Genomic DNA, 115,343 nt, shown 5'->3' on the forward strand with positions numbered 1-115,343 from the left:
GGTGATGATACCTGTGCAGTAATGATGGAGCCATTACAAGGTGAAGGCGGCATTGTGCCACCAACTAATGAATTTGCACAAAAAGTACGTGAACTGTGCACTAAACACAACGCACTACTTATTTTTGATGAAGTGCAAACCGGCGTTGGCCGTACAGGTCACTTATACGCATACGAAGGGTTAGATGTTGTTCCTGATATCTTAACGACGGCTAAAGCCTTAGGTGGCGGTTTTCCAATTGGCGCCATGATCACCACCACTGAAATTGCAGCACACCTAAAAGTAGGCACGCATGGTTCTACATATGGTGGTAACCCGTTAGCTTGTGCTGTTGCAGAAGCGGCATTTGATACTGTTAATACGCCTGCTGTATTAGATGGCGTAAAAGAGCGTGAACAAATGTTCCGTGATGGTTTAAATGCAATTAATGAAAAATACCATGTATTTAGCGAAGTCCGTGGTAAAGGCTTACTAATCGGTGCGGTATTAAATGAGAAGTTTGAAGGCCGTGCTCGTGACTTTTTAGTAGCAAGTGCAAATAACGGCTTAATGAACTTAGTAGCCGGTATGAACGTTATTCGTTTTACACCTTCATTAGTGATCCCATTTGAGGACATTAAAGAAGGCTTAGCTCGCTTTGAAAAAGCAGTAAGCGATGTAGTAAACGGTTAATAACTAAGTAAAACATAACTAAGTCCTGAGGCAAACACACGTTTACCTCAGGATTTTATATGTTGTTGGAGCAAGTAGTTAATGCAAGTATTACGTCCTATTACTGTCAATGATTTTGCAGCACTTAAAGAGATTGCCATTGAGTCTGGCCATGGCTTTACCTCTTTACCTGTCGATGATGGGCAACTACAAGAAAAAATTGATCGTGCGCAAAACAGTTTTACTAAAAACGTAGATAAGCCCATCGACGAAAGCTATCTATTTGTTTTAGAAGACAGTGAAACCGGCAAGGTAATTGGTACTACCGCCATAGAAGCGGCCGTCGGGTTATCTGTACCTTTGTATCATTATCATCTAGGTAAAACCGTTCACCATTCACCCACTTTAAACGTTTACAATACCGTAGATATTTTGAGTATGTGTAATGACTACACTGGCTGCTCAGAAATATGTACTTTATTTTTACGTGAAGACAGTAGAAAAGGCTTAACGGGACGTTTTTTATCACGTTCACGTTTTTTATTTATGGCGCAACACAGTGAGCGCTTTGCCGACACAGTAATTGCTGAAATGCGTGGTGTTAGCGATGAAGACGGTCACTCGCCATTTTGGCAATGGTTGCAGGAACACTTTTTTAGTATTGAATTCCCACAAGCCGACCATTTAGTGGGGTTAGGCGATAAAGTGTTTATTAGCGAACTCATGCCTAAATACCCTATCTATGTGAATTTACTGAGCAAAAAAGCACAAGCGGTGATTGGCCATGTGCATGATAAAACCAAACCAGCACTTAAACTGCTTGAAAAAGAAGGTTTTGAACACCGCGGATACGTTGATTTATTTGACGCAGGCCCCACAGTAGAAGCAAAGCTCGGTAATATTCGCAGTATTCGTGATTCACAGGTGTGCCCTATTACTATTGGCGAGCTTGAACATATCAATGAGCAAAGCTCAGACACCCTTGCTATTTGTAATCAAGGGGTTAGTGATTTCAGAGCCACATTTACCAAACATGCTCATTACAATCAGGCAAAGCACACCTTAATCATCAGCCAAGAAGTAGCTGATGCACTTCATTTAAAACAAGGAGATGCAGCGCGATTTTTCCGCCTGTAACATTATTTATGAACACACAACTAATTAATAATCAATGGTTTGTAGGCAAAGGCCCTGCGTTTGATTCTATTAACCCAAGTAATGGTGAAATTGTATGGCAAGGTAATGGCGCCAACGCAGAGCAAGTTGACAGTGCCATTAAAGCGGCAAGAGCCGCGCAAGTTCAATGGGCAGACATGCCAATTGAGCAACGTATTACCATTTTAGAAAACTTCGTAGCCCAACTAAAAGAACACAGCGAAGAGTTTGCCACTATTATTGCTCGTGAAACAGGTAAACCGCTATGGGAAACACGCACAGAAGTGGGCGCGATGACAGGCAAAGTGGCTATTGCGATCCGTGCTTACAATGAACGTACTGGTACAACCGAAAACCCAATGCCTGGTGCAAAAGCCTTTATTCGCCACAAACCTCACGGTGTGGTCGCTATTTTTGGTCCGTATAATTTCCCTGGGCATTTACCAAACGGCCATATTGTACCAGCCATACTAGCCGGTAATACCGTGGTATTTAAACCATCAGAATTAACTCCTCATGTAGCGCAGTTTACCTTAGAACTATGGTTAAAAGCAGGCTTACCTGCTGGGGTTATAAACCTTGTTCAAGGTGAGTTAGAAACAGGTAAAGCGCTGGCCTCACATCAAGATATAGATGGCCTATTTTTTACTGGTAGCTCAAACACAGGTCATTTATTACATAAACAATTTGCCGGCCACCCAGGTAAAATTTTAGCGCTTGAAATGGGCGGTAATAACCCGCTAGTGGTTAAAGATGTTGCTGATGTTAGCGCCGCCGTGCACGATATTATTCAATCGGGTTTTATCACCTCTGGCCAACGCTGTACTTGTGCACGCCGTTTATTTATTGAAAAGTCGCCCAATGGCGATGCTATTTTAGAAAAGCTGATCAGCGCCACCAAAAATATCCTAGTAGACGATAGCTTTGCGGACGATCAACCTTTTATGGGTGCTATGATCAGTGAAAAAGCCGCATTAGGCATGGTGGCAGCGCAAGCTGAGCTAGTTAAACAAGGTGCTGAGATTCTTGTTGAGCTTAAACAATTAAAACCAGGCACTGGGTTTGTAAGCCCAGGCATTATTGATGTCACTAATATAAGCGAAATTGCCGATGAAGAACACTTTGGCCCGCTTATAAAAGTATATCGTTACACTGATTTCAATAGCGCTATAACAGAAGCAAACAACACCAGCTTTGGTTTATCTGCTGGTTTACTTGCTGATAGCGAAGATGATTACAGTCACTTTTTAAAACGTATTCGTGCCGGCATTGTTAACTGGAACCGCCCTATTACAGGCGCATCAAGCGCAGCGCCATTTGGTGGTATAGGTGCCAGTGGCAACCACAGAGCCAGTGCATACTACGCTGCAGATTATTGCGCATACCCAGTGGCCTCTGTAGAGTCAGAAAAAGTTAACTTACCGCAAACCCTCGCGCCGGGCTTAATAATTGAATAACAATTTTAACCAGATTTAAGGATTTACCATGCATACTGATGTAAACACATTATTTGATAACCTGTGGCAAAACTACCTAAGCGTAACGCCATCGGCTGACAAAATTCATGACCTATTAGGCTCAACGCAAAAAGACGATATAATCAACGATCATATTGCGCTGCGTACTTTTAATATTGAAAAAGTAGGCCTTGAAAAACTAGCTGCGCACTTTTTAGCCATTGGCTACAAAGAATGTGGTGAGTACCATTTTGAAGCAAAAAAACTCTACGCTAAACATTACGAGCACAGCGATCCAACGCAACCTAAAGTATTTATTTCTGAGTTATTAGTTGAAAAATGCTCACCTGAGCTTCAAGCAATTGTTACTGATATGGTTGCACAAATTGACGAAAGTGCGGTGACTGCCGATAACTTTTTATATTCAGGTACACATTGGCAAGTAAGCACTGATACTTACAAAAAGCTATTAGCAGAGAGCGAATATGCAGCGTGGATGTCTGCGTGGGGTTATCGTGCCAATCACTTCACCGTGAACATTAATACTTTGGCTAAGTTTGATAACATCCATGATGTAAACCAAGCTCTTAAAGATGCTGGTTTTGCACTCAATACCTCAGGAGGCGAAGTAAAAGGCTCACCAGAGGTGCTATTAGAGCAATCATCAACATTAGCTGATGAGTACGCCGTAACCTTTAGCGATGGCGATATGCGCATTCCTAGCTGTTTTTACGAGTTTGCTATTCGTTATCCAAAACCTGACGGTGAAATTTACACCGGTTTTGTCGCTGCCTCTGCAGACAAAATATTTGAAAGCACCAACGCACGATAACCAAAGTGTGTTGAATTTAAAAAGCCCACTTTTGGGCTTTTTTTGTGCCTAATGAATGGTTTAAAACAATTTTATGTATCGATAAAACGATAAATAAAAATGACAACAATCAATTGCCCTCTTATGGGCATGCAGGCTTATGTGTGTAAACTTAAACGCAGTTGCTTATTCCCACTGCGTTTTTTTGCTAAAAAAGGAACCTGCGCTTCTTTTTTAAAATTATAAAAACAACGGCTTATAGTCGTTTTCTAGTTGTTCGAAAGACAAATCGCCAATAAATCGACCAAAGCTGAGCCACGTAGCAAGGCCTCTTAAATCTTTAAAATGAGGCGGCACAAATTGCGGATTTTCAATGACACCTAAGTCATGCAATTGCGATATTAATCTAAAGTCATCAATTGATATTTTACCCACCAGCAATAATGGCAACTGATCAATTCGACCAAGCTGTATCGCCACCCTAATTAAGTTGTAAACTAAAACAAAGCCTTTTATGTAAGCAATATCTTTGGTAAAGGGTAAGCCGGTTGCGGTACTGCCTCTAAAAACGCGCTGTGCAAGAGTATAGCTGTCGTCTTTTGATAAACCTTGAGCAACGTAATCTCGGTAAATATCGATAAACTCAGCGCCATCAATTACTTTCGTCACCGCTTGAATACGGTTTACTAATTTTGATAAACGACGTGGTGTTGATTTAAGAGTAATAATTTCCGTCAGTACTGCAAGCCCCTCTTGGGTCACCGTAGAGCTTGGTGTGCCTTTACTCAAGCAAGTTAAATAAGGTTGCGCTAAGCCATTTTGAGTGGTGCCTACATGGATCCAGCCCTCGTGCACTTCTAAAATATCTAATTCGCGCTGAGAAAACTTAACATCTTGATTGAGCTTAATATTATTAGCACCTGCTGCCGCATCGCTGACAATACCATCACTTAGCATCACTTCTACGTTTATTCCCGGCATGCTGGCATTGACCTGTTCAGATAAAATCCGCACCGCGTCGCTGGCATCAATATTTTTAGGATCTTCAGGCAAAATATCCGCTGCAAGTAAATTTTTTAAAGGCTGTTCGAGCATATTAGCCAGTTCTGATAGCGATGGCTCACCGGCATGAAACAAATCTTTAGGATGACCAAATAGCTCCACTGATAAGTCATGAAACTCTGGCGTACCGCGGTATTCAAGCATGCTCAGAACCGTTTTATATTCGGTACACATTTTACCCATATATTGTGCAATTGGGTTTAATTGCCCCAACTGGTTAATAATATTGCGGTGCAGTGTTGAAAATGCTTGGCGCAACTCGCTAGGAACAAATCCTAAATCGCGCTGTTGATAATAAGCACGCTCAATAAGTGGATTTTTTTGACATTTTTGTCTAAAAAATTCCTCTTTAATTTGTTTATCCCAATTTATTGCATCGAGTATTCTAATGGGTGTTTGCAATGCAATGAGCTGGTCGGATAATTCACGAGTTTTCAAAAGTAACGCTTTGTCTATCATGGTAAAAGCTCAACAAAAAGTGAACTTTGAGCATAATTTATAAATGAAAAATAACAAAGCAATATCATACTTTTTAGACTATTGTTTTTATGATGATCGACCCTCACTTCTATAGCGTATGAGTGATTAAATAAAAGGGACAAACAATGAAAAATGAAATCGACAATAAACAAATTCTAGCGGTTTACGAACGCATTCAACAACGCGGAGAAGTCACAGAAGAAGGTAAATTTTATCAAGGGATCACTGCATATTCTGATATAGACGGCTATACCGTTTACTTACAAGGCAGTGGGGTATTATTACGTTTTGGATTTCATAATACCTATCACTTAGATTATGAACATGACAAACACAAAGACGACTTTTTGAAAAAACTTTACAACATAGCTAATGAAGAGTAATGCGATCAACATACCGACGAAACAGACCAACCAGTTCGCGCAACTTGCAGTTTATTAATCAAGTTATTGCGCAATTAAAAGCAGAGCCTAAAAAGCTGCAACTCATCAAAAACAACCTTGCTTATTACCGTGCGCAAACGCATTTAAAGCGTGGGTTTTTACTTGCAATAGAACGTTTTGATTGGGTATTTGAAGCGACCGATAATATTGATGAAATTTGCGACCAAATTATGGCTGACGATTATATTGGCAACCGTTTAAGACGTTATCCTTTGCTCTTTAAAGGCGTTGTTGAAACCTAAACAGCGTCTTTATTTATCTCTTCACTAAGTTAACATTTCTGTAAATTAATCTCATATTTCACTTCCTAAATCTTTTTTCTTGGATCTTCCCACAAACTCGCCTTACCGCTTTTTAAAGTGACCTGCCCACAAAAAATACAATTAGTACTCTAATAGTTATCACACTAATAAATAAATCACTAAAAGTTTCACCAATTATGTAAATAAATAATTACACCGCAAAAAGCAATTAAAAAAACACACGTAACAAACTGTTATTAAATGATATTTTATAAAAATCCAGCTTGTTAATATAACTTCATTTTAGACTTATTTTATTAATTATTTATCCACATTTCAGACACTCACCATTTGCACGAACCTTGAATTGTTAGAGCTATTACCTTAAGCTTATCTTTATTGAACGATCAATTAATAAAAATTATGCCTAAAGTTGGAATGGAACCTGTAAGGCGTCAGCAGCTAATTGACGCAACAATAGAGTCAGTTGCTCAAAAAGGGTTACAAGCAACCACAATTAATAGTATTAGCAAAAATGCGGGGATGTCCTCTGGCATAATTAGCCATTACTTTGGTGGGAAACAGGGGCTAATTGAAGCAACTGTGCGTTACTTACTGTCTAACTTGAAATATGACTTGATCAGCAAAGTAGATGAAAAGACCACGCCAACTCAAAGGTTAATGTTTATTGTTGAATCAAACTTTGCGCTAGTACAACAACGAAAAGACACCACTCGGACGTGGTTAAGTTTTTGGGCGCAATCAATGCACGACAAGGAACTTCATCGTTTACAAAATGTAAACAGCAAACGCTTGCAAAGCAATTTAACCGTTTCATTTAAGCAATTAATGCCTTTAGCGCAAGCAAATCTCGCGGCAGAGTTAACCGCAGCAATGATCGATGGTTTATGGCTACGAGCCGTATTAAGCCAATCAGACGAAAATCAGTTTAAACACAGTGAATCACTGGCTAAAAACTACGTGCATTCACTTATCAAGCAATATGGAGCCTAACGTGACTACACCTATCTATCAAAACTTTATCAACGGTCAATTCCTTGCAAACAAAAGCGGCGAAACATTTGATGTAGTAAATCCTGCAACCGGCCAAGTAATTTATGCCGTTGAAGTTGCCGATGAATACGTTCAAAACGCAGCAATTGAAAGTGCAAAACAAGGCTTTAAAGTTTGGTCAGCCATGACCCCTATTGAGCGCAGCCGTATTTTATTAAACGCCGTTGCTATTTTACGCAAGCGTAATGATGAGCTTGCACTAGTTGAAGTGCTCGATACCGGTAAACCAATGCAAGAAGCTAACTGCGTAGATGTTGAAACAGGCGCAGATGTAATTGAATATTTTGCAGGCCTTGCCCCTGCGCAAGTTGGTCAACAACAAATGGTTGGCGATGACTTTTACTACACACGCAAAGAGCCTTTAGGTATTTGTGCTGGTATTGGTGCATGGAACTACCCATTACAAATTGCATGTTGGAAGTCTGGCCCTGCCCTTGCTGCGGGTAATGCATTTATTTTTAAACCTTCAGAAGAAACCCCGCTTGGCGCAATTAAATTAGCCGAGGTATTTATTGAAGCAGGTGTACCCGCTGGCGTATTCAATGTAGTTCAAGGCGCGGGTGAAGTAGGCCAATGGCTTACTGCACATCAAGATATTGAAAAAGTATCGTTTACTGGTGAAGTAGGTACCGGTAAGAAAGTCTTCGCCAGTGCAGCAGGTACATTAAAAGATGTGACTATGGAACTAGGTGGTAAATCGCCGTTACTTGTCTTTGACGATGCCAATATAGAGCAAGCAGTAAGCGCGGCAATGTTAGGGAACTTTTATACCCAAGGTGAAATTTGTACTAATTGCACTCGTATCTATGTTCACAAAAATGTGTACCAGCAGTTTATTGATGAGCTTAAAACTCGCACCGAAAACAATATTATTGCCGGTGATCCACAAGATTTAAACACTAACTTTGGCGCGCTTATTTCTAAAAAGCATCAAGATTTAGTGCTGAGCTACATCAACAAAGGCCTTGAAGAAGGGGCAACGCTATTAACCGGTGGCTCAACGCTTTCACCAGCATCTGCGCCAAATGGTTATTTTGTAGCGCCAACCGTATTTGTTGATTGCAACGATGAGATGACGATTGTTAAAGAAGAAATTTTTGGCCCAGTAATGAGCGTTTTAGTATTTGATGACGAAGATGATGTAATTACACGTGCTAACGGCACTCACTTAGGTTTAGCTGCAGGCGTTTTCACCAGCGATATTAAACGTGCTCATCGCGTTATTCATCAGCTACAAGCCGGTATTTGTTGGATCAATGCTTACGGTAACTCGCCGGCAGAAATGCCTGTAGGTGGCTATAAGCAATCAGGTATCGGCCGCGAAAACGGCATACAAACGCTTGATCATTACACGCAAACTAAGTCTGTTTATGTTGGTATGGCTGACATAGAAAGCCCATTTTAAGGAATCATTATGAACCACTCTTTTGATTATATTATTGTAGGCGCAGGCTCGGCAGGCTGTGTATTAGCAAATCGCTTGTCTGAAGATTCAAGTAACAAGGTATTGTTACTTGAAACCGGCGGCAGCGATAAAAGCATCTTTATTAAAATGCCCACTGCTCTGTCGATTCCAATGAATACCGATAAGTATGCGTGGCAATTTCATACGCAGCCAGAAAAGTACTTAGATAACCGTGAAATGCACTGCCCACGCGGTAAAGTGCTTGGCGGCTCATCATCTATTAATGGCATGGTGTATGTACGTGGTCATGCGAAAGATTTTGATGAATGGCAGCAACATGGCGCTAATGGCTGGGATTATCAAGCCTGTTTACCGTATTTTAAAAAAGCAGAAAGCTTTTATCTAGGTGAAAACAGCCATCGTGGTGGAAAAGGCCCCCTTGGCGTTAATAACGGTAATAATATGGAAAACCCTTTGTATAGCGCCTTTATTGATGCTGGTGCTCAAGCGGGTTATGCCACTACAGCTGATTATAATAGTGCTCAACAAGAAGGCTTTGGCCCTATGCACATGACCGTTAAAAACGGTGTGCGCAGCTCAGCCTCTCGTGAATATTTAGATCCAATTAAGCATCGCAGTAATCTAACAATTGTAACCGGTGCACTTGCTCAGCGCGTTATTTTAGACGGCAAAAAAGCAACCGGTGTTGAATACAAGCTCAATGGCACAGTTAAAACAGCCAAAGCAAGTAAAGAGGTTATTTTAAGTGCGGGCTCTATCGGTTCTCCTCACCTATTACAACTGTCCGGTATTGGTGATACACAAATACTTGAAAAAGCAGGTGTCGAAGTAAAACATCACCTACCAGGTGTTGGTCAAAACTTGCAAGACCATTTAGAGTTTTACTTTCAATATAAGTGTAAACAACCCATTACCTTAAACGGTAAATTAGGCTTGTTTTCTAAAGGTTTAATTGGTGCAAAATGGCTGCTTACCCGTAAAGGTTTAGGCTCAACTAATCACTTTGAATCGTGTGCCTTTATTCGCTCAAAACCCGGTGTTGAATGGCCTGATATTCAGTATCACTTTTTACCAGCAGCAATGCGTTATGATGGACGCAGTGCTTTTGCAGGGCATGGTTTTCAAGTGCATGTAGGTCATAACAAACCTAAAAGTCGTGGCAGTGTCACTATTGCCTCAGCAGATCCGACGCAGCCGCCAAAGATTGTGTTTAATTATCTTGAGCATCAAGACGACATTGAAGGCTTTAGGGCGTGCGTACGTTTAACGCGTGAAATTATTGAACAACCTGCCTTTGACGACTTCCGTGGTGAAGAAATTCAACCAGGGCAACAAGTTCAAACGGATGAGCAAATTGATGCCTTTGTGCGCCAAGCAGTGGAAAGTGCTTACCACCCTTCTTGCTCTTGTAAAATGGGTGAAGACGACATGGCTGTAGTTAACTCAAATACCCAAGTGCATGGCATGCAAAGCTTGCGTGTAGTTGACTCGTCGATTTTTCCAACCATACCTAATGGTAATTTAAATGCGCCTACCATCATGGTGGCCGAAAAAGCCGCTGATATTATTTTAGGTAATAAGCCTTTAGCTCATACAGGAGTTGATGTTGTGAATGCCACTGATTGGCAAACTTCACAACGAAATAAAACCCTTTAATTTAGCCTGCCATAAAGGCCACTCTTTTAGCAAAATGCTTTAAGGAGTGCCTTTATGCGCCTTGCAGTGGCTCACAAGCATAAATAGGTTATGCCTGTGTTAATGCAAGCACAATAAAAAAACGGAGTATATATGTGTTATTTTTATTCATTCTGGGAGGGCGATAATGACTATTTGGCTTAATGCAGGCATTATTTTCACCTTACTTGCCATTGTTACTATTTTAATAAAATGGGGCAATGTACGCGTAGTGGGCGTCACACCAGTGAGAACATTCACTTTTATAGCAATCCTGTTTACCTCAGGCCTAGACGTTGGCCTTATTATGTTCCCTTTAACCGAATTTGCCGGTTATGCAGACATAAAAGCAAGCCCAGAATATGCATTTGCCAATCCTCTCTCAATTGAGTTTGGTTATTGGGGATTTTTAATTTGGGGATTTTATTTTCTTACGTGCTTTTATTTCTGTGTAATAGAACCCAAAGTGAAGTTTTTTGAAATTCCATGGGTTAAGTTTTTAAACAACGTGGTCATTATTGGTACTTGTGCGTTTACCGCTTACTTATTACTGAGTAACTTGCCGTGGTATTTACCTGAACTCGGTGATGGCTCAAATGTTATTCCTGCGTTTTACTTAATCGTGCTTGCCGCTATTTGCTTTGCGGTGTATTCAAGTACCGATATTAAATATGTGCGCTTTTTAAGTATTGCAACTACTTGGTTGTTTATCGCCCTAATTGGCTTTATGTGGGCTGATGCCTTCTTATTTGGCGACAGTGAACTCTCTGCATTTACTAAAAACATCGGATTAATTGGTAATTACTTTGCCAACATCAATGAGTTTGTATTACCACTGAATGATTACCATGAGTTTTACTTATTTTGGTGGTTTGCGTGGAGCATTATGATTGGTCAATTTACATCGCGTTTTGTGGGCGGTTTAAAAACCTATCAAGTCCTTGGTGCTATGCTGATTTTCCCATCGATTCCAATCGCTATCTGGTTTAGTGTGTTATATCACTACCATGAAGCCGGTATTCCAACCGAGGGAATTAAAAACTTTGCTATGGTGTTTGTAGGTATCGTATTTGTTATTAATTCGCTCGATTCCCTGATCCGTTTATACACAGATAATTTAAACCTAACCGTAAAACGCTTTGGTAAATTTAAATATATTGCCATGAACGTTGTCGCTTTGTCGCTACTAACACTGCTATTTAAGCTTGAGTTTTTGCAAATTCAATGGGTTGGTGCTTTAGTTATAGGGTTATTCTTTATTTGCCTTGGTTTTATTGCCTACAGCAAACTTAAAACGGTCAGCAATATCGAAGGATCGCCTAAAGCGAATAAAATTGATTACACAAAAATAGAAACTATCAGCTAAGAAAACACATGAACAATAAATTAAAACAACTTTTTATCGCTTTACCGTTCACCGTTTTATCAACAACGGCAGCGGCTAACTGGTCAACAACGATTACGGCTGCATCTGATTACACCTTTAATGGTGTATCACAAACAGATAACGATCCGGCACTACAAGCAAGCCTTGACTACGCTTATGATAACGGTGTTTATGCCGGTGTATGGGCATCAAACGTAGATTTTGGTGATGACACCGACTTTGAACTAGATGCTTACGTAGGCCGATACATTCAGTTAAACGAACAAGTAAGCCTGGATTACGGTATTGCTTATTACACTTACCAAGGTAATAACAGCGATGGTAACTACGCAGAAGCGTATACTAAATTTGGTTACGCCAGTGACTACGGCCAAACAGAGCTTAACTTTTGGTACAGCTGGGATTACTTTGGCTACGATACTGGCCATGTGATTTCTATGATTGCGCACACTTACGAGCTTGCGCCAAATCATGCGATTCGTGCCAGCTTTGATATTTCAAACTCACTCGATGGCAATAAGTTCCAATGGGATGAAGCTAAGGGCGACAAATCGTATTATCACTACCGCTTAGCATACCAAACGAGCTATGAAGGGTTTGGCATTGAAGTGGCTGCTGAGAATACCAGCCTAGATTACGATTACGCAGATGAGCGAATTGTACTGGCTATCTCACGTACATTTGATTTGTAATAGTTAGCAGGGTCTGTTGTACTTTTAAGATTGAATTTGCAGCAGCCTGTTTGGTATTTAGGCAAAGCAGAGCCTATGTAGTGTTATTCCCCATAAATAGGCGATAACGTAGCATTAATGCCAAACAGGCGCTGCCCAAAGGGTTCTTCCTAGGGGCTATTTACTCTTTGTTGCTCGGTTTTTACTTAGCCCACTAGGTTACAAACCTCGCGCCGCGATTAAACACCCCCTAGTTTGAACAAATTTCAATCCACAAAGGTCAACAGACCCTAGTAAATATAAAAAAACACGCTACTGGTTAGCGTGTTTTTTTATTGCCTAGCAAAATCTTACTTTTATATTATTTATAGCGTTATAACTGCCACGCATAACTGACTTTAGTAAAGAAAGTACGTTGGTCTCGCTCAATGCTTTTTAACGAGTCATCCTGATAACCTTTATCTGAATACCCTAAGTAAAATAAGGTTTGTGCGTTAATTTTGTATGAGTACACCAGCTGACTACCGTAATCTTTGTTGATTTCGCTAACCTGATAAAAGTAAGCATCCTCATTTCTGTCTATATCTTCAAACTGTAAAATCAGCTTAAGCATAGCGCGCATACTAAACTTATAATAAAGCCTAAAATCAATAAGGTTTGCGGTAAAAACACGTCGCCCTTGGTAATCATCTAAATGGCTATAATTATGCCTAACATCGACCTGCCAATGGTTATTAATATCCCAAACAGCCTGCGATTGTGTGGTTAAAACATCGCCTAGCTGCTCATTAGTGTAATCTATACGGCTTGCATATTCGGCATATAACGATAATCTCAGATCTTTTGACGGTCTAAAAGCCGTATAAAAATAACCAATATTTTGGTTATAAAACTTGCCGTTATAATTTTCATAGCGATTTAACAAACCCAGCTCAAATACAGACTGCTTTTGACCTTGAAAGGTCATGTAACCTTCGTATTCTTCTTCAAGTAACTCGCCATTTTGCGCCCAGGTTTTATCCCAATCGGCGGTGTATGACCAGGTTGTTAGCATGTCATGTTCATCACCATACCAAGTTTGTCCGCCACCAAAGCCTACCTTTTCATAGTCTACCTTTTCTTGATAACCTAAATCGGTCCGGTAATCCTCACCAATATTGTCATAGGTCGCGTAGAGCTTATAATCACGCTTATCGCGTGTCAGCTTTAATGCATACGCCATATCCGACTGAGAGTCTGCTAAATTGTAGTTATCAACTAAAAACGGCGAGTTATTGGTATCAGCATTCGCGATTTGATAATTAAGCGTATCTGACTGATTAAACCAATAGCTTCCATCAACCGATAGCACCGTATTATGGTAGTCACTACTTTCTCTATGTGTAGAAGTGACACCAATAGTACCTTGTTGGCCAATATCATATTGATAACGTGCCACCACTGCTTTGGTTTTATCATTTAAGTTGGCAAAGCCCGAGCCTTGGTTAGTTGGCAATAAAATATTACTGTTATCGTCATCTGCAAACATCAGCGCATAACTGTGGCTGTCGGTTTTACCGGTGAGCTTGGCGCCAATATTTGGCTCAGCTATGGTACGGGTGTAAAGGAGTTCAAATAAGTTACTTTTAAAGTAAGATGCGCCATCTAAGAAAAACGGGCGTTTTTCTGCGTAATAAATAGAATATGTGGTGTTTACATCCAGTTCTAACGAATCGGTTTCTACCTGAGAGAAATCAGGGTTTATGGTGGCATTAATAACTGCATCTTTAGTGACGCCCCAACGCAGATCAAGCCCTACTTCTGTATTTACATCGCCGTTATCCCACGCACCAGGTACCTGTGTTTTTTGATCGTTTCTTAATGCGGTTAAGGTTGGCGTTAATTGCAGATTTTTACTCGGTGCTAAATTATTAAATCCAGTTATTTTGTCAAACTGACACAAACTACATTTAATATCACGGTCAAAGCCTGTACTTGATAATTGATACAACACATCACGCTGATAGTTGCGCATTACAGCAAAACCCCAGGTAGATTGATCTTTATTTTGTGCAAAGCGCAGAGCTTTAAACGGAATACGCATTTCAATTACGTAACCTTGCTCGTTTATGGTACCGGCACTGTCCCAAATGGCATCCCATGATAAGTCTGACACCCATTCATCGGTATCCGTCATGCGAAGATCACCTTGAGCGCCCAGTGGGTTTACATAAAACTCATAGCCTGTACGTTCATCGTTAAAGGTATCAATCACCAAACCGACAGTATCATCTTGCCAGAGGGTATCTCTGTCACGAAGCGCCGCGCGAATTTTACTCGGATCCGGGTCATAAGCTACAAACGCCACATATAAATTATGACCATCGTCATAAAGGTATGCATCTGTTTTTACTGGCGGTGTGCCTTTTTCATTCGGCTCATCTTGGTAATTTACCGCAACATGTGTTGCTTGTTGCCAATGTGGCTCGTTAAGCACGCCATCTACATCAATATTTTTATTAATGTGCGCGAGTTGATAATTAAGCTTATCGGCAAGTGCATTAGGGCTGAGAGTTAAACCGAGGCTGAAGCTGATCAACAACAGCCATTTTATTATTTTTGTAGGTATAAAGTACTGCATAAACATCCATTTAGATTTATTTACTTGTTAAAAGTAAACTTTGGTCTGGAGTGTAAATTATACAGGTACGTTTGTTAATACTTGCGCGTTAATATTTGCAATAAAATTAACAAAAAACTAATACACAACAAAATGGAATGATTATGTGTCGAGAAGTTTTAATTTATTAGCCACACCATTCCAACTATCGGCATCTTCCGGGGCGGGTTTAACTTGGGTGATGCGTGGCCATATTTCTGCTAGCTCCGCATTTAATTGGGTAAACTCTTTTTGCGATTCAGGTAATTCATCTTCTTGAAAAATAGCATCAGCGGCACACTCAGGTACGCATAAACCACAGTCAATACAGTCAATAGGACTAATAGCCAAAAAATTAGGACCTTCAAAAAATGCATCTGCAGGGCATACTGATACGCAATCAGTGTACTTACATTTTATACAATTTTCGGTGACTACAAACGCCATAATGGTTTAATACCTAATGTTTCACAATAACAGCTGCGGATCATACCCAACCCTTACCAAAACACAATAAATAAGTGCCAAAAGTGGGCAATTTAACGTAACATATGGCGCTTATAAATCAGCGCTTTGTGCACACCCCTTATTGTGAGCGGAATTTAATCCCCGCTATGACACCTAAAGAGATATTAATGATACGTTTAACCGAAATAAAGCTGCCGCTTGACCATGACGAAAATGCCATTGGCCAAGCCATCATCAATAAATTAAATATAAGCCCAGAGCAGCTACACAGCTACAATGTGTTTAAACGCGGTTACGATGCACGTAAAAAAAGCGCCATTTTACTGATTTACACGCTTGATGTTGAAGTGGATAACGAAGCACAACTGTTAACCTCGTTTGAAAAAGACCAACACGTTAAAGTCTCCCCTGACACCAACTACAAATTTGTAGCGCACGCCAATAGCAGTATTAAAGAACGCCCTGTGGTAATTGGCTTTGGCCCTTGTGGCTTATTTGCCGGTTTAGTGTTGGCACAAATGGGCTTTAACCCAATTATTTTAGAGCGCGGTAAAGAAGTGCGTGAGCGCACCAAAGACACCTTTGGCTTTTGGCGTAAAAAGGCCCTTAATACAGAATCAAACGTACAGTTTGGTGAAGGTGGCGCAGGCACGTTCTCAGACGGTAAGCTCTACAGCCAAGTAAAAGATCCTAAACATTATGGTCGTAAAGTCATTACTGAGTTCGTAGAGGCCGGCGCTCCTGAAGAAATTTTATACGTGAGTAAGCCGCATATTGGTACCTTTAAACTGGTAACCATGATTGAAAAAATGCGTGCACGTATTATTGAACTTGGTGGAGAAATTCGTTTTAGCACCCGCGTTGACGATATCCATTTAGACAACGGCCAAGTGACTGGGCTTACGCTTTCTAATGGTGAACAGCTTGAAACTCGCCATGTGATATTAGCGGTTGGCCACAGTGCCCGCGATACGTTTAAAATGATCCACGATAAAGGCATTTATGTTGAAGCTAAACCCTTTTCAGTGGGCTTTAGAATAGAACATAAGCAATCAATGATTGATGAATGCCGCTTTGGCGATAATGCGGGTAACCCTATTTTAGGCTCTGCAGATTACAAATTAGTACACCATTGTAATAACGGCCGTACTGTATATAGCTTTTGTATGTGCCCTGGCGGCACTGTAGTTGCCGCAACCTCTGAAGAAGGCCGAGTCGTCACCAACGGTATGAGCCAATATTCACGTAGTGAACGTAATGCTAACAGCGCTATTGTAGTGGGTATTTCGCCAGAAAAAGACTTCCCTGGGCATCCCCTAGCCGGCATTGATTTACAGCGTAAACTAGAAGAGCAAGCCTATGAACTTGGTGGTAAAAACTACGATGCCCCTGCACAGCTTATTGGCGACTTTTTAAAAGGTAAATCATCGGCTAATTTAGGCGATGTACAGCCTTCGTATACGCCGGGCATAAAACTGACTGATTTGAGCAACGTATTACCTCCTTTTGCGATTGAAGCCTTGCGTGAAGCAATTCCAGCCTTTAACAAGCAAATTCGTGGTTTTTCAACTAATGATGGCTTACTCACTGGGGTAGAAACGCGTACTTCATCACCAATAAGTATCAAGCGCGATAAAACCTTCCAAAGTATTAATACTAAAGGGCTTTACCCTGCAGGTGAAGGCGCGGGTTATGCGGGTGGTATTTTATCAGCGGGTATTGATGGTATTAAAGCCGCAGAGGCGGTTGCGTTATCGATGCTAGAAAACGCCTAACTCGATTTAATCGACCTTTATCGAAAAACCTCACAATGTGAGGTTTTTTTGTGCTAAAAATAACCTGTGTTTCCATAAAATAGATAATAACAATGATTATAAAACGGCTACTTTTAACCTTATGTGTTTGTACAATAACTAACTTACACGCAGCGGCTAACAATACAGAGCTTAAAACCATTAGTGACATTCACAGCGCCTATAAAAATAATAGCACTACAGCTGAACAGCTTACCCGCACTTATATCGACAGAATAAACGCGCTCAATCCTAAATATAATGCAGTAATTAGTATTGAGCCCACTGCAATTGAACAAGCCAAACAACTCGATGCACTGTTTAAAGCCGGAAAATGGGCAGGCCCTTTACATGGTATTGCGGTATTACTAAAAGATAACATTGAAACAACAGGTACATTACCCACTACAGCGGGCTCATTAGCACTTAAAAATAACATTACCAATAAAGATGCCTTTGTGGTTAAACAATTACGCCAAGCAGGCGCTATTATTTTAGGCAAAGCTAACTTAAGTGAATGGGCTAATTTTCGCTCATCGTATTCGTCATCTGGTTGGAGTGCAATAGGTGGGCAAACCCATAACGCCCATGATGTAACGCGTAATCCGTGTGGTTCAAGCTCGGGCTCTGCTGTCGCGGTTGCTTTAAATTTTGCACCTATTGCGCTGGGCACTGAAACCGACGGCTCAATTACCTGCCCTGCATCTGTTAATGGGGTGTACGCCATAAAACCCAGTATGGGACAAGTTTCGCGCGCAGGCGTGGTGCCACTTTCTAGTAGCCAAGATTCGGTAGGCCCAATGGCACATTCTTTAAAAGATGCACTCGCAGTATTGTCCGTCATTCAAGGGGAAGACCCTAATGATGTATCAACACTCAACGTAAATAGAAAGCTTGATAGTATAGCGCCTAAGCCGTCACTGAGAATAGGCGCTTTACCTGCCAGTAAGTTTACTGTGGAAACACAAAAACTTTACGCTAAACAGCTACAAGCATTAAAAGACGGAGGTCATACCGTTGTCAATGTTGAAGTAAAAGATGATTTAAGCACACTTTACGTTGATGAATACGCCATCTTGCTTTACGACTTTAAAGCCGAAATTAATCACTATTTAAGCCAAACACCAACGCAAGTAACGGTAAAAAGTTTAGACGATTTAATCGCATTCAATACCGCAAATAAAAAGCAAGAAATGCTCTACTTTGAGCAAGATATTTTACAGCAAGCCAACGCGGTTGATTTGAGTGAGAAACAACAATATCAAAAAACCAAGGCGCGTTATCGCGCACTAGCAAACCGCGCTATTAGCAATTTATACCGCAATAATAAGCTCGATATTGTGATTGCGCCCACCGTTTCGCCCGCCTGGAAAACCGATTTAATTAACGGTGATAACTTTAAAGGCAGTAGTAGTTCATTGCCTGCTATTGCAGGAACAACCCATATCACTCTGCCAGTAGGTAAAGTAAGCCACTTACCGGTTGGATTGTCGGTTATTGCTAATCAAAATGCTGAAGCGGCTGCTTATGCGTACGCTGCTATTATCGATAATGTATTAGGCATAAAAAAACCTGAGTAAACTCAGGTTTTTTTAATGGCTTAGCTATCTTACTTTTTAAGTGATAGCTTTTCGCCTTTTAAGCTTTTACGTACATTAGAAATACGCGAACGGTTCTTCGCTCTCGCTTCACCGGTAGCTTGGCCTGATGGCTTATTAGCACGGGTGCGGCGTAAATGCGCTGGCTTTTTACCAATTTTATCAATCAGTACTTCACGATTACTTACTTCGTAACCTTCTAAGTAAACACGTTTAATTTTTTGACCAATTAAGGTTTCAATTTCAAACAACATGTTTTCTTCTTCGCGGCTAACAAACGAAATTGCTTGACCTTGGTTACCAGCACGGCCTGTACGGCCAATGCGGTGTACGTAATCTTCAGCAAGCCAAGGTAAATCAATATTAATAACGCGCGGTAAACCGTCAATATCAATACCACGTGCTGCAACTTCTGTTGCAACTAGAACGCGTACTTTGCCTTCTTTGAATTCACGTAACGCACGACGACGGTTACCCTGCGATTTATCACCATGACACACTGCCGCTGGGATACCGTCTAGGTTAAGCTCAGTGACTAGCTCATCTGCGGTTTCTTTCATGTTTACAAACACCAGCACTTGCTGCCAGTTTTTCTTACCAATTAGCTCAGAAAGTAACTCTTGCTTACGGCGCTCTTCTACCGGGTAAACCACGTGTTGTACTGTGCTTGCGGTGCTGTTAGTTTGATCAACACGCACAATTTCAGGTTGCTTTAGCACTTTAGAGGCAAATTGTTTAATTGCTGCTGGGAAAGTTGCTGAAAACAATAAGATTTGACGCTCATCAGCACAGCTTTTTATCACGCTTTGCATGTCATTAATAAAGCCCATATCGAGCATACGGTCAGCTTCATCAAGTACTAAGTGTTTTACTTGGGCAAGGCTTAAGTTACCTAAACGAATATGATCAAGTAAACGCCCTGGTGTTGCTACTACAATATCCACACCTTCTTTGAGTGCAATTTCTTGTCCTGCGGTATTAACACCACCAAATAAACTCACTACTTTTAGCGAAGTGTACTTAGCAAAGTCTTTAAAGTTATTCGCTATTTGCTCTGCAAGCTCACGCGTAGGCGCAAGGACTAAGGCGCTTGGCGCATTCGTAGTACTGCAATCTGACTCAAATAACTTTTGGATAATAGGGAGTGCAAAGGCAGCGGTTTTACCTGTGCCGGTTTGTGCACTCGCTAAAACGTCTTTACCTTTACGAACAGCCGGAATAGCTGCGCGCTGAATGGGCGTAAGGGTGTGGTAATTAAGTTCGTCTAACGCCTGAATAAGTTCAGGGGCAAAACTAAAAGATTTAAAATTCATTGCTGTATAACCTGCGGCCACATTATCAAGGGTCGCAAATTATACAGTAAAATCGCTTAAACAGTTAGTTTTAAACACCAGAAACCACTAATTTATAAAATGCAGGGTAATTAGCTATTATTAGCCGCTGTTTGAATTAGCTAAATGATTTTAACTCGCAATATTAATCCTCGCTTATTCACTTCTTTATTGCGATTTTATAAACTTTACACCGTTCTTTTACATTGTGTTACATAACCATTTGCATTTAAATAAAAAAAGCAGGTACACTTTCCCGCCCATTTTGTTGGGTGAATATAAATTAAAGGAAATTAATAATGATAAAAAGATGTTTAACTGCTGCGGTATTAGTAAGCGCGTTTGTTTCAATGCCGTCACAAGCAAAAAGTGGCATCAACCCATGGCAACAATGTGGTATTGGCGCGATGGTTTTCCCAGATAATGGCGTTGCTGCAGCAATTTCTAATATTATTTGGGATTTAGGCACAACTGCAGTGTCTTCTAACATCTCTTCAGTAGAAAGTTGTGAAGGCGCTAACGTAAAAACAGCGCAGTTTATTCAACAAACTTTTCCTGTATTAGAACAAGAAATAGCACAGGGTGAAGGCGAGTATATCGCTGCAATGCTTAACGTACGTGGTTGTGATGTAACTGCACATCAACAAATTATCACTTCGGTACGTAACGATTACGCAAACGCGCCAATAGACAATGCACAAGCATTTTATGAATTAGTTGAAGGTAAAATTACAACTAACTTTTCATCTCAATGCGCTGCAATCTAATAATTAAAGGGCTTAACAGCCCTTTTTTTTGGTTAAACAATGAAACCTCTATTTTATTTAATTAGTGCTTTTTTATTCATCTCTTTCTCAAGCTCTGCCACGAAATCTATCTCTGTTTTAGCCAAACACCCAATATGGTTGAAATTAGGGCATTACAAAAACCAACCAGCTACCATCAGTTATATTACTAACGCATCATTTTTTATTGCAGATAACGGACGTACTGATCCGGCTGCCGAATTAAAAGCAACAATCCATGCTTTTAATAACCTGCCCTCAATGCCATGTCGCTACCCTGCTCGTTACCAATGGCTCAAAGAGCAAGGTTTAACCTTTTCAATGCCAGCTGCAGAGTGCCCAAAATTAAAGCAATGGCGAGAGCAACAAGCAATTCACTCTGTTAGTTTAGTATTTGCATCTGGTTATATGAGTAATCCCGCATCATTATATGGTCATTTATTACTTAAACTTAATCGCTCGACCGAATCAAAAAACAAATTATTAGATTACAGTATTAACTATGGCGCACACGTTCCAGATAATGAAAACGGCTTGGTGTATATTCTCAAGGGCTTGTTTGGTGGTTATAAAGCCGGTTTTTCAGATCAACTATTTTACCGCCACCAGCATAATTACGGTGAGATAGAATTAAGAGATTTATGGGAATATACGCTTAATCTAAACGAGCGCGACGTGGCTTTTATTGCTAATCACTTATGGGAAATTTTAGGCACTGAATTTGATTATTACTTTGCCGATGAAAACTGTGCATTTCATCTTGCGCAAATTATTGAACTTGTTATTGGCGATCAACTAACCAGCGAAGGCGCTCCTTGGGTAATACCAGCCACTATTTTTTCAAGATTAAACACGGCCACTTACCAAGGCCAATCGGCGGTTAAAAATATCACATTTACCCCCTCGCGCGACACTGTATTTGCCAAGCACGTTCAATCTTTAAGTGAAAAAGAGCTCAGCTTTGCAAAACAAATCTTTGCCGAATCACCTGTACTTAAAAACGAATCGTTTTTAGCTTTGCCAGTACACTCTCAAAAAGCCATTATTGGCGCTTTATTTGAACTCGTACAAGTAAAACAAATTCAAAAGCAAACCCCAGTAAAAATAAGTGAGTTAAAGAATGCACTTATTAAAGCGCGCTTAAAGCTGCCAATGGGCGAAAACAAAGTAAAATTTCAATTTACCCAACAGCCACCACATCAAGGGCAAAAGCCCTCTAATAGCTCAGTTTCTGCAGTGCACACGGCTGAGCAAACACAGTACACTTTGGGTTTTAGGTTGAGTTATTTTGATACCCTTGCCTCTGATATTGCCCGCATTCCATTTTCTAATTTAGAAATGTTAGATACCGAGCTGATGTTTACTGATGGCGAAACTTACATAAACAAAGTTCATTTATTAGATTTGGAGTCATTCAATCCAAACCAATTATCTTGGGCTAATGAATCTAAGTGGTCGTGGAAAATTAATGTTGGATTCGACAGACAACCAGCACTGTGCAGAACCTGTAAACGTAGGTTTGTTATGGGGGGAGCCGGACAAGCTTGGCAATTTAGCAACAACACCTTAGCCTATAGCTTAATTAATGGTTATTTAGGTGATTTAGCTAAAAACAGCCACTTTTATGATTCGTCGGTAGAAGTGGGGGTTATTACTGGTACTGACTCAGGTATTAAACTTAAAGCATCCTACGAAAAGTCATTCTTAAATGCCAAAAACCCTGCGCAAACCAAACTAGAAATGGCAGTGCCTTTAAGCCAAGATATTGATATTAGATTAGCGGTCACTCACGCTAATTCAGCTATGTGGCAGCTTAAACTCAACTACTATTGGCAGTGATATAAAAAAGCAGCCTCTGTGTATACAGTAGGCTGCTTTGAAAATTTAGTATTTAATAAATAGTCTAACAGTTTAAGATAAAATCAAAACCTTACTAATATCCACACACTGCGCTCGACTACCGACAAAATCTTGCTCATTAAGCTGATTAATTAGGGTTTCACCTTGTTGCTGTTGCTCATCGCTAAGCGGCACATAAGGCATTCTAAACACTGGGTTAACCGCGCCTGTCATGATCATCGCGGTGTTAATGGCAATTGGGTTTGGCTCGCAAAACAGCCAGTTCATTAATGGTTGTAATGAATTATTTAGCGCATCATTTTTGCTATCCATTAATTGACGGAACAAACCCGGGATCAGGTTAGACGTAACTGAAATAACGCCATGTGCTTTATGAGTATGGCGTGCATCGTGTGCTTCGTCATCATTACCAGACCAACACGCAATACCCTGTCGTTCATAGTGCGCTATACGCTCATTGCCACCACATTCTTTAACACCAATAAAGTGCTCATGCTGGGCCAGTGGTTCAATAATATCAGGGGTGAGGTCTTGACCTGTGCGCCCTGCTACGTTGTAAATAAACGCCGGACCAATATCAAGCACACGTTTAAAGTGCTCTTTAACACCGGCAATTGATGTGCGCCCGTAGTAAGGGTTAATTTGTAATGAGGCATGCATGCCGCTGGCAAAACCATATTTTGTTGCTTTAATTGCTTCGCGCGTATTATTACTGCCGGTGTTACCTACAATCAGTAATTGCTCACCAAATTTATTGGCACTGTGCGCAATTAGCATTAAGTGCTCTTCCCAGTTCATTAATTGGCCTTCACCGGTAGTGCCACCAACAACTATGCCGTCAACACCCGCTGCAATTTGTATTTCAACGAGTTCATCATACTTTGCAATATCTATCTCACCATTGGCTAAGTAAGGTGTTTTAATTGCAGTAATAAGGCTTGCTTGTTTAATTTGTTCTAGGGTGCGCATAAAAAAATCATTGTTATTAATACTTGCCCTATTTGTACCATATTTACCGCGCTATTTGCAGTGATAGCCAGTATTTAATTATAAAATGGCTTGTGTTATTGAGTTTGATGATACAAAATAAACAACTGTATAAATAAACAGTATTTTGTTTTTTACTATTAAGCGAGCCACTATGCGTTTATCTGACTATTTAAGCACTCACTTTTATCACACTGATGAGTTATGCCAAGCACTCAACATAGACACTGAAACTCTTGAAAATTGGCAAGCACAGAGCATTTTCCCTAAACCCAGTTATTGCATTAAAAATCAAATGAGCTGCAGCTCTTATTCAGGGTTATATGAATGTGAAGAATACGACGATTATTATCCCCGAGGTTGTGTAAATTGGGGGCAAGGATTAGTTAAACAAAAAATTGAATCATCTAACCAAGCTTTTAATCTGTTTACCCAGCACTATACCCAATGTTTGGCAAAGCTTGCACAGCAAGGCTTTATATTTAACGAAGAATTGTTTGGCTGTGAAATAGAAGAACATTTACAGCAAGTATGGCAACAATTTTTATGCAGCAAATATGGCGTGCTCACCCAAAACGGCTTAATTGATGAAATTGTGGCTGTGGATATTGGCAGATTATTAGTAGACGATATAACCGAACTGCGCAGCAAAGCCAGTTTAGATAAGGATGAGCGCACCCGCATTCATCCTGCTATGAAGCTTTTAAATAAAGCCCTCAGCCATGGCGCCGATCACGAAAAGCAACTCACATTACGTAGCCGCTATATTGATGCTCTTATTTTAAAATACGATTTATCGATTAAGTAAAGGGTCGTGTTTGGCTGAGGAGTTTAGCTATTTAAGGTTGTTATTTGAATGCTGCTAAAGCCCTGAACACATTTTTTGCGCTTTTATTGTTTGCTCAAGCTTGATTGTTTTTAATCCCTATAGCAGTAACGAATTATGTGAGAATATTAACCGTGTTTTAGAGCCCTAAGTTATGGCTATCTTTCTTCTATTCGACATAAATCGATAAGAACTTAGCTGTAGTGGAGCTTTAGGACCTATATTAAGACTTACTGTCCAAGTTATTTTCTTTTGAGACTCTACGAGCTGCCATTAGATCTAGATTCAATTGTTTTGCTATTGATATGAGCAAGGCCAACTCTTGTTCAATAAGTGGTAACGCATTAATTTCAAATGCTGACTGGTCGATCCAAGTTGGCTCTAAGAGGTTTTCTGTATGCCGAATAAAAAATACGGCTTTATTGCCAACAAATTCACATTCAAGTTGAGTAGCATTAACTTTCATAACAAAGGCGTATAATAACGACAGCAGTTGTTCCATCATAACCGGTGTTAGAATATAACGCGCTAAAACCTGATCATTTGAATAAACTTCAAATTTATTTTCAAAGTCGACGTTTTCTAGGGCGACTTTCTCAGTTGCTTTGTTATCTTTAGTGAGCCAGTTTAATACCTTGCCATGATCATGTTTCACAAGCGTATGTGAATTAAAATTAAAAGGCATTGTAAGTAAGACTAAACACCCTTTAAATACTCTATTACTACCATTTTTACTTCTTTTATGAAGAGTTAACTCAGTAAATTCAAATCCAATGTCGTCTATCTTTCCTGTTACGCAGTCTTCAGTTTTTAGATAATCAAAATTAGAAGCAATAGCTAAATTTTTGATGTCGTTTGCTTGTAAATTCGATTTAAGTGAATAAGTAAAGTCGCCATACATTTTCACAAGGATTGGCATTACTTTAAGTTTATAATGACGAACATAATCAAGCGCTGGCTTGTATGCCCATCCGGTTCCGATACAAAAAGATACTGGAATTATATACAAGAAACTACCGTCTTCACCTGCAAATAAAGCAAAAATAGTAATCAAAGCCGCGATAGGCAAAATTACAAAGTTTAGCTGACGCTTACGTTTAATAAATTTTGCATGCAATGACTCACGATTTAGCTCAATTGACTTTAATTGAGGCTTAATGTCATTTTCAAATGTATTTTTTAACTCATCTGATGCATAAGCGTTATTAAGCTCTTTATTTTTTCGCCCAAAGCGTAGTTTAAAAGCATCAAAATAATCAGTGAATTCTGATATTTTATTCAACATATCAAATCCTTATTAAGAATCTAATATGTCTGTGGCAATGACTGGTTGACGTTCAGACTCTGAGACCTCAAAGAAAGCAACAGTTCGAACACCTATTATGCTTGCAATAATATTCCCAGGAAACACCTGAATACTATTTCTAAGTACTCGATTTGCACTATTAAAGTTGCGTCTTGCCGCTGAAATATGTTCTTCGATGTCAGCATAGGTACGTTGTGCATCAAGCATAGTTTTATCTGACTTAAGTTCTGGATAGTTTTCCACAGCAACCATTAAACCCGATAGTGAGTTTTGCAACTGTCCCTCTAATTTAAAACGCTCATCAGTATCATTATTACTACTTGATTGTAATATGTTGCTGCGTAAACGTGTTATCTCTTCAAGCAGCTCTTTTTCATGACTCATAAACTTTTTAGCGATAGCTAAAATATTAGGAATTAATTCTGTTCGCTTTTTCAATTGTACATCTATACCAGAAAAAGCCTCTTGCATCGCATTTCGTTTAGTAATAATTGATACATACCATGCATAAAAAATAACAACAAAAACAACGACGATTGCGATCACAACCCAGTTATTACTGAAAAACTCTGACATATCAATCCCTTGTTAAAAAATAGTCCATCACAAACTTTATAACATAATTAATTTTAAAAAAAAACGTTAAATAAATAACCTGAGATAAATTAACTTTATTAAATGATCCCAACCTAAAAAAGATCCTGAAATTGTTCTACAAAACTTACTATTATTAAACTCTACATTTAATTTCTTGCAACTTGAGAAGGTTAGTTTCAATTTTAAATAAATGTCGTTGCAAAACTTAAATCACAGACATGAAAGTGCAAGCTCTTTGTAGTTAAAGTAAGTACCAGATTGTTAGGTATCTCCAGTAATCGAAACAATATCTTCAAAAAAACACTTCAAGCGCTCTTTCGACTCTTCCGGCGACAGTTCTTCACGCAGAGGATTTGAGTGAGTTGCACCATTATACTTATAGAATGGCTTATATTTGTAGGGAGTATTTGGAAATCATATTAAAAAAGGGAGCTGTAAGTTACAGCCCCTACTTGGGCATTAGCTTTGTGCTGCTAACCAATGGTTTTATACACATCAATATTAGTAGAGGTAATAAATGTACCGACTGCATCACCAAACGCTTTAAAGTGGGGCGCGTTTTTATGGGCTTCAAAGTGCTCATTAGACGCCCATTGCTCACTCACTAAATAGGTGGGTTGCTCAGCCTCGTTTTTAACTGATAGTTCGTAACGCAGGCAGCCTACTTCTTGGCGCGAGGACTGTTGTAAGTTTTCGAGCTCGGTTAATAGACGCTCTGCATCGCTATTTTCACTCGATAGTGTAGCAATTACCGTTAACATGGGTGTTCCTTGTTTCAAAAATAAAGGTGCAGCTCAACTGCACCTGTTTTGGTTCTGGCTTTTTGGTTATTGATCCCACTGTGGTGCAAAGTCAGGCGTTGCTTGGCGGTCGTTGCAATCAAGGCCATCAATTCGCGCTATATCTTCATCATCAAGTTTTACCTTGTCGTTAAAGTTATCTTCTAAGTTTTTACGCTTGGTCGATGATGGAATTGTGGTCATGCCGTTGGCATTTTCCCATGCAATAACCACTTGCGCTGGCGTTGCATCGTGTTTATTAGCAATATCTATAATGGTTTGATCGTTTAACACTTTACCAACCACAAACGGCATATAGGCTGTTACATGTATGTCATGTTGAGCACAAAAGGCGCGCAGTTTGGTATTGGTTAAATAGGGATGCACTTCTACTTGGTTAGTAAATATTTCACGCGAGTCTAACGTTTGCATCGCTTCTTTTAAGTTCGCAATAGTGAAGTTTGATACACCTATATGTTTGGTTAACCCTAACTTTTTAGCTTTTAGTAGCTCAGTCAGGTATTCGCTCATAGGCTCATTGTTTGATGGTGCAGGCCAGTGAACTAGCAATAAATCAACCGAGTCAACTTGTAACTTTTCTAATGATTTTTCTACACTTGCGATAAAGTCGTTTTTATTGAGTTTATTGTTCCATACTTTGGTAGTAATAAATAACTCATCTCTGGGAATATTACTGTCTTTAATGGCTTGGCCAACTTGCTCTTCGTTGCCATAAATTTGCGCGGTATCAATATGACGAAATCCTACTTCTAACGCCATTTTTACAGATTCATAAGCAGTTTTACCTTCTAAACGAAAAGTACCCATACCTAAGTCTGGCATTTCAATTACACGTTGTGTCATAGCTTTATCCTTATTAAATAATTGGTTTAAAATTCAAACGTCGTGTTTACTAAATACACCGATTACTTTTTGATTTAAAATTTCGACCTCATGAAAATACTGAGGTCATTCATTTTTATTTCAAGACTAACCTACATAAGTTTCGCTTTATTTAGCCTGAACATTTTGTTTATCTAGCCTGCCACTGTACCGGGTGACTATTAAAGCCAGCAATGAAACAACGGCGCCAATCCATGCGGTATCTTTTAGTTCCATGTGCTCTACTACAAGGCCCCCCGTAATAGAACCCAATGCTATGCCAATGTTAAATGCTGCTATATTTAATCCAGATGCAACATCGACTGCGTTAGGAGTATGTTGCTGAGCTTGCTTAACAACATAAAGCTGCAAACCAGGTACATTACCAAATGCAAATGCCCCCCAAACTAATATGGTTAATACGGCAGCAACCTTTGACTCCATGGTAAAAGTAAATATCAGTAGAATTACAGTAAGTGCACTAAAAATAATGCTCAGCGCACTGATCGGGCCTCGCTTGTCAGCTAATTTTCCACCCCATATATTACCAACAGCCACTGAGACACCATATACCAGCATAATTATGCCAATTGTTGAAGATGCAAATCCTGTCTGCTGCTCTAAAATGGGGGCCAAGTAAGTAAACGCAGTAAACGTGCCGCCATAGCCTAAAATTGTCATTAAATACACAAGCAGTAATCTAGGTTTAGTAACAACTTGAAGTTGCTCTTTAAAGGTTGCCGGTACTGATTGCTTTAAATTTTTAGGTACTAATACAGCACTTCCAATTAAAGCGATAATACCAAGTGATGACACCACTAAAAATGTAGCGCGCCAACCAAAGTGCTGCCCTATCCAAGTACCTAATGGCACACCCGTTACTAGCGCTACCGTAAGGCCGGTAAACATAATTGCAATGGCGCTAGCCTCTTTATCTTTACTTACTAAGCTTGTCGCTATCATTGAGCCAATAGAGAAAAATACACCGTGAGCAAGTCCAGTTAAAATGCGTGCTATTATTAACGTTTCGTAGCTAGGGGCTTGCCAAGCTAATAAGTTACCCATAACAAATAAGCCCATAAGACTTATAAGTACCACTTTTCGGTTCCAGCGACCCGTTAATGCAGTGAGAACCGGTGCGCCAATAGCTACACCAACCGCATATAAGCTCACTAGTAAGCCTGCTGATGGTAAGCTCACGCCTAAATCGTTTGCAATAGTTGGCACTAAACCCACTATAACAAACTCTGTTGTTCCAATTGCAAATGCGCTTAAGGTAAGCGCCCATAAAGCCAATGGCATAGTTACATCCTCATTTTTAAAATAGATGTACAGTGTGAGTAAAAATGCCTTTGCAATAAATGGCATAAATGGCAAAATACTTTTGTTTATTTTGCAAATATAAATGAGTGAATTTATGCCTGTTCAAGCTAAAACTGAAGATCTAGAAATGTTTATTACCATTGTTGATTGTGGCAGTTTTTCCGGTGCGGCTAGTTTACTTGATTTAAATGTAGCTAAAGTTTCAAGAGCACTATCTCGTCTTGAAAGCAGGCTAAACTGCACATTACTAAATAGAACAACACGCCGCTTAGAACTTACCGAGGAAGGGCATATATACATAGAATATGCGCGAAAGGCTTTAAACACGCTGCTTTGCGCCGAAGAAACAATTAACCTACTTAAGCAAGCACCTAGCGGGCACTTGCGTATAGATGCAGCAAGCCCTTTTGTTTTGCATCAACTAGCGCCACTAGTTAATGAGTTTAAAAAGCAATACCCGCAAATCACGCTCGATATTACCTCACACGACAATATTATTGATTTACTTGAGCGCAAAACAGATTTAGCTATTCGCATTGGAGACTTAAAAGATTCAAACCTGCATGCGCGTAAATTAGGCCAAAGTAAATTAAAATTGGTCGCAAGCACTGATTATTTAAAAAATGCGCCACCGTTACAGCAAGTTTCAGATCTTAAAAACCATAACCTAATTGGTTTCAGTGAACCCAATACTCTTAATCAATGGCCCTTGAAGCATGAGCAATCGCTGCACTTTGATTTAAGGGCTAGCAGCGGCGAAACCATTAGGCATTTATGTATTGCTGATCAAGGCATAGCACTTCTCTCACAATTTATGATTGCAGAAGATTTAGCCAAAAAACGATTAATAGAAGTTTTACCTCACAGCGTAAGTAGCCCAAATAATCGAGAATCTATTTATGGCGTTTATTACAAAAATGAGGCGGTTTCTTCCCGTATCGTTGCATTTTTAGATTTTATACAACCGCGACTAAGTTTATAAATCACTTTTAAATTGAGTTTAAAGAGCAACTTAATGAAATAATTTACATTATTGACGGTTTTAAGATTAAGCTGAGTATAAACATTGCAGTTGCATTATTTAGATGAGGTAGTATGGATTCTTTAACACAAGTTGCGTTAGGTAGCGCCGTAGGGTACGCAGTATTAGGTAACAAAGTGGGCCGCAAAGCGGTGTTATGGGGCGCTATTTTGGGCACTTTACCCGATTTAGATGTGTTTTTACCCTATGGCGGCAGTGTTGAAGCATTTACTTATCACCGTGGCTTTAGCCATTCATTTTTTGTGCACTTGTTAATTAGCCCTTTGATTGTTTGGCTAATTTTAAAAATACACACTGGCATGCAAGCGTATAAAACACGTTGGTTTTGGTTAGTGTTTTTGTGTTTATCAACCCATGCACTATTGGATGCACTTACTGTGTACGGTACGCAATTAATGTGGCCACTTACAGAGCATCCGTTTGCAATTTCAAATATGTTTATTATTGATCCCCTCTACACGTTACCGCTATTAGTAGGGGTTATAGGCACTTTAATACCAAAAATAACCGCCCCAACCGCCTACAAAATTAACGCAATTACGCTCACAGTAAGTACTCTCTATTTATGTTGTTCGCTTATTCTTAAAGTTGTTATTGACGATAAAGTCAACACTGCGCTACAAAACAGAGACATCACAGTCAATGAATACATTAGCACTCCAGCACCGTTTACTACTTTACTTTGGCGGGTGGTTGTGATGTCGGATGGGAAATATTATGAAGGCTATGCATCGGTGTTTGATACACCCAACGAGGTTACCTTAAATGCATACCAAACAACCCCTTCTTTACTAAACGAGATTAAAAATGAATGGGGTGTTAAACGCTTGCAGTGGTTTACAAAAGGGTTTTATTCCGTTCGCGAGCAGCAAGACAAAGTTATTCTCTCTGATTTACGCATGGGCATGGAGTGTGCTTATGTGTTTAATTTTGTTGTCGGTCAGAAAGATGGCTCAGCAATCAGTGTCGGTAATTTTGAAAAAATAAGTCAAAGACCCAACTTAAACAACCTACCTAAAATATGGGATAGAATTTGGCACCCCGATACCGTATTGGCATCGCCATTAGCAAAAAATAATTGTGTAGAGCAATAATACCAACTATAACTGCCATCTTTTGAGTAAACTCAACTCAATACCTTGTTGAGTTTACCTCTATTTAGTTAGGGGTTATCGTATAATTGGGTTCTGTTTTTTCCGCGCTCTTTGGCTTCATATACCGCATTATCGGCTTGGGCAAATAAATCAGTAAACGTCGTTTTCGCAGTACTCAAACTTGCCCCAATACTGGCGGTTACTGGGCGATTACCTACTTTAATTTCAGCAATTAATAAATGCAGCCTTTGGCAAAATGACAAAGTATCTGCTTTATTTGTATCTGGCACCATAATTAAAAACTCTTCACCGCCGTAACGAGAAATAAGGTCGGTTTGTCGACCAAAATGTTTAAGACGTTGCCCCAACTCTTTTAAAACTCGATCCCCTTCTAAATGCCCAAAGGTATCATTAACGACTTTAAAATTATCAATATCGATAATTAACAATGCAACCGACTGCTTTGATCGCATAGCCTGTTCGAGTAACAGCACGCTGCGGCAATTCATCTCTCTTCTATTTAATAAATTGGTTAACTCATCGGTAGACGCTAAAGATTGTAAGCGTTCAGTTTGCGCTTCTAACTTTCCCGTGTTTTAATCAGCTCGTCGTAAAGCTTATCTCGCTGAGTCGCGTTAAAAAAGCTCCAGTATATATAGCCCTTTTCATCAAGCTGAGCATTAACGGTAACGGCCATACGCTCGCCTTGGGCGCTGAGCATAATTAACTGCATTTCTTGACACGCTTTTTCATGCAGTAAGGTAGGAAGCACATAACTTTGTAAAAATATTTTTGATGATTTAGTTATAATTTTATCAACCGACTTGCCAATAAGCTCATTACAATTCCACTGTAATTCCTTTTGAAAATAAGTATTTGCATAAACAATAATGTTATCTGCATTTGTCACTAATGCACCATTTAAAAAGTGATCTGCGGAATAATCAGCAAGCTTTTCATCTACTTTATCAAGTGACATGTGGCTAACTCACAAAATCAAAAATTAAACGGCTGACTGTTTCTGGGTGCGTCATATGAATACAGTGGCCATGCGCACTAATAACCTTAAGTGTTGCATTTGAAATTTCATTCGCTACAAACTCCCCAACAGAAGGCGCGGCTAAAGCATCATTTTCACTTTGTAAAATTAAAGTAGGCTGTTTTATATGTTCAAGTATAAAACGGTAGTCGGATAAAAACGTGGCTTCTGCAAAGGTTTTTGCAATAAGGGGATCGGTTGAGCAAAAACTTCCCGATAGTTCCGCTATAAATTCATCTGGATGAGAGTTGCCCATTACTAGAGGCGCTAAATAATTAGCCCAACCAATGTAATTTTTATCCATTAGGTTTAGTAATTCGTGAAGGTCTTGTTTTTCAAATCCACCAAAATAATCAGGGGGTAAATTTAAAAAGCACGGTGAGGGGCACACCATAACCAGCTTAGAAAATAGCTCTGGTTGCTCAATGGCAGCAAGTGCGCCAATGGTGCCACTAACCGAGTGGCCTATAAATGTAATATCGGTAAGTTCAAGTGCGGCACATATTTCTAGTACGTCTTTGGCATACCCATCAAGGGTTGAGTAGCGCTGTTTATTATATTTAGACACATCAGAGTTACCTGAGCCTACATAATCAAACAGCACTAAAGTAAAATGTTGTTCAAGGGCAGGAATAATAAATCGCCACATGTTTTGGTCGCAACCAAATCCGTGAGCCAACACCAAGGTTTTATCACCCTTGCCAATTATTTTGACGTTGTTTCTGCTGAGTATTTCATTTAAATGTTGCATGCTGAATTATCCCTTTCTTATTTCAACTTATTAATGGTAGTTCAACTACGAGCCGAAACTACTATTTTAACACTAAATGTAGTTTAACTTATTATAAAGCTTTAAACATCAATTAGTTAGTTGAAAAATAATCAAGGGGCAAAGTACATACTATTTTATTGAATAAGTGTAATTAATTATTTCGCTTATCTATAAAAACAATGCCTTTTTAACATTAAATTACAATCGTATAGCCAGTGTTAGCATAATGACTAATTAATATGCCTAATACAAACAGTTAGTTTTGGTGCTCATACTGTCCGCGATATACTTCAAATACTTTTAGCACGGTGTGTTGTTCTTTTGAAAGAGAGTCAAACCAGTCATCAAATAACTCATCATCTTCTTGTTCGCTTAATGCTAAATAATGAGCAAGCAATTCAATGATATCGTTATGAGAACATGCGAGTGAGTCAACTTGTTTTGCCAATACACTATGATCGCGCTCCCTTAGAGTGTCCATAACTCCTTGGTCGATTTGGTCCTGTTTTGTTTGAGCGTCACTCATAAACTACCTCTATTCTACGTGTTTAAATTTTTATTATTTTTTTTGCTGAAACTAGTTATAGCAGCCTAAATACTAATAGCCAGTACTTTTGATCTAAGTGCTTATTTTTTGACTAGATTGTGCAAATACGCAGCAATTACGGTGCATTAAAGACTATTTAACCAAAGTTCAAGCTATTTAAAATGATTTGCAAAGGGAAATTAAATGCGCTAAATTAAATGATATACTATCACATAACATTAAAGGCGTTTAATGAAACCAAATATTCACCCTGATTACCATGTGGTTGCTTTTCATGATACTGCAGCCGATTCATATTTCATTATAGGTTCAACCATCAAAACCGACCGCACTATCGAAATAGACGGTAATACATATCCCTATGTGCCTATTGATGTTTCATCTGACTCACACCCATTTTATACAGGCAAACAAAAAACGCTCGCTACTGATGGCCGCGTTGCGCAATTTAATCGTCGTTTTAAAAACTTATCTTCGGCTAAAAAGGAAAGCAAATGAAAGTATTAAGTTCATTAAAAAGCGCAAAGCAACGACCTGGTTGTCAAATTGTAAAACGTAAAGGGCGCGTGTTCGTGATATGTAAAGATAACCCAAGATTTAAGGCCGTACAGGGTATGAAGAAAAAATAGTGGGATAAAATAATAATGCCGAGTTTATTACTCGGCATTATTATTAAAGGGCATTTACTTTACTTCAACAGAAAACTCAGGCACTGCCTGAATAACCTTTTTCACGGTGCATGTATTTACAGCAGCAATAAGTGCTTTTTTATATTTATCGGGGAAACCTTCAGGCAACCCAATTTCAATAGAAAAACGTTTTTTACCGTTTTCATCCACATTCTCGTTATTTTGTGTCAGCGTCATGCCGTCGGTTGAGATCTCTCTTTGCTGACAAAATTTACGCGCATAAAAACCAGCGCACAAAACCATGCTAACCAAAAAATAGTCAAATGGTTCTGGGTGCTCTGCCCCACCACCGGCATTGATGCTTTGATCGCTTATCACTTCATGCTCACCAAACTTAGCACTCAACTTTTGACCATCTAACATTGAAACTGAAATTTCCATTGCTAATCCTTATTTTCCAAACAGTAATTCAAAAAAGCCTGGAGGCTCATGTAATTTATGATATTTTTTGCGTAAATTATCGATGGCTTTAAGTGGTTTTTTTGCAGCTTCGAGTCCCTGCTCATTCGCTACTTTTTTTGCCAACTGGGCTTGAACCAGTACTTTATCGAGCCCTTGCACCGACTTCTCAGCTTCTTTATAAAATTTGGCTTGCTTACCTTGCTCTATCAATCCAATAAATTGATCGATAGCACCATTAAATTCTTCAAGTTGGGTTGCTTCAACACTTTGTTTATAAGCCAGCCCAATATTTTTCATGGTCTTTTCTAAATCACTTACGTCATTAGCGGCAACTGTTTGACTAAAGAGTAATACTATTAACAATAAAACTGCTTTCATTCATAAATCCTAAAAAAATTAATTGCTGCATACATGCTAAACTTACTGGGGTATTATATAGCATAACGCTTAGATGTCACCACGGAGCTAGTTAGCAAGGTAAAAATCGAGCTTTATAAAATCTATAGAGAAACATATGCCTTTGTTTAAATTATACCGCCTGATAACTTATACCTGCCTGCTATTCAGTAGTTACAGTATTAATGCCTTAGAGATCATATTCATCAATCCTGGCTTTTCAAATTCAACTGAAGCTAATAGCAATAAAACCGGTGATTTTTGGTTTCATGTTTCTAAAATTATGCAAAATGCTGCCACAGATTTAGATGTGACATTAACTATAAAATACGCCAATCGAAATCATATTTTAATGAAAGAGCTGATCCAGCAGGCCATTAACGATAAGCCTGATTACCTGTTATTGGTAAACGAAAAAAATGTCACCAGCCAATACCTATCTAAAATAGACAGTAACAAGGTTCCCATTTATTTTTTATTAAATCGTCCTTCCCCTGCGTCTCTCGAGCAATTGCAAAAAAATGGCGTCAATGTGGTCGGCAGTATTACCCCAAATAATCGTGTTGCAGGTAAATCATTGATGCAGCAGCTTTATAAAAAGTTTACCAATAAAACAAAAACGCCAGCTCATACATTAGCTTTACTAGGAGACTACACAACCCCTGCTTCCACTTTACGTACCCAAGGGTTAATGGATTTTTTAGTGCAAACATCCAAAGTAACCTTAACCGCTAAAGAGGTTGCAAATTGGTCTGAGCAAGAAGGCTATATAAAAACCATGGCCTATATGCAACTTGCGCCTGAAATTAACATTATTTGGTGCGCTAATGATGCCATTGCGTTTGGTGCTAAAAGAGCATTAACGCAACTAAACAAACAATCGCAGGTTATTGTGGGTGGGATTAACTGGGATTCTGCGCCTAATAACGCATACACGCTTGATATATCGATAGGGGGTCATGTTTTATTAGGGGCTCATGCAATTATAAACTTATTTGATAACCATACTGATTTAAAGCATTGGCCACTTTTTCACAGCACTAATGATATTTTTCAGCCACTCAACGATACAAATAAGCCTTTATATAATGCAATTAATGCGAATAACCTAGCCGAAATAGACTTTTCGCAGTTTAGTAAAACCCGCCCAGACAAAGTTGAATTTACTATAGAAAACTTACTACTCGCGCTTGAGTAATGTAACTGTAAAGCCCCTTTACAGTTACATTGATTACTTTAAACGTCGTTAATTATGCCCTATTAGATAACCAGAGTGTTTGATACGGTGCTAATTGCATAGTTTTAAGCTCTTCATCCAGCACTGTTTTAGAGAGCAGCTCATGCCATTGCTGTGTATTTATTAAGTTCAAATCGGCCAAGGTTAAGCTTTGTGGCTGACTGCTGATATTATAAATACAAAAAATACTTTGCTGGCGGTCAATGCTTTGTCGCCAAAAACCAAATAACCCCTCTCCTAAATGCAAAGTGAACTGTGTTGCATTAGGATGAAATGCCGCTTGCCTTTTACGCACTGCTAATAACTGTTTTACTCCGTTGAATACTTGATGATGATGACTATATTTTTCTGCAATTGCCGCTAATAATTTTGACTCTTGCCAGCGATGACGGTTAATGGCGCGATTGTGCTGCGAATTATCAAAGCGATCATAGTCATTAGTGGTGCCAAGTAAACTATGTATATACAGCCCTGGGATCCCCTCCATTGCAAACATAATGGCGTGAGCACATAAAAAGCGCTCAAGGCCAAATTTATCCGCGCCATTATGCGTCCCTTGTAAGGCATCAAACAAGGCAATATTTAGCTCATACGGGGTATGTGTGCCATCGTGACTAGTACGCATTGAAACGCGCCCACCAAACTGCATGGTGGTACTGACTAATGAAGCAACCTCACTGGGTTGCAGCAAGCCTTCAATTGGCCTTAAACCAATGCCATCGTGAGAAGCAATAAAATTAAAATACGCAGTGCCGTTTTGTGCAGGCGGCATACTCATCATCCAATGCTTAAGCGCCGTACTATCGCCACTAAGTAAGGTATGCAACAACAACGGCGGCAAGGCAAAGTTGTAAATTGCATGGGCTTCGTTGGCATTACCAAAGTAAGACAAGTTCTCCTGATTGGGAATATTAGTCTCGGTGATGATCACCACACTTGGCTCGGCATGCTCAATCAGCGTTCGTAATAAACGTACTACTTCGTGGGTTTGCGGTAAATTTATACAACTGGTATTAAGTTGTTTCCATAAAAAGGCCACAGCATCAAGGCGAAATAAGCGAATACCGTTGTCTAAATAATGACGAATAATGCCGACAAACTCTTTTAACACCTCGGGATTTTCAAAATCAAAATCCACTTGATCATGACTAAATGTGCACCATACATGTTTTTCACCACTGGTTGTTGTTACCGTATTTAATAGTGGCGATGTACGAGGACGAACTACTTGGCTTAAATCGTCAGTTAAACTGGCTGTTTTAAAGTAATCTTTTCCGGGGTGTGTATCAGTTAAAAAGTTTTCAAACCAAATACTTCGACTAGAGCAATGATTAATGACTAAATCCGCCATCAGTTTTACATCATTTGCAATCGCGTTAATGTCTTGCCAGTCACCCAGCGCTTCATTAACGTGTGCATAGTTCATTACCGCAAATCCTTCATCTGAGCTATACGGATAAAAGGGTAAAATATGCAGTGCATTAAGCTGATGATCGCACTGCTCTTTTATAAAGCGATGCAAGGTTTTTAAAGGCGCCTCTAAAGGGGTGCCTACGGCTAAATCACTGTCTTCATGGTTTATTATCGAATCGCCATAGGCTATTAGCACAACATCTTGTTCATCCCAGCGGTTAGTGTGTGGCGTGGGATCGCGAAGTGGGTTATCACCTAGAATTAAGGTGATCAATTCTTCAGTCAATTCGCTTATTGCTATCGGTAATTCAACATCTTGATAAATAGCATGTAAATGTTGTTCAACTCGTTGAAAAAACTGTTCTTTAACTATACTCACAGGCGCCTCGTTTAATGATGTTAACTGTATTGCTCGTTATCTAGCTCAACGGCTTCTTTTAAACGCTCAAGTACGTCTGGCATTGCCGAGGCCACACGATTCCAACTCGGCACAAAGGGTGCTTCCATTGGGTTTTCTAAAAAGTGCTGACCGGCATTCATGATATTTTGCGCAAACATTTCAACGGCTTTTTCTTCTTGGTGAATATCAAGGGTTAAACCGTTCATTAGTGCATCATTATGATAGGTTTCAATAAAATCTAAACCAATACGGTAATATGTGGCTTTTAATGAGCGAATAGTTTCGCTGGTAAAGGTAACCCCTTGCGTTGCTAACTTTCTAAATAGTGCTTTGGTGATATCAATCGACATTTTAGAAAGGCCAGCGGTTTGGTCGTCGAGCGATAACGCCTGATGTTTATGATCGTAGTTATCCGCAATATCGACTTGGCATAATCGGTTATGAGAATAGTTACGGTACATTTCGCTTAATACGCCAATTTCTAATCCCCAGTCGCTAGGAATACGAATATCGTTTAATACATCGCGCCTAAACGAAAACTCACCCGCTAATGGGTAGCGAAACGAGTCCATGTACTCAAGGTAATCACGGCTGCCTAAAATGGTTTTAAACGAGCGCAATAACGGAGTAACCAATAGCCGAGAGACACGGCCATTAATTTTTCCATTGGCGGTGCGCGGGTAAAAGCCTTTACAAAACTCATAGTTAAATCGAGGGTGTGCAACAGGGTATATTAACCGCGCTAATAAGCCTCGGTCATAAGTTAAAATATCACAGTCATGCAAGGCGATTGATTCAACCTCAGCGGTGGCTAATTTATACCCCATGCAATACCACACATTACGCCCTTTACCGAGCTCGCGTGGCGCCACACCTAAGGCTTGAAGCTCTTTGTCGAGCGCTTGTAAGCGTGGCCCGTCGTTCCAAAGTACTTTGTGGTTTTGATCAAGCGCTTTAAAAAAGTTCAGTGCATAACGATATTGGCTTTCGTCGGCTCTGTCTAAGCCTATGGTAATTTGTGATAAATAAGGTACTTTTTGCAGCTCTTTAACAATATTTTGTAGCGCGGGGCCTTCTAACTCACTAAATAATGAGGGCAAAATAAGCCCCATGGGTCGCTGCTTACTAAAACTCAGCAACTCTTTTTCTAAATCGTCTACGGGTCTGTTGGCAATATTATGTAACGTTGTAATGATGCCATTTTGATAAAAATCAGCCATGTAAACTATACTCCTCAAAATTGGGTAAAATGCTGTTAATACAAGGTAATGCAGTGATTTCTTCTACCCAGCCTAACGGCGCTGGCAACTGAGAATAGCGCGCTTTGTTATGGGTTAATTTAACCGGCTTTTTACTCTCTGGATTGGCAATAATAATGGCAATATCTGCCTCTTCGAGCATTTGCTTATCGTTATCACTATCCCCAAGCGCAATAATGCTTAGCGGCTTAGTAAACTGCGCAGTAAACTGTTTCACCAGCCATTGCTGCGCCATGCTTTTATCGGTATTTTTACCAATGTGGATAAAGCGCCCGCCTACTTTAACGTCGTAGCCGTACACTGTTATTGCGTTTATAAATTCGTTGAGTTTGTGCTCTTCGCCATGCCAGCAGAGCGGATCTGAATATTGACGATTCTGTGCTTGCGCCGCCTGTATCGCGTTTAACCCTGTGATGTGCATTACCTGCTCACACGATAACTCACTGAATAAACTATATTGGTCGCTGTAGTCTTTTTTTAAATGTGTTAAATCAGCCCATAAATTGCTAATGGGTGCCGCAAATGAATAACACCAATAACCTTGGTATTCGCTGCAGCCAATGGGTCTGAGATTAAAATAATTTTTAGGAATATAAACAGCCGAGCCATTTTCAACAATAAAAGGCTGTTTAATATTGAGCGCTTGTTGCAGTGCCACCACTTCACTAAACGTTTTACTAGTGTTAAATACCACCGGCACACCGCTGTATTGCAACTCTTGTAATAAAGTGTCGACCGCTTCGGTGCTGTAGTCTCTATGATTTAATAACGTACCATCTAAATCGGTAAAAATAATGGGCTGACCAATATTGTCGCTAGTTAGCTGCATTGCGACTACATCACGGTGACTATCAAGCTCTATTAACGCATTTGCTTTGGCACTGAGGGTATTTAAATTTTCTCGGGTAATACGCTCAAAGTGAGAAATAAACCAAAGCAGCTGCTCGTCGGTCATGGTACCTGCGCCTTGGCCTTGTTTTGCGATTAGCTTGTGCTCTTGCTCTTGTCGCCACGCAAACACATCATCAAAACTCGGCGCTTTAAGCATAATTGTGTAGTCAATTTTATTAAATACGGTTTTATACTCATTAGCTAAACAGCTATTAATACAGCGGCGCCATAGTCCTTGCTGATCGTATGATTTTTCTAGCTCATTAATGGGCTCAATTAAGGTAAAAGGCTGCTGTGGCTCACTGGCTACACACCACCCTTCTAAAATAACAATATCGACTGGCTGGCTATTGGTTAACCATTTATTTTTTGCTACGGGTTCATCTTGTTGCTTGTCAAAACGTGGCAGCGGTACATTAACCTCTTTATTTAACAAGCGACTAATGGTTTTATCCATAAGGGCAACATCATGTGTGCCTGGAACTCCACGGGTGGCAAATAAACAATGCACATCTTGTGCTAGCTGCTGACGTTTTTGGGTTGATAAATAAAAGTCATCAATAGAGAGTGCGACACAATTTAGGTGGGTGTTTTGCTCAAACCAAGTCACTAAATAATCACCAAGCGTGGTTTTCCCTGAGCCTTGGCAGCCATTAATCGCGACAAATAAAGGGGCTGTTTTTTTACTGGTTAGAATGTCCTGCGCAATAGCAGAAAAATACTGCTCGCTAATATACTGATATTTCAACGGCAGTTGGTGTTTTACTAAAAAAGCATTTATATCCACACTCTTGGTCTCCATATAACAATCCCTGAGTCAACTATAGGGTATGACTAAGGAAATGCAGTTACTAGACCAATATTATTTATTGTTACTTTTTAGTAGGTTAAAAAAAAAGCGCATTTAAAATGCGCTTTTTTGGTGCAATATTTTTAGCCACAGTGCAAATTTAACTCTGGTTGCTCTGTGCTTTGGGTAATACTAAGTTTAATACTATGCCTAAAATAGCACACAAGCTCACACCTTCTAGGCTGAACTCACTACTACCTATGTACATACCACCAATACCGCAAATTAAAATAAGCGCCACAATACTTAAATTGCGTGGTTCGCTTAAGTCATCGCCCGATTTAACTAAGGTATTTAAGCCAATAACGGCAATAGAGCCAAATAATAAAATCATTATGCCGCCCATTACAGGGACCGGAATGGTTTGCAAGCCCGCGCCCATTTTAGCCACAAACGCTAAACAAATTGCAATAATGGCAGTCCACATCATCACTTTAGGGTTAAAGTTTTTAGTTAGCATTACCGCACCAGTTACCTCTGAGTAAGTGGTGTTAGGTGGGCCGCCAAATAATGACGCAGCAGACGTGGCTAACCCATCACCAAATAAAGTGCGATGTAGCCCTGGCTTTTTCAAATAGTCTTTTTTTGTAACTTGGCTAATTGCCATCATGTCGCCAATGTGTTCAATAGCAGGCGCAATTGCCACCGGCACCATAAACAAAATGGCTTGCCATTTAAACTCTGGCAGTACAAAGTTAGGCACTGCCAACCACTGTGCATTACTTACGGCTTCAAATTGCACTACACCCATAAATAACGAAAGCGTGTAACCGGCAACAACACCGGCTAAAATAGGGATCAGTTTAAATACCCCTTTGCCCCACACGGCAAACACTAAAGTTACTAGTAATGAGAACATAGAAATAATAATGGCACTATCGTAGGCAATAATTTGTGTACCACCATCGCCACTTTTACCCATGGCCATATTAACCGCAGCTGGCGCGAGTGCTAGGCCAATCACCATAATGACTGGGCCGACCACAATTGGCGGCAAAATTTTATGTAAGGTTTTTGTGCCTTTAAACTTCACCAATAAACTCAACAGCATATAAGTAAAGCCCGCTGCCATTAAGCCGCCCATAGTGGCGGGTATGCCCCACATTTGCACTGAGGCAATAATAGGTGCAATAAACGCAAATGACGAGGCTAAAAAGATAGGCACTTGGCCTTTAGTGACAAATTGAAACAACAAAGTACCTAAACCTGCGGTAAACAACGCAACACTCGGATCGAGACCCGTTAAAATAGGCACTAATACCAGCGCACCAAACGCTACAAATAGCATTTGGGCACCCGTTAAAATGGTTTTTATTGAAAACGTAGAATTATTTTGCACTGCTAAACCCTAGTAAACCGTACCGAAAATTTTATCACCTGCATCCCCTAATCCTGGGATAATATAGCCTTTTTCATTAAGGTGGCTATCAACTGAGGCAGTAAAAATCTCTACATCTGGGTGAGCGGCTAATGTTTTTTCAACGCCCTCAGGCGCAGCAACCAGTACGATTACTTTAATTTCTTTACAGCCTGCTTTTTTAAGCATATCGATAGTGGCGATCATGGAGCCACCAGTAGCCAGCATAGGGTCAATCACTAAGCTCAAACGCTCATCAATATTACCTACTAGCTTTTCAAAATAAGGTACTGGCTCAAGTGTTTCTTCATTACGCTCTAAACCCACTACACTCACTTTAGCCGCTGGGAGTAATTGCATTACGCCGTCCATCATCCCAAGGCCTGCGCGTAAAATTGGCACAACGGTAATTTTTTTACCTTTAATATGCTCAACTTTAAGTTTATTACCGTCCCAACCTGTAATTTCGTTATCTTCTAATTCTAGGTTTTTAGTGGCTTCGTAAGTTAATAATGTGCCAACTTCTGAACACAACTCGCGAAAACTTTTCGTGCTAATTCCATGCGCGCGCATTAAACCTAACTTATGTTGAACAAGGGGGTGAGAAATAACGTGAATAGCCATAGTAATAAACCTAGTGATAAAAAATTTGACGTATTTTATATTAAAATAGGCCGTTTGACTGTTAATTTTAGCCCTGATTTCATAGTTCGTGCCAAAATATTTAATTTAGCCATAACTGTTCAACTTTTTGTGTTTATGGGTTGTTACTGGCTAACCAATTATTTACCTGAGCATGCATGTAGCCGTTAATTTTTTTGTGCTCGGGGCTCCACCCAAGTAAAAACCGATAAAAGTCTGCCCATGCTACTGGCCATAAATGAGCCCATTGTGTAACAACATCATCAGCATTAATATACGGTTGATAGTCACTCAGAGCATGCTTCAATTGGCTAAAATAATAATCGAGGTAAGTTTGTGCGTGTTTGTGAAGCTCAGAATCATCCATACAACTGGTCATAAAATACATAACATCTACCACCCCAACACCCGCACCCACATATTGAAAGTCATAACCGAGTATATGCCCTTGGCTATTAGCGGCAAAATTAGCAAGCTTGGCATCACCATGAATTAACGTTTGGTAGTCACATTGTTTTAACGCGTTATTTAATTGAGTAGCTGCCTGTTTAATATCGGACTTTTCAGGCAAGTTATTAAATTCATCAGGGCGTGTATCTAAATGCCAATAACTTCCTTGCTGCCATAAACCATCAAACTTTGTATTTAAATGAAAGGCATTTAAATGAAAGGCATGAAACTGTGCCAACCACTTTAATATCGCCTTTATATTCTCAGTGGTTGCTTGGGTGTATCCCAGCTTTGAAAAGTCTTTAAACACCAAGGCAAATTCATCGCCTTTGTTGATTGCTTTAATGCATTCAATAGCTGCCGCTTGCTTGGGCAGTTTATGGCTAAATTGCTGATAAAAAGTATATTCAACGTGGTAAGAGTCACGCTTTCTATTAAGCGCAAAGCTGCTTTGTTTAATTTTAGGGTGATTAATATGATCGGGTACTTTAATCGCTTTAATCACACAGGCTTGCTCATCAAGTTGACACTTCACAATTTGACCACAGCCACTCCAAAGCGAGGTTAGGGTTTCGCCAATAGCTATACGTTGAAAATGCGGGGTAAGTAATGGAAGATAAAAAGACATAGCCATATTAGGTTGCTAAATTTTAGTTAGCTTAACATTAGACGGTGTTTTTAATAAAAGGTCTTAGTAAAAAGCTCTGTATGTTTTTTCACAACCCTGTATGTAAAAAACGAATGCTAGTTTTTGAATGGGTGGCAAAATTAACTATGCCACTACAAACTTATCGTCGAATTGAGCGCTTTACCCGCTGCAATACTTTGTTGTATCCATTTTAGTTATGGCTTTGTTTAACAATAGAAAGGATAAGACTATCAATGTCATTATTCACTGCGCCAATACTACTATTACTTAAAATCACATAACCAAAGTTAAGGTCAGTGATAGAGCGTGATAGCGAGACCCAACCACGATTAAATCCAGCAAAGCCAAGACTGCTATTCTTTGCGTCAACAACATAGCTCATACTCCAGCGCCCATTAGTGTTTGGCGCGGGCTTTATCATCAGATCAATTAATTTTTCTGGTAGCAACCCTAAACCATTATAATCACCATCGTTGTTGCGCAACACAGCCATATTAAAGCGTGCTAAGTCTATTGGCGTTGTCTGTAAACCAGCAGCTGCTTTCTCATTAAAATAAACCATGCCCGTGACTTTGCCGGAATTATCGTAAGGTGTTGCCGACTTTTTGATAACTTTTTTAGTAATGTTAAAAGTAGAATCCTTCATATTTAGAGGCTTAAACACGTATTGCTGCATATAGTCTTCAAATGCCATGCCTGACACATCTTCAATTAAAAGTTGCACCACTGAATACCCACCACCAGAATAAGACCATTTTGTATCGGGCACATGAATAAGTTCAACAGATCCGGCGCCATTGTTATTGCCATTTAGTGAGTCAACTATAGATGTTAACTTTTCTGGAGACTCCCAGCCTGTATATGGGCCAAGTGACAAGCCTGAAGTGTGAGATAAGATATTTCTCAATGTTACTTTTTTTGCGTTAAACTCAGACTTAGGGATCTGCCAACGTTTGAGGTATTGGTTTATTGGCGCATCTAAATCGACTTTGCCTTGAGCTACAAGTTGCATTACTCCCCAAACAGTAACCAGCTTAGAAATAGACCCTACGTTAAACATTGTGCTTTGGGTAATCTCAGTTTTGGCTGCTACGTCGGCAAAACCATAGGATCGAAACTCTAGAACTCTATTTCCATTGACAAATGCAAGTGCAACACCAGGAGCTTTGTGTTTATCTAAAATCTTTGGTATGTCATCTTCCAAGCGCTCTGTGATCTCAGACACATCAGTAAACTCTTCAGCGGTAGCAAGACTAGCTAAAAACAATGTAAATATTATCAGTATTGATTTAATCATAACTTTCCTTAGTTCGTAAAACGCCAATATAAACAGACTTGAAATAGTTGGCTAAAATATTAAACAGTGTGAAAACAGCCAACGGCTTTTTTTCGTTTGAATATTCTTACTAAATACCGTTTGTTACCGATAAGTATTTGCTTTTACCGAAACTGACATAATAAATAGTTAAAAAAAGCAATTTGAATATATTACTACCGAAAGAATTTTTAATAATAATTCCTTTGTCAGTAATAGAGGCTACAGGAAAGGTTTGGCTTGAACACCAATCTATTTTCGCTTGAATATTTTTAGTTGAATCAGGGATGTTTACTGTTTGCGTAACCCCTCTTTTTATAGTGGCAACTTCTACGTCATCCGCAAACAACTTATAGTCTCTCGCCATATCCACAAATTGTTTTGGTCTAAAAACTTGAATATTCATCTAAACTCCATTTAGGTATTTAACGCCCCAAAAGAGGCAATAAAATTGTTGGCGAAATTAGCGACGCAAGAACAAAAGCCAACTGTTTTGTCCTGCTTAATGTGTTTGTTGTCTAAATAAAGCTATTAGCAAGTAACCCTACGCCAAGCCCTAAACCAAATATAGAGAAGTTGCGTAATATATATACTTTTTTAGAGATATCATAAATAGTTTTACCTTTTGTTAATGACTCAACTATATAGTCTTGAGCAATTAAAGAGTTAAGAATTGAAAAACAAAAACAACCTAAAGGAATATAAACCTTTGAGCCAAAGGTAAGTACTTTTAATTGAATAAGTATAACAACAGCACCTATTATTGCTGATGATAGCCATGCATACTGTTTTAACAACTCAAAATGTAGCTCTGTTGTAATAGTTTCATTTTGGATTTTATTTTTTTCTACACTTCGAGATTTCTTTATACTATCTTCATTATTTTCGACTTGAACTGATTCTTCCATAATTAAAATAAAACTCCATATTTTGATGAAAACCTAAAGCCCGGATAATGGGCTGATAATTGTTGGCTAAAATGTGTAACGAAGCGAAACTGAGTCAACTGTTAGCAGTTCCGCGCTCAAAGCGCCTGTTATGTGCACTTGTTGACCGTTGCTAAACCTAAATCTATATTTGCAACAATATCGATATCATATGATGACACCCATCTTAACTACCTATTGAAACTGTGTCACAAAATTCACTATTAATCTCTGCATTTAGTTTCTTGCAACTTTAAAAGGCTGGCTTCAGCTTTAAATAAGTAAATATCGTTGTAAAACTTAAATGACAGACATGGAAATACCTGCTCTATACAGTAAGTTTACGTATTTGATTGATTAAGCTTTATGCGAGTAATTTTTCGCAGTTACTCATGTTTGCTCGCCGCTTTCTTCCTAGATTTTCACAATAGCTTTCATGTGAAGAAGGTCTACCGACTGCACCATGGAACACACGCGTAAATTGTGTCGTCAATTTCAGCCAGTTCTCAGGGCTAATATTGACTCGCTCTAGTAAAGGAAGGTATATATTGTCAATGTGTCCCTGCTTGTCTTCTCTTATGACACGGCCTGTTAATTCAACGAGTTCAAGGTAGGATTTAAGTTCAAAAGGTAGGCCTTTTGGCATGATTTGGCGTGGTAAGCCTGCAAAACGTAATAAACTTTTAGGCTGCTTGCCTGTTGCTGCACTTTCTAATCGCTTTTTCACGCTGGTATGATTTGATTCTTCGGGGGTGCTGGCTATCTTTGCCCTAATTGGATTTAAATCTACATACGCCATGCAAGCAGCTAGTGCGGCTTCATCTAGCAAGGCCTGTGATTTAAAGCGCCCTTCCCAGAATCGACCAGTGCAGTTGTCTTCTTTATTCGCTTTGCGCGCAATATCTTCATTTAACAAGCGCATAAACCAACTGATGCTAGATAGCCGCTCTCGGTATTGTTTTACTGTTTGATTGAAAAAGATAAGCTCTGCTTTAGTGAGTTTTTCACCTTGCAGGTATTTTTGCGTTAATAACGTGCCTTTACACACTTTATGCCAACGAATAATAATGGCTTGGTCATTTAGCCTATTAGCCTTTTTATCATCTACATACAGTACTAAATGAGTGTGATTACTCATCACAGCATAAGCACACACATCTATGCAAAATACCTTCGCTAGTGCAAGTAACCTATCTTCAACCCAGCTTCTGCGGTGCTCATAAGACTGACCTGTAAAATGGTCTTCTCCGCATAAAAAGGCTCGGCGTACACAGCGTGAAATACAGTGATAATATCGCGTATCAGCCAAACTAACCTGACGCTTTCTTGCAATTGCCATAGAACACCCTGCCTATTTATTCATACTGCCTAAAGCATAGTTTGAAACCATTGCAAGTACAAAATTAAAGATGGGTGTCTGTTTTAGCTTCTTCTATCGGGGTCGGTAATATTACTTTTAATGGGCTTGCCTTTGCTGCCCGTTTTTTCCTCGTGGGTCGCTAAGAACTCCGTGATTTTATCTGCACTTTTATCCAGCTTTTCTTTTTGCTTTAAATCCTGTGTTATCAACTCTTCGCTCAGGCTATCTTGTGATTGGTGACGTTCGATAATACGTTTACTCGCGCGTTCTAGTTTTGCTTTTTTACGCCCTAGCTCATCGAATGTGCCGCTCCATTCTTTACTCGCATTCGATTTCAATTTGCATCCATCAATGGCAAACATGTTGCGACCTATCAAGCCTTCTTCGTCGCATATCATCAGTACTTGCGTAAACAGCGGTTCAATCTGTTCGTGCATTTTGGCCACGAATCCCGCTACCGATGTGTAATGAGGTTGAATATCACCCGACACACTCATGAACAAAATATTCGTCTCACACGCCTTAGCAATACGGCGGCTGCTGATCAAACCATGTGCATAGCCGAGCAAAATAATCTTTAGCATCACTGAAGGTGGATACGCCGCCGCGCCCGTTTTATCATTGTTATACCACGCGTCAAAGCCCGACAAATCGAGTTTATTTTCGACAATATAACAAAGCGCATACTCAAATGTACCTGGCAATATTTGCTCAGCAAAATTGATTGGAATGAATTTATTTTGGCAGGATAAGTCAGGCTTATAGTTGGCCATAACAATTTACCGTGGGTGAATAATATCTATTAGATCACAGTAACCCTGTGGGTTCAAGGTTAAAAAATAATCAAGTGAAATGTGTAGAACCAGTTCCTAAAAAGAGTAATTCTACAACCTCAACGCCTTACTAATGGGCGCATAAATGCTTGGCTAAACTTAGCGACGAAGGAGCGCAAGCCAAGCATTTTGCGTCCTTTTAAGTAACTTGTTAGGTAACATTTACCACCTTACTATTCGATTGCCATAACCAAATAGATGAACCAATACAAAAACCTAAAAAAAACGTTTGCAGCTGTAAAGGAAGGCTATCAGAAATTATATTGAGCGCATAAAAAGCAAAAGAGTTTATTGCAACATCGCTAAGCATTATTAACAATGTTAACGCTATACCTACTCTACGATATTTAGCTAACAAGAAAACAGCTACAAGATCTATGACCGCCAATGCTGTCCAATAAATATTAATCCATTGAGGTGCAAACTTATAGGGTAAAAAACCATATACAACATTATCAAAAACATGTGTTCCACCACCTATAAATAAACAGAAGCACAGAAACCACACCACCACTCTATCCATGAGACTTTATACCTAATGAGTTACCTAACGCCCGGCTAACCGCGCAAATGTTTGATGGCGGCTTTTTTGCGTTTCTTTGCAAAAAAGGTGACAGCGAATATTTGTCCGGTTGAGCCGTTTGTGTACGCCCGACATGGGCATTGACTTATGAGGTGAAAGTCCTCTGTAGGAAGATCACCGTTTAAATAACACACTGTTATTAAACGATAACTACTAGCGAATGGCAAGGGCTAAATCGCGAGAGATAGTCTAGAGGAAGCCGCTAGCAAATCTGTGAGCTGATGAACAAAAACATCATATGAGGCGTAGGCTGGAGACGAGCTAGCACAAGATAGCGAAGTCATGTGATCTAACGGCCACCGTAAATGATGCAGTTGTGCAGAGAAAGTCGATGCACCTTATTCGGGGAGATCTGATAAACACGCATCCGCGCTAACGCTTGGAGATTACCAGTTAGGGACTGGTTGTTCAACCCTTGGCGCTTTGGTTGCTGCGACCTACAGCGAGCGAAATAGCAGTAAACAAGCGTTAGTTTCGACGCGCTTTATCGAGTAATCGCTAGAGTGATTTATCAGAAGTCAGCAGACGGCATAGTAGCCAAACGCCCATCGTAATGGAGGGGACACGGTGAAGGCCTGAACATCTTAACCAGAGGAGATACTACAAATGAACTTGAATTCACATAGATCACCGTGTTGTGATAGTGATGAACAGCGTTCGACTGTGAATAATACCTCGAATGAATACAACAAAACAGATCGTGACCTGATGGCAAGGGTACTGAGCAACCACAATATTGGTGCAGCATGGCAACATGTTAAGCGCAATAAAGGGGCTGCGGGTATTGATAATATGAGTATTGAGGAATTTAATGACTTCGCTAAGTTACATTGGCTGGGTATTAAACAACAATTACTTAGCGGCACTTATCAACCCTTGCCAGTCAAACGCGTGATGATACCCAAACCCGATGGCGGTGAGCGAATGCTTGGGATCCCTTCTGTTATCGACAGAGTGATCCAACAAGCTATTGCTCAAGTGATTAGCCCTTACTTTGAGCCTCTATTTTCACCACATAGTTATGGTTATCGCCCTCATAAAAGAGCCAGCCAAGCAGTAAATCATGTTCAATCTTGTGTTAAACAAGGTTATAAAACAGCAGTTGATATTGACTTGTCTAAGTTCTTTGATGAAGTAAACCATGACATGCTGATGAATCGTGTTGGTCGTAAAGTCAAAGACAAAGCACTCATGCGCCTACTTGGTAAATACCTCCGAGCGGGGATCGCAGAGCGCGAAACGGGTCTGTGGTTTGAGTCAACCAAAGGAGTCCCTCAAGGTGGGCCATTATCCCCTTTGCTTTCCAACATCTTACTCGATGAATTAGATAAGAAGCTAACCTACAAACACCTTAAGTTTGCACGTTACGCTGATGATATAATCATTTTAGTAAAAACGAAAAGCGAAGGACTCATAATCCAGCGGGAAATTACTGCGTTCATCACTCAGCGATTAAAACTCAAAGTGAATGAATCGAAAAGTCGAGTCGGTCCCGTATCAGGCTCGAAATTTCTCGGGTTTACCTTCCGTTACGCTCAAGTGCAGATCCACGAACAGGCGCTAAAGAAATTCAAAGCAAATGTAAGAGAACTCACTAACCGCAACTGGGGGATCTCAATGACCCTACAAATTCATAAACTCACACAGTATTTGCGCGGCTGGGGGAACTACTACCTAATAGCCAACGCTTATCAGCTAACGGTGGATTTAGATCACTGGATCCGACGTAGGATAAGAATGTGCTACTGGCGGCAATGGCGTAAACCTCGCACCAAAGTACGCAGTTTAATGAAATTGGGTGTTAGCGAACGACTCGCCATAGCCTGTGGTATCACCAGTAAAGGCCCTTGTAGAAGCTCAAAAACAAAAGGAATTAACATTGCGCTAGGTAATGACTATTTAGCATCACAAGGTTTAGTGTCATTGAAAGATATTTGGATCAATATTCATTACGGGAGATGAACCGCCCATTGCGGACCCGCATGATGGGTGGTGTGGGGGCTGGAGGTTAGAGACCTCCGGCTACCCGATTAGCTGAATTTAGAGAAAAGAGTGCCATTGGAAAATTGCTAGTCAAGCAACAACGCCAAAGACACTACCTACTACAGCAGTTAAACCCATAGCAAGAGCACCCCAAAAAGTTACCCTAAAAGCACCAACAGTAATTGATGCACCACCAGCACGAGCGGCAAGCCCGCCAAGAAAAGCTAGGAATAATAGAGATAAAATAGAGACAGCAGTTATCAATAAGTTTCCAGGAATAACCCAAGCCACTAATAATGGAAGTGCTGCTCCTACTGTAAATGTACCAGCCGAATAAAAAGCTGCTTGAACTGGCTGTGCACTAACTGTTTCTGATATACCTATTTCATCTCTGGCATGTGCCCCAAGCGCATCATGAGCCATTAACTGTTCAGCTACTTTTTCTGCCAAAATAGGTTCAAGCCCTCTATTTTGGTATATTTTTGCAAGTTCATCTTTTTCAAACTCAAAATTATTGGCTAATGATTCTTTTTCTAGCGTAAGGTCAGCATTTTCTGTATCTGACTGTGAGCTAACGGATACATACTCACCTGCCGCCATAGACATAGCGCCGGCAACTAAGCCAGCAATGCCAGCCAAAAGAATGCTTTCTTGTGAGGAGCTCGCTGCTGCTACCCCAATAATAAGACTAGCTGTAGATACAATACCATCATTGGCTCCCAAAACTGCCGCTCGCAACCAACCTACTCTATGCGATCTGTGTATTTCATGATGAGTCATTTGTTACCTCGATTATTCAGCTAACGCCTGCGTCACGGGTGGCGAAAAGCGCAGCTTTTTGACATCCCGTGCACGCACTTGTTAGAAGTTTTTTGCTCATTATTTACCTACTGGAATATGGTAAGTTGTAAAATGCCGACCTAATTGTTCTGTTTTATGAACCTTAGTGGCCATTTTACTTAGTGCCTTGTACTCAGGCCTACTTTCGAGTAAATGAAATAGTATTTCTTTATGCCCTAACTCGTTAGCCCAACACATAAGCACTTTAAAAATTGGAATACCAAAACCCCAGAATTTTTGTGAGATAACAATAGCTAATTCAAAGCCATTATCATCTGGCTGAATTCCACACCAACCGGCTAATACCCCACCTATATAAACTGCCCGAATACGACGGCCCTTTACCGCATCCACTTTAATTTTATCTTCCATCCACGCTTGGAGGCTGGTGGCATCAAAATATGGATGATCGATTAAATGTGTTCTCAGAGAATCCTCATTGACGACTGCCATGAAGTCTTCTGGATTCACTTGATTAAAACACAAAAATTCGATTTCACTCATATCTCAATACTTCTAACGCCGCGCTCTGCGGCAACTTCGGAGCGCAGCGGAAAAGTTGTCCGGCAGCAGCGCTTTGTTAGGTTTTTCCTGCTCAATTTCTGACAGGGCCAAATCGAACATCATAAGACACCTGACTCAAAACAAGCCTATTTATACATTTTACTTTAAGCTTTTCCTCTGCAATCGGATGACCAAATAATGCAGCATTTGGAATAGCAGTATGTTGTTCATACTCTTGATATTGAGGAATTCTTCTATGCGACAGCCCGTAAGTCGTCTGAAAGGGCATAATACCAAGGCGTAGCAAGCTAAAATATGATGGGTAAATAATACCGTCATACCCTCTTTCCTTTGCCACCCGAGATATCTTCCTCGTTATTGGGTAGGCATGTGAAGAGGCTAAGAAAAGCATATGAATAGCGAGATCTAAACTTTCAAACTCTGTGACATGCTCTTCCTTGATAAGTACAGTAAGGTCTAGCATTTTCAATTGCGTGACCGGCTGAAGTGTAGCCAAATAGATATCATCTTCAGCTGTAACTCGGCACTCATGCAAGCAAACATCTAAATCTTCTGAGGTATATAGTGCTGGGAACTCATGATCATCCAGCCTGCCAGAACCTGCAAACTCTAGAGGAGGGCTGTCGTACTCACATTCAGATTCTGGGGATTTGGGTGATTTTCTAATTCGATACAACTCATGAAAGATATCTAAAGTTCTTGTAGGGTACTCTTCAAATATTCGTTCGATTATTTCATGCTGATTCTTTTGATCCTGAAGTTCTTTCAGCGGCTCAATTTCTCCAATCATCCATAATCTTGGCCCATAGTGAAAGAACCCCACTCCTAGTAGTTTTTCGAACAACTGAATGTCATTTTTCATCCATTGCGACACATCAATGGAAGTTTTCTGATGTTCATTGAACTGGATTACTGGCGCGGCTCCAAAATCACATTTCTGAAGTGATCCCCAAACAAAAAATCTGTGAGCAAGTTTGCTTAGTGATTCCTCACTAAGTTTTCTTCCTTCAGGGTTAGTACAATTTGGGCAATTGGATTTTTCTTCATTTCCAAGGCGCCACGCATCCAAGCGTAACCCCTGGTCTTCGAAACATTCTGAACAGGCAATGTGGTTGATGATGTGATCTCCTGCTTCTAAAACCTAACAATTTTATAGTGCGCTCATCGCGCATATTTCTGCCAACGATACGCTCATGTATTTTATAAATCATTTTTACCAAATAACTTAACACATTGCTATATATATTTTTTTATTAGCACTCAAACTCTCAATAAAAGAGAAAATGCGCTCGCCGCTCATTTTCTTGAATATGTGAGCATCACAACTACACTGTATATAAAAACAGCACCATTATTGGTAATAGTATGAAAACACGTTCCCCATTTTTAAATTACATAGCTGAATATATGCTAGTTCGTCAATATTCATTACGCACCGTAGATACCTACCTAAGGTGGATTGCATCTTATATCCATTTTCATAATAAACGCCACCCCGCCTCAATGGGGGACAATGAAGTCGAACGCTATCTAGAACACTTAGTGTTAAAGCAAAATGTTGCACCACGAACGCAAGCCACAGCACTCAATTCATTGTCATTTTTATACAAGCATATAATAAAAAATGAACTGTCGTTAAACTTAAATTTTGCCCATAGTAAAAAACAAGCAAAGCTCCCTGTAGTTATGACCCCAGAGGAAGTTAAAATGTTGATGGCTCATTTAAATAAGCGCTATTATTTAATTGCAGCCCTCATGTATGGAAGTGGCTTAAGAGTAATGGAAGCGGTGCAATTAAGGGTGAAAGATATTGATTTTGATTATAAATGCATTCAAGTATGGAATGGAAAAGGTAATAAACACCGCATTGTTACGCTGGCCACAGAGCTAATACCTATGCTGAGAAATCAAATTTTGAACGTTGATGACTATTTAAAACTGGATTTAAATAATACGGAATATTCTGGCGTATGGATGCCATATGCTTTAACAAAAAAATATCCAAGTGCCGCAAAATCGCTTGCGTGGCAGTATTTATTTCCTTCTCATATATTAAGTTCAGATCCTCAAAGTGGTGAAATAAGACGACATCATTTTCATCACTCTTGTATTAGAAAAGAGGTGAAAAAAGCCGTCCAAAAATCAGGATTAACAAAAATAATAACACCGCATACCTTGCGTCATTCATTTGCAACGCATCTATTGCAAAATGGCGCCGATATCAGAACTGTTCAAGCTCAGCTTGGCCATTCTGATGTTAAAACCACACAAATATATACCCATGTACTGCAACAAGGTGCCAACGGGGTTGTTAGCCCTTTTTCAAGATTATAAGCGTCTCTTTTTAATCCTCTGTGCATACATATTCGCTTTAAGACCAATACCGCTATCTATTTCTACTTTGAAAACCCATAAAAAAGCCCCGCTTGATGTTACTCAAGCAGGACTCCACACTAATTTTGTATCAATAAAAGCGCCTAAACTGCAGGCGCTTTGCATTATTGAATTTTATTGGTTAACCACGCTTTTAAGCGGATTAACTGGCTGTGCGTTGTCGTCTAGGATGTTCATATCGAAGTCGAACTCGTCAACACGAATCGCTTTTTCACGTTTTTTGTTGTAATCACTTAACTGAACAAATTCAGCGTCGTTAATTACTTTTGCAGCAAGTGCATTTTCAAGCGTGATTGAAAAACGCGTACCCGGCTTAAAGGTTTTAGCACGTAGCGCTTTTTTCACTTTAGCTAATAGCTCAAGTGATGCCATTTTAGCTTTGTAAGCTTGCTCGTTGATGTGATGACCATCACCTTCAATTGGCTTAACTAAATGGGTAATTTGCGCTTTAAATGCTGTATCAAGCTGAGCTTGTTTCGCTAATTCACGAATTAAATCATCGCTGATTTTTGGCATTTTAGTTGAGTAGTTCATGGTAATGAAACGAATGAACTTACGAGTACCACTTGCAGGGAAGTTATCTAGGAACTTGTGCAATGCTTCTTCAGCACTTTGTAATGCAAAACGAGTCGCATAATGGAAGTAAGGAGCCGCTTGCTCGCGCTCACTACTTGCTACTTTTTGCTCGTAATACTTAATAGATGCCATAGCTGCATATAAGAAACTCATTACATCGCCTAAGCGTGCTGAAAGCATTTCAGCTTGCTTTAACTTACCGCCTAGTACTAGTAACGAGAAGTCAGCATACACAGCTAATTTAGCTGATAGTTTATGTACTGCTTTTTCGTAGTCACGTACTTCTGGTAGTGCTGAGTTTGCACCAGCAGTAAACGGTAATACACCTAAACGGAATGCACGTAAGCTATTTGCTGTGCTGTAGCCAATCGTCTTACGTAAAATACCGTTAAATTCTGCATCTGCGTTTTTGTCATCGCTGTGGATAGACTCAACCATAGATTGTAAGTATGGGTGACAACGCATAACACCTTGGCCAAAGATCATCAGGTTACGAGTAAGAATGTTCGCACCCTCTACCGTAATGGCAATTGGCTGCGCCACATAACCGCTAGCAAGCGTGTTTTGAGGACCATTCTGAATCGCTTTACCCGCTTGAATATCCATTGCTGAGTCAAGCACATCACGACCAAGCTCTGTCATATGGTATTTAGCGATTGCAGTCACTACCGATGGTTTTAAGCCCATGCCTAAACCTTCAGTTGTCAGTACACGCATTGCTTCTTGTAGGTATGTTTTACCTGCAATGTCAGCTAGCTTTTCTTGAATACCTTCAAATTGACCAATTGATAAACCAAACTGTTCACGCACTGCTGCATACTCAGAAGCTGATTTAAATGCAACTTGGGCAGTACTTACGCCCAGTGCTGGTAATGAAATACCACGCCCTGCGCCTAAACAGCTAACTAGCATTTGCCAACCGCGACCGATGTTTTTCTGACCACCGATAATAAAGTCCATTGGTACAAATACTTTGTTACCACGTGTAGTACCGTTGTAAAAACGGATACCCATAGGATCATGACGATTACCAAGCTCTACACCAGGGTGCTCTTTTGGAATAAGTGCACAGGTAATACCTAGGTTTTCTTTACCACCTAGTAAACCATCAGGGTCAACCACTTTAAACGCTAAACCAAGTACAGTAGCAATAGGTGCTAGTGTAATGTAGCGTTTGTCCCACGTAATTTCTAAACCAAGTACTTCTTCGCCTTTGTACATACCTTTAGTTACGGTACCTACATCTGGAATACCGCCTGCATCAGAGCCTGCTTCTGGGCTTGTTAATGCAAAACATGGAATGTCTGTACCATTTGCAAGACGTGGTAAGTAGTGTGCCTGTTGCTCCTCTGTACCAAAGTGAAGAAGTAACTCACCCGGGCCTAACGAGTTTGGTACCATTACGGTTACCGCAACCGCTGAGCTTTTAGTAGCAATTGTACCTACAATTGTTGAGTTAGCGTATGGGCTGAACTCTAAACCGCCAAACGATTTAGGGATGATCAGCGAGAAGAAACGCTCTTTTTTCAAAAACTCTAAAATGTCGTTTGGTAAATGAATACCATTTTGAATGACTGAATCGTCAATCATGCCAAGTAATTCTTGTACTGGGCCATCTAGGAACGCTTGCTCGTCTGCGGTTAATTTAGCCGCAGGTACATCGCGTAGCGCGCTGAAATCTGGTTTACCTCGATAGATAGACCCTTCTAGCCATACATCGCCAGCGTCTAGCGCTTCTTGCTCAGTAACTGAAATGCTTGGTAATACTTTTTTTAATTTTGTACGTAAACTCATAACGAACTCATCCGACCAGATAAATAATACCTACATTACGTCATAAAAATCGCTTTAGATCAATTACTCTATTCAATTAATTAACAGTTTTTGCAATTTATTTTCTTTACCTGAACGTAAACTGTTGAAATAGAAAGCCTTACACTTGTACGCTGAAAATTAATTTTTTTGTTAAAAAATTAATAATTCAGACCACCAAGGCAATCAAAGCCTGTTTTAGGAGAGGCTAAAAACAAAAAACGCAGCTTAAAATTAAGCTGCGTTTTTTAAAAGCGAGAGATTAAATCGAGTCTAACTTATTTTAACTACCTGTTTGCCAGTAAACCCACCTGCTAACTGGTTATTTAATGCAGCCGAAACAGCGTTTGCATTAAAATCAACAGCTAAAACTTTTGGAGGAATTATCTCGCCATTTGCTACCGTTTCAAGCAACAAATTGCCCATGAAACTCATCCGCTGCTGCGCACATAAGCTGTTAGCTAGCCACGCACCTCCTAAGGAGACAATACTAATATTAGGCGCACGCCGATACATTAGCTGCTGTTCGAAGTTAGGGAGTGGATTTAAACAAGCAATACGACCACAAAAACGCATTAGTTCGATATTTTGAATGGTCGATTCCCCACCCATAATATCAATAACAGCGTCAAACCCTTGTGGACCTAACTCTCGACGAATTTTGTCACATAAGGCTTTATCGTTGTAATCAAAGACCACATCGGCGCCGAGTTGCTTAACTAACTTATGATTGCGCTTAGAGGCGGTGGTAAATACATCTGCACCGCGCTGTTTGGCAAACTGAATAGCAAATTGCCCTACAGCGCCAGCACCACCTTCAACAAAAAGTGTATCGCCCTCCGTTACTGATAGTTTATCTAAGCTGATCAATGCCGCCATTCCGGCGCAGGGTAAAGTTGCAGCTTTGTCACTGGCTAATTGCTGAGGAATGATAGACACCGCATAATTAGGCACTTTTGCGTATTCGCTCAGTACCCCTTGCTCACCTACGCTGGCGTGCCACATAACACGCTCCCCTACCCCCGGAAAAATACCTTTACCGGCTTTAACCACTGTTCCCACTGCATCCAAGCCTAAAACATGCGGGTATTGCCACGTACAAAAGCCAGACTTGGCAAATTGTGCATCCACCGGGTTTAAACCAACGTACTCTACTTTTACTAATAGCTCATTACCTGTGCACTGAGGCACAGGTAACTGAGTATCCGATAAGTTAATATCCTCATTGGGCTCATTTAACACAATAGAACGCATTAATGTAGGAATAGTATTTGGGTTTGTATCTGCAGTATTAGGCATCAAAAACTCTACTTGTTAGTATTACTTAACGCGTAACTCCATCGCCCATTAAATGACTGGTAGGCATTTACTTTGGCAAGTAGCGATGAAATAGTTGAATCAACGGCATTTTCTTGCGCTATTAAAACATCCTGACGCGCATCTAACAACTCTAAGTAAGGAATTTGCCCTTCTTCGTACATTGCTTGTGCTTGTAAAAATGCATTATTAGCAAATTGATAACGCTCATCAGCAAAGCGCGATTGCTGTGCTTGATTGACCAATAATTGCAGAGAAAGTTCACTCTCGTTAATCGCTTTTAATACCACTTGCTGGTAATCGGTATACGCCGCTTGGCTTAAAAACTGCTGCGCATCGCGTTGTGCTAAAAGCGCAGGGTAACTTAATAATGACCACTGCAATTGCGGCGCTACTTGCCATTGCTGCTGGGTATCACTAAAACCTTTGCTCCCTAAACTTAACACGCCTGCAAAGCCGCTTAAGCTAATATCCGGCAATAAAGCTTTGCTGGCTGCTACACTCAGGCTATTTGCTTGGCTAAAATCAAATAAAGCACGACTTATATCAGGTCTTAATGCTATTGCATCATTAGGCTTTGCCAATGACACCGCAAATGCCTTAGTTAATATAGTACGTTCATCATTAATACTCAGTGATTGCGTAGTTTGCGCGCTTAATACGGCCAAAGTAGATAAGTCACGGTACTTGGCATATTCAATTGCCGGTACCAAGGCTTGCTGCTGTCTAAGTTGCGCCATAGTGCGGTTTAAGTCGAGCTCATTAGCCACACCTTCATCAACTTGGGCCTGTAGCACTTGAATGCTTTGTTCAAGCGCTTCTATTTGCATCTCAATAATTTGCTGCTTTTGCAGATTACCTTGATAACTCACAAAGCCTTTAACCACAGCCGACACCACTTCAATTTGCAATAACCTAACTTGCTCAGCTTGGCTCATTGCTTGTGAATTCGCGGCATCGACTAATGCAGTAATTCGACCAAATAAGTCGAGCTGCCAATCAAGTGCTACATTCGCACTTGATTGTCGGCTATTGGTATTGCCTAGCCCGCTTCGCTTTGCACCAATCTCAATACCTCCTTGCGGTAAGTATTGCGCTTGTTGCTCGCCAATACGCGCCAAAGCACTTTTTAATACCAGCTGACTAGTTTGTAAGTCGTAATTATTAGCAAGTGCGTTGCTCACCAGTTGGTTTAGCTGCGTTGAGCCCAGCTTGCGCCACCAGTTTTGCTCATCTTCACCCATAAATTGCTCTGCAGATATTGCCTTGGCAACAAACTCATTAATCTGTTGTTGCTGAGCGGCTGTGTCAATTTTACTCGCACAACCTGATAACACAGCAACCGCTAATACAGAACTCAGCCATGGCGATAATTTAAGGGCGCTTAGGTTAAATTTAGTCATGTGAAGACTCCTCAACGCGCGGCTTTTTTACCACCAGCATATAAAACACCGGTGTAAATAATAGTCCAAACACAGTTACACCAATCATACCCGAGAACACCGCATTACCCATGGCATGACGCATTTCTGCTCCAGCACCGGTTGCCAATACAAGCGGTATAACACCTGCGGTAAAGGCAATTGATGTCATTAAAATTGGGCGTAAACGTAATCGACACGCCGCTAACATCGCCTCAAAGTGCGATAACCCAGTGTCATGCTTATCTTTAGCAAATTCCACCATAAGGATGGCATTTTTAGAAGCCAATGCGACCAGTACAATCAACGCTATTTGGGTAAATATGTTGTTGTCTGAACCTACAAACCACACTCCTAATAACGCTGAGAAAATAGTCATAGGTACAATTAAAATAATGGCCAGTGGTAAACGTAAGCTTTCATACTGTGCTGCCAGTACCATAAACACGAGTAATACAACCAGAGGGAATACATACACCATGGTATTACCGGCTAATACTTGCTGGTACGTTACCTCAGTCCACTCATATTCAATGCCAGTAGGCAATGTTTTTGCTAGTACAGCTTCAATCGCCAATTGCGCTTGATCAGAACTATAACCAGGCGCTGGGCTGCCATTAAGCTCTGCACTTGGGTAGCCGTTGTAATGCATTACACGATCAGGACCAATAGTAGGCGTTACCGTTAATACTGAGCCTAGTGGCACCATATTACCGGCACGATTACGCACTTTTAGGTTTAGTATTTGCTCTGGATCAACCCTAAAATCAGCATCAGCTTGGGCATTAACCTGATAAGTACGACCAAACAAATTAAAGTCGTTTACATACACTGAGCCTAAATAAATTTGCAACGAGTTAAACACTTCATCTAATGGAATGCCTTGAATAAGCGCTTGCTCACGGTCAATATCAATATCCATTTGTGGTACTTGAATTCTAAAGCTTGAATACAGCCCCATTAACGCTGGATCTTTTTGCGCCGCAGCAATCACTGATTGCAAACTGTTAAATAAGGCTTCAAAGCCTTTGTTAGCTCTATCTTCAATTTGCAGTTTAAAGCCACCTGTAGTGCCAAGACCTTGAATTGGCGGTGGCGGAAACACAGCGACAAAGGCTTCATCAATGGCCGCAAAACGTTGGTTTAGTTGCGCTGCAATAGCCGAAGCCGACATACTCGGATCAGTACGCTCTGCAAAAGGCGCCAGTGGCGTAAATACGATGCCGCTATTTGGGCTATTAGTAAAACCATTCACTGAAAGACCAGGAAACGCTACCGTGTTCGCAACCCCAGGTACCTCTAATGCAATTTGCTGCATTTGTTTTACCACCGCTTCTGTACGGTCTAAACTGGCAGCGTCAGGTAACTGCGCAATAGCGACTAAGTATTGCTTATCTTGTTGTGGAATAAAGCCACCCGGCACCGCATCAAACAATTTAATCGTACCGCCAACTAAAGCAATATACGCAACCATAACCACAACACTCATACGAATAAGCTTTTGTACCAGCTTTTCATACCCTTTAGCACCACGGTCAAACACGCGGTTAAAAGGTTGAAATAACCAACGGCCAAATAATTTATTAAGCACGCGGGTAAACGCATCAGGCTCGGCATCATGTGATTTTAACAATAAAGCGGCCAGTGCTGGCGACAGCGTTAATGAGTTAAACGCCGAAATTACCGTTGAAATCGTAATGGTTAATGCAAATTGTTTATAAAACTGCCCTGAAAGCCCAGTAATAAAAGCCGTCGGAATAAATACCGCACATAATACTAATGCAATCGCAATAATAGGGCCGGTTACTTCCGTCATTGCCACGCGGGTGGCTTCAAGCGGTGATAAGCCATCTTCTATGTTTCGCTCAACATTTTCTACAACCACAATTGCGTCATCAACCACAATACCGATTGCCAGTACTAAACCAAATAGCGATAAGGTATTAATAGACACTCCAAGCCACTGCATTACGGCAAACGTACCAATGAGTGAAATAGGCACCGCAATTAATGGAATAATAGACGCGCGCCAGGTTTGTAAAAATACAATAACCACAATCACCACCAGCACGATTGCTTCGAGTAAAGTGGCGATCACCGCATCAATTGAACCACGCACAAATACCGTTGGATCATAAACAATGTCGTATTCAACACCTGCTGGAAAGTCTTTTGATAAGCGTGCCATGGTTTCACGCACCTGATCAGAGAGCTCAATGGCATTTGACCCTGGGCGTTGAAATATTGGCATCGCTAAAGCGGGTTGATTATCAAGCTCAGCACGCAATGCATAAGAATCTTGGCCTAAATCAACACGTGCCACGTCTGACAAACGCGTAAGCTGCCCTTGCTCCCCAACTTTAATAATGACTTGTTTAAACTCTTCAATGCTATTAAGGCGTCCTTTGACGTTTAATAGAATTTGGAACTGACTGTCATTTGAAATCGGTTGCGCACCTAAACTACCTGCTGCAACTTGCTGATTTTGCGAGCGTAGTGCATTGACCACGTCACTTGCAGTAAGCTCACGTGATGCTAGCGCATCTGGGTTAAGCCAAACTCGCATTGCATATTTACCGCCACCAAATAAACGAATATCACCCACACCAGGTAAACGCGCTATTTCATCTTTAATATTTAAATCGGCATAATTTGATAAATACGCGGTGTCATGGCTGTTTTGAGGTGAATATAAATGCACCACCATGGTTAAATCGGGTGATGATTTTTCAGCAACAACCCCTAAACGTTGCACTTCTTGTGGCAAACGCGGCAGCGCACTATTTACTCGGTTTTGCACTTGCACTTGGGCACGGTCTAAATCAGTGCCTAACGCAAATGTCACAGTGAGCGTCATACGTCCGTCACTGGTTGCTTGTGAAAACATATACAGCATGTTTTCGGTGCCATTTATTTCTTGCTCAAGCGGTGTTGCCACTGTTTGTGCAATAACCGTCGGGTTCGCACCTGGATAACTGGCAGTCACAACCACTGTCGGTGGTACGACTTCTGGGTATTCACTGACAGGCAGCTGAAATAATGAAATGCTACCTGCAATTAAAATAATCAACGACAGCATGGCCGCAAAAATCGGTCGCTGTATAAAAAAGTGTGAAAATTTCATCTAATAACCTTATTGCTTAGCAACTAAATCGGCAGGGTTAGCACTTAGCGTAAATGCCACGCCTTGGGTATTAATTGCCACTTTATTTGGTGATATCGGCATACCGGGTCCTACACGAGCAGGGCCGTTTACAGCAATAATATCGCCTTGCTCAAGTCCTGATGTGATGGCTCGTAACGATCCATAGCGCTCACCTACAGTAACCAATTTATATTGCAGCACATTATTTTCGCCTACCGTTAACACAAAGCGATTTTTTAAATCTGTGCCTATGGCTCTGTCTGGAATAATGACAGTTTCACGCACTGCATTAGCAGCTAACTTAATGCGTGCAAATGAGCCCGAACGCAGCTCGTTACTGCGATCATCAAATACCGCACGAACGCGTAAAGTGCCTGTAGATGCGTTAATTTGATTATCTATAAAGTTAATATGGCCGCTATAGTTAAAATCGTCTTGCCCTACTTTTTGCATTACAACAGGCTGTTTGCTTGCAGCTGTTACTTCGTCAAATGCGCTATTCCAAGTACGTTCATCGACATCAAAGTAAGCGTACATTTTGTCATTAGAAACAATTGAAGTAAGCACGCTTTGCCCTGCAAGTACGTTGTTACCTTTGGTAATATTTGCGCGAGAAATCACGCCATCAATAGGAGAAACCACTGACGTAAACTCTAGATCGAGCTTTGCAGCTTTAAGCTGCGCTTGCAGTGCAGCAAGTTGTGCTTCACGCTGACGTAAAGTCGATGTACGCGCTTGTGCTTGCTCAGTCGAAATGGCTTTTCGCTCAGTTAAGCGTACAGCACGCGATGCTTCGCTTTTTGCTTGTTCAAGTGCTGCTTGAGCACTTTTTACCTGAGCGCTTAAACTGTCAACGGTTGCAGCGAATGAGCGATCGTCTAAACGAAATAATACATCGCCTTGTTTAACGCTATCCCCTTCTTTAAATTCAATTTGCTCAATAATGCCGGATACACGCGGCATTAATGCCACTTTCTGCGGTGACTCTAAGCGTGTTGTATAGGTATGCCAACTTTGAACTGGCTTAACCAAGACTTCGGCTACATCAATAGCTTGTTGTTGCTGTGCGGGGGCTGATTGCGCTGTACTTTCATCGGCACAACCGGCCAGTGTGATTAATGCAACAGATAGTGCTGTAGCAATTAAGTGTTTGTTCATAACGACGCTCCTTTTAATTTAGCATTGCATAATACGGAACATACTTGATGACAAAAACAATAGATTTTTAAATTCATTAGTGCCAAAATGGCATCAATACTCACTAAGTGATGAAATAATGGATACAACCAGTCGACTATTAATGCTGCTTGAAGTGGTAGAGCAAGGCTCATTTGCAAAAGCAGCCGAAATACGAAATATTGACCGCTCAGTGATCTCTAAGCAAATTAGTCGGTTAGAGGATGAACTTGGGGTAAGACTATTAAACAGAACAACCCGCTCATTCTCTCTTACAGCAGCGGGCGCTGAAATGATAAAAAAAGCGGGTGAGCTGCGAAGCCTGCTTGGCGAAACGGTGCGCATGGCAGAAAACTACCACCAAGAGCCTCGCGGCGTATTAAAAGTGACCGCATCGACTTTAATAGGTCGACGCTACTTACAGCCAGTGATCAACGATTTCCAAAAACGCTTTCCACAAGTGGAAGTAGAACTGCGTTTAGATGACCGACTGGTTGATATTGTATCTGAAGGATTTGATTTAGCGTTTAGAGTGGGTGAACCCAAAGACTCATCATTAATTGCTCGTAAAATTGCCCGTAATCGTTTGTTACTATTAGCCGCGCCAGCGTTTATAGAAACATACGGTATGCCAACAACAATCACTGATTTGGCACAATTGCCAGCGGCCAGTTATGCCAGCAACTCACTGCGGGTAGAAGGCATAAATTACTATAACCACACTGGCGAGCACTGCGAGCAAAAAATAAAAAGTGTGTTTAGAGCAAACGATGCAGAAGTATTACTGATGAAAACTCTCTCTGGCACCACCTACTTTTTAGCGCCGGCATTTATTTTAGATAAAGAAGTGATTGATGGGCAACTAGTGCCCTTACTTACCGATGTAAAATTAATGGAACACAGTGCAATGTATGCTGTATACCCACACCGAGATTTACCGGTAAGAACACGATTGTTTTTTGATGCCGTGCGTGAATACATTGGCAAAGAAAGACCGATTTGGGAGAACAGTATTCCTAATTTTGATCAAATGTATTAAGCCGCATCTGCACAGAGGTTAATATCAGAAAAAACCGCATTGCGCCCTGCATCTTTCGCCTTATAAAGCTGCTTATCTGCTTGCGCTATTAATTCGGTCAAATTTTGTTGTTGGTACTTAACAACGCCAACACTGGCTGTTAAATTTATGGTTATACCATTGGCTTCAATATATTTATTTGCAACGGCTTGTCTAAGATTTTCAGCCATTGCCAGCGCGGATTGTGCACTATCAAAATTGCTCATTAAAGAAAATTCTTCACCCCCCACCCTAAACACATACCCTTTTGCGAAAGTAATCCTAAATAGAGTTGCCAACTCAACCAGCACTTTATCTCCTACATCATGGCCGTATTCATCATTTATTTGTTTAAAGTGGTCAAGATCAATTAAAAACAAGTACAACTGTGACTTGTCTTTTATCTCCACTTCAAAATAATGACTCATAGATAAACGGTTTCCTGCCCCCGTGAGAGGATCAAGTAAGGCCAAGTTTTTAAGTCGCTTCGAAAATTCGGCCCTATTTCCTTCAAAAACATGAGAAATGACCCATATAATAATATAAATAAACAGTAAGTTGAGCGCTAGGTTAAAAGAGGAAAAATAAGGGCTTGGTAATTTATAAAGCAACACTGATGATTGCATAACCAAAAGTGTGGCCGATAACACAATACCGTATTTTCGACCAAGAAGTAGATAATACAAAATGGGTAAAGAAAACGCCCACAAAAACAGACCATTTTTAAGTGGTGCCAAAAAGGTTCCACATAATATAACTAGCGTTACAGTCATACAAACCGTTATGGCATACCAGTTTCGTTGCTTGTTTTTAACCAATTGTATAAAAATATAAAAACAAAGTGCGGAAAAACACACCTCTAAGCCGCCTACAATATAAAAATGATTTTTTGATAGGTTAAACACAGCAAAAATAAATGACAACAAACCAAAAAATAAACACATCCATTTTAAGACATGCTTACGTAATATTTTTGTGCTATTAAGAGCGGCTATATCCATAAAAAACTTAAATCAAAACTAATCGTTTATATTACCCCTGAAATGCAATAATCACAATTTTATGCTTAACAACCCCCTTTAAAATAAGCAAAAAGGATTGGTTAAATGCAGCTATTCTGTAAGCAGCTCATTAACTGTCCCAACCAAGTCAGCAAATTCCTCATCAACATGTGCGACTTGTTTAGGGCTTAAGGTTTGATTTAATTTAACCAGCAACTGTGCGTATGCCCTTAAATTTTCCTCATTTCTCTCAATGAGTTCAGCACTCATAAACAGCTCTCGTTCTGTAATGATAGTGCGTAACTGCTGCGCAAATTGGGCATCATCAAGGGTTTGCTGATTAAACAGTGCTTCAAGTGCACCTAACCGAGTTAGTTTATAGTCATACCATAAATTGCTGGTACTGATATATTCACTGTTGGCTTGTGACACTAGCGTTCGCTGCTCTGAGGTGAGCTTACCAAGCCATTGTTCGTAGTAGTCTAGTTGCCTGTCTAAACGAGACTGCTGATGCTCCTCTTTGGTTAATGAAGCGTGCTCTTTTATTTCATTATTAATTTGCTCACGAATGTTTTCTATCATTTCACTGCGTTGTGATGGAGTTAACGTTTTTGCCAGCTCGATTAAGGGATCACTCGCGTACAAAAGTAAATTGCGCCAATGCTGCTTTACCTGCGTTATTTTTGCCATTAACTGCGCTGTATCGGCTTGTTTATCGAGCAACTGCCTTAAGTCGAGTAAATCGGCTTTATATTTTGGTAACTCAACCTCTCGATGCCAATCTCGGGTGTTATTAATAATCACTTTTAACTGCGTTGATTGGCTTTTGTTTAAGTCGACATAATCGTCTATCCAAAACGAAGACAGCCAACCAAGGTTGTTATAAGCAAAGGAAGTAGAACAACTGGCAATAAACAATAAACTGGTTATAAAAATAATTTTGCTTAGTTTTATATTTTTTAAATTATTTAACATTAACAGACCCCGTTTTATGATGCTTTGGTTGCCAAAAATCATCATAAGTAATTATGTAAGCTATTGCTCGCTTTTATTTTTTTCATTTTTCTATAGAATCGCAAGCTAACGCAATTTATATCATGACTATATGCTTAAGTTTAGAATTTTTGAGCTATAGTTAAAGCTACTTGTTAATACGTTTGTATACCTAGGTTATAAACGTTGGCGTTATTAATTTAGCTCATAATTTTTTACCTATCCCGAATAGATTCACTAGGTAAGTTTTACTTTTATGGCGCTTACATAGAACGACAACTAATTTGGAGACATGCTTATGTCACAGTCTAATTTTAAAGCACTGCTACTGGCCGGTATTATGCTCGCTACCCCTCTTGCTCATGCTGGACTAGAAGAAGGGATCAGAGCTGCTAATGCGGGTGAATTTGAAGAAGCACTTAAAGAGTTTAATTATTTAGCTGACAAAGGCTATGCACCGGGTATTTACGAATTAGGTAAGCTATACGAAGGTGGCCATGGCGTTACCCGTGATTATTACAAAGCAGCTGAGCTGTACCAACAAGCCGTAAAGAAAAGCCATGTAGATTCAATGTTTGCACTTGCGGTTTTATATGATGAAGGTAATGGCGTTAAATTAGACAAACAAATGGCCATAACCTTATTCGAAAAAGCTGCAAATAAGAACCTTCCCGCAGCACAGTATAATTTAGGTGTAATGTACTCAAATGGCGATGGTGTTAGCCAAGATTATAAAGCCGCCAGAACATGGTATGAAAAAGCCGCTGCTAATAATTACACATTGGCGCAGTTTAATTTAGCACTGATGTATTTTGAAGGCTTAGGAATGCCAAAAAATCTTGAAATGTCGTATGTGTGGAATACCATTGCCGAGTATAACGGCAACATGCAAGCGAGTCACAGCCGTAAACTTGATGAACGTACTATGCTTCCTAAAGAGGTAGCTGAGGCCAAAGAAAAAGCCGATGCAATTTATACCAAAATTTTAGCGGGAACGTATGCTGGCGAAGGACGCCTGTTTTAAGTTAGCTATTAAAAAAGCTGAATGAAGTGATTCATTCAGCTTTTTTGTTTTAAACGCTACAGGCTATTTTACATAAAGCCACTTTAGCACTTTGATCAGTAATTTATTTTGTTTAAGTAATAAACCAATGCGCGGGTTAACCGAGCCAGAGACTAAGGTATTTTTTGCATGGCTAAAGGTGAGAAAACCTTCTTTACCATGATAATGCCCCATCCCCGAATGCCCCACGCCACCAAACGGCACATCATCGGCAGCTACTTGTATTAATGTGTCGTTTACCGCAACTGTTCCGCTAAGTGTTTGCTTAATAAGGTACTGTTGCGCCTGTTTATCTTGACCTAAAATGTAAAGGGCTAATGGGTGGTCGCGTAATCGAATATAATTAAGCACGTCCTCTAATTTGTCGTAACTCATAATGGGTAAAATGGGACCAAATAGCTCTTCTTGCATTAATGTCATCTCATCTGTTATGTGCGTAACAATATGCAGACCCATACGATGCTTTTCGCCATCTTGCTGGTTTTGTTCAAGCGGTTTAGTAATTTTAGCGCCTTGCTCTTGTGCTTGCTCTAAATAACCTAGCAAACGTTGATAATGTGCAGGGCTAATAATCGAGGTCAGGTTTTTGCCTTCTACGCCTTGCTTAAAGTGTTTTTTATAATGGGTACAAAGCGCTTTAATGAATTGATGCTCCAATGCTTTAGGAACAAACACGTAGTCAGGCGCTACACATATTTGCCCTGCATTGGCCATTTTTCCAAATAATAAAGCACGCGCGGCTTTATTTACATCGGCTTTTTCTAACACAATGACGGGCGATTTTCCGCCGAGCTCTAATGTTACCGGCGTTAAATTTTTACTGGCCGCGGCCATAACTAACTTGCCAACGGCAGTCGAGCCTGTAAACAGCAAATGCGCAAATGGCAATGATGAAAACTCACTTGCCACGTCGCTACCACCTTGAATAATTGTGCAGTGTTGGCTTAATTCACCTGCAAATATTTTTTCAATAACGGCATTGGTGTTAGGCGTAAATTCACTGAGCTTTAACATCACCCTGTTACCCGCTGCAATCGCAGTAATAACAGGTACCAATGCTAGTTGAATAGGATAGTTCCATGGTGCAATCACACCGACCACGCCAATAGGCTGATAGGTTACACTTACTTTTGAGGGCCATAAGCTTAACCCCGCGCTGCGCTGACTAGGCTTAGACCATCGAGGTAGCTTTTTAATAATATGCGCAAGTCCCTGCATGGTGGGCAAAATATCCCCCACTAAGGTATCGAACGCCGTTCGGTATCCAAAATCTTTAGATACTGCAGCAATCAAGTCTTGCTCTAACGTTACAATGTTAGCGCGTAATTTTTTGAGTAAAGCAAGACGTTGCTCAATGGGTAAATAAGGGGTGTCTTCAAAAGCATGCTTTAGTTCATTAAATTGCGAACGCAAAGACCCTGTAGATAATGTGTCAGTGTTCAAAATAGGCTACCCGATTTATAACGTTTTCAAGACTATAACCTTGTTCTGTTACTCGAGCAATAAAGAGTGATTTTGCAACACGAGGAAAAGGATTGCAAAAACACTCAACAGGTTGGTTGGAACGCATACCGATGCACTGCTTTTGTGTGCATCGGTTATCTGTTTTGTTAGTTGATTAAAGTGGGTTATTAAAAACCAAAAACTTGGGCTGCTATGGTCATTGTTACTAAGGTAATTAAAACAATAGCGACAATATTTAACACAAAGCCAGCACGGATCATGTCTTTCATTTTAATTTCACCCGAGCCAAACACAATCGCATTGGGTGGTGTGGCTACTGGCATCATAAACGCACAACTACATGCAATCGCAGCTGGAATAACCCATACTAACGGACTGCCTGTTACTGACTCAGCAACGGGGCCTAGCAGTGGTAAAAAGCCTGCTGCTGTGGCAGTATTACTGGTTATTTCAGTTAAGAACGTAATCAGCGCAACCACAACAAGAATGCTCATGACTAATGGAATAGTACTCGCCCCTTCAATCATATTGGCTATGTAGTCAGCTAATCCTGATGACTTTATTTGCGAGGCAAGTGTTAATCCGCCACCAAATAAAAGCAACACACCCCACGGCACTTTAGCGGCACTTTCCCAATCTAAAATACGCGCATCGCTGCCTTTATTTGCCGGTAGTACAAACAGTAATAATGCTGCAGCAATAGCAATACCGGTATCTGAAATTTTAAGCCCGGTAACATCGCCTAATAAAGGTCTAAATATCCAACAAATAGCGGCAAGCACAAATACAAACAACACGCCCTTTTCAGCACGTTGCATTAGGCCTAAGTCTTTTAATTGTGAAGAGAATACCGCTTTGGTATCAATACGCTTGTTCGCTTGTACATTCGCATCGACCTTATAAGTGAATTTAGTTAACCAAATCCAGCTGATCAGCAACATACCGAGCGCTAAAGGCACACCAACAATCATCCACTCGGCAAAGCCAATTTCAATCTGATAACTGTCTGATAGGTACGCCGCCATTAATGCATTTGGAGGAGTACCGATTAAAGTAGCAATACCGCCAATACTCGCGCCATAAGCAATCGACAGTAAAAGGGCTTTACCAAAACCTTCATTACTAGGATCTGAGCTTTTAACTAAATGGGTAATAGATAAAGCGATAGGTAGCATCATTACTGCTGTAGCGGTATTAGACATCCACATTGATAAAAATGCAGTCACTAACATCATCGCTAAAATTTGTAAGCTTGGTTTTTTACCCGCATAAAGCATTGTTTTTAATGCAATACGCTTGTGTAATCCCCAACGCTCCATCGCTATTGAGATTAAAAAGCCACCTAAAAATAAAAAGATCAGCGGATGCGCATAAGGCGCTGCAACACTTTTTATCGCTGCTATATCAACAATCGGCGAAATCACTAAAGGGAGTAACGCAGTAGCAGGAATAGGCACTACCTCACTCACCCACCACGAGGCCATCCAAAATGCTAAGCCTGCGGTTTTAAATGCTGCCGCCGACATACCTACTGGCGGCTCAACTAAGCAAGTAAGTAGCATTACACATGGGCCAAGTAACAATAACAGCCATTGCATAAATGGCTTTTTATTCGCGTTATTTTCTAAAATACGTTTTGTCATTTGTTCAGCCCTTAAAATTTATATTTAAGACCAAGTGCAACACTGCTATCAGCATTTTCTTCTAGGTCGAGGTCAGTGTATAAAAGGTAAGCTGTGGTTTGCTTGTCAAATACATAATCTACACCCGTAGTCCACTGTGAAGCGTCTGAGGTTTGACGTAGTTTTGAATCATCTTTTGCAAATTGTAATTTAGGTACCCATTTGTCTAACTTATAGCTTGCGCTTAGTACATAACCATTGCCAGAATTAGCGCCGTCAATCGATTCTGAATGCTGGTACAATGCCCCTAATTGTAATTTTTCAAACTTATACACACCCACAATACGGCTTGCTTTAATGTTATTAAGCGAATCAACATGGCTGATTGAAATAGAGTAAGGTGTTTTATTTAAATTACGGTCGCCGTAAATTAGCGTAGCAGCAAATCCTGCTTCGTTATCTTTGTTGTCATCTTTTGGCGCATAGGTAAATGAAAACTGCGCGTTATGCCAATACTTAGAGGTATAGGTGATGGTATCGCCTAAGCGGTCTTGCCCTGCAATTACTTGAGCAATATCAGCTTGGGTTTCGTTAAAATTATCAATCTTACCTTCTGAATATTTAAAGCGCGTGTCGTTTCGCCCAACCACCACTTCACCAAAAGCACCTTTTAGACCAAGGTAAGTATTGCGTGCTGCAAAAGGCTCATTGGTGTCGTCGTGTTCAAAACCTTTTACTTGAACTTCGTATTTAAATACCGCGGTAAAATACTCATTTAATTTATGGTCACCTTTAATGCCAATACGCGAAAAAGGGGCATCTATTTGCGTGCCTTCGTCAGCGTAACGCATTATGCCTGTATCGGTATTAGCAATTTGTACTTCGGCTTTACCATACACTGTGTAGTCTGCAGCAAAAGTGGTTGCAGGTAACGTGACAGCACTGCATAACGCAGCAAGTACTGAACCTTGGAATATATTGTTTTTCATTATGTGTCCTAATTATGTGATGCTACTTGTTGTCTGCACCTACAAAGCAAGAACATGACCAACTAAAAAATAACAATAATTTTCAGTGATTTAAAAAATAAAGGTTTAAAAACAAACATTGAAATGTGCGGATTTCCACACATAAAAAACACTCAATATCACCATTTCCACCCATTAATCGGTGAACATATCTCGATTAAGGTTATATTTACTCATCTTATCGTAGAGGGTTTTACGCGCAATTTGTAAGGTTGTCATGGTGTCTTTAATGCTGCCATGGTTAAGCTCTAGCGCCTCTTCAATTAAGGATTGCTCATAAAAGCTGACCTTTTCGGCTAGGCTCAAATCTAATGATAGCGTGCTGTTGCTTGAGTCACTTTGTGCAAATGCCAGATCGGGGCCTAGCAATACCGCGCGCTCGGCTTGATTTCTCAATTCCCGCACATTGCCAGGCCAATCATGCGCTAGTAAACGTTGTTGTAGTTCTATATTGAGCGCCCCTAACGGTTTATGAAAGCGGGTCGCAGCTATAGAGCTAAAATGTTTAAACAACAGTGGAATATCTGCTTTTCTGTCTCTTAATGCAGGGATGCTGACTTTTACTAAACTCAATCGGTAATATAAGTCGGCTCTAAACTCACCTTTTTCTACCAGCGAAAGTAAATCGACTTTGGTGGCTGCGACAATACGAATATCAAGCTCGATGGCTTTATTAGCACCCACGGGGGTGACTTTTCGCTCCTCGAGTACCCGCAGTAATTTAACTTGAAGCGATAAAGGAGTGCTTTCAATTTCATCTAAAAAAACGGTGCCGCCTTGAGCAAACTCAAATTTACCTTTGCGATCGTGTGTTGCGCCAGTAAAGGCTCCGCTGATAGCCCCAAACAGTTCGCTTTCTATTAATTGCTCTGGGACTGCGCCACAGTTAATAGCCACAAACTGACAGCTTGAACGGTTACTATGGTCGTGTAAATAGCGAGCAACCAATTCTTTACCTGTGCCAGTTTCACCTTCAATCAGCACATCAGCCGGAGTATCTATCACCGTGTTGAGTAGGTTCATCATATGCTGCATTTTAAGCGTATCACCTAAAATACGCACACCGGGCGCCGACGTTTTCTCAACCGCGCGCTTCAGCGCTCTGTTTTCCATTACTAAAGCACGTTTATCTGAGGCTCTGGCAATACAATCTAATAAATTTTCGTTCAGTGGTTTTTCAAATAAATCATACGCGCCTAGTTGCATCGCTTTTACCGCAACAGAAACATCAGCATAACCGGTTAAAAATATCACGGGTAGTTCGCTATCAAATGCTTTTACCTGCTCAATAAAGGTTAAACCATCCATAGTGGGCATGTTTATGTCACTAAGTACAATGCCACAAAAACTACGATTTAAGCGACTTAAGGCAACACTTGCATCACTAAAACACTGTACCTCATACCCCTCGAGCGTTAATAGCTGATTCAATGAATCGCGGATCATCGCTTCATCATCAATAACAATAATCTGTTTGCAAACAACGGCTTCAATCATTTTTAGTGGCCTCTATGCTTGATAAACTAATAATAAATTGCGCACCGCCTTCAGGGCGATTATGTGCAGTTAAGTAACCATTAAATGATTCAATAATTTGCTTTGAAATCGATAAGCCCAGCCCTAAACCGTTACTTGATTTGGTACTATAAAAAGGTTCAAAAATAGACCCCAACACATGATGCTCAATACCAGGGCCACTATCTAATATAGAAAGCTTAACGCGCTCTTCAAAGCATTCAACATCAAAACTGAGCTCTCTAACTGGCTCACCTTTCATTGCCTGTGATGCATTGGTGATCACATTAACCAATACTTGTTCAAACTTTAACGCATCGACCCACACCGTGATCTCTTGCGAAAACTGCGGTGCACTTACGTTAACATCGTCTTGTTTAAGTTGCGGATGAGTGATCATCAACGCATTGTTTAATAACGCCGACAGTGGATGAGGCCGAAGTTGCATGGTCGCCGGTTTACTAAAGTGTTTAAGCTGCGCCACTATTTTATGCACCCGCTCTACCAAATTCTCGATAATGATTAAGTTTTCATTTAATGCGTTAAGCTTTCCCTTTTTTAGGAAAATTTTAGCACTGGCTAAATAGGTGTTCATTGCGCTGAGCGGTTGGTTAATTTCGTGATTAATGCCCGCACTCAATTGCCCAATAGTGGCTAATTTTGCCGACTGTACTAATGCGGTTTGGGCTTTTTCGAGTGCTTGGGTACGCTCTAGTACTTCGAGCTCTAAACTGTGACGCGAATACAGTAATTTTTTATACCCGGCAAAGCGTGCCAATAAGCTATATCCAACAAAAATAAACACCCAATAAAACAACACTAGCCATAACAATCTAGGCACCTGTAAGGCGTTAATACTTGAAATATCAACAAGCACTGTCATGGTTGCATTCAGATGAGTTAAGGGTCTTGAGGCGGAAACGTATTCATCTTTAGCAATTTTAAATTGCTCAATGCCTTGGCTTTTGTAGCGCTGTTGTTTAATTTGTAGCGGTTGATGATCTAAGTAAGCACGGCGCTGTTTAATATCACGACGCGCGGTAATATCAAGCTCTGTAAAACTATTTAAACGCCATGCGGGTTCATCCGACATGGCAATAATATTATCGGCAAGTTGCAAATAAAAATGGCTTCCTTTTGAGGTATTTAAAAGCGAACGATCGTTTTCAAATTTAGCGACATTAATTTTAAGCGCCACCACGCCAATGGCTTTTCCATCTAGGTAAATAGCTTGGGAAAAATAAATTCCGCGCTCTTTTGAGCGCTGACCAAGTGCAAAGTATGCGACCTTTTCACCGGCAAACGCTTGTTTAAAATAAGGTCTAAATGCAAAGTTACTACCTAAAAATGTATAGTCGGTTTGCCAGTTACTACTGGCAATAACATCGCCATGAGTATCTAGTATGTATACATCTGAGGCACCACTGGCTTGTTGAATATCAGCAAGGTAATTGTTAATTGCATTAAAGTGTTGTGATTCATTATTAGTAAAACGAATCAATACGTTATTTTCAGTTAGCAGCTGAGGGATAGCCGCAAATCGAGCGAGTTCGTTATCGATATAATTATTTAATTGGATAACTTGTTGATCAGCTTGAATTTTGGCTTGCCCTAAATCATAAGCACGACCAAACGAAAAGGTGACCACCAATAATAGTACTAACAATATACAGGCAAAAATAATTTTTTTGGGGATGGAGAACATAAACGCCTATGACAACTATGATGCCAATAATAAGTAATAGCCAATATTGTAACGAGTTATCCCCCTTTGCAGAAGAAACTTTTTGTTAACAATTGTACTGAAACTAAAAAACCGTGAAATATTACATTCCACGGTTTAATCACCTTTTAAGGTGTGCTGTTTTAGCTTAATTTACGCTTTTGCAACGACAGGTTTGTCTTTAAAGTATTTGTATAAGCCAATTAATGAGGCTGCAATCCAAAATATTTCAATCACAAAGCTTGCTAAGTTAAAGTTATAACAAAGGCTAATAAGTAACAAAATAGCGCCACTTAAATTCATTAAGTTATACGTTAAACTTTTAGGTGAAACTTTATTTAGTTGCAGCAAAAAAAATGAACCAACCACTAAAAAAGTACCACTCATACCAACAATATCAAATAAAAGTGCGATCACACGTCTATCCTTTTCCATTTTAAAACCCAACTGACTGGCCCAATCCATGGGGAGGGTTTTTTTCAATCATTGAAACAGCAAAACCAGCGAAGTTTACCAGTGCAAAAAAAGCAAACAAGGCCTTATGTCCGCCCCTCACTACTTTAGACTATAAACAAAACGTTTATTTAAACGTGACTTTACCACCAATCATTTTATAGGCAGGGGTTCCTCTTATAATTGTGGGGCGGGCAAAAGGTCGTTCACAGCCTGGGCATACGCATTCAGTATGGGTGTGATCTTGGGTTATTCTTTCTATAAAACATTTTACTAAAGCACCTTTGCCACCTTTACGGTATTTGAATAACGGTGCCTTACACGCAGAACAAAATATATCGACCGTTTTTGTAGGCCCTTTTTTATTGGGCTTAGCCATACTTCCTCAATAATTACTTTACGATTAGTTAATAGCATAATGCTATCACATCAGGGTAGAAAATAATGAACGGCTGTTGCGCTAATACATTTTTTAAACAGTCGGTAGATAACTCTACTTTATAAACGATTCGCTTTAGGCTTTTATCGATAAACGGGTTAATTGAGCTGATAACACATTCATATTAAAAGGCTTTACGATAAACCCTGACACTTTAGCATTAATCGCTTTTTTGACAGTCGAAGAACTATCTTCACAGGTCACCATAAGTACAGGAAGGTTTTTCAGCTCGGCATCTTTTCTAATATTATCAAGTAAAGTAATGCCATCCATTTTAGGCATATGAAGGTCTGTTATAACCAAATCAAACATTTGATTTTGCAGTATGTTTAATGCTTGAAGCCCATCTGTGGCTTCAACAATATCTTTATAATTTAACTGCCTTAACATATTAATTAATACATGACGCATTAACGGCATATCATCAACAACAAGTATTTTCATGCGTATGTTTTACCAAAATAGCTGCGAGCAAATTTTCGTTAAAACAAAGTAAAGGCGACACGCCAATCTAAAAGGTATTAACAAAAACGTGTTATGTGTAGTAACAACATTAGTTAACAATACCTATTGCCGCAAGTAATCAGATGGATACTTATATCCCCTTATTTTAGCTAAACAAAAGTTTAAAAAACTGCAAACGAAGCTTGAGTTATATGTGCTAAGCTTTTTGCACTTAGTGTTACTTCTAACCCTCGTTTTCCGGCACTAACATATATCATTTCAAAATCTAACGCACTGGAGTGTATGTATGTTTTTAGCCGTTTTTTTTGGCCAAGGGGGCTTACTCCTCCCAAAATATAACCGGTACTCGCCTGCACTTTTTGTGGGTCTGCCATCATCACTTTTTTTACTGCACAAAGCTTCGCAAGCTGTTTTAAATTAACCTGCTGAGTGACGGGAGTCACCGCTACAATAAGCTGTTGCTCTGAAGTTTCAAGCACTAGGGTTTTAAATACTTGGGCGCTGTTAAGATTAAGCTTTTCAACTGCTTCAAGGCCGTAATTAGTATTGTTTATATCGTGCTCGTAACTGAGTATGTCAAACTTAATATCGCTTTTTTTTAGCTGCTCTATAGCGGGGGTCATCTGATAAAGTCCAAAATAAATTTCCCTAATAATTTAGCACATTAAGCATAAAAAAACGGCGCTAAAAAAGCGCCGTTTTTACTAGGGTCTATTGATCCGACTAATTACTTAGTTAAGTCATCAAAAAACTTTTTAACCCCATCGAAAAAACCTTGCTCTTTAGGGCGGTTTTTTGAGCTGTCTTTGCCCATACTTTCATCTAACTCTTTAAGTAGGTCACGTTGACGCTCGTTTAAATTAACAGGCGTTTCAATCACAACCTTACAAATTAAATCGCCTTGAGCACCACTGCGTACTGACTTAACACCTTTGCCACGCATACGGAACATTTTGCCCGTTTGTGTTTCTGACGGTATTTTAAGTTTTGCACGCCCATCAAGCGTTGGCACTTCAATTTCACCGCCAAGGCCTGCGGTGGTAAAGCTTATTGGCACTTCACAATATAAATTATTAGCTTCACGAACAAATATTTTGTGTTCACGAACAGATACTTGCACATACAAGTCACCTGCTGGTGCACCATGCATGCCTGCTTCGCCTTCACCTGATAAGCGAATACGATCGCCAGTATCTACGCCTGCCGGGATTTTAACCGATAGCGTTTTAGTTTTTTCTACACGGCCTTGCCCATGACATTTATTACAAGGATCTGAAATGATCTGACCTTGTCCATGACACGTCGGACAGGTTTGCTGCACGGCAAAAAAACCTTGGCGCATTTGTACTTGGCCTGCACCATGACAGGTTGTACATGTTTTTGGTTTAGAGCCCGCTTTAGCACCACTGCCATCACATGGTTCACAACTAACCCAAGTAGGTACTTTAATCTCAACGTCTTTACCACGAACCGCTTCTTCTAAGCTTAAGTCCATGTTGTAACGTAAATCTGAGCCACGTTGCTGGCGTGATTGACGTCGACCACCGCCGCCACCAAAAATATCACCAAATACGTCACCAAAAATATCACCAAAATCACCTTGGCCGCCGCCAAAGCCACCGTGACCACCGCCACCACCTTGTTCGAAGGCTGCATGGCCGTATTGGTCATACATTTGACGCTTTTGCGCATCAGTCAGTATTTCGTAAGCTTCTTTAACTTCCTTGAATTTAGTTTCAAGGTCTTTATCACCGGCGGTACGATCGGGGTGATATTTCATCGCTAAGCGTTTATACGCTTTTTTTATGTCTCGCTCACTCGCATCTTTGCTTACGCCGAGGACTTCGTAATAATCGCGTTTTGACATATCTATCACACTACTCTTTTCTATTTACAGCGTTAGCTGCTGGACAAACCGATAAATCATATCGATTTATCATTGAATTTTTAAAGCGTTTTATTCACTTCTCTTTACATGCAAAAGGCGCGTTAAGCTTTAGCCTACGCGCCTCATGTGTTCATCCTAACTCAAACACTTGATTTGGTCATGTGTTTTAAATTAGCGAGAAGCGTTAGCAACAATTACTTGTCGTCTTTAACTTCTTCGAACTCTGCATCAACAACATCGTCATCTTGTTTAGCTGACTGTTGTTGTTCACCAGCGTCACCACCAGCTTGTTGTGCTTTAGCTTGAGCGATTTCCATTAGCTTTTGAGACTTTTCAGCAAGCGCTTGCGTTTTCGCTTCAATCTCTGCTTTGTCGTCACTCTTAATTGCTGATTCTAGGTCCACAACAGCCGCTTCAATCGCGTCTTTGTCTTCGCTTGGCAGAGCATCACCCGCTTCTTCAATTTGCTTACGTGTACCGTGAACAAGTGCATCAGCTTGGTTACGTGCAGCTACTAACTCTTCAAACTTTTTATCGTCTTCAGCGTGCGCTTCTGCATCACGAACCATTTTTTCAACTTCTTCATCGCTTAAGCCAGAAGATGCTTGAATAGTGATTTTTTGCTCTTTACCTGTATCTTTATCTTTTGCAGATACATGTAAGATACCATCGGCATCAACATCGAATGTTACTTCGATTTGTGGCGTACCACGTTGTGCTGGGCGAATGCCTTCTAGGTTAAATTGACCTAGCGATTTGTTATCACTTGAACGTTTACGCTCACCTTGTAACACATGAATAGTTACTGCAGATTGATTATCTTCTGCTGTTGAGAATGTTTGCGATTTCTTAGTAGGAATCGTAGTGTTTTTCTCAATCAGTGCTGTCATTACTGACCCCATCGTCTCAATACCTAGAGATAATGGTGATACGTCTAGTAATAGTACGTCTTTCACGTCACCTGCAAGTACACCACCTTGAATCGCAGCACCCACAGCTACCGCTTCATCAGGGTTAACGTCTTTACGTGGTTCTTTACCAAAGAATTCAGCAACTGTTCTTTGAACAAGTGGCATACGCGTTTGACCACCCACTAGAATGATATCGTTGATATCGTTCACAGACAGGTCAGCATCAGCTAGTGCGCGTTTAAGCGGTTCAATCGACTTAGTCACTAAGTCTTCAACCAGTGACTCAAGCTTAGCACGTGTTAATTTCACGTTCATGTGCTTAGGACCTGATGCATCAGCGGTTACGTACGGAAGGTTTACTTCTGTAGATTGTGCTGATGAAAGCTCAATTTTTGCTTTCTCTGCTGCTTCTTTAACACGTTGCATTGCAAGCGGATCATTTTGTAAATCGATACCTTGATCTTTCTTGAATTCAGCAACTAAGTAGTTGATTACACGGTTATCAAAATCTTCACCACCTAAGTGAGTGTCACCATTTGTCGCAAGTACTTCAAATGTGTGCTCGCCTTCAACTTCATCAATTTCAATGATTGATAAATCGAAAGTACCACCACCTAAGTCGTATACCGCTACTACGTTTTCGCCACGGTTTTTATCCATACCGTATGCAAGCGCTGCAGCTGTTGGCTCATTGATAATACGTTTTACTTCAAGACCCGCAATACGGCCCGCATCTTTTGTAGCTTGACGTTGTGAATCGTTAAAGTATGCCGGTACTGTGATTACCGCTTCAGTTACTTCTTCACCTAAGAAGTCTTCAGCCGTTTTCTTCATTTTTTTCAGTACTTCAGCAGAAATTTGTGGTGCAGCGCGTTTTTCACCGCCTGCTTCTACCCATGCATCGCCATTATCTGCTTTGATAATTTTGAAAGGCATGATGCCGATATCACGTTGTACTTCTTCGTCTTCAAAGCGACGACCAATTAAACGTTTGATTGCAAATAACGTGTTTGTTGGGTTAGTTACCGCTTGACGTTTTGCAGGTTGACCTACTAACGTTTCACCGTCTTGCGTATAAGCAATAATAGACGGGGTTGTGCGATCGCCTTCCGCATTTTCAATAACACGTGCTTTGTCACCATCAAGTACTGCAACACAAGAGTTAGTAGTACCTAAATCGATTCCAATAATTCTACCCATGAATCTTCTCCAACTTCTAAATTCGTTAATACATTCGATGACTAGTTAATAGGGATGCCACAAACTTAATTCAACTGTAAAAATGAAAAAAAACGCATTTTTTTTAATTTATTTACTAAATAACCCTAAAAAGAGTAGGGATTGCTCATTTTTTGTAATTTGGGAGCTTATTTATTGTCTGGTCTGATGAGTTTGGGTGTGATATAAATTCAGCAAATAACAGCAAAAGGACATTATTTGTGCACTTTGAACAATTATTAAAACAAGCAGCCCAAGCGAGTCAGGAAACTGACCCGTTAACCAATACCATGCAGTTTCCTGCTAACTGGTGCCAAGGTCGTACTGCTTTTGGTGGCCTCTCTGCTGCGCTACTTTATCAAGCAATGCGCAATAAAGTTGATTCATCAAGAAGACTGCTTTCTTTAAGTACAAACTTTGTAGGGCCATTATTGGCTGAAAAACCGTTTTCTTTATCGGTAGAAATATTACGTGAAGGTAAAAGCAGTACCCAAGTGCTCGCCAAAGCGATTCAAGATGATGCGGTGTGTGTCATTGTGCAGGCCTGTTTCGCCAAAAATCGTAACTCATCAATTAATGTGCCAGTATCAAAGTCGTTAACCTTACACCCTGTAAACGAAGGCCATTGTTTAGGCTTTGTACCTGGGAAAATGCCAGAATTTTTTCAGCATGTTGATTTATGCCCGCAACAAGGCGCCATGCCGTTTAGTAGTGCGCAAACCTCTCACCTTGGTGGTTGGATGCGATTTAAACACACGCCTGAAGAAATTACAGAAGCTCATGTTATTGCCCTTACCGACGCATGGCCGCCAACATTACTACAAATGTTTAAGCAACCTGCACCGGCTAGTAGCATGTCGTGGTATTTAGAATTTGTACAAGCGCCTAATTTAGTGCCAGGTGAATGGTTGGGTTTTGAAGCAATCACTCATCATTCAAAAGATGGCTATGGCTTAGAAGATGGCTGTATTTGGTCACAATCGGGGGAGCTTATTGCGCTCACCCGTCAAACTGTTGCTTTATTTGATTAATTAAAAACGAGTGAAGTCGCGCTGAGTATATTGCTTATCTAAGTTAAGCATTATGGTGCGATATTCACCGCTTTGAATTATGTTGGCCAAGCCTTTATCAAACTGCTGTCTCAGCAAATCATTGTTAAAATACGCAGGCCTTGCCGCAGGTGGAAAAATAGCATGAATAACGAAATCTTTAGTGGCATTAGTTTTTTGATATTCCTTTAAGTAGTGAAGAAATATACGCCTATCGAGAATAATCGTATCAACCCACCCTGCCATTAAATGGTGTATCTGCGCTTGTTGATTGAATACTTCTTCATAGCCTCTCAAGTTTTCCAAGTTATGACCAAATTCTTTAGGTAAATAAGCAGGCGCATTTTGAAATGCTAAAACACTTTTAGTCGCCAGATCGTAAATACTATTAATAGTGAAGTTACTCTTTTTAAGACTCACCACCACATTCTCATAATTAACAACCGATTGGCTTCGATATATGCCAGCAATTAAAATACCCGAGTAATTTAAAGCAATATCAACATCGCCTTGGTTCAATAAAGCATCTGCACGCTGATTTGACATGTAATGTACATCAACCTTATTTATGTCTTGATTGTTAAGTGCTGCCTTTACAATCTCGAGCTGAATACCTGAATCATTTTCACTTATTACATAAGGCGCAACAGTAGGGTTAGCCGCAATAATGACTCGTTGCTGCTTAATATCATTAACAAATGCAAAACTATCACCACATAAACACACTAAGGCCAATAAAAATACAACTTTCACTCTTTCACCTAATCCGTTTTTATTTTCAGTTATTGGGGTTACTTTTCTTTAGTAATTTAGCCGCAGCGTTTGTATTTAACTATTATTTATAGCAATATTTAAATTATTGAATTAATTATAAGCTAACATTTTGCAAACTGCCTGCCCAAGCTGTGATCTTATCATTGATATTCCCGAGATTAATGCCAAACAAGTGGCATTGTGCCCACGCTGTAGCCATAAAGTCCGCGGTATTAATATAAACCATGACACTGAAATAGTCGCACTGAGTTTAAGCGCATTATTAATGTTGCTCAGCAGTATGTTTTATCCGTTTATCTCTTTTAGTAGTAATGGCATTACCCAAACTATTACTCTGCCCGACGCAGCACGGATTTTATTTAACTATGATAGTGACTTACTCGGCCTATTTATTGATATCAGCATTATTATTCTGCCTATGAGTTTGCTGATTATTTTGATCCCTTTGCATTTAGGCGCACTCAAAGCACTGCCGCAAGCAGTTGCAAGAAAACTATTAAAATTCACTTTAACGCTAGAGCCTTGGATCATGTCAGAAATATTTCTGATTGGTGTTTTAGTTAGCATGGTAAAAATAATGTCATTGGCTGAGGTTAGCTTTGGTATCAGTTTTTTTGCTTATGTGGGATTTGTTATTTTTTATGTTAGTGCATTAACGCGTTTAAATCGTGCTAGGCTGTGGTCACAAGTAAGCCCTACCACTACACTTCAAAATACTTCAAACACTGAGCGGGCTATTGATGAGAATATAAAAGCCTGCCATGTTTGCCATCAACTGAGCGTTGAATCAATCTGTCCTCGTTGCCATAGTAAAACGTATTTAAGAAACCCCAACAGCGTACAAAAAGCGGCTGCATGGTTAGTTACTTCTCTGATTTGTTATATTCCTGCGAATTTACTGCCCATTATGTACACCATCAGCCTAGGGGATGAAACACCTGCAACCCTTATTTCGGGTGTTATTACGTTATGGAGTAGCGGCTCGTACCCTATTGCAATTATTATATTTTTTGCCAGTGTAGTGGTACCGTTAGCCAAAGCGCTTATTTTGAGCTTTTTGTGCTTTATGGTTACAAAACCCGCCAACCTGCATACAAAAGGTTACACAAAAGTGTATCAACTTACTGAATTTATAGGTAAATGGTCTATGATTGATGTGTTTGTTGTGGCTATATTAGTTGCACTGGTGCAGCTAGGAAACTTAATGTCGGTTACACCAGGTTTGGGCATCGTCTTTTTTACCGTTATGGTATTATGCCAAATGATGGCGGCACACGCATTTGACCCTCGCCTACTGTGGGACTCACCAAAAATAATAACGCAGAGAATAAAGCATGACTAAAACAGCTAACGTAGCACAAAAATCAAGTATTTCTGCAATTTGGATTATTCCTGTGGTTGCCTTATTTGTTGGTGTTTGGATGCTTTATCAGTATCAATTAAATAAAGGGCAAACAATCTACATCACTATGCCCCAAGCAGAGGGGATTATTGCTGGTAAAACAGAAATAAAAGTGCGAAGTGTTAAAATAGGTCAAATTGATCACGTCCGCCTTTCTGACAGCCAAGACAGTGTAATTGCCCGAGCACAAATAGATAAAAACTATGATAATTTACTCACCGAAGATGCCAGTATTTGGGTAGTAAAGCCACGCATTGATGAAACTGGGATCAGTGGTATGAGTACCCTACTTTCAGGGGTTTATTTAGAGTTTTCACCGGGAGAAAGTAGCCAACTTAAAAAACGCTTTACCCTGCAAGAAGAGCCCGCATTAATTGGTAAAGATGTTCAAGGTGGACGCTTTAAGTTACTCAGTTACAATGCTGAGGTACTTGATGTGAGTACTGGTATATTTTTTAAAAACTACAAAATAGGCCAAATAGAAACCGCCACCTTTGATTGGAAAAACCAAGCAATGCAATACGGTATTTTTATTAAAGCCCCCTATGAGAACCTGATCACTTTAAACTCTATTTTTTGGGTTAACTCAGGTATTGAGATAGATCTTTCTGCTGATGGCATAAATATTAATACTGGTTCACTAAGCAAATTATTAAAAGGCGGTATTTCTGTTGGCTTACCTAATCAGCAAGCCCCTGGCGATTTAGCACAAGATGGCCATAGCTTTTCTTTGAGTCAAAGTTATAATCAAGCTTTAGAAGAGCGTTTTTATGATTTTGATTATTACCTTATTGAATTCGAACAATCGATTAGAGGACTCCGTGTTGGTGCGCCAGTTGAGTATAGAGGTACTCGCGTCGGCACAGTGGTTGAAGCGCCCGCCAATGTAATTATAGATGGGAAACCGGCTCATTTTCGCGCTAAAAATACCGCAGTTCCGGTATTGATAAAAGTAGAATATGGTCGTTTATACCATATCACCTCGGTAGCAAAAGAATATTGGGAAACAAGCGTTAACGAGTGGATTGAAAACGGCATGAGAGCGTCACTTAAACCGGGTAATTTGCTAACCGGTGCAGTTTACGTCGATTTTGACTTTTATACCGACACCCCAAAAAGCGAGCTTAAAAAACTTGCTCAATACGATGTGTTTCCTAGTGTATCGAGCGGTATAACGGTGCTTGCCGATCAAGTATCGGATGTACTTAATAAAGTGAATAACTTAAAAATTGAAGACAGTTTAGCCAAAATGCAAACTACGTTTAGCGAGTATCAAGCTCTGGCAAGTGAGATGCGCACGTTATTAAATAAGCCCGATACACAAAATTTACCGGGCGACTTTAATCGTAATCTCGAAAAAATAACTAAAAGTATGGAACAATTTGAAATAACTATGCGCCAGTTTGACAAAACCATGGCAAGCTATCAAGCAGGCTCTCAAATGCACTATCAACTTGAGCAAACACTGCTACAAATTAAGCGTTTAACAGAAGAGTTTCAGCCTCTTACTCGTGGCTTAAACGAGCAACCTAATATGCTCATTTTTGACAAATCACTACCTAAAGATCCACAACCGAGGAAGCAATAATGAAAGCACTATTTTTACTTTTAACGGGTGTGATCTTTATCAGTGGTTGCAGCTCTGCTATTCAAACAACAATTCAGTATTACCAATTTGAGCAGCCCATTAATGACTCTTCGCGAAATGTGCAAGATACACAGGCACAACTGCGCGTGCAAACAGTTACCCTAAGAGGCGCATTGAATAACCGGGGTATTGCTATGAAAGTAGATAGTAATCAAATCCATGCTGCTAATTATCATCTATGGGGTGAGTCGCCAGATGTTATGCTCAGTGCCAGCGCGCAGCAAACATTATTTAATACCATGACAAACTGGATGGTTATTAAAGGCTTACCCGTTATTACTGACCAACAGCAACAAACATTTTACGAATTAGAATACGAACTACACCACTTTAACGGTGATCTGCAAGGTAATGCAGATATTTCAGGGCTATGGCGTTTATACTACACTCACCCAGAATCGGGTAGGCGTTTACTAAGCATCCATAATTTCTCATCTGTTATGCCAATCGATGATGATGGCTATGATTCATTGGTGGCTACTCTTGAAAAAATGTGGCAACAAATCAACATCCTTGCGGCGAAAGAAATTGAAAAAGCGCGAATTTAATTTCACTCTGTATTAAGTAAATATACATCTACCGCAATGTTAGTGCTTTCTATGATCACTTGACCTTGGGTTTTAAAACCGAGCTTTTGTAATACATTTTTTGATGCACGGTTATCACAGCGGGCGATCGCCGTAACCTGGTTAATCCCCAAGTTTTGTCTATGGTTTAGCAAGGTATTTGCCGCCTCAAAAATATAGCCCTTTTTTTCAAAACCGTCTTTTAGCGCAAACCCTAAATCGGGATATTGCAGAACAGCTCGCTGATAAAACCCAACAATACCAACTAGTGTTTCATCATGTAATGCGATTATATAAGGCCCAAAGCCATGCTGCTTATGGGCAGATATAAAACTGTCTTTGATGTATTTTTTAGCGTCGCCTAAAGTATAAATACCTTTATCACCAATGTATTTGGTGAAATTAGCCTGATTAACCAACTTAAGTAACTCCGCCGCATCTGCTATTTGTGCGAAGCGTATGTGTAAGCGCTCTGTTGTAAAAGCAATATTCAAAATAACTCCTGATAATATTTTTCACGACCCGATATTTTTTTATTGACTGAAATAAAAAAGAAGATTACTTTTGCGCCGATGTTTTTAAAGGCACAACAATAGCGGCATGCATTCCTTGCTCCGTCTGGCGCCAAAGCCAACGCGTTTCACTAAAACTATTAATTTAACATAATTTTTTAAGTGCCCTTCACGCGTGCAAAAGCAGTGACTTGGAAAATGATTTAACAACAAACTTATCATCTTCTTTGTTTTTGTATAAGCAGTTTACTTTTTAAATCTGCTTTTAATTTTGTGATCTTATAAATGCTTGAACCTTCTGCGTTAACTCTACTGCCGCCTGTGGTAGTGGTTGTATTGGCTGTTGTTTTACGCCGCCCTATTTTATCGTTACTGATTGGTGCATTAGTTGGCCTTGTTTTAGCTGACCCTAGCAAAGTTCTCTCAAATTTTGCCAGCACATCACTCAAAGTAATGACTGATGAAACCATTGGTTGGTTAATACTTGTGTGTGGCGGCTTTGGTGCGCTTATTGCCTTATTAGTACGCACTGGAGGGGCTTCTGCGTTTGGTAGTTTGGCTTTAAAGTACACCCGAGGTAAACGATCCTCCTTATTTATGACCTTTTGTTTGGGTGTCGTGATATTTATTGACGATTATTTAAACGCGCTTACCGTGGGTGAAACCATGAAGCGGATCACCGACAAATTTAAAGTGAGTCGTGAAATGCTCGCTTACGTTGTTGATTCAACGGCAGCGCCTATTTGTGTACTCGTCCCTTTGTCAACGTGGGCTGTATTTTTTGGTGGCCTGTTAGTGGATAACGGCATTGCAGAAGAAGGCAAAGGCATTGCCGTTTATATTCAAGCCATTCCGTACATGTTTTATGCCTGGTTTGCGGTGTTGACTGTGGTGCTGGTTATTGCCGGCGTGATCCCTACTTTTGGCCCCATGAAAAAAGCCGAGCAACAGGCGCTAACTCACGCTCCTACTTTAGAGCCTGCGATTTATACTCAAGTACAAACCGCCGATGAATATGCAGTAAAAGCAGCGGAGGAACACTTTGAAGATGCGGATCCTAAAGGTAAGTTATATAACTTTTTGTTGCCGATTATTTTATTAGTCGCATTTACCGTATATTTTGAAATAGATGTGTACAAAGGTCTATTAGCGACAATGGCTGTCACTTTGCCATTTTATGCGTTACAAAAATTAATGAGCTTTAGCGAAATGATTGAGCGTATGCTGGATGGTTTTAAAAGTATGATCCCCGCAATTGGAACCGTGATTGCCGCCTTTATTTTTAAAGATGTATGCGACTTAATTGGCTTACCACAATTTGTGATTGGCAGCTTAAGTCCGTATATGACCGCTGGCTATTTACCTGCGGTGGTATTTATTGCGATGTCGATATTAGCGTTTGCTACGGGTTCAAGTTGGGGGATTTTTGCGGTTTCAATTCCTATTGTCATGCCCCTGGCAACGGCGGTTGATGCAAATATTCCATTGGTGATTGGCGCATTACTTTCAGCGTCTTCATTTGGTAGCCAAGCCTGTTTTTACTCTGATTCAACCGTACTAGCAGCACAAGGCTCTGGCTGTAATTTGATCAGTCATGCTGTAACGCAATTACCTTATACCTTAATTGCTGCAGGCTTTGCCATCATTGGCTTTTTACTTATGGCCTAACATGGCAATGGTAGCCATTTTACTAAAACCATAATTAACGCCGTTAAAACAAAACCCAGTCAACAATGGCTGGGTTTTGTTTGGTTTTTGAGTAATTTCAACTTACTTTTGCAATTTTATATCGCTGTAGTAAGCATCTAAACTCGTCACTTTAGTTTGGTTTGGCAAATCAGCAAACTCGCTATCACTAAACTTACTGCCACGTAATTGCACATTTAAGCGGGCTGCTTGTGGATTTAACATGGTTTGCTGGTAGTAGTCTTTAATATCAGCAAGGGTGACCTTTTCTACTTCTGCAATTAGCTTTTGTTTTGAATCAAAATCAAAGTTTTCACGGTACCAATCGTTAATCAATGGACTCATTTCGTCGCTTAAATTCTTTGGCTGTTCTTTTAACGAGACCAACGTTGCATTTTTAAGCTGTGCAAATGTCTCTTCACTCATGGCATTAAGCTCAGAAGCGTACTCTTTTTTGAACTTATCAAAGCGTACTTGAATTTCTTTTGGTCCTTTAACCGGTGTTTGAATAAACAAACCAATACCAGAGTAATCCTCAATAGGACGCGCTAACGCACCTACCGCATAAGCTAGTTGTTCTTCGGTACGCATTTTGTCAAACGCGATTGTTCTAAAGTGTCCTTGTAAAACCGCCGCCTGCGCTTTTTGTTTGTAACCTGGCGTTGGGTGAATGGTCATATCGACAACGGCTACATCGGCTACATCAATATCTTTGTGTAATACGCGCGCTTCACCTAGTTGTGGTAACCAAGCTTTACTACGAGCAAACTCAGATTTTGTATGATTATTTGGTAAAATAGCCGTTAATTCAGCAGCAATGGCATCAATATCTTTTTGATTATAGTTACCATAGCTAAATACGCGTAAGTTATTATTCGCTAAGGTGTTTTGTTTTAAGGCTTGTAAATCAGCGAGTGTCAGTGATTGAGCAGCCTTAATAAGCGCGTCAGTATCAAAACTACCGGTTCGAGTCAGTTTTGAATATTCACTAAACGCTTGTGCATACGGGAACTGTTTTTGCTGATTGAGTAAATCACGTTGATAACGGTCAATCGCTTGATTAAACGCTTGTGCTGAAATTTCATCGTCAAATCCAGCTAACGCTTGTTTAAGTAAGGTATCTTGTTTATCGGTAAAACCACTTAATGATAAAACTAAGCCATTGCTTGAACTTAAATTAACATTCATACCGGCAATAGCCGCTTCGGTTCGTAGCTGACTTAATTGAGTGTTATATAAATCTGCCCACACAGAATAAAGGACGGTTGAGCTAATATCACGCAACCCTGTTTGTGTGTTGATATACACCTCAACTAAACCTTTGGGTTGCTCTGCAAACTGCTGGCTTGCTTGGCGCCAGATTTTTACACCGTTTTTATCATAGCTAAGTTCTGGGTGTTTTTGCTCTTTAAAAGCCTGCGTTTTAATTGCAAAACTCTCTGGCAGTAAGTTGTTAACACTTGGTAAGGCTAAATTAAATTCACTTGGTTTTTCCCAGCTGGCAATTTCTGCGTCGCTAATATCACTAATTCGGTATTTACCATCATAAAAATGTAATTGTGAATCAGTATCTTCTTGTTGAGAAATATACCAAACACGTAAGGTATCTGCGTTAAGTTGTTTTAGTACATTATTAACCGCATCAGCATCAAACTTAGCGTAGTAGTACGGTGCGTTTATCGCATGATTTAACGGGTAATCTTGCATGCTTTGAGTCAGCGCACTGACGTAGTTAAACTCATCGCCTTTTTCTAAAAATTTAAACTGATTATTTAAAGAGGTGCGAATTTCATTAAAGTACTTACTATTAACACCTTCACGTTTAATTAAATCAATATATTGCATAATAGTCGCAACAATGGCTTCGCGGTTTTTCATGCCTTCATCAGTCAGCTCTATGTTCACATTTAAAGAGCCATAGTTACCATATTGATTTGGTGAAGCAGACGCTGATAACTGCGATACCCAGCCTTTATCACGTAATATTTGTGCTGGGCTACCTGGCATTTCATTGCTAAGTAAATAGGCAACAAAACGATTAGGTTTTACTGCAAATTCAGTTTGATTATTAGTGATTGTAAAGTCGAGCTGTAATTGTTTAACGTCTTCGTTTGGCGAGTAAAAAACACGTTTACCACCGGCATTATCAAAATCTAGCTTGGCTGATACTTTTGGCTTTTCAATATTTTTATTTTTAATATCAGCGAAGTATTTTTCTGCTTTTTTCTGCATTTCTTCAAGTGGTAAATTAGAAATTAACGCCACTTTCATAATATTTGATGAATAATATTTATTGTAAAAATCGACTGTTTCTTTATGTAACGAACTATCAGCTTTATCGCCTAACGTTTCAAGGTTACCAATTAAGAATCGATTAGCTGGGTGTTCACCCATCATTTTACGTGCAAGTTTAAATTGGCCAAAAAAGTCCATTTCACGACGCATTGACCACTCAGCATTCACTGCGTTTTTTTCTTTTTCTGTGTATTCTGGGTAAAGCTTAGGGGCTTTAAAAAAGTCTGAAAAGCGGTCTAAGCCTTCATCAAACGCATCGTTATTAATTTTAAACATGTAGTTTGTAATATCGAGCCACGTATAGGCATTATGCGCTCCGCCGTTTTTAGTCATAAAATCGGAGTACCCTTTAGTGTCAGGGTAGCGCTCAGTGCCTAAAAACAACATATGTTCTAAATAATGCGCCATACCTTGCTGGCTCATTGGGTCGTGCAGTAGGCCGACACCTACACTCAATGAAGCAGCTGATTTTTCTGCGCTTGGATCAGAAACTAAAATCACTTCAATATCATTGGCAAGTGTTAGTGTTTTATATTCACGGTTATCGTTAGGGCTTACAACAAGCGTTGGTGATAAAAGTGATGTTTGTGATGATTGAGAAAGAGTGGCGGTATTCGAACAACCGCTTAATATTGCCAGTGCAATTGCACTTAAGCCGATGATGTGTTTCATTTTAGTTATATCCATTGCTGTTAAATATGGGCTTAGTGTTATAAAAAGACTAAATCACTTATAAACTACCATTATCAATTAATACTATGCTACTAATTAGTACTTAATTGTGTAACACATTGTGAATAGTTAATATAAATAATAAGGTAAGTTATGGAAAAGATAATAATAATAGCCATGTTCGTTCAGGTAACACTTTCATTAGTTGTGATGGTAATAATGGGAAAACGACGTTTTGCGGCGGCTAAAAACAAACACATACAGTTAAGTGACTTTGCTGCTATGCGACTTGATAATGCGGGCGATCATGTCAGAGTCGCTGATCGTAATTTTAGCAATCAATTTGAAATACCTGTGCTTTTTTATGCGGGTTGTTTACTTGCTTTACAGCTTAATATGGCGAGTGTCCCTATTGCAGTATTGGCGTGTATATTTGTAGCAACACGCATTATTCATAGCATCATTCACCTTGGTAGTAATCATTTAAGAGCCCGTTTTAGAGTATTTTTGCTAGGCTGCTTAGCTGTGTTTGTAATGTGGGTAATGTTACTGGTGAGCGTACTTTACAACTAGGGTCTGATGACCTTTCAAGGTTAAATTTGCAGCAGTCTGTTTGGTATTTAGGCAAGGCAGAGCCTATGTGGTGTGGTTATTCCCCATAAATAGGCGATAACGCAGCATCAATGCCAAACAGGCGGTGCCCTTCGGGTTCTGCCTAGGGGCGGTTTACTCTTTGTTGCTCGGTTTTTACTTAGCCCACTAGGTTACAAACCTCGCGCCGCGATTAAACCGCCCCTAGTTTGAACAAATTGTAATCCGCAAAGATCAACAGACCCTAACTAAAAAAACGGCGGCTATGATAAGTCGCCGTTATTTTTACGGCTTATTTAGTGCGTTTTAACCTAGGTGCTACAAGCAATAGTGCGCCTAATAACCATGCCATACTGCCACTAGAGTCTGAACTTTGTGGTGGTGTCACTTCTACGTTATCAATTAATGTATTCTCTTTAGGTGTTAAATTTTGTGCTGAATTAGGGTCGTCATCAAGCACAACCACCGTTTGTATTGACACTAAGTTTTGATTACTAATAACTACATTTTCATCTGAACATTGCTCTTTAGTAATACCAACCAATGGTACCTCTGCACAATGAACTAAGGCCGCTATTTTATCTAAAGTTTCTTGGCTTTGTGCTGTTATTTGTCCGAAAACGGTAAACCCACCATTTTGTAAATCTAAGTTTTGGCTGTTATCACTCATATTAAAAAACCATTGGCTAGTGGCGCTGTTTTCATTGCCGCCCTGCTTTGCCATGGCAATTGTGCCTTTTACATTAGAGTAAACAGGTTCGTTAATAACCGCTGGCTTGGTTGTAATGGGATCCATTTTGTCAGAAAAAGTAAAACCTCCTCCTTGAATGACAAACTTATCAACAGAGCGGTGTATTACTGTTTGGTTATACGCTGCATCATTAACATAACTTAGGAAGTTTTCTACTGTTTTAGGTGTTTGTTGATCAAACAAGTTAATTTCTATCGTTCCTTGGCTCGTTTGCATTTCGACTATGGTTGCTGCGCTTGAAAAGCTCGCTGCAGTTAAAATTGACACTAAGATAAGCTTCTTCATTATTATTCCTATTTTTTATTGTCATTAGGCGTCATAGAGTAGTGTTATTCATTTTATAAATCGATACATAAGTACTTAACGCTACAATTCATATCAAAGTAATTACACCGCAGTTACAACTGTTTACATTTTAATTTTAAACACATTATGGAGAGTTAATTGTCTGAGTGCCTTGGTGTACATCACGGTGATTCTTTTTTAATTAACTTTAAGCCTAGCAAGGTACTTAAAAAGCCCCTTATCAATCACTCTTTTTTTGTTATTATCAGCCTACACAGTGATAGGAGTAAATATAATGGCAAACAACACGACTATTTGTGACTTTGGGCTACACCAAGGTGAACCATACACCCAGCTTCCCGTCAGCTTTTTGAAATGGATGATTGATGTAAATCATCAAAAATCTCAATACGCACATGATGAGCTCGCACGCAGAAAACGGGTTGTAGAGCAGCAACGTGAAGTCTCATTGGCTGAAAAATATGAATAAGTGCGTTTTTTTAACCTCGAACTAGTTTAAACTAGCCGCCTACTATACTGAGTTTTGTTAATCGATAGGTATTTTATGCGTATTCTTGTTTTTCTCATTTTATTTCTTGGTTTATATGGCTGTGCCAGTGACTCAGTCAATAAACCTGCAGCACACTATTTAACTGTTCTTCATACCAATGATAATCATGGTCGTTTTTGGCATAATGAAAAAGGCGAATATGGTATGGCTGCGCGTAAAACCCTAATCGACCAGCTAAGAGCCGATGCAAAAGCACAAGGGCATCAGGTGTTATTATTATCAGGTGGCGATATTAATACTGGTATCCCTGAATCAGACCTACAATTTGCTGAGCCTGATTTTAGAGGCATGTCGAAAATTGGCTATGACGCAATGGCATTAGGTAATCATGAGTTTGATAATCCATTAAGTGTATTAAGACAGCAACAGCAATGGGCTAACTTCCCTCTTTTATCAGCTAATATCTTTGATAAACAAACTAACGAAACTATTTTTGAACGTTATAAAATATTCAACAAAGGCGGCTTAACCATTGCTGTAATTGGGTTAACAACGACAGACACCGCTAAAATTGGTAACCCGCAATACATTGGCCACTTAGATTTTAAAGATCCGGTTGAAATAACCGCCTCACTTACCCAAACATTAAAAGCAAAATACAATCCTGACATTACCATTGCGGTAACGCACATGGGGCATTATGTAGATGCCAATTATGGAATAAATGCTCCAGGTGATGTTACGCTTGCCCGCTCTTTAGATAAAAATGCCCTTGATATGATTATTGGTGGCCATTCCCAAGAGCCAGTGTGTATGGCTGCAGAAAATGTCACAGATGAGAATTTTAAGCCAGGTTTAGCCTGTAAACCTGATCGACAAAATGGAACCTGGATAATGCAAGCCCATGAATGGGGTAAGTATGTGGGTAAAGCGGAGTTTAAATTAGAAAACGGTCAATTATCATTGCTAAGTTATCAATTATTGCCCGTTAATTTATACGTAGATAAAAAGCAAAAAGACGGTAGCGTAAAATCCGTACTTGCCGCAAATTACATTAAACCAGATCCAGCGCTACAAACCTTTTTAGCGGCGTACCAACAAAAAGGGGCAAAACAAATTGAAGGTAAAATTGGCTTTGTGAATGACAGACTCGAGGGTGATCGTAACAAAGTACGCTTTGAGCAAACTAACCTTGCTCGCGTTATTATTCAAGCGCAAATGAATACCGTAGGTGCCGATTTTGGCATTATCAGTGGTGGTGGTGTTCGCGATAGCATCAATGCGGGTGACGTGAGTTATAAAGACATACTCAAAGTACAGCCTTTTAAAAACCGTGTCGCTTATATCGATTTCAAAGGCAATGATATTTTAACCTATTTAAATGTCGTGACACGTTTTCCACCAGACTCTGGTGCCTATATGCAATATCACAACTTAGCCTTTGAACTTAAAGAGGATCAATTAACTAACGTGTTCATCGCCGGCAAGCCGCTTGATATAAACAAAACATACCGCATGAGTATTAATGAATATAATGCTTCTGGTGGCGATAGTTACCCTAAAATTACTCACATGAAAGGATTCGTAAGCACCGATGAAACGGACTCTCAGGCATTAAAACGATTTTTTGCAGAGCACAGCCCTGTTGATGCACATGAGTTTGCACCTAAATAGTAATCTGTATTGAACAGTGGTGAGTGTCATTGATATAGTAATGACACTCATAATTCAGGTTTATGTTATCACCAAGCCAATTTAAGCGCACTTCAACCCACAAACCTCTCACACTCTATTTAAGTTGGTAGCTCTCTTAATCAGAGTTATGGTTAAGTAGCAAAGCACGATTACTTTCCTATTATTTCTATATTTCCTTGACCCACATTTGCTAACCCATAACTGTGCATTCGTGAGCGTGAGCCCTCTCCAAATGCTTTCGGTGGGTAGTATAATCCCTTTTGCTCAGGGCAATCATTTAACACGTCATCCAGTGCCGCACGAATTTCACTTAATGTTTTCTCTAGACTGTTATTAAAGTTTGGACGTTTTCTTACTGTATGACCAAGCTCAACTAAACGATAGAAATACTTATTGGCAAGCTCTATCAATTCCTCGGGTACATTCTTGTTATGATTAAGCTTGATCTCTGGATTGTTAGTGCAGTATTCCACAAGCGCTAAATAAAAACATAACGGTTTGTTTGCCAAAGCTACTTGGTGCTCCAAAGAAACGCTACTCGATAATGTTTTACTTTTTAAATCAATAATCAGGGTTAATGGTTTTGACTCTGTAGTATTTGATTCTGCGTGAACAACCTGTTTTTCATCACTTTTTTTAATATAGGCCAATTTTATTAAGTATGTTAGTAATATACTAAGAATAAAAAGCATCCCATAAATAGCTACCACATCACCCGTAAAATACGGCTGCCTCAAAGACAAAACAATAAACACCACACCATTATTACTATTTAACTCTCGAATAAACTCTGTGTAAGTTTTTAAAGAAGCATCAAATTCATGCAGTGGCGTTATAGCTACAACCTTAATACCGGTTCTATCAATAAAGGTGTTTAAGGTTTGAATATAATTAAGTAAAGCTGCTTTATTACCTGAGTGTTTAAGCAGCTCATTAGATAAATCTAACAAAGGTAAGTCTAAAGCGATTCGTTTTTCTATTTGTATTATTTGTAATTTATTTACTTGCTGTTGTTTTTGCATTGTCGAAATATAAAAAACAGACGAGAAAACCAAGAATAAAAAAATTGTGCATATTATCCATATTAACCTATTCATTACGATTCCCCTATAAAGGTAACGGGGTAACTGTTGCACTGCCAATATGGCTCAACATCTTGATAATATTGAAACGATTGTTCTTTAGACATACTCAATAAGTGAGACTGTACAGCACAGAGTAAATCAGTATTGTTATGCTGCATTTTTAAGTACCAACGGGTGCCTGCCACATTACTACTAATAGGCGTAATATAATTTTTTGAAAAACGCTGACTGTCACTTTCTCTCCAAAAAGAGGCAATAAGGTCTACTTCCCCGTTCGCCAATAATTCTCTCAACTCATTGTGTGAACTCGCATAGGTTATTTTTAGCTGAGCAATGTTTAGGCCTAGCTCTTTAAAGGCTTGTTTGGGTAAAATGTGTCCTGAGCGACTCGTTGGATAATCTAACAGACCGATTTTTTTATCTAAAAAATATTGTTTGCTGATCTTAGGTTTTTCTTTTGAAGAGATAAAAAATGCAGTGTAATCAGAAAAGCCGACCACAGGCTGATAGTTGTAAGTAGATTCAGCCTTAAACGCATCCATAATATTATTTTTCGCTAAAATTAAATCTGCAATACCTTTACCTACAAACTCTAAGCTATCAACGGTTCTATATCCCCAATAGCCAATGACAGAGCCATACTGTTTTGCCACTACTTTGTCGCCACAGAGATTTTGAGTAAGTAATTGAGCAACGTATTTTGAGGGGGTAAATACTATAAGTTGACTCTTATTAGCCGTTGCCGTTGTTTGACATGTCGTTGATGTCTCTATTATTACTGGAAACGTTATATCTTCCTCGCCCACAATAACTTGACCTGAAAACCAACTTAGCAACACGCCCAGAAACATAAATGTAACAATTGCTGTTTTATGCAACATTAACTTCTTAATATTCAAAAAACACCCGTTTAAATTAGAGTAATAGCTCATTTGAACAATTTTAATTACTTATTACAATAGGTAATTTTACCTGTCAAACCCAAGCCATTGAATAAAAACAACTTTAAACAAGAAAATATGAATATTATTGAGTCCTTTCTATCAACTAAAAAAATGAGGACAATTGACCTTATCAGCGTTTACAAAATAAATGTCACACTACTAGGATGCTTCAATGTACAAAAATGTAAAATATTCGCTTTCTTTAACACTTTTAATTAGTGCAATATTTGCAAGCACAGATTGTAATGCTTGGGGGCAAAATGGCCACCGCGTCGTTGGGAAAATTGCAGAGTCGCACATAAGCGAAAACACTAAAGCTGCACTTATTCCTTATCTTAATGGTGAATCTTTAGCACAAATTTCAACATGGCCAGATGAAATGCGCTCTGCACCAGGTGATTTTTGGCAAAAAAAATCATCTCGTTGGCATTACATTAATGCTGATGACAACGCGACCTTTAGTTTTGACCACGACCACACTAAACACAAAGAATCAGTAACAAACATATTAGAAGGCATTCACTATTCAATTAAAGTATTGAAGGATGATAAATCAAGCCTTGCAGCAAAGCAGTTTAGTTTACGTTTTTTAGTGCACTTAGTCGGCGACAGCCATCAACCATTTCATGCAGGTAGAGCTGAAGATAGAGGCGGGAATCGCGTTAAGGTTTCTTTTTTTAACCAACAAACCAATCTACATAGCTTATGGGATACCAAGTTAGTAGAAAACGAAAACTTATCTTTTACTGAATACGCTCAGTTTATAAATACCAACAACAGCGAGCTAATTAGCGAGTATTTACACAGTACCCCAACAAGTTGGCTTGAAGAGTCACATAACCTTGCTTTACAAATATACAAATCAACAGATGAGAATATTAGCTACGACTATATTTTCACTAACACCCCTATAGTGAAAACCCGCTTGCAACAAGCTGGTATTCGCTTAGCTGGATTGTTAAATACATTATTTGATCCTACTAACAAGAAATCAAAAATGGCTTTAACACAGCAAATCAAAAAATAAATTCAGTTTCTAACTTAAATCATCTAAATGGGAAATCAACATTATGACTAAGCTTCGCCTTTCGAAATTAACTGGAGCAGTAATTCTTGCTCTAGGAGTTTCAACAAGCGCTATGGCTGCTGACACCTCGTCTGCAATGCGTGGTAAAATAACCACACCTTCAGGTGCGAGCGCTGCAAACGTTAAAATTAAGGTCGTTCATCAGCCTACCGGCACAATCAGTGAGCTAACCACTAATGAAAGTGGTACTTTTATAGCCAATGGTTTACGTGTTGGTGGACCATATACAGTGATCATCGACTCTGATACGTTTAACGATACCACCGTTGAAAATATCTTTTTAAACCTTGGCGAAACTTACCGATTAACGTCGCAATTAGCACCACTCAATATTGAAAAAATTGAAGTGTCTGGTTATAAAATTGTCCAACAATCGGGTGGTTCTAGCAGCACGTTTGGTGAAGATACCATCAACAACATGCCTAGCTTTAATCGTGACATTAAAGACATCGCACGTTTAAACCCACTTGCTAGTATTAATGGTAGCGGCGAGCTAACCTTTGCCGGTAGCAACCCACGTACAAATGGTTTAACTGTAGATGGTATTGGCCAAAATGACGACTTTGGTTTAAGTTACGGCGGCTACCCTACTTCGCAGCCCCCTGTAGCCCTTGATGCGATTGAGCAGATCTCTGTTGATGTTTCTCCATTTTCAGCCTCTAAAGGCAACTTTGGTGGTGGTACTATTAACGCGGTAACTAAGTCAGGTACTAACGAACTTAAGTTTTCTGGTTTTTACGAAACATCAACACCAGATATTGCTGGCGATGTAGACAGCATATCTCAAGTGTTTGCTGATAACCGCCCTGTTTTAGATGACGATGGTCACCGCACATACATTGTTGAACAAGTAGAACCTAACCAAACTGAAAAACGCTACGGTTTTAATGTTGGCGGCCCACTTATAGACGATACCTTATTTTACTTTGTTAACTACAATAAATGGTCAAGCGAACTAGATTTAGATTATGGTTTTGAAGGTTCAGGCGCAACCAACGAATACGATGTGAGTGAAGAAAGCTATAACCGTTTCCTTAATATTCTAAATAACGAATACGGCTTAACAGACTCTCTTGGAGGCGACCCTAAAGACACCAACGAAACATTACTTGTAAAATTAAGCTGGAACATTGCTGATGATCATCGCTTAGATTTTACCTATCAGTGGCAAGATGACAAAGATGAAACAAACTTTGGTACTGGTGGCACATCAGTTCAGTTTGCATCAAGTCGTTATACCTACGCAACCAAGTTTAATAACTTTGCTACCAAGCTATATTCAGATTGGAACGAAGACTTTTCAACTGAAATCGGTATTGCATACAAAGATGTATCATCGAGAAGTTTAACAAATTCTGATATTGGTAGCGTTAAAGTTGAAGAATACTTCCGCGGGCCTTCTTATAACTTTGGTACCGATGAGTTTCGCCATGCAAATAGCTCAGCAACAGAAAATTTAACACTTTCTCTTGATGCCACTTATTTAATGGACGAGCATGAAATTAACTTTGGTATGCAATATGAGTCGTTAAACTTATACAACCTTTTTGCAGCTAACTCACTCGGTTCATGGGAATTTGATAACTTTAATGGTTTCGAAAATCGTGAAGTAGGTAACTACAAAGGAAAGTACGATTTTAGCTACAGCAATGCCTTTACAAATAACCCTAATGACACCGCTTACGACGCAACCCGTAATCAATTAGCACTTTACATTGAAGATACTTTTTATGTTGGTGATGATTTAGAAGTAACAGCAGGTGTTCGTTATGAGCGTTTATCTTCTGATGATAAACCAACACTCAACGAAAACTTTTTAAACACCTATGGCTTTAGCAATCAAGAAAACCTCGATGGGTTAGATATTATTCTACCGCGTATTGGCTTTAAGTATTACGCTACAGAAGCATTAACAGTTAACGGTGGCGTGGGTCGTTTCCAAGGTGGTATCCCTAACGTTTGGTACAATAACTCATTCCAAAACGATGGCATTACTTTTGTAGATGCACCTCAAAGTGCTATTAACGATTATTATGCTAATAATCAAGCTGATATCACTCAAGTACCAGATGCCATAAAAGGCTCTTTAGTTCAAGGTGCAGGTAGCACAAACTATGTTGATCCTAACTTTGAACTACCGTCAAGTATTCGTGCACAACTTGGATTTGAGTACGACTTTGATTCTGAGTTACTAGGTGAAGGCTTTAAATGGCAAGCAGAAATTGCTTATCACAAAAAAGAAAACGAAGCTGTGTGGCATAACACCGCCATAAAACCTGTAGGTGTAGCGGCCGACGGCGAGCGTATCATCTATGAAAGTATTTACAGCGGTGATTTAGCTGATAACTTTGATATCGCAATGACTAACTCAACTGATGATGGTCGCTCTGTTATTATTTCAACAGCACTTGCTAAAGAGTGGGAAAATGGCCTTTATATTTCAGCAAGCTATGCACATCAAGATGTAACAGAAGCGTCTTCAGGCTCTTCATCACGTGCACAAAGCAACTATCAGTACAATATCACTAAGAGCCGAAATGAAGACTTTGCTGCCCGTGGTGCGTATGAAGTAGAGCATAGCTTTAAAGTTAATTTAGCGTATAACACTGAGTTCTTCAGTGGCTATGCCACAAGATTTAATGTGTATTTCGAACGTCGCTCTGGTCGTCCATTTAGCTATACTATGGGTATGTATCAAGATAGTGACTTAGGTGATACGCGTGACTTTTATTCAAGCTCAGCTTATTTAGCGTATATTCCAACTGGTGCAGATGATGCCAATGTAAATTGGGATGAATCAGGGCTATCATGGAGTGAACTTGAGACACTACTTAATAGAGCGGGTATTTCTGAGCGAGGCCAAATCTTAGACCGTAACTCAGGCACGCAACCATGGGTTACCACTATGGATATTAGCGTTAAACAAGAGATCCCTGGTTTTGCAAAAGGTCATAGCGGTGAGGTTTACTTTATGATTGATAACTTTGCCAACTTATTAAACAGTGACTGGGGCGTAGAAAAGCGCTTAGGTTTCTCTGACCAAGCAGTTTACGACTTTGGCGGGTTAGACGATCAAGGTCGTTATATAATTGATAGCAGATTTAATGGCGCTGATGTTCGTAACTATAGCCAATATCAAACTAGCTCATCAGCTTGGCAAGCTAAAATTGGTGTTAGCTATAAGTTTTAATACATAGCCTGTACATCAAAAACTCGTAAAATTAAAAAAGCCATTACATGCATGTAATGGCTTTTTTTATGGAAAAAATCACTTTTCATCTGTTTGTCATAAAAACTACTTACTATTTGAACGGTAAAATATTGAAACATAGATAAAATGCTAAATTTCATAAATAAAGTGTTTTATAATAAAAAAATTACAGTTGTATTTTATTTGTAACAAACAAATGAGGTACACTATGTAAGTATTTTGGGTAAAGTGTATTTTGCGGTCGCTTAATCCAAAATTAAAATAAAAAAGCTATTAAAAGTTTATTTAACTACACGGGAAAATAAAATGAAAATTCAACTTCGCAAAACAGCTCTATCACTTGCTATAGCAGCATGTGTTGGTGTGAGTGGTGCTGCAATTGCAAACGAAACAACCTCTGCAATTAAAGGTCAAATAAAGGGTCCTAACGGTAACCCTGCTGCAGGAACTAAAATTACTATTTTACACGTTCCTTCAGGCTCAGTTAAAACAACTGAAACTAATGATGCTGGTTACTTTACAGCTAAAGGCCTACGTGTTGGTGGTCCATACAGAGTAGTTGTAGATTCTGACACTTATGCAGACCAAGAGTTCAATAACATTATTCTTAACATTGGTAACGATTACCCGGTAAATGCTTCTTTAGAGAATATCTCTAACATCGAGCAAATTGTAGTTACGGGTGCCCCTATCAGTGCTATGTCTGGTGGTACAGGTCCTGCGTCTACTTTTACGCTAACGGATCTTGAAAACCAACCAGCTATCAACCGTGATTTAAAAGACATCATCCGTATTGACCCACGTATCACAATTGATGATAGCCGTGGTTCAATCAACTGTGGTGGTGGTAACCCACGTTACAACAGCTTAACGCTTGACGGCGTTCGCATGAACGATAACTTCGGTTTAAGCTCAAACGGTTACCCTACTATCCGTGCCCCTTTCTCTTTCGACTCTATTGAACAAGTTTCAGCTGAGCTAGCCCCTTTTGACGTTCAATACGGTGGCTTTACATCGTGTAACATTAACGCTGTAACTAAATCTGGTGGCAACGACGTTCACGGTGGTGTTTTCTTCGATTACACAAACGATTCAATGAAAGGCGACGAAATTGAAGGTAATGAAGTTGATAACGGTAACTACACTGAAAAACGTTACGGTTTCAACGTAGGCCTTCCGCTTGTTGAAGATACATTATTCTTGTTCACTTCATACGAAAAACTTGAAGGTGTTCGCCAGTTTAATTACGACGGTCTTAGCAGTGGTAGTGTTACAGCTGATGACGTATCTCGCATTCAGAGTATTTCTCAATCAGTTTACGGCTACGATGCTGGCGGTATGCCATCAAGCATGCCTGTTGAAGATGAAAAAATCTTAGTAAAACTAGATTGGAACATCAACGAAGATCACCGTGCAAACTTAATCTATAACTACAACGACGGTAACACAATTTCTCAGTCTGATACTGGTTCTAGCCGCGTTTCTTTATCAAACCACTTCTATAATCAAAGTGCTGAGTTTACATCAATCATTGGTTCTGTATATTCTGATTGGTCAGACGATTTTTCTACTGAAATTCGTTTAGGTAAATCAGAGCTAGATGCAACGGTTCAGTCATTAGATGCTGCAAGCAGCTTTGGTGAAATGCAAATCCGCACTGATAATGGTGGTACGGTTTACATTGGTCCTGATGATTCTCGTCAATCAAACGACCTAGATTACGACACAACTACATTTAAAGTTGCTGGTACTTATTACTTAGATCAACACACAATTACTGCTGGTTACGAGTTTGAAGAGCTATCTGTTTTTAACTTGTTCGTACAGCAAACAGAAGGTGAGTGGCGCTTTGACTCAATTGACGACTTTGAAGCAGGTCAAGCAGCGCGTATCTACTACAACAATGCTGCAGGTACTAATAACCCGAATGATGCGGCTGCAAGCTTTAAATATGCTCAACACACATTTTATGTACAAGACGAATACGCGTTTACTGACTTAGATGCAACAATTCAGTTTGGTTTACGTTACGACAAGTACACAAGTGACGACGTACCTAACTTTAACCAAAACTTCACAAGCCGTTATGGTTTCAGCAACCAGTCTACATTCGACGGTATTGACTTACTGCAACCACGTGTTGGCTTCCAATGGTATGCAACTGACGAACTTGAAGTTCGTGCTGGCTTAGGCTTGTTCTCTGGTGGTAACCCGAACGTATGGCTATCTAATTCGTATTCTAACGACGGTATTACAAACATTAGTACGCAGTTCCGTGGTGTAGATTTATTTAACACAGCTAACGTAAACGGCGGTACTCCTGGTTTTGACGTACCTCAAGAAATGTTCGATATTGTTGCAAACACTGAAATTGGTGTAGGCGATGCAACTGTTAATGCTGTAGACCCTGATTTTGAAATTCCTTCAGAGTGGAAATATTCACTTGGTGCTACATACACAACTGAAGACGAATACGTAATCTCTGTAGATTACTTATACTCGAAGAAAAAAGACGCTGCATTAATGCGTGATATCGCACTTCAAGATAGCGGTGAAACTACGTTTGATGGTCGCCCAATTTACGAGTCTATCGAAGGCCGTGGTAACGAATATTTATTAACTAATGTTAGTGGCGATAGCGGCGATTCTTCAGTTATCTCTGCAGCAGTTAGCAAAATGTTTGATAACGGCGTTAACTTCAGTTTTGGTTATGCATACACAGATGCAGACGATGTAAACCCAATGACTAGCTCTGTAGCCGGTTCTAACTATGGTAACATCGCGCTTACTAATCCAGGTAACCCAGGTGTTGCGTCTTCAGATTATGAAATTCCGCATCGTTTTACTATGACGCTTGGTTACAAACATGAGTTTGTAGATGGCTTTGAAACACGCTTTAACCTTTACGGTGAAGCATACAAAGGCCTACCTTACAGCTTCACGTTTGACGGAAGTGACCGTAATGTATGGGGCGATAACAACTGGAATGGTAACCGTCAGTTATTATACGTTCCACTTGAAAACGATCCTAACGTTGTATACGACATGTCTGCAGCTGAAATCAATGAGTTCAACGACTTCATTGCATCTGAAGGGCTTAAACGTGGTGAAATCGCAGGTCGTAACCAACAAAATGCTGACTGGTTTGTTAAGTTCAACTTTAAAGTTACACAAGAATTACCAGGCTTTATGGAAGGTCATAAAGGTGAAGCATTCTTTGTAATCGACAACCTTACAAACATGCTAAATGATGACTGGGGCGTTCTTAAGAAAGGTCCTTTCGTAGGTGCAAGCATGATCTCAACATCTTTAGATGACCAAGGTCGTTACGTTTACTCAGGCTTTAACGGTAATAACGCTAATACTTCAGTACAAACTGGTGCTTCAGTATGGGAAATGCGTGTAGGTGTACGTTACACTTTCTAATCTAAATTGTCAGATTAGTTAAAATTATAAAAGCCCATCATTTGATGGGCTTTTTTATGCCTGCAATTTATTTTTTAGCTTATTAAGTACGCTTATTAATAAATCTTGTTCATGTGTGTTCAACGAAGCCAATAGTTCTTTTTCCCACCTTAACGCCTCGGGTACTATTTTTTTATACATCTCCTTTCCAGCTTCACTTAATGAAAGTATGGCTGCGCGCTTATCCTCTGAATTAATTTGAGTCATTAGCAACTTTTTTTCTACTAATATTTTTATTGCACGCGACACGGTCGATTTATCCATATCTGCCTGCGTACATAAATTTTTGGCATTACTTTGACCAAATTGCGCTAAATTCGCCAAAATTCGCCATTGAGGTATCGTTAAGTCAAATTTGCTCTGGTATACCTTAGCAAGGTCATTACTTACCAAACTTGCTACATTAATTAGTTGATATGCTAAAAAAGTGTCTAAATCCAGTTTCATTGTTATCCCGTTAAATAGGTTTACTCGCTGTTCATTTATATTTACATACACATTCATTGAGCAATTTGAAATTACTCTCACTTGAGAGTATCTTAACTTAAATAAATAAAACATAAAACTAGCCTTCTCTCACAGGAGTCAGTAATGGCAGAACAGTTAAAGTACATGACCGGTTTTGGTAATGAATTTGAAACCGAAGCGCTACCCGATGCCTTGCCTATAGGGCAATTTACTCCTCAAAAAGTTAAGTACGATCTTTACACTGAACAATTTAGCTCTACAGCATTTACCGCGCCTAGAGCAGCTAACCGCAGAACATGGCTGTATCGGTTACGCCCTTCGGTAGTGCAAGGTGATTACACCGCTGTTGATAACGGCTTGATTCGAACTGCGCCTATAACTGAAGCCGTAACACCTCCGACTATGCTTCGCTGGAACCCCGTTGAAATTCCTACAAAGCCAACTGATTTTCTAGATGGACTCATAACAATGGCTGCTAACGGCAGTGCTAATGGGCAATCTGGCATCGGTATTCATGTTTATGTTGCTAACAAGTCTATGGTCGATCGCTACTTTTACAACGCTGACGGTGAAATGCTATTTGTACCCCAACAAGGCGAGCTACTCCTGCATACAGAATGCGGTAAGCTCTGTGTAAAACCAGGTGAAGTTGCAGTCATACCCCGAGGGATGAAGTTTTCTGTTGATTTAATACAATCAACGGCCCGTGGTTATATCTGCGAAAACTATGGTCATGCTTTGGAGCTTGCAGAGCGAGGCCCTGTTGGTGCAAACGGCTATGCCAACGACCGTGACTTTCAATACCCAGTTGCAGCTTTTGAAGATAAAGAAGGTGATTTTGAACTGGTGTCAAAATTTAATGGCAACTTATTCAGCTGTGAGATTAAGCATTCCCCTTTCGATGTTGTTGCATGGACAGGTAATAGCGCGCCTTATAAATACGATTTATCGCGATTTAATGTAATGAACACAGTAAGCTTTGACCATCCGGATCCTTCTATATTTACCGTTTTAACCTCGCCATCAGCTACTGAAGGAATGGCTAATGTTGATTTTGTTATTTTTCCACCGCGTTGGATGGTTGCTGAAAACACTTTTCGTCCGCCCTACTATCATCGTAATATCATGAGTGAATTTATGGGGTTAATTGAAGGTGTATATGATGCAAAAGAGCATGGCTTTGTGCCAGGTGGCGCAAGTTTACATAATTGTATGTCTCCGCATGGACCTGAAGCGGATGTATTTGAAAAAGCATCTAATGCGGAACTGGTTCCACAAAAATACGAAAATACCTTAGCGTTTATGTTTGAATCCCGTTATGTCATTTCACCGACTAAATACGCATTAGAAGGTAAAGAGCGCCAAGCTAATTACACTGACTGCTGGCGCACAATTAAAAAACACTTTAACGGCAATCAAGGGTAATTAGATTATGAAGCTTTATACTTATTTTCGCTCATCTGCAGCGTATCGTGTGCGCATCGCATTAAACCTAAAAAATATTGTTCACCAGTTGGTGCCGGTAAACTTACTAAAATCAGAGCAACAAAGCACAGATTACTTACAGAAAAACCCCCAAGGACTTTTACCTTCTTTAGAAACAGAAAACGGCATATTAGGTCAATCTCTAGCAATTTTAGAGTACCTTGAAGAGCAATATCCTGAAACACCATTACTGCCTGGTAATGCATGGCAAAAAGCACATATTCGCAATTTAAGTTATGCAATTGCGTGTGATATTCACCCGATTGATAATTTACGTGTGCTTAAGTATTTAAGTAGTGAACTCAATGTTGATGATGAAGCAAAAAATAAATGGTACCGCCACTGGGTTGAAGTGGGTTTTGAAAAAATAGAACGCATGCTAGATAGCAAAAACACATTTTGCGCAGGCGACTCGCCAAGCTTAGCTGATGTATGTTTAGTACCGCAGGTATTTAATGCCATTCGTTTTAAAGTAGATATGGCTGCCTACCCTAAAATAGCAGCCATATATCAGCGTTGTAATGAGTTGGCAGCCTTTATTGATGCAGCCCCTGAAAATCAACCTGATGCAAACTAATAGAGTAAATTAACTTTTAAGTGCACTGTGTATTACAGTGACATGCTCAATTAAATCTAAGCCCAGTTCGGTTAAATAGCCACCATCTGGGCTATCTATAACCCCTTTATCGAACAAACGTTGTGCTGCGCTTAGTAAGGCGGGTTCAGCGTCTGAATGAAGTTTAATTCCCTGCATTTTGCTCTCGCGTGGAAATTTTGCTAGTAGTGTAAATTCGTCAATCATGGTTTGATTAAATAGCATATCTGTTCACCTTTTTATTGTTCTGTGTTTTACTTATGTTGTCTTACTTACCCTAGCATGTTTTTTTGCTAAGTGTAGTTATTTTAAACACCTTGAGGTTATTCATGCGTTATTATTTTACTTTTATTATTGCTGTTTTATGCTTGTGTTTTTCAGCTTTAAGCTACGCTAACACAATACAAACGCTTCCTATTGTTGATGCTACCCAGCTTATAAACACTAGCACTGAGTGCTGGTATGATAATAAACGTTACAGCGAAGGAGCTATACTGCAGGTTCACTCAGTTACGCTTATTTGTGCTGCAAAGTACCCCCAACATAACAACAGTCAATTGATTTGGCTAAAGCTTGATAAGCAAGGTAACCTTATTTACCCCAAGAAGCCTGCAACTATTACTGTAAATTAATCAAGATTAACAATCTGGAATCTGCCAGCCATCTCCAAACTATTAAGATGCGGTGGGATACGTTACAATACATGCAGTTTAAAAAAGCAGTGTGACTATGAATAATCAACCAAAAAACCCGCTACATGGGATAACTTTAGAGCAAATTCTTGTAGAACTAGAGCAACTTTTAGGCTTTAAAGCAATGGGTGAACAAGTAAACATAAAATGCTTTACTGATTCTCCGAGTATCAAATCAAGCTTAAAATTTTTACGTAAAACCCCATGGGCAAGAGATAAAGTAGAAGCACTTTATATTCATACCATGAGTAATAAACCGCTACGAAAACCCAGAAATAAACCAAAACTAACAGAGCCCACGCAACCTGATACATCAGATTTTGTATGGCCCTCTATTAAAAAATAAATGAGTGCTAAATGGCGTAATATTTACGCCATTTTTAGTCAGTTAGTTTTGTTCTTGGCATATTACATTCAATGAAGCAGGGTGAATACTCACTACCACTTTATCGGCAGATTTAACCTCACCATCAATTACATAATCTAGCGTTTTATCTGCGCTTATCTCTACACGTTTTGCGTTAGTATAATGCGAGTTAATAGCAAAATGTGTTTGCGTGATACTGCTAAACATTAGCTCAGCAATACTCAATACTGTGGTTTCATTGTCTTTGTTTGGCGTTAACCAGTTTACGTCTAATAATCCATCACGGTGGTCGGGTTGTCCCCCACCTTGGGCTAAAAGGGTTGTAAATGGGGCAGCATTAGCGACAATAAAGCTATTTGTATTAATAGCTTCAGGCTCATTATCATCGAGTTTAACCATCAGCTTTTGCGCTTTATTCTCGCCAAAGGAATGTAAAAAACCATTTAAATAAGCAAGCTGGCCAGCTTTATTTTTCGACTCTCTATCTGCTTTTTCAATCATTGCATGCTCAAAGCCAATGCCAATTAGCAATAACATCAAATCGTTATTACAATATGCGGTATCGATCAGGTTTGTCTGACCATCAATTATTAAATCGCACGCTTGCTCAACAGGAATAAATTTAGATTTTATTCCCATCAGCACATGGGCCAACGCATTAGCTGTCCCCAACGGTATAATTCCTAATCGACAAGACGTACCCACTAAAACACTCGCAACCTCAGTGACTGTGCCATCTCCACCGCAGGCAATTATAATATCAGGCTCGTGCTCTATAGCTTGTTTAGCCAATGTAATGCCGTTTTGTTCCGGTGTAGTTTTTAAAATGGTTAAATCATAATAAGCAGATAAACGTGTAACGATTAAATGCTCTTTTTCAGACCATAACTTAGTGCCTGATACAGGATTAGCAATTAAATATGCTTTATTTTTTATCAGTAGCTCACCTCTTCGGTGGCGCTTAACTAAATGGCGTAATTGGCGTTTATTAAGATTGGCTGTTTCACGTGTTTCTTTAATTTGAGCAAGAATGTCATGTACATCAGCTTCTTTATTTTGACTCAATAAATACGCTGCCATAACAAACACCGAACGTCCGCGACCTAATGCACAATGCACCACAACACGACGGTCTTTCTTTATATGATGATGGATCCAGTTAATTGCCTGGTTTAATTGCGAGTGAGTAGGCACACTATGATCAAGAACAGGAATGTTTAAATAACTAATATTTTCTTGGGTAGATGTCCACTCAAGTCCATCAAATTCACAAGTCACATCTAAAATAGCGGTAATGCCATTTTCTTTTAATGTATCTATATCAGAGGGAAACAAACGACATGCTAAAAATAAGTTATCGTTTATTTGTTGAATTGGGGGTACCTTATCGTGTTTGCGTGACCATGCATTATAAATTTGTGCACCTAACAAAAAAGGAACAAATGCCCAACGAATGTAAAAAGGGATAACGCCATTTTCGCGTTTTCTAAATACTTTTCCTGCGTTAAAAAAATAAGCACCGCTGACCAATATCAGCGACAGCGCCGTCCAAAAAAATGCAACCGCGAAGTAAACAGAATTAACCTTCAATCCCAGTACTATAAATACTAATGCTGTTACAAGATAACTGACTGCAGCCCACATGAGCTCTCCTTTAAGTTGGCAGCGCCATATTAGCGCCTTTAATATAGTCCTAACTTGCAAATAATACGCCAAAAAAGCAATTTATCTTGTTTGTTGTCGTTTCGCCACCGGCGTTGATATCACATCAATTGGCTATAACCCACTGTTAATCAATGCTTTTATAATATAAAAAGGAATGACTTCACGCTAAAACATCGTACTCAGTTTTTATTGATTACGCTTAAATAAAAGCAGCTTAATTTATATAACTCTTTCATATTTACAACAATATCAGTCAAATATTCATAGTTATTTAATGCTTCAACTTATTATTTATCAAATGGCATAAGTAATGTTTTCATCGCTGGGCGCAGTGCAATCAATACAGTTTCCTCGGTCAATTCAGGAAATAACATTTTTCGTAATAGCAGTCCGGCCATCACTGAGAAAATCACATTAATGCGGCTTTCGAGTTCTTGCTCTGAATGTGATTTTATTAAACTACTTTCACTGACTAATAAATCACGCATTCTGTTACGTGCTTGCGTATCAGCCTCGCGTAGTAATAAAGCGACTTTTTTGTTTCTACTGGCCTCTGCCATCATGTCTAAGTCAACTACGCAGGCCCCCGTGTCCATATGACGCTGCACACCATGGTGTAAGCCATCAAGTAACACTGTTAAAATATCGCCAGGTTGATCTTCAAACTCTTGAAATATGGAAAACATTTCTTCCATATCTTGTTCAATAATACTTTCAATTATGGCTTCTTTACTTTCAAAGTAATTATAAATATGGCCGGCACTCATCCCGGCTGTTTTAGCTATTTCTGCCATACCTGCGCCATGGTAGCCTTTGCGACGAAAACAATCAGCAGCGGCGGTTAATACCTGCTCGCGACGCGCTTGTGCTTGCACCGGATCTAGGTGTTTTTTATTTTTAGGTTTCATTTGAAACTCCAGTATCGAGTCTCTCAACTCGAAATATTTAGCGTTTACTGCTTTGATCACAAAAAATAAACGCTAAACGGGCATTACTTTAATCGCGCATAAAACCTTTTATTGTTAACAGGCTTTATGCGTACTAATTTACTTAACGGTTGAAGTAGTGGTCTGCCAGCCACCGCCAACCGCTTTGTATAAATTGATTTGGCTTGCAAGCACAGCTTGTTGGCCCGTGATCAATTGCTGCCTTGCGCTATACCAAGTTCGCTGAGCGTCAAGCACTTGTAAAAAGCTATCAACCCCTTTGTCGTAGCGCGCCTGCGATAATTCAAAGGTTGTCTTTCGGCTTTGTAATAACTCCTCAAGAGCCATTAACTGTGCGTTATAGCCTTCTCTATCCGCAAGTACATCAGCAACTTCACGAAATGCTTGCTGTATTTTTTGCTGGTACGTTGCTACAGCAACTTGTTGCTCTGCGTTAGCGACATCTAAATTTGCTTGATTTCGACCCATATTAAAAATAGGTAAATTTACCGATGGCATGAAGCTCCATGTGCCTGAGCCTGCATCAAATAAATTACTTAAATCACGTGATGCAGTTCCTGCATTGGCAGTTAAACTAATGCTCGGGTAAAACGCTGCACGGGCAATACCAATGTTAGCGTTAGCGGCTAACAGCTGATGCTCTGCTGCTTTTATATCTGGTCGCTGCGTTAGTAAATCAGAAGGTAAACCCACAGGGACACTAGGCAAGTCTAATAAATAATTTAATGACTTACTTGGCAGTAAATCCTCACCTACCGTTTTACCTACTAATAAATCAAGCGCGTTTTTATCGCGTTTCACTAAACGTTGGTATTTAGCAATATCAACTTTCGCTGTGGCTACCGTACTTTTAAGCTGTTCCAGCGTAATTTTAGAAGCGGCACCTAAATCAACACTTTTTTGGGTTAATGATAAGGATGCTTGCTGCGATGATAACGTCTCTTGTGCCAACGCTAACAACTGTTGATCGGTCGCGTAATTTAACCAGGCATTAGCAAGCTCTGCAATTAACGACACTTGCATGGTGTATTGGCTCAGTTGAGTTGAATAAAGCGTTTGTAATGCTTGCTCTGACTGATTGCGTACTTTACCCCATAAATCTAACTCGTAAGCCGTCATGCCTACCGTTGCACTGTATTGAGAACTTATTTGTGGTTGACCACTTGCTGATAAATCGCTGGGTAAACGCTGACGACTTCCTGATGCATTAAAATCCAGTGATGGATATAACGCTGAATCTTCAATCTGATACAAACCACGCACGCGCTGAACATTTAGAGCAGCTATTTGTAGGTCTTTATTATGTTCAAGACTTTGTGATATCAGTGTTTTAAGTTTTTCATCATTAAAAAACTGCTGCCATTTTAACGAGGACACCTGCTCATCCCCTGTCTCTGATGCATACGCATCAGGGACAGGTAAATTTAGCGCTTCCTTTTGAGGAGCTAACTGACATCCAGATAAAATTGCTAAAGTAAAAGCACTAAAACTGATTGCTCTTAAACTCATTATACTTCCTCCTCGGAGGTGGTTTTAGCCTTTCCTGAAAACAGTCTACGTACTAAAACAAAAAACAACGGTACAAAAATAACAACCAATGACGAGGCGGCAAGTGTTCCACCAATAATTGAAATACCTAATGCATTTTGTGCACCTGAACCAGCACTTGAGGCAATAGCTAATGGAAGCACACCACACACAAAGGCCATTGAGGTCATTAAAATAGGACGTAAGCGAAGGCGTACAGCGGCAATCGCCGAGTCAACTAAGCTTAAGCCTTCTTCCATTTTATGAATCGCAAACTCAACGATTAAAATGGCATTTTTAGAGGCTAAACCTATGGTGGTTAATAAACCCACTTGTAAGTAAATATCGTTTGATAAGTTACCCATAAAGGCGGCTACAATCGCACCAAAAATACCCAGTGGCACAATTATCATTACTGCAAATGGTACTGACCAACTTTCATAAAGCGCAGCTAAACATAAAAATACAAATAACAGTGATAATCCATATAACAACGGCGCTTGACCGCCACTTGATCGCTCTTGAAACGAAATACCAGTCCACTCAGAGGCAATACCGTTAGGTAGTTGCTTGACTAAACGTTCCATTTCATCCATTGCTTGCCCTGTACTGTAACCTGGCGCAGCTGTTCCTTGAATTTCCATAGCAGAAAAACCATTATAACGCTCAAGACGTGGCGAACCATAGGTCCAATGCGAACTGGCAAATGCTGAAAATGGCACCATATCACCGCTATCATTACGTACATACCACTTGTTTAAGTCCTCAGGCACCATTCGCGATTCAGCATCGCCTTGCAGGTATACTTTTTTCACGCGACCACGGTCGATAAAGTCATTTACATAACTACTACCCCACGCCGTCGAAAGCGTACTATTAATATCACTTTGCGACACACCAAGCGCTTCTGCTTTTGCAAGATCAATATCCAGCTGTAACTCAGGCATATCTTCTTGGCCATTAGGTCGTACGCCCGCGAGAATTGGGCTTTGGCTTGCTAAGCCTAATAACTGGTTACGCGCGGCCAGTAGAGCCTCGTGGCCAAGTCCAACACGGTCTTGTAAAAACATATTAAAGCCATTGGCTGTACCTAGTTCCACAATCGCTGGCGGCGGAAATGCAAATACAAACGCTTCTTTAATGGTAGAAAAATAGCCCATTGCTTTACCTGCAACTGCTTGCACAGATAAACCTTCGCCTTGACGCTCATCCCAGTGCTTAAAGTTAACAAAGGCAATTGCTGAGTTTTGGCCAGAACCTGCAAAACTAAATCCAGTCACCGTGAAAATACCATTTACAGCATCCGATTGATCGTTCAAAAAGTGTTTTTCTACTTTTTTAACTACTTCAAGCGTTTCTTCAGTCGTTGAGCCTGCTGGTAATGACACCTGATTAAACAAAATACCTTGGTCTTCATCTGGTAAAAATGCCGTTGGTAAGCTTGAAAAAATATACACCATACCCGCTACAATAAGGCCATAACATAA

General features: G+C 39.8%; 99 protein-coding genes and 1 pseudogene (2 of these 100 running past the window's edge). 40 read left to right on the forward strand and 60 right to left on the reverse strand.

The window, feature by feature from the left end:
- The 4 genes from QL986_RS06270 to QL986_RS06285 all read left to right on the forward strand — a co-directional run.
- Positions 1-672 carry the 3' portion of an aspartate aminotransferase family protein gene (locus tag QL986_RS06270; RefSeq protein WP_033104201.1) on the forward strand. The gene continues 534 nt to the left of window position 1, outside the view, so 672 of the gene's 1,206 nt are visible here — the last part of the coding sequence; its start codon lies off the left edge, out of view; the stop codon is at positions 670-672.
- 81 nt (positions 673-753) lie between these two features.
- Entirely contained in the window at positions 754-1,788 is a 1,035-nt protein-coding gene (astA, locus tag QL986_RS06275; protein WP_013463229.1) for an arginine N-succinyltransferase, read from the forward strand.
- Positions 1,789-1,796: 8 nt separating this feature from the next.
- On the forward strand, positions 1,797-3,263 hold the full coding sequence (gene astD / locus QL986_RS06280; RefSeq protein WP_290191334.1) for a succinylglutamate-semialdehyde dehydrogenase: 1,467 nt from the start codon (positions 1,797-1,799) through the stop codon (positions 3,261-3,263).
- A 28-nt stretch (positions 3,264-3,291) separates the two neighbouring features.
- On the forward strand, positions 3,292-4,095 hold the full coding sequence (locus tag QL986_RS06285; protein WP_064663026.1) for a DUF1338 domain-containing protein: 804 nt from the start codon (positions 3,292-3,294) through the stop codon (positions 4,093-4,095).
- Positions 4,096-4,314: 219 nt separating this feature from the next.
- Here the strand turns inward: QL986_RS06285 and QL986_RS06290 are convergent, their stop codons facing one another.
- On the reverse strand, positions 4,315-5,595 hold the full coding sequence (locus tag QL986_RS06290; RefSeq protein ID WP_290191335.1) for a flavohemoglobin expression-modulating QEGLA motif protein: 1,281 nt from the start codon (positions 5,593-5,595) through the stop codon (positions 4,315-4,317).
- A gap of 146 nt (positions 5,596-5,741) precedes the next feature.
- On the opposite strand from QL986_RS06290, the gene QL986_RS06295 reads away from it, so the two are divergent.
- From QL986_RS06295 to QL986_RS06325, 7 genes are all read left to right on the forward strand, one after another.
- A complete protein-coding gene (locus tag QL986_RS06295; RefSeq protein WP_013463225.1) occupies positions 5,742-5,999 on the forward strand; it encodes a DUF3081 domain-containing protein in 258 nt (85 codons plus the stop codon).
- Entirely contained in the window at positions 5,999-6,301 is a 303-nt protein-coding gene (locus QL986_RS06300) for a hypothetical protein (RefSeq protein ID WP_290191336.1), read from the forward strand. The genes QL986_RS06295 and QL986_RS06300 overlap by 1 nt, the downstream gene beginning before the upstream one ends.
- 438 nt (positions 6,302-6,739) lie before the next feature.
- Positions 6,740-7,315 carry a transcriptional regulator BetI gene (gene betI, locus QL986_RS06305; RefSeq protein ID WP_024600892.1) on the forward strand — a complete coding sequence of 192 codons (576 nt, stop codon included), beginning with the start codon at positions 6,740-6,742 and terminating at the stop codon, positions 7,313-7,315.
- Between the two features lies 1 nt (position 7,316).
- Positions 7,317-8,780, forward strand: a complete 1,464-nt coding sequence (gene betB, locus QL986_RS06310) for a betaine-aldehyde dehydrogenase (protein ID WP_290191337.1) — start codon at positions 7,317-7,319, stop codon at positions 8,778-8,780.
- A gap of 9 nt (positions 8,781-8,789) precedes the next feature.
- The gene (gene betA, locus QL986_RS06315; protein ID WP_290191338.1) at positions 8,790-10,457 is read left to right on the forward strand and encodes a choline dehydrogenase; all 1,668 of its coding nucleotides are present in this window, start codon (positions 8,790-8,792) and stop codon (positions 10,455-10,457) included.
- Positions 10,458-10,623: 166 nt separating this feature from the next.
- Positions 10,624-11,841, forward strand: coding sequence for a BCCT family transporter (locus tag QL986_RS06320; protein ID WP_013463220.1), 1,218 nt, complete (start codon positions 10,624-10,626; stop codon positions 11,839-11,841).
- Positions 11,842-11,849: 8 nt separating this feature from the next.
- Positions 11,850-12,554, forward strand: coding sequence for a TorF family putative porin (locus QL986_RS06325; protein WP_028834775.1), 705 nt, complete (start codon positions 11,850-11,852; stop codon positions 12,552-12,554).
- Between the two features lie 352 nt (positions 12,555-12,906).
- Here the strand turns inward: QL986_RS06325 and QL986_RS06330 are convergent, their stop codons facing one another.
- Both QL986_RS06330 and fdxA read right to left on the reverse strand, forming a co-directional pair.
- Positions 12,907-15,153 carry a carbohydrate binding family 9 domain-containing protein gene (locus QL986_RS06330; RefSeq protein ID WP_016899724.1) on the reverse strand — a complete coding sequence of 749 codons (2,247 nt, stop codon included), beginning with the start codon at positions 15,151-15,153 and terminating at the stop codon, positions 12,907-12,909.
- 141 nt (positions 15,154-15,294) lie between these two features.
- The gene (fdxA, locus tag QL986_RS06335; protein ID WP_008114035.1) at positions 15,295-15,618 is read right to left on the reverse strand and encodes a ferredoxin FdxA; all 324 of its coding nucleotides are present in this window, start codon (positions 15,616-15,618) and stop codon (positions 15,295-15,297) included.
- Between the two features lie 188 nt (positions 15,619-15,806).
- Here fdxA and QL986_RS06340 point away from each other — a divergent pair, with 188 nt between their 5' ends.
- Positions 15,807-17,414, forward strand: a complete 1,608-nt coding sequence (locus QL986_RS06340) for an NAD(P)/FAD-dependent oxidoreductase (protein ID WP_013463219.1) — start codon at positions 15,807-15,809, stop codon at positions 17,412-17,414.
- Positions 17,415-17,506: 92 nt separating this feature from the next.
- The gene (locus tag QL986_RS06345; protein ID WP_016899721.1) at positions 17,507-19,012 is read left to right on the forward strand and encodes an amidase family protein; all 1,506 of its coding nucleotides are present in this window, start codon (positions 17,507-17,509) and stop codon (positions 19,010-19,012) included.
- A 29-nt stretch (positions 19,013-19,041) separates the two neighbouring features.
- On the opposite strand, the gene QL986_RS06350 is transcribed toward QL986_RS06345, so the two are convergent.
- On the reverse strand, positions 19,042-20,343 hold the full coding sequence (locus tag QL986_RS06350; RefSeq protein ID WP_016899720.1) for a DEAD/DEAH box helicase: 1,302 nt from the start codon (positions 20,341-20,343) through the stop codon (positions 19,042-19,044).
- 317 nt (positions 20,344-20,660) lie between these two features.
- Here QL986_RS06350 and QL986_RS06355 point away from each other — a divergent pair, with 317 nt between their 5' ends.
- Together QL986_RS06355 and QL986_RS06360 are read left to right on the forward strand one after the other, a co-directional pair.
- Positions 20,661-21,128, forward strand: coding sequence for a DUF3015 family protein (locus QL986_RS06355; protein WP_008115277.1), 468 nt, complete (start codon positions 20,661-20,663; stop codon positions 21,126-21,128).
- A 39-nt stretch (positions 21,129-21,167) separates the two neighbouring features.
- Positions 21,168-22,985 carry a DUF4105 domain-containing protein gene (locus QL986_RS06360; RefSeq protein ID WP_016899719.1) on the forward strand — a complete coding sequence of 606 codons (1,818 nt, stop codon included), beginning with the start codon at positions 21,168-21,170 and terminating at the stop codon, positions 22,983-22,985.
- Between the two features lie 72 nt (positions 22,986-23,057).
- Here the strand turns inward: QL986_RS06360 and dapA are convergent, their stop codons facing one another.
- The gene (dapA, locus tag QL986_RS06365) at positions 23,058-23,975 is read right to left on the reverse strand and encodes a 4-hydroxy-tetrahydrodipicolinate synthase (RefSeq protein WP_016899718.1); all 918 of its coding nucleotides are present in this window, start codon (positions 23,973-23,975) and stop codon (positions 23,058-23,060) included.
- A gap of 172 nt (positions 23,976-24,147) precedes the next feature.
- On the opposite strand from dapA, the gene QL986_RS06370 reads away from it, so the two are divergent.
- A complete protein-coding gene (locus QL986_RS06370; RefSeq protein ID WP_016899717.1) occupies positions 24,148-24,801 on the forward strand; it encodes a DUF6058 family natural product biosynthesis protein in 654 nt (217 codons plus the stop codon).
- A 241-nt stretch (positions 24,802-25,042) separates the two neighbouring features.
- Here QL986_RS06370 and QL986_RS06375 read toward each other — a convergent pair whose 3' ends face one another.
- The 5 genes from QL986_RS06375 to QL986_RS06395 form a co-directional block, all read right to left on the reverse strand.
- Positions 25,043-26,104 (reverse strand): DUF3137 domain-containing protein, encoded by a 1,062-nt coding sequence (locus tag QL986_RS06375; protein ID WP_016899716.1) that lies wholly within the window; start codon positions 26,102-26,104, stop codon positions 25,043-25,045.
- 12 nt (positions 26,105-26,116) lie between these two features.
- A complete protein-coding gene (locus tag QL986_RS06380; RefSeq protein ID WP_016899715.1) occupies positions 26,117-26,701 on the reverse strand; it encodes a LemA family protein in 585 nt (194 codons plus the stop codon).
- A gap of 494 nt (positions 26,702-27,195) precedes the next feature.
- Positions 27,196-27,483, reverse strand: a complete 288-nt coding sequence (locus tag QL986_RS06385) for a putative quinol monooxygenase (protein WP_016899714.1) — start codon at positions 27,481-27,483, stop codon at positions 27,196-27,198.
- A 66-nt stretch (positions 27,484-27,549) separates the two neighbouring features.
- Positions 27,550-28,365: a 2,5-didehydrogluconate reductase DkgB gene (gene dkgB, locus QL986_RS06390; protein ID WP_013463211.1), complete on the reverse strand. Its 816-nt coding sequence runs from the start codon at positions 28,363-28,365 to the stop codon at positions 27,550-27,552.
- 147 nt (positions 28,366-28,512) lie between these two features.
- Positions 28,513-29,685 carry an MFS transporter gene (locus QL986_RS06395; RefSeq protein ID WP_029609950.1) on the reverse strand — a complete coding sequence of 391 codons (1,173 nt, stop codon included), beginning with the start codon at positions 29,683-29,685 and terminating at the stop codon, positions 28,513-28,515.
- 115 nt (positions 29,686-29,800) lie between these two features.
- Here QL986_RS06395 and QL986_RS06400 point away from each other — a divergent pair, with 115 nt between their 5' ends.
- Both QL986_RS06400 and QL986_RS06405 read left to right on the forward strand, forming a co-directional pair.
- Complete coding sequence (locus tag QL986_RS06400; protein WP_171046524.1) at positions 29,801-30,688, forward strand: LysR family transcriptional regulator; 888 nt, start codon at positions 29,801-29,803, stop codon at positions 30,686-30,688.
- Positions 30,689-30,801: 113 nt separating this feature from the next.
- Positions 30,802-31,842 carry a metal-dependent hydrolase gene (locus tag QL986_RS06405; RefSeq protein WP_008115296.1) on the forward strand — a complete coding sequence of 347 codons (1,041 nt, stop codon included), beginning with the start codon at positions 30,802-30,804 and terminating at the stop codon, positions 31,840-31,842.
- A 68-nt stretch (positions 31,843-31,910) separates the two neighbouring features.
- Here the strand turns inward: QL986_RS06405 and QL986_RS06410 are convergent.
- The 3 genes and pseudogenes from QL986_RS06410 to QL986_RS06420 form a co-directional block, all read right to left on the reverse strand.
- Positions 31,911-32,821, reverse strand: a pseudogene (locus QL986_RS06410) (diguanylate cyclase).
- A 4-nt stretch (positions 32,822-32,825) separates the two neighbouring features.
- A complete protein-coding gene (locus QL986_RS06415) occupies positions 32,826-33,632 on the reverse strand; it encodes an alpha/beta hydrolase (RefSeq protein ID WP_013463207.1) in 807 nt (268 codons plus the stop codon).
- A gap of 277 nt (positions 33,633-33,909) precedes the next feature.
- Positions 33,910-34,179 carry a hypothetical protein gene (locus QL986_RS06420; RefSeq protein WP_013463206.1) on the reverse strand — a complete coding sequence of 90 codons (270 nt, stop codon included), beginning with the start codon at positions 34,177-34,179 and terminating at the stop codon, positions 33,910-33,912.
- 252 nt (positions 34,180-34,431) lie between these two features.
- Here QL986_RS06420 and QL986_RS06425 point away from each other — a divergent pair, with 252 nt between their 5' ends.
- Together QL986_RS06425 and ykgO are read left to right on the forward strand one after the other, a co-directional pair.
- Positions 34,432-34,698, forward strand: coding sequence for a type B 50S ribosomal protein L31 (locus QL986_RS06425; protein WP_058155974.1), 267 nt, complete (start codon positions 34,432-34,434; stop codon positions 34,696-34,698).
- Positions 34,695-34,829, forward strand: coding sequence for a type B 50S ribosomal protein L36 (ykgO, locus tag QL986_RS06430; protein ID WP_004586489.1), 135 nt, complete (start codon positions 34,695-34,697; stop codon positions 34,827-34,829). Before QL986_RS06425 ends, ykgO begins: the two co-directional genes overlap by 4 nt.
- A gap of 54 nt (positions 34,830-34,883) precedes the next feature.
- Here ykgO and QL986_RS06435 read toward each other — a convergent pair whose 3' ends face one another.
- Complete coding sequence (locus tag QL986_RS06435; protein ID WP_016899710.1) at positions 34,884-35,270, reverse strand: OsmC family protein; 387 nt, start codon at positions 35,268-35,270, stop codon at positions 34,884-34,886.
- A gap of 9 nt (positions 35,271-35,279) precedes the next feature.
- On the reverse strand, positions 35,280-35,669 hold the full coding sequence (locus tag QL986_RS06440; protein WP_128583287.1) for a cytochrome b562: 390 nt from the start codon (positions 35,667-35,669) through the stop codon (positions 35,280-35,282).
- 136 nt (positions 35,670-35,805) lie between these two features.
- On the opposite strand from QL986_RS06440, the gene QL986_RS06445 reads away from it, so the two are divergent.
- On the forward strand, positions 35,806-36,885 hold the full coding sequence (locus QL986_RS06445; RefSeq protein ID WP_058155971.1) for an ABC transporter substrate-binding protein: 1,080 nt from the start codon (positions 35,806-35,808) through the stop codon (positions 36,883-36,885).
- 52 nt (positions 36,886-36,937) lie between these two features.
- Here QL986_RS06445 and QL986_RS06450 read toward each other — a convergent pair whose 3' ends face one another.
- From QL986_RS06450 to QL986_RS06505, 12 genes are all read right to left on the reverse strand, one after another.
- Positions 36,938-38,716 carry a sugar phosphorylase gene (locus QL986_RS06450; RefSeq protein ID WP_128583288.1) on the reverse strand — a complete coding sequence of 593 codons (1,779 nt, stop codon included), beginning with the start codon at positions 38,714-38,716 and terminating at the stop codon, positions 36,938-36,940.
- Positions 38,717-38,736: 20 nt separating this feature from the next.
- Positions 38,737-39,957, reverse strand: coding sequence for a glycosyl transferase (locus tag QL986_RS06455; RefSeq protein WP_028834751.1), 1,221 nt, complete (start codon positions 39,955-39,957; stop codon positions 38,737-38,739).
- Positions 39,950-41,689, reverse strand: a complete 1,740-nt coding sequence (locus QL986_RS06460) for an HAD-IIB family hydrolase (RefSeq protein ID WP_290191339.1) — start codon at positions 41,687-41,689, stop codon at positions 39,950-39,952. Before QL986_RS06460 ends, QL986_RS06455 begins: the two co-directional genes overlap by 8 nt.
- A 148-nt stretch (positions 41,690-41,837) precedes the next feature.
- Positions 41,838-43,076: a uracil-xanthine permease family protein gene (locus tag QL986_RS06465; RefSeq protein WP_290191340.1), complete on the reverse strand. Its 1,239-nt coding sequence runs from the start codon at positions 43,074-43,076 to the stop codon at positions 41,838-41,840.
- 9 nt (positions 43,077-43,085) lie between these two features.
- Positions 43,086-43,718: a uracil phosphoribosyltransferase gene (gene upp, locus QL986_RS06470; RefSeq protein ID WP_008115315.1), complete on the reverse strand. Its 633-nt coding sequence runs from the start codon at positions 43,716-43,718 to the stop codon at positions 43,086-43,088.
- A 133-nt stretch (positions 43,719-43,851) separates the two neighbouring features.
- Entirely contained in the window at positions 43,852-44,814 is a 963-nt protein-coding gene (locus QL986_RS06475; protein ID WP_290191372.1) for a phosphotransferase, read from the reverse strand.
- A gap of 211 nt (positions 44,815-45,025) precedes the next feature.
- Positions 45,026-46,132: a serine hydrolase domain-containing protein gene (locus tag QL986_RS06480; protein ID WP_024600909.1), complete on the reverse strand. Its 1,107-nt coding sequence runs from the start codon at positions 46,130-46,132 to the stop codon at positions 45,026-45,028.
- 109 nt (positions 46,133-46,241) lie between these two features.
- The gene (locus QL986_RS06485; protein WP_016899706.1) at positions 46,242-46,556 is read right to left on the reverse strand and encodes a hypothetical protein; all 315 of its coding nucleotides are present in this window, start codon (positions 46,554-46,556) and stop codon (positions 46,242-46,244) included.
- 112 nt (positions 46,557-46,668) lie between these two features.
- A complete protein-coding gene (locus QL986_RS06490; RefSeq protein ID WP_033104177.1) occupies positions 46,669-47,058 on the reverse strand; it encodes a hypothetical protein in 390 nt (129 codons plus the stop codon).
- A 382-nt stretch (positions 47,059-47,440) separates the two neighbouring features.
- Positions 47,441-48,415 carry a transposase gene (locus tag QL986_RS06495; RefSeq protein WP_290191341.1) on the reverse strand — a complete coding sequence of 325 codons (975 nt, stop codon included), beginning with the start codon at positions 48,413-48,415 and terminating at the stop codon, positions 47,441-47,443.
- Between the two features lie 83 nt (positions 48,416-48,498).
- Complete coding sequence (locus QL986_RS06500; RefSeq protein WP_290191342.1) at positions 48,499-49,209, reverse strand: transposase; 711 nt, start codon at positions 49,207-49,209, stop codon at positions 48,499-48,501.
- A 211-nt stretch (positions 49,210-49,420) separates the two neighbouring features.
- A complete protein-coding gene (locus QL986_RS06505; protein WP_290191343.1) occupies positions 49,421-49,792 on the reverse strand; it encodes a hypothetical protein in 372 nt (123 codons plus the stop codon).
- A gap of 666 nt (positions 49,793-50,458) precedes the next feature.
- On the opposite strand from QL986_RS06505, the gene ltrA reads away from it, so the two are divergent.
- A complete protein-coding gene (ltrA, locus tag QL986_RS06510) occupies positions 50,459-51,814 on the forward strand; it encodes a group II intron reverse transcriptase/maturase (RefSeq protein WP_290191344.1) in 1,356 nt (451 codons plus the stop codon).
- A 111-nt stretch (positions 51,815-51,925) separates the two neighbouring features.
- Here ltrA and QL986_RS06515 read toward each other — a convergent pair whose 3' ends face one another.
- From QL986_RS06515 to QL986_RS06525, 3 genes are all read right to left on the reverse strand, one after another.
- Positions 51,926-52,615, reverse strand: coding sequence for a VIT family protein (locus QL986_RS06515; RefSeq protein WP_290191345.1), 690 nt, complete (start codon positions 52,613-52,615; stop codon positions 51,926-51,928).
- A gap of 99 nt (positions 52,616-52,714) precedes the next feature.
- Positions 52,715-53,179: an N-acetyltransferase gene (locus QL986_RS06520; RefSeq protein WP_290191346.1), complete on the reverse strand. Its 465-nt coding sequence runs from the start codon at positions 53,177-53,179 to the stop codon at positions 52,715-52,717.
- A gap of 91 nt (positions 53,180-53,270) precedes the next feature.
- A complete protein-coding gene (locus QL986_RS06525) occupies positions 53,271-54,269 on the reverse strand; it encodes an RES family NAD+ phosphorylase (protein ID WP_290191347.1) in 999 nt (332 codons plus the stop codon).
- A 296-nt stretch (positions 54,270-54,565) separates the two neighbouring features.
- Between QL986_RS06525 and QL986_RS06530 the strand changes: the two genes are divergently transcribed.
- On the forward strand, positions 54,566-55,534 hold the full coding sequence (locus QL986_RS06530; RefSeq protein ID WP_290191348.1) for an integron integrase: 969 nt from the start codon (positions 54,566-54,568) through the stop codon (positions 55,532-55,534).
- Positions 55,535-55,708: 174 nt separating this feature from the next.
- On the opposite strand, the gene QL986_RS06535 is transcribed toward QL986_RS06530, so the two are convergent.
- The 5 genes from QL986_RS06535 to QL986_RS06555 all read right to left on the reverse strand — a co-directional run bounded on the left by QL986_RS06535 (position 55,709) and on the right by QL986_RS06555 (position 65,023).
- Positions 55,709-57,964, reverse strand: coding sequence for an acyl-CoA dehydrogenase (locus QL986_RS06535; RefSeq protein ID WP_138765055.1), 2,256 nt, complete (start codon positions 57,962-57,964; stop codon positions 55,709-55,711).
- Between the two features lie 291 nt (positions 57,965-58,255).
- A complete protein-coding gene (locus QL986_RS06540; RefSeq protein WP_058155961.1) occupies positions 58,256-59,281 on the reverse strand; it encodes a zinc-binding dehydrogenase in 1,026 nt (341 codons plus the stop codon).
- Positions 59,282-59,289: 8 nt separating this feature from the next.
- The gene (locus QL986_RS06545) at positions 59,290-60,702 is read right to left on the reverse strand and encodes a TolC family protein (RefSeq protein ID WP_290191349.1); all 1,413 of its coding nucleotides are present in this window, start codon (positions 60,700-60,702) and stop codon (positions 59,290-59,292) included.
- Positions 60,695-63,844 (reverse strand): multidrug efflux RND transporter permease subunit, encoded by a 3,150-nt coding sequence (locus tag QL986_RS06550; RefSeq protein ID WP_290191350.1) that lies wholly within the window; start codon positions 63,842-63,844, stop codon positions 60,695-60,697. Before QL986_RS06550 ends, QL986_RS06545 begins: the two co-directional genes overlap by 8 nt.
- Positions 63,845-63,853: 9 nt before the next feature.
- Complete coding sequence (locus tag QL986_RS06555; RefSeq protein ID WP_028834103.1) at positions 63,854-65,023, reverse strand: efflux RND transporter periplasmic adaptor subunit; 1,170 nt, start codon at positions 65,021-65,023, stop codon at positions 63,854-63,856.
- A 118-nt stretch (positions 65,024-65,141) separates the two neighbouring features.
- Between QL986_RS06555 and QL986_RS06560 the strand changes: the two genes are divergently transcribed.
- On the forward strand, positions 65,142-66,080 hold the full coding sequence (locus QL986_RS06560) for a LysR family transcriptional regulator (protein WP_008112392.1): 939 nt from the start codon (positions 65,142-65,144) through the stop codon (positions 66,078-66,080).
- Here QL986_RS06560 and QL986_RS06565 read toward each other — a convergent pair.
- Both QL986_RS06565 and QL986_RS06570 read right to left on the reverse strand, forming a co-directional pair.
- A complete protein-coding gene (locus QL986_RS06565; RefSeq protein ID WP_016899698.1) occupies positions 66,077-67,099 on the reverse strand; it encodes a GGDEF domain-containing protein in 1,023 nt (340 codons plus the stop codon). The genes QL986_RS06560 and QL986_RS06565 overlap by 4 nt on opposite strands.
- A 111-nt stretch (positions 67,100-67,210) precedes the next feature.
- On the reverse strand, positions 67,211-68,074 hold the full coding sequence (locus QL986_RS06570) for a DUF6279 family lipoprotein (protein WP_016899697.1): 864 nt from the start codon (positions 68,072-68,074) through the stop codon (positions 67,211-67,213).
- 316 nt (positions 68,075-68,390) lie between these two features.
- Here QL986_RS06570 and QL986_RS06575 point away from each other — a divergent pair, with 316 nt between their 5' ends.
- On the forward strand, positions 68,391-69,116 hold the full coding sequence (locus tag QL986_RS06575; RefSeq protein WP_290191351.1) for a tetratricopeptide repeat protein: 726 nt from the start codon (positions 68,391-68,393) through the stop codon (positions 69,114-69,116).
- A 63-nt stretch (positions 69,117-69,179) separates the two neighbouring features.
- Here the strand turns inward: QL986_RS06575 and QL986_RS06580 are convergent, their stop codons facing one another.
- The 11 genes from QL986_RS06580 to dnaK all read right to left on the reverse strand — a co-directional run bounded on the left by QL986_RS06580 (position 69,180) and on the right by dnaK (position 81,863).
- Positions 69,180-70,598: a coniferyl aldehyde dehydrogenase gene (locus QL986_RS06580; protein WP_290191352.1), complete on the reverse strand. Its 1,419-nt coding sequence runs from the start codon at positions 70,596-70,598 to the stop codon at positions 69,180-69,182.
- A gap of 188 nt (positions 70,599-70,786) precedes the next feature.
- The gene (locus QL986_RS06585; protein WP_028834108.1) at positions 70,787-72,262 is read right to left on the reverse strand and encodes an SLC13 family permease; all 1,476 of its coding nucleotides are present in this window, start codon (positions 72,260-72,262) and stop codon (positions 70,787-70,789) included.
- Between the two features lie 11 nt (positions 72,263-72,273).
- Positions 72,274-73,230, reverse strand: a complete 957-nt coding sequence (locus QL986_RS06590) for a porin (RefSeq protein WP_290191353.1) — start codon at positions 73,228-73,230, stop codon at positions 72,274-72,276.
- A 174-nt stretch (positions 73,231-73,404) separates the two neighbouring features.
- Positions 73,405-74,766 (reverse strand): sigma-54 dependent transcriptional regulator, encoded by a 1,362-nt coding sequence (locus QL986_RS06595; RefSeq protein ID WP_028834110.1) that lies wholly within the window; start codon positions 74,764-74,766, stop codon positions 73,405-73,407.
- A complete protein-coding gene (locus QL986_RS06600) occupies positions 74,759-76,489 on the reverse strand; it encodes an ATP-binding protein (protein WP_290191354.1) in 1,731 nt (576 codons plus the stop codon). Before QL986_RS06600 ends, QL986_RS06595 begins: the two co-directional genes overlap by 8 nt.
- Before the next feature lie 171 nt (positions 76,490-76,660).
- Positions 76,661-76,924, reverse strand: coding sequence for a hypothetical protein (locus QL986_RS06605; protein ID WP_008112375.1), 264 nt, complete (start codon positions 76,922-76,924; stop codon positions 76,661-76,663).
- Positions 76,925-77,087: 163 nt separating this feature from the next.
- On the reverse strand, positions 77,088-77,339 hold the full coding sequence (locus QL986_RS06610; protein WP_013463170.1) for a hypothetical protein: 252 nt from the start codon (positions 77,337-77,339) through the stop codon (positions 77,088-77,090).
- Between the two features lie 135 nt (positions 77,340-77,474).
- A complete protein-coding gene (locus QL986_RS06615; RefSeq protein ID WP_058155943.1) occupies positions 77,475-77,843 on the reverse strand; it encodes a response regulator in 369 nt (122 codons plus the stop codon).
- A gap of 182 nt (positions 77,844-78,025) precedes the next feature.
- Entirely contained in the window at positions 78,026-78,487 is a 462-nt protein-coding gene (gene ybaK, locus QL986_RS06620; RefSeq protein ID WP_036954938.1) for a Cys-tRNA(Pro) deacylase, read from the reverse strand.
- Between the two features lie 104 nt (positions 78,488-78,591).
- Positions 78,592-79,731 (reverse strand): molecular chaperone DnaJ, encoded by a 1,140-nt coding sequence (gene dnaJ / locus QL986_RS06625; protein ID WP_013463168.1) that lies wholly within the window; start codon positions 79,729-79,731, stop codon positions 78,592-78,594.
- A 215-nt stretch (positions 79,732-79,946) separates the two neighbouring features.
- On the reverse strand, positions 79,947-81,863 hold the full coding sequence (gene dnaK / locus QL986_RS06630) for a molecular chaperone DnaK (protein ID WP_290191355.1): 1,917 nt from the start codon (positions 81,861-81,863) through the stop codon (positions 79,947-79,949).
- Between the two features lie 239 nt (positions 81,864-82,102).
- Between dnaK and QL986_RS06635 the strand changes: the two genes are divergently transcribed.
- Positions 82,103-82,912 (forward strand): thioesterase family protein, encoded by an 810-nt coding sequence (locus QL986_RS06635; RefSeq protein WP_008464384.1) that lies wholly within the window; start codon positions 82,103-82,105, stop codon positions 82,910-82,912.
- On the opposite strand, the gene QL986_RS06640 is transcribed toward QL986_RS06635, so the two are convergent.
- Positions 82,913-83,683 carry a transporter substrate-binding domain-containing protein gene (locus tag QL986_RS06640; RefSeq protein WP_290191356.1) on the reverse strand — a complete coding sequence of 257 codons (771 nt, stop codon included), beginning with the start codon at positions 83,681-83,683 and terminating at the stop codon, positions 82,913-82,915.
- Positions 83,684-83,876: 193 nt separating this feature from the next.
- Between QL986_RS06640 and QL986_RS06645 the strand changes: the two genes are divergently transcribed.
- Genes QL986_RS06645 through QL986_RS06655 form a run of 3 tightly spaced genes read left to right on the forward strand, consistent with a single transcriptional unit; the run spans position 83,877 to position 87,302 of the window.
- The gene (locus tag QL986_RS06645) at positions 83,877-85,046 is read left to right on the forward strand and encodes a paraquat-inducible protein A (RefSeq protein ID WP_290191373.1); all 1,170 of its coding nucleotides are present in this window, start codon (positions 83,877-83,879) and stop codon (positions 85,044-85,046) included.
- Positions 85,039-86,694, forward strand: coding sequence for an intermembrane transport protein PqiB (pqiB, locus tag QL986_RS06650; protein WP_290191357.1), 1,656 nt, complete (start codon positions 85,039-85,041; stop codon positions 86,692-86,694). Before QL986_RS06645 ends, pqiB begins: the two co-directional genes overlap by 8 nt.
- Positions 86,694-87,302 carry a PqiC family protein gene (locus tag QL986_RS06655; RefSeq protein WP_028834116.1) on the forward strand — a complete coding sequence of 203 codons (609 nt, stop codon included), beginning with the start codon at positions 86,694-86,696 and terminating at the stop codon, positions 87,300-87,302. The genes pqiB and QL986_RS06655 overlap by 1 nt, the downstream gene beginning before the upstream one ends.
- Before the next feature lie 2 nt (positions 87,303-87,304).
- Here the strand turns inward: QL986_RS06655 and QL986_RS06660 are convergent, their stop codons facing one another.
- Entirely contained in the window at positions 87,305-87,814 is a 510-nt protein-coding gene (locus tag QL986_RS06660; protein ID WP_028834117.1) for a GNAT family N-acetyltransferase, read from the reverse strand.
- Between the two features lie 303 nt (positions 87,815-88,117).
- Here QL986_RS06660 and QL986_RS06665 point away from each other — a divergent pair, with 303 nt between their 5' ends.
- Positions 88,118-89,500: a Na+/H+ antiporter NhaC family protein gene (locus QL986_RS06665; RefSeq protein WP_028834118.1), complete on the forward strand. Its 1,383-nt coding sequence runs from the start codon at positions 88,118-88,120 to the stop codon at positions 89,498-89,500.
- A gap of 102 nt (positions 89,501-89,602) precedes the next feature.
- Here QL986_RS06665 and QL986_RS06670 read toward each other — a convergent pair whose 3' ends face one another.
- A complete protein-coding gene (locus tag QL986_RS06670) occupies positions 89,603-92,485 on the reverse strand; it encodes an insulinase family protein (protein WP_290191358.1) in 2,883 nt (960 codons plus the stop codon).
- A gap of 153 nt (positions 92,486-92,638) precedes the next feature.
- Here QL986_RS06670 and QL986_RS06675 point away from each other — a divergent pair, with 153 nt between their 5' ends.
- The gene (locus QL986_RS06675) at positions 92,639-93,058 is read left to right on the forward strand and encodes an MAPEG family protein (protein WP_290191359.1); all 420 of its coding nucleotides are present in this window, start codon (positions 92,639-92,641) and stop codon (positions 93,056-93,058) included.
- A gap of 310 nt (positions 93,059-93,368) precedes the next feature.
- Here QL986_RS06675 and QL986_RS06685 read toward each other — a convergent pair whose 3' ends face one another.
- Complete coding sequence (locus tag QL986_RS06685; protein WP_290191360.1) at positions 93,369-94,112, reverse strand: peptidylprolyl isomerase; 744 nt, start codon at positions 94,110-94,112, stop codon at positions 93,369-93,371.
- Positions 94,113-94,407: 295 nt separating this feature from the next.
- On the opposite strand from QL986_RS06685, the gene QL986_RS06690 reads away from it, so the two are divergent.
- The gene (locus QL986_RS06690) at positions 94,408-94,602 is read left to right on the forward strand and encodes a hypothetical protein (RefSeq protein WP_013463154.1); all 195 of its coding nucleotides are present in this window, start codon (positions 94,408-94,410) and stop codon (positions 94,600-94,602) included.
- A 75-nt stretch (positions 94,603-94,677) separates the two neighbouring features.
- Positions 94,678-96,297 (forward strand): bifunctional UDP-sugar hydrolase/5'-nucleotidase UshA, encoded by a 1,620-nt coding sequence (gene ushA, locus QL986_RS06695; RefSeq protein WP_290191361.1) that lies wholly within the window; start codon positions 94,678-94,680, stop codon positions 96,295-96,297.
- Between the two features lie 170 nt (positions 96,298-96,467).
- Here ushA and QL986_RS06700 read toward each other — a convergent pair whose 3' ends face one another.
- A complete protein-coding gene (locus QL986_RS06700; RefSeq protein ID WP_290191362.1) occupies positions 96,468-97,415 on the reverse strand; it encodes a hypothetical protein in 948 nt (315 codons plus the stop codon).
- Positions 97,415-98,284: a hypothetical protein gene (locus QL986_RS06705; RefSeq protein WP_036954974.1), complete on the reverse strand. Its 870-nt coding sequence runs from the start codon at positions 98,282-98,284 to the stop codon at positions 97,415-97,417. Before QL986_RS06705 ends, QL986_RS06700 begins: the two co-directional genes overlap by 1 nt.
- Positions 98,285-98,519: 235 nt before the next feature.
- Between QL986_RS06705 and QL986_RS06710 the strand changes: the two genes are divergently transcribed.
- From QL986_RS06710 to QL986_RS06720, 3 genes are all read left to right on the forward strand, one after another.
- Complete coding sequence (locus tag QL986_RS06710) at positions 98,520-99,374, forward strand: S1/P1 nuclease (protein WP_290191363.1); 855 nt, start codon at positions 98,520-98,522, stop codon at positions 99,372-99,374.
- A gap of 43 nt (positions 99,375-99,417) precedes the next feature.
- Complete coding sequence (locus QL986_RS06715; protein ID WP_036985049.1) at positions 99,418-102,624, forward strand: TonB-dependent receptor; 3,207 nt, start codon at positions 99,418-99,420, stop codon at positions 102,622-102,624.
- Between the two features lie 327 nt (positions 102,625-102,951).
- Complete coding sequence (locus QL986_RS06720; protein ID WP_262976648.1) at positions 102,952-106,071, forward strand: TonB-dependent receptor; 3,120 nt, start codon at positions 102,952-102,954, stop codon at positions 106,069-106,071.
- Between the two features lie 54 nt (positions 106,072-106,125).
- Here QL986_RS06720 and QL986_RS06725 read toward each other — a convergent pair whose 3' ends face one another.
- Positions 106,126-106,671 (reverse strand): MarR family transcriptional regulator, encoded by a 546-nt coding sequence (locus QL986_RS06725; protein WP_290191364.1) that lies wholly within the window; start codon positions 106,669-106,671, stop codon positions 106,126-106,128.
- Positions 106,672-106,701: 30 nt separating this feature from the next.
- Between QL986_RS06725 and hmgA the strand changes: the two genes are divergently transcribed.
- Together hmgA and maiA are read left to right on the forward strand one after the other, a co-directional pair.
- Complete coding sequence (hmgA, locus tag QL986_RS06730; RefSeq protein WP_273002633.1) at positions 106,702-108,003, forward strand: homogentisate 1,2-dioxygenase; 1,302 nt, start codon at positions 106,702-106,704, stop codon at positions 108,001-108,003.
- Between the two features lie 7 nt (positions 108,004-108,010).
- Entirely contained in the window at positions 108,011-108,640 is a 630-nt protein-coding gene (gene maiA, locus QL986_RS06735) for a maleylacetoacetate isomerase (RefSeq protein WP_290191365.1), read from the forward strand.
- Between the two features lie 9 nt (positions 108,641-108,649).
- Here the strand turns inward: maiA and QL986_RS06740 are convergent, their stop codons facing one another.
- Positions 108,650-108,883 carry a TIGR02647 family protein gene (locus QL986_RS06740; RefSeq protein WP_008112333.1) on the reverse strand — a complete coding sequence of 78 codons (234 nt, stop codon included), beginning with the start codon at positions 108,881-108,883 and terminating at the stop codon, positions 108,650-108,652.
- 104 nt (positions 108,884-108,987) lie between these two features.
- On the opposite strand from QL986_RS06740, the gene QL986_RS06745 reads away from it, so the two are divergent.
- Together QL986_RS06745 and QL986_RS06750 are read left to right on the forward strand one after the other, a co-directional pair.
- The gene (locus tag QL986_RS06745) at positions 108,988-109,290 is read left to right on the forward strand and encodes a DUF1496 domain-containing protein (protein WP_290191366.1); all 303 of its coding nucleotides are present in this window, start codon (positions 108,988-108,990) and stop codon (positions 109,288-109,290) included.
- Between the two features lie 97 nt (positions 109,291-109,387).
- Positions 109,388-109,696 (forward strand): VF530 family protein, encoded by a 309-nt coding sequence (locus QL986_RS06750; protein ID WP_008112331.1) that lies wholly within the window; start codon positions 109,388-109,390, stop codon positions 109,694-109,696.
- A gap of 42 nt (positions 109,697-109,738) precedes the next feature.
- Here QL986_RS06750 and QL986_RS06755 read toward each other — a convergent pair whose 3' ends face one another.
- From QL986_RS06755 to QL986_RS06770, 4 genes are all read right to left on the reverse strand, one after another.
- A complete protein-coding gene (locus QL986_RS06755) occupies positions 109,739-111,361 on the reverse strand; it encodes a diacylglycerol kinase family protein (RefSeq protein ID WP_290191367.1) in 1,623 nt (540 codons plus the stop codon).
- Positions 111,362-111,669: 308 nt separating this feature from the next.
- A complete protein-coding gene (locus QL986_RS06760; RefSeq protein ID WP_008464339.1) occupies positions 111,670-112,290 on the reverse strand; it encodes a TetR/AcrR family transcriptional regulator in 621 nt (206 codons plus the stop codon).
- A 138-nt stretch (positions 112,291-112,428) separates the two neighbouring features.
- Positions 112,429-113,838, reverse strand: coding sequence for an efflux transporter outer membrane subunit (locus QL986_RS06765; protein WP_008112328.1), 1,410 nt, complete (start codon positions 113,836-113,838; stop codon positions 112,429-112,431).
- On the reverse strand, positions 113,838-115,343 hold the 3' end of the coding sequence (locus QL986_RS06770) for an efflux RND transporter permease subunit (protein ID WP_076921694.1). 1,626 nt of this gene lie beyond the right edge of the window; only the last 1,506 of its 3,132 coding nucleotides appear in the window; the start codon falls outside the window, past its right edge — the gene reads right to left on this strand; it ends in the stop codon at positions 113,838-113,840. Before QL986_RS06770 ends, QL986_RS06765 begins: the two co-directional genes overlap by 1 nt.

It is taken from the genome of Pseudoalteromonas sp. APC 3250, assembly GCF_030407915.1.
Lineage (GTDB): Bacteria > Pseudomonadota > Gammaproteobacteria > Enterobacterales > Alteromonadaceae > Pseudoalteromonas > Pseudoalteromonas tetraodonis.

Excerpts from the sequence above, each read along its gene's own strand:
- astA (WP_013463229.1), top strand. The coding sequence starts at position 754 with ATGCAAGTATTACGTCCTATTACTGTCAATGATTTTGCAGCACTTAAA.
- astD (WP_290191334.1), top strand. The coding sequence starts at position 1,797 with ATGAACACACAACTAATTAATAATCAATGGTTTGTAGGCAAAGGCCCT.
- QL986_RS06285 (WP_064663026.1), top strand. The coding sequence starts at position 3,292 with ATGCATACTGATGTAAACACATTATTTGATAACCTGTGGCAAAACTAC.
- QL986_RS06290 (WP_290191335.1), bottom strand. The coding sequence starts at position 5,595 with ATGATAGACAAAGCGTTACTTTTGAAAACTCGTGAATTATCCGACCAG.
- QL986_RS06295 (WP_013463225.1), top strand. The coding sequence starts at position 5,742 with ATGAAAAATGAAATCGACAATAAACAAATTCTAGCGGTTTACGAACGC.
- QL986_RS06300 (WP_290191336.1), top strand. The coding sequence starts at position 5,999 with ATGCGATCAACATACCGACGAAACAGACCAACCAGTTCGCGCAACTTG.
- betI (WP_024600892.1), top strand. The coding sequence starts at position 6,740 with ATGGAACCTGTAAGGCGTCAGCAGCTAATTGACGCAACAATAGAGTCA.
- betA (WP_290191338.1), top strand. The coding sequence starts at position 8,790 with ATGAACCACTCTTTTGATTATATTATTGTAGGCGCAGGCTCGGCAGGC.
- QL986_RS06320 (WP_013463220.1), top strand. The coding sequence starts at position 10,624 with ATGACTATTTGGCTTAATGCAGGCATTATTTTCACCTTACTTGCCATT.
- QL986_RS06325 (WP_028834775.1), top strand. The coding sequence starts at position 11,850 with ATGAACAATAAATTAAAACAACTTTTTATCGCTTTACCGTTCACCGTT.
- QL986_RS06330 (WP_016899724.1), bottom strand. The coding sequence starts at position 15,153 with ATGCAGTACTTTATACCTACAAAAATAATAAAATGGCTGTTGTTGATC.
- fdxA (WP_008114035.1), bottom strand. The coding sequence starts at position 15,618 with ATGGCGTTTGTAGTCACCGAAAATTGTATAAAATGTAAGTACACTGAT.
- QL986_RS06340 (WP_013463219.1), top strand. The coding sequence starts at position 15,807 with ATGATACGTTTAACCGAAATAAAGCTGCCGCTTGACCATGACGAAAAT.
- QL986_RS06345 (WP_016899721.1), top strand. The coding sequence starts at position 17,507 with ATGATTATAAAACGGCTACTTTTAACCTTATGTGTTTGTACAATAACT.
- QL986_RS06350 (WP_016899720.1), bottom strand. The coding sequence starts at position 20,343 with ATGAATTTTAAATCTTTTAGTTTTGCCCCTGAACTTATTCAGGCGTTA.
- QL986_RS06355 (WP_008115277.1), top strand. The coding sequence starts at position 20,661 with ATGATAAAAAGATGTTTAACTGCTGCGGTATTAGTAAGCGCGTTTGTT.
- QL986_RS06360 (WP_016899719.1), top strand. The coding sequence starts at position 21,168 with ATGAAACCTCTATTTTATTTAATTAGTGCTTTTTTATTCATCTCTTTC.
- dapA (WP_016899718.1), bottom strand. The coding sequence starts at position 23,975 with ATGCGCACCCTAGAACAAATTAAACAAGCAAGCCTTATTACTGCAATT.
- QL986_RS06370 (WP_016899717.1), top strand. The coding sequence starts at position 24,148 with ATGCGTTTATCTGACTATTTAAGCACTCACTTTTATCACACTGATGAG.
- QL986_RS06375 (WP_016899716.1), bottom strand. The coding sequence starts at position 26,104 with ATGTTGAATAAAATATCAGAATTCACTGATTATTTTGATGCTTTTAAA.
- QL986_RS06380 (WP_016899715.1), bottom strand. The coding sequence starts at position 26,701 with ATGTCAGAGTTTTTCAGTAATAACTGGGTTGTGATCGCAATCGTCGTT.
- QL986_RS06385 (WP_016899714.1), bottom strand. The coding sequence starts at position 27,483 with ATGTTAACGGTAATTGCTACACTATCGAGTGAAAATAGCGATGCAGAG.
- dkgB (WP_013463211.1), bottom strand. The coding sequence starts at position 28,365 with ATGACACAACGTGTAATTGAAATGCCAGACTTAGGTATGGGTACTTTT.
- QL986_RS06395 (WP_029609950.1), bottom strand. The coding sequence starts at position 29,685 with ATGCCATTGGCTTTATGGGCGCTTACCTTAAGCGCATTTGCAATTGGA.
- QL986_RS06400 (WP_171046524.1), top strand. The coding sequence starts at position 29,801 with ATGCCTGTTCAAGCTAAAACTGAAGATCTAGAAATGTTTATTACCATT.
- QL986_RS06405 (WP_008115296.1), top strand. The coding sequence starts at position 30,802 with ATGGATTCTTTAACACAAGTTGCGTTAGGTAGCGCCGTAGGGTACGCA.
- QL986_RS06415 (WP_013463207.1), bottom strand. The coding sequence starts at position 33,632 with ATGCAACATTTAAATGAAATACTCAGCAGAAACAACGTCAAAATAATT.
- QL986_RS06420 (WP_013463206.1), bottom strand. The coding sequence starts at position 34,179 with ATGAGTGACGCTCAAACAAAACAGGACCAAATCGACCAAGGAGTTATG.
- QL986_RS06425 (WP_058155974.1), top strand. The coding sequence starts at position 34,432 with ATGAAACCAAATATTCACCCTGATTACCATGTGGTTGCTTTTCATGAT.
- ykgO (WP_004586489.1), top strand. The coding sequence starts at position 34,695 with ATGAAAGTATTAAGTTCATTAAAAAGCGCAAAGCAACGACCTGGTTGT.
- QL986_RS06435 (WP_016899710.1), bottom strand. The coding sequence starts at position 35,270 with ATGGAAATTTCAGTTTCAATGTTAGATGGTCAAAAGTTGAGTGCTAAG.
- QL986_RS06440 (WP_128583287.1), bottom strand. The coding sequence starts at position 35,669 with ATGAAAGCAGTTTTATTGTTAATAGTATTACTCTTTAGTCAAACAGTT.
- QL986_RS06445 (WP_058155971.1), top strand. The coding sequence starts at position 35,806 with ATGCCTTTGTTTAAATTATACCGCCTGATAACTTATACCTGCCTGCTA.
- QL986_RS06455 (WP_028834751.1), bottom strand. The coding sequence starts at position 39,957 with ATGGCTGATTTTTATCAAAATGGCATCATTACAACGTTACATAATATT.
- QL986_RS06460 (WP_290191339.1), bottom strand. The coding sequence starts at position 41,689 with ATGGAGACCAAGAGTGTGGATATAAATGCTTTTTTAGTAAAACACCAA.
- upp (WP_008115315.1), bottom strand. The coding sequence starts at position 43,718 with ATGGCTATTCACGTTATTTCTCACCCCCTTGTTCAACATAAGTTAGGT.
- QL986_RS06475 (WP_290191372.1), bottom strand. The coding sequence starts at position 44,814 with ATGTCTTTTTATCTTCCATTACTTACCCCGCATTTTCAACGTATAGCT.
- QL986_RS06480 (WP_024600909.1), bottom strand. The coding sequence starts at position 46,132 with ATGATTAAATCAATACTGATAATATTTACATTGTTTTTAGCTAGTCTT.
- QL986_RS06485 (WP_016899706.1), bottom strand. The coding sequence starts at position 46,556 with ATGAATATTCAAGTTTTTAGACCAAAACAATTTGTGGATATGGCGAGA.
- QL986_RS06490 (WP_033104177.1), bottom strand. The coding sequence starts at position 47,058 with ATGGAAGAATCAGTTCAAGTCGAAAATAATGAAGATAGTATAAAGAAA.
- QL986_RS06495 (WP_290191341.1), bottom strand. The coding sequence starts at position 48,415 with ATGGCAATTGCAAGAAAGCGTCAGGTTAGTTTGGCTGATACGCGATAT.
- QL986_RS06500 (WP_290191342.1), bottom strand. The coding sequence starts at position 49,209 with ATGGCCAACTATAAGCCTGACTTATCCTGCCAAAATAAATTCATTCCA.
- QL986_RS06505 (WP_290191343.1), bottom strand. The coding sequence starts at position 49,792 with ATGGATAGAGTGGTGGTGTGGTTTCTGTGCTTCTGTTTATTTATAGGT.
- ltrA (WP_290191344.1), top strand. The coding sequence starts at position 50,459 with ATGAACTTGAATTCACATAGATCACCGTGTTGTGATAGTGATGAACAG.
- QL986_RS06515 (WP_290191345.1), bottom strand. The coding sequence starts at position 52,615 with ATGACTCATCATGAAATACACAGATCGCATAGAGTAGGTTGGTTGCGA.
- QL986_RS06520 (WP_290191346.1), bottom strand. The coding sequence starts at position 53,179 with ATGAGTGAAATCGAATTTTTGTGTTTTAATCAAGTGAATCCAGAAGAC.
- QL986_RS06530 (WP_290191348.1), top strand. The coding sequence starts at position 54,566 with ATGAAAACACGTTCCCCATTTTTAAATTACATAGCTGAATATATGCTA.
- QL986_RS06535 (WP_138765055.1), bottom strand. The coding sequence starts at position 57,964 with ATGAGTTTACGTACAAAATTAAAAAAAGTATTACCAAGCATTTCAGTT.
- QL986_RS06540 (WP_058155961.1), bottom strand. The coding sequence starts at position 59,281 with ATGCCTAATACTGCAGATACAAACCCAAATACTATTCCTACATTAATG.
- QL986_RS06545 (WP_290191349.1), bottom strand. The coding sequence starts at position 60,702 with ATGACTAAATTTAACCTAAGCGCCCTTAAATTATCGCCATGGCTGAGT.
- QL986_RS06550 (WP_290191350.1), bottom strand. The coding sequence starts at position 63,844 with ATGAAATTTTCACACTTTTTTATACAGCGACCGATTTTTGCGGCCATG.
- QL986_RS06555 (WP_028834103.1), bottom strand. The coding sequence starts at position 65,023 with ATGAACAAACACTTAATTGCTACAGCACTATCTGTTGCATTAATCACA.
- QL986_RS06560 (WP_008112392.1), top strand. The coding sequence starts at position 65,142 with ATGGATACAACCAGTCGACTATTAATGCTGCTTGAAGTGGTAGAGCAA.
- QL986_RS06565 (WP_016899698.1), bottom strand. The coding sequence starts at position 67,099 with ATGGATATAGCCGCTCTTAATAGCACAAAAATATTACGTAAGCATGTC.
- QL986_RS06570 (WP_016899697.1), bottom strand. The coding sequence starts at position 68,074 with ATGTTAAATAATTTAAAAAATATAAAACTAAGCAAAATTATTTTTATA.
- QL986_RS06575 (WP_290191351.1), top strand. The coding sequence starts at position 68,391 with ATGTCACAGTCTAATTTTAAAGCACTGCTACTGGCCGGTATTATGCTC.
- QL986_RS06585 (WP_028834108.1), bottom strand. The coding sequence starts at position 72,262 with ATGACAAAACGTATTTTAGAAAATAACGCGAATAAAAAGCCATTTATG.
- QL986_RS06590 (WP_290191353.1), bottom strand. The coding sequence starts at position 73,230 with ATGAAAAACAATATATTCCAAGGTTCAGTACTTGCTGCGTTATGCAGT.
- QL986_RS06595 (WP_028834110.1), bottom strand. The coding sequence starts at position 74,766 with ATGATTGAAGCCGTTGTTTGCAAACAGATTATTGTTATTGATGATGAA.
- QL986_RS06600 (WP_290191354.1), bottom strand. The coding sequence starts at position 76,489 with ATGTTCTCCATCCCCAAAAAAATTATTTTTGCCTGTATATTGTTAGTA.
- QL986_RS06610 (WP_013463170.1), bottom strand. The coding sequence starts at position 77,339 with ATGGCTAAGCCCAATAAAAAAGGGCCTACAAAAACGGTCGATATATTT.
- QL986_RS06615 (WP_058155943.1), bottom strand. The coding sequence starts at position 77,843 with ATGAAAATACTTGTTGTTGATGATATGCCGTTAATGCGTCATGTATTA.
- ybaK (WP_036954938.1), bottom strand. The coding sequence starts at position 78,487 with ATGACCCCCGCTATAGAGCAGCTAAAAAAAAGCGATATTAAGTTTGAC.
- dnaJ (WP_013463168.1), bottom strand. The coding sequence starts at position 79,731 with ATGTCAAAACGCGATTATTACGAAGTCCTCGGCGTAAGCAAAGATGCG.
- dnaK (WP_290191355.1), bottom strand. The coding sequence starts at position 81,863 with ATGGGTAGAATTATTGGAATCGATTTAGGTACTACTAACTCTTGTGTT.
- pqiB (WP_290191357.1), top strand. The coding sequence starts at position 85,039 with ATGACTAAAACAGCTAACGTAGCACAAAAATCAAGTATTTCTGCAATT.
- QL986_RS06655 (WP_028834116.1), top strand. The coding sequence starts at position 86,694 with ATGAAAGCACTATTTTTACTTTTAACGGGTGTGATCTTTATCAGTGGT.
- QL986_RS06665 (WP_028834118.1), top strand. The coding sequence starts at position 88,118 with ATGCTTGAACCTTCTGCGTTAACTCTACTGCCGCCTGTGGTAGTGGTT.
- QL986_RS06670 (WP_290191358.1), bottom strand. The coding sequence starts at position 92,485 with ATGAAACACATCATCGGCTTAAGTGCAATTGCACTGGCAATATTAAGC.
- QL986_RS06675 (WP_290191359.1), top strand. The coding sequence starts at position 92,639 with ATGGAAAAGATAATAATAATAGCCATGTTCGTTCAGGTAACACTTTCA.
- QL986_RS06685 (WP_290191360.1), bottom strand. The coding sequence starts at position 94,112 with ATGAAGAAGCTTATCTTAGTGTCAATTTTAACTGCAGCGAGCTTTTCA.
- QL986_RS06690 (WP_013463154.1), top strand. The coding sequence starts at position 94,408 with ATGGCAAACAACACGACTATTTGTGACTTTGGGCTACACCAAGGTGAA.
- ushA (WP_290191361.1), top strand. The coding sequence starts at position 94,678 with ATGCGTATTCTTGTTTTTCTCATTTTATTTCTTGGTTTATATGGCTGT.
- QL986_RS06700 (WP_290191362.1), bottom strand. The coding sequence starts at position 97,415 with ATGAATAGGTTAATATGGATAATATGCACAATTTTTTTATTCTTGGTT.
- QL986_RS06705 (WP_036954974.1), bottom strand. The coding sequence starts at position 98,284 with ATGTTGCATAAAACAGCAATTGTTACATTTATGTTTCTGGGCGTGTTG.
- QL986_RS06710 (WP_290191363.1), top strand. The coding sequence starts at position 98,520 with ATGTACAAAAATGTAAAATATTCGCTTTCTTTAACACTTTTAATTAGT.
- QL986_RS06715 (WP_036985049.1), top strand. The coding sequence starts at position 99,418 with ATGACTAAGCTTCGCCTTTCGAAATTAACTGGAGCAGTAATTCTTGCT.
- QL986_RS06720 (WP_262976648.1), top strand. The coding sequence starts at position 102,952 with ATGAAAATTCAACTTCGCAAAACAGCTCTATCACTTGCTATAGCAGCA.
- QL986_RS06725 (WP_290191364.1), bottom strand. The coding sequence starts at position 106,671 with ATGTTTTATTTATTTAAGTTAAGATACTCTCAAGTGAGAGTAATTTCA.
- hmgA (WP_273002633.1), top strand. The coding sequence starts at position 106,702 with ATGGCAGAACAGTTAAAGTACATGACCGGTTTTGGTAATGAATTTGAA.
- maiA (WP_290191365.1), top strand. The coding sequence starts at position 108,011 with ATGAAGCTTTATACTTATTTTCGCTCATCTGCAGCGTATCGTGTGCGC.
- QL986_RS06740 (WP_008112333.1), bottom strand. The coding sequence starts at position 108,883 with ATGCTATTTAATCAAACCATGATTGACGAATTTACACTACTAGCAAAA.
- QL986_RS06745 (WP_290191366.1), top strand. The coding sequence starts at position 108,988 with ATGCGTTATTATTTTACTTTTATTATTGCTGTTTTATGCTTGTGTTTT.
- QL986_RS06750 (WP_008112331.1), top strand. The coding sequence starts at position 109,388 with ATGAATAATCAACCAAAAAACCCGCTACATGGGATAACTTTAGAGCAA.
- QL986_RS06755 (WP_290191367.1), bottom strand. The coding sequence starts at position 111,361 with ATGTGGGCTGCAGTCAGTTATCTTGTAACAGCATTAGTATTTATAGTA.
- QL986_RS06760 (WP_008464339.1), bottom strand. The coding sequence starts at position 112,290 with ATGAAACCTAAAAATAAAAAACACCTAGATCCGGTGCAAGCACAAGCG.
- QL986_RS06765 (WP_008112328.1), bottom strand. The coding sequence starts at position 113,838 with ATGAGTTTAAGAGCAATCAGTTTTAGTGCTTTTACTTTAGCAATTTTA.